This window comes from Arthrobacter sp. K41, assembly GCF_059089645.1.
Map to the genome: position 1 here is coordinate 53,320 of NZ_JBNHEW010000004.1, position 112,815 is coordinate 166,134.

A 112,815-nucleotide genomic window follows, 5' to 3' on the forward strand; every position below is an offset into this window, starting at 1 on the left:
CGGTCATCTCCACCCTGCGGTCCTGCAGGGGTGCGGGCGCGGGCGCAACCTTCCAGTCGCCGTCGCGCACGTCCTGTGTTTCCGGCAGGAAGTCAAGCTTTCCCGTTTCCGCCACTCGCTGCCGCTTGACGGCGCGGGCTGCCAGGAGCTCATTGCGGGTGCCGGCGAAGCGGGTGTGCAGCTCCTCCACAAAGGCCAGCGCCTCGGGGGTGAGGATCTCCTCCGCGCGGTCGATGGGCCGGGGATCTGTGACAGTGATGGCCATTTCTGGTCCTTTCCTTGTACTGAAGTCAGGCAGTGAATCAGGCGCCGGCCAGGGCTTCTTCGAGTTCCTTGGCTGCAGCCGCGGTTGCCACGTTGGCAGCGTGGGCGGCGGCAGCAACGGCTGAGGCAACATCGGCGGCAACATGGGGATCGAAGACGCTGGGGATAATGTAACTGGCATTGAGCTCGTCGTCAGCTACCCGGTTGGCGATGGCCTCCGCGGCGGCCACCAGCATCTCCGGGGTGATGTCCGAGGCTCCGGCGTCCAGCAGGCCCCGGAAGAAGCCGGGGAAGGCCAGCACATTGTTGATCTGGTTGGGGAAGTCGCTCCGGCCGGTGGCCACCACTGCGGCATGCCTGGAGGCGACGACGGGATCGATCTCCGGCGTGGGGTTGGCCATGGCGAACACGATGGCGTTTTCTGCCATGGCGGCAACCTGCTCCTCGCCGATCACGTGCGGGGCGCTGACGCCGATGAACACGTCGGCACCTTCGAGTGCATCGTGCAGGGTTCCGGCGAAGCCTTCTTCATTGGTGTTCGCGGCAATCCAGCTGCGGTGCTCGTCGTTGTACTTCTCGCCGGAGTGGATGGCGCCAGAGCGGCCTGCGGCGATGATGTGCCGTGCGCCCTGGGCCTTCAGCAGCTGGATGATGGCGGAGCCTGCGGCGCCGACGCCGGAAACTACAATCCGAACCTCATCAAGCTTCTTGCCCACAACGCGGAGCGCGTTCACCAGGGCAGCGAGGGTGACGATGGCGGTGCCGTGCTGGTCGTCGTGGAAGACCGGGATGTCCAGTTCCTCGCGGAGCCGGTTTTCGATCTCGAAGCAGCGCGGGGCTGCGATGTCTTCCAGGTTGATGCCGCCATACACGGGAGCCATGGCCTTGGCGATCATGATGATTTCCTCGGTGTCCTGTGTATCCAGGCAGACGGGCCAGGCGTCAACGTTGGCGAACTGCTTGAACAGCGCCGCCTTGCCTTCCATCACCGGCAGCGCCGCTGCCGGGCCGATGTTGCCCAGGCCCAGGACGGCCGAACCGTCGGTGAGAACGGCGATGGTGTTGCGCTTGACGGTCAGGTTGCGGGCTGCCGCGGGATCCTCGGCGATGGCCAGGCAGACGCGGGCGACGCCGGGAGTGTAGGCGCGGGAGAGATCGTCGCGGTTGCGCAGGGCCACCTTGGGGACGACCTCCAGCTTGCCGCCCAGGTGCATGAGGAAGGTGCGGTCCGAGACGTGCTGGACCGTGACGCCGTCGAGCGCGTTGAGGGCGTCTTTGACCCTGCCGGCGTGCTCGTCGTCGGTGGTGTTGCAGGTGACATCGACCACCAGGGTCTCGTGGTGGGACTCACTGACGTCCAGGGCGGTGATGGCTGCACCCGCGGCGCCGACGGCCGCGGCGAGCTCGCTGGTGGCGCTGAAGCTTGAGGGTGCTTCCACGCGCAGGGTGATCGAATTTCCGGGGCTGGGGTTCGCCATTGAATGTCCTCTTCTTCGGCCCGGGACGGGCAGCTGCTGAAACAAAATGTTTTCGTATTATGGATATTATTATCTACTTAGTGGAAAGACAACCCCTTCCGGTTCGTCATCGCTTCCATAAGACAGGTGCTGTATCTTGAGAGCATTAGGGCAATTCTTTTCACGATGCGGATAAGACTTGTCGGAATCCGAGTCCACAGGAGACTGGTACATGGCTGAGAAAGCCGCAGGTGGCGTCCAATCCGTTGAGCGCGTCTTCGAACTGCTGGAACTGATCACAGACGCCGGCGGCGACGTCACTCTTAGCGAACTGTCCTCCTCTACGGACCTGCCGCTGCCTACGATCCACCGGCTGCTCCGGACACTGGTGTCGCTGGGCTACATCCGGCAGCTGCCGAACCGGCGGTATGCCCTGGGCCCGCGGCTCATCCGGCTGGGGGAAGGAGCCAACAAGCAGCTTGGCGCCGTGGCCCGCCCGCAGCTCAAGACTCTGGTGGACCGGCTGGGGGAAACCTCCAACATGGCCGTGCTCGACTCGGACATGGTGATCTATGTGGCGCAGGTGCCGTCGCTGCACTCGATGCGGATGTTCACCGAGGTGGGCCGGCGCGCCCACACCCATGCCACCGGCGTCGGCAAAGCCATCCTGGCCCAGTTGGATGATGACACGGTCCGCGGGATCGTTACCCGTGCCGGGATGCCAACCCCCACGGCCAAGAGCATCGGAGATGTCGAGGACCTGCTGGCCGATCTCAAGCTCATCCGGGAACGGGGCTACTCCATTGACGAGGAGGAGCAGGAGCTGGGTGTGCGCTGCTTCGCCATGGCCGTGCCCAACGCGCCCACTCCCGCGGCGATTTCCGTTTCCGGGCCGGTGTCACGGGTGGACGGGAACTTCGCCGACCAGGCTGTGCCCGTGCTCCGCGAGGCGGCCGAGGCCATCTCCCTGGAGCTTAACCGCACCTGACGCGCCATGCTGAGCACGACGGCGGCCCGCTCCTTCCTCAAGCGGGCCGCCGTCGTTCTTTTGTTGCGGTGCTAGTGCTCTGACGCCTTTTCGGACGACTGGACCGGGACTTCCTTGCCGTCGCAGTCGATGAGCTTGCCGCCCTCGAAGCGGTCGCCGTCCGCCAGGCATTTCAGGTCCTCTTCCCGGACCACCCGCCCGGTACCGGCCACAAACACCGACTGGTTTTCCGAGTTGCCGGCCTTGAGGTGGTTGAAGAGCAGGTTCAGCAGGATGGCCATCACGGCTGCTGAGCTGATGCCGGAGTGGAAGATGGTGCTGAACCAGGACGGGAACTGATCGTAAAAGGTGGGGGCGGCGATGGGAATCATGCCGAACCCGATGGAGGCGGCCACGATGATCAGGTTCATGTTGTTCCGGTACTCCACCTTTGCCAGCGTCCTGATGCCGCTGGCTGCCACCGTGCCGAAGAGCACGATGCCTGCACCGCCAAGGACGGCGGTGGGCACGGCGGCGACGACCCGGCCCAGGACCGGCAGGAGACCCAGCAGTACGAGGATCACACCACCGGCCGCCACTACGTAGCGGCTCTTGATCCTGGTGACAGCCACCAGGCCCACGTTCTGGGCAAAGGCGCTTTGGGTAAATGAGCCAAAAATAGGAGCGATCAGGCTCGAACCCATGTCTGCCCGCAAGCCTGCCGCAATCCGCTTGGAGTCCGTCCGGGTCCCGACGATTTCGCCTACGGCGAGGATGTCGGCCATGGTTTCAGTCAGGATCACCAGCACCACGATCACCATGGAGATGATGGCCGCGATTTCAAAGGTCGGAGCGCCGAGGTGGAACGGGGTTGGAAAGGCAACGATGGGGCCGTTGCCCACCTTGGAAAAATCCGCCATGCCTGTGATGACGGCAATAAGGGTGCCGCCCACCATCGCCAGGAGGATGGACAGGCGGGAAAGCGTTGCGCTGCCCACCTTGCTCAGGAGCAGGACCAGCACCAGGGTGGCGGCGGCGAGGCCGATGTTCGCCGTACTCCCGTAGTTCTCTGCGGTCCGGTTTCCGCCCATCGCCCAGTTGGCGGCAACCGGCATGAGGGTCAGGCCAATGGTGGTGATGACGGTGCCGGTCACTACCGGCGGAAAGAACCTGACGATTTTCGAAAAGACCGGCGCAATCAGCAGGCCGATCGCCGCGGAGACCATGACTGCCCCGAAGACTGCCGGGAGCCCGCCGCCGCCGCTGACGATGGCGACCATTGTGGCAACGCTGGCAAACGATACGCCCTGCACCAGGGGCAGTTGCGAGCCAAAGAAAGGGACGCCGATGGTCTGCAGCAGCGTGGCCAGGCCGCCCATAAAGAGGGCGGCCGCGATCAGGATGCCGATGTCCGCAGGTGACAGCCCGGCGGCCTGGCCCACAATCAGCGGAACAGCGATGATGCCGCCGTACATTGTCAGGACGTGTTGGAAGCCGTAGGCGAAACTGCTTCCTACGGACAGGCGCTCATCTTCGGGCCTGTTGGAAACGGCGCGCTTACTGTGTTGTCTGGAGGCGCCTTTGAAGGGGTTTTTGGTGTTCATGGCAGACTTTCTGGTTCATGGCAGACGTCTTCGTCTGGCTAACGTTGTCTGGCTAACGGTGTGTTGCTGAAAGGCTTGGATGAAAGCCCGGAGCTTTTGTCGAGGTGGTAAAAACTCCGGGCGGTGTAACGGGTGGCGCTTGAGCTTTAGCAGAAGCCGGCGATGCCGGACCAGGCAGCGGGAGCTGCGGCTGCGTCTTCCCGCTGGACGGTAGCCTCGATCAGGCCGTAGGGACGGTCCGCCGCGTAGAAGACCTCATTGGGGTTGTCGAGGCCGAAGGGTGAGAGGTCCACGAGGAAGTGGTGCTTGTTGGGCATGGAGAACTTGATCTCGTCGATCTCGCTGTGGGCCTCCAATACTTTGGTGCCCATGTCAAACAGGGTTTGCTGCAGGGCGTGGGAGTACTTCTCGGTGAAGCCTTCGAGCAAGAGTCCCCTGACGTCCTCGTAGCTCTTGTTGAAGTCCATCGCGCTGAAGTCGGTTCCGGTCTTGAAGCGCCAGCGTGCCGAGACGTCGGTGGCCAGGATGCGGTCGGTGGTCTCCTGCAGGGTGGTGTACCTGTCCTTCGGGTAGCCCACGAAGCCGGACTGGGTGGACTTCAGGACGGTCAGGTCCTTGAGTCCGGAGATCAGGTGGGTGGTGGCGCCGTCGCGGACCAGGACGGCTGTGCGGACTTCCTGGCCGTTGCGCACGAAGGAGTGGTCATGCCCGGCGCCGTGGGCCTGGATTCGGTCCCAGCTGTAGGACTCGGCCTCCCAGCGGCCGCCGGTCACCCAGTCGAAGCTGGAGGTGAAGTGCTCGCCGAGCCGAAGCAGGAACGCCTCGGGGGAACCGACACCGTCGCGGGCGAAAGCATAGATGGTGTTCTTCTGGGTGTCGGTGGCCACCACGTGGGCGTTGTCGCCCTCGAGGTGTGCGGCCGAAAAATCACCACGCAGCTGCGAGGTGACGTTGAGGTCTTCGATTTCGTGGCGGTCGCTGTCGCGGGTGATCTTGACGACCCGGACTTCGGCCTTTCCGTACTGGTTTTCGCCGAGGATGATTTTGCTGCTCATGGTCAGATTCCCAACTTCAGGTATGTGGGACCACAGTCCCGCATAGAAATTAAGCGCGCGTTTCCCGCACGTTTCTTGTACCGTCGGCCCACAAAAAAGAGCCGACATCAATAGATGTCAGCTCATTACGACCCTGCCTGCTGCTCCCAGGTTACGTGACCTGCGCCACGAATTGACAACCAGCGTACCTCCGGAATCCGGTGGTGTACATCACAGGTTCAAAATTCGGTTTGTGACTGCGGGCAAGCCTGGGCCGCCTTCAGCCGGCGGGCGCGCACCCTTGACGGCATAGCTTGAGCGTTCTACGCTTTCCACTGAACGATAAGTATTTTCCATAATATGAAACGACAGCATGAAGGAGGGCGAGATGGACCTGCAGGACAAGAACGGCTCGATGGAGTTTCCGGCGGTTGGCCAGGAGTTGTACCACCCATATGGAGGCACGGACCCGGACTTTCATATTCCGGCTGACTGCGACCGGCGGGGCCGGGGCTTCTCGAACTGGCTGCGCGGCCTGCCTGTCTTCGGGCGCCCGCGCTCCATGTAATTGCGCGGATCCTGCTCCTTGTGCTGCCTACCGTCGCTGGGCTGAAGGAAGCCCGCGCAGCAGCGCCGCCGCCGCGCTCACAGCAATGACAGCCGGGTGCTTGCCCGGTATATCTGGTAAGCCGATCGGGCATTGGATCCGGTCAATCTCTGCATCAGTAAAACCTTCCGCCCCCAGCTTTTGCCGGAAGCGAAGCCACTTGGCCCGTGAGCCGATCAGCCCCACGCTTCCCAGGTCTCCGCGGCGCAGGGCCGCATCACACAGAAGGAAGTCCTCGGAGTGGTCGTGGCTCATGATGAATACGTGGGCGCCGGCGGGCAGCTCCCGAAGGAACGAATCCGGAACCGGTGTGTGCACGGCACGCACGTCCGCGACACCAGAAGCCACGTCCGCCAGCCGGTCGGCGTCGAGCTGCTCCCCGCGGCTGTCCACCAGATACAGGGTCATTGGCATCCGTGACAGGATGCGGCCGAGTTCATATCCCACATGCCCCACGCCGAAGACCGCCACGGTGGGAAGGGACAGGAAGGGCTCCAGCAGCACCCGGACTTTTCCTCCGCAGCACTGCCGGCCGTGCTGCGCGGGGGCATGCTCACTAAGCGAGAACTCGGCGTTTTGGGGCGCGGAGATACCCCGGGCCATCATGTCGCGGGCTTGATCCACCACCGTTGCCTCGAGATTGCCTCCGCCGATGCTGCCCCAGGTGGAGTCTGCCCCGACAACCATTTTGGCGCCCGCCTCCCGGGGTGCGTGGCCACGCACTTCGGACACCGTGGCCAGGACCCCAGGCAGGCTTGCGGTCCTCAAGTACTGCAGGGCTTCCAACCAGTCCATGTCACAGCGCTGACGTCGGGACCGGCGGCCGGAGGGCGTCGCCGTCGGGTGTGTCATGGAACGGAGCGGTTATCCGTTCGAGCGCCCAAAACACTTCTTCCGGGGTTGCGGGGCTGCCCAGCGCTACCGAGCTGCCAGGCGGGCCGAAGGCTGCGACAGCGGCGCGGAGTGCCTCGCGAACGCTGATTGCCAGCATGAGCGGAGGCTCACCTACGGCTTTGGAACCGTAGACGACGCCGCTTTCAGTGGCACGTTCGAAGAGGTGGACATTGAATTGCTCCGGCATTTCGGAGAAGCTCGGCAGTTTATAGGTGCTGGCTGATGCGGTGGCCAGCCGTCCCCGCGTCGCGCCGTCGGATACATCCCACCGCAGGTCCTCAAGGGTCAACCACCCCGCGCCCTGCACAAAGCCGCCTTCAATCTGGCCAACGTCGATCATTGGCGAGAGGCTGTCGCCGACGTCATGCACGATGTCAGCGCGCAACTGGCGGTAGGTGCCGGTGAAACGGTCCACCTCCACTTCAGTTACCGCTGCCCCGTAGCTGAAGTATTTGAAAGGCTCACCCTGCATCCGGGCGCTGTCCCAGTGCAGTCCCTCGGTCCGGTAGTACCCTGCTGCCCATAGCTGGACGCGCTGGAAGTAGGCGTCGTGGACCACTTCGGCGAAGCTGAGCCAGCGGTCGTGGAACCCGATGCCCGTTACCTTTCCGTCGTCGAACCGTACATCGTCCGGGTGGATGTTGAGCCTCCTGGCTGCCACGTCAGCCAGCCGGGCACTTATCTGTTCGCAGGCGTTCTTCACTGCCCCGCCATTGAGGTCCGCGCCCGAGCTTGCGGCCGTGGCCGAGGTGTTGGGGACTTTGTCGGTGCGGGTAGGAGCGAGCCGGATGAACGAGAGGGGCACACCCAGTGCGGTGGCCGCTACCTGGCGCATCTTGGTGTGCAGGCCCTGCCCCATCTCGGTGCCACCGTGGTTGATGAGCACGGACCCGTCCTTATACACATGGACCAATGCGCCGGCCTGGTTGAACGCAGTGAGGTTGAAGGAGATGCCGAACTTCACGGGTGTTATCGCCAGCGCCCGTCTGGTGGCGGGGTGAGCTGCATTGAATACGGTGATATCCGCCCGCCGCCGTTCCACGTCAGCGCGGTCCAGCAGCGTGTCCCAGACGGCCAGCAGCCGTTCCGCGTGGCGCACCGGCTGCCCGTAGGGTGTAGTCTGCCCGGGCTGGTAAAAGTTGCGGCGGCGAAGCTCGGCCGGATCCAGGCCCAGCAGGGGTGCGCAGCGGCCCAGCAGGTCCTCGATCACGAGCATCCCCTGCGGGCCGCCGAACCCGCGGAAGGCTGTCTGGGATGTTTTGTTCGTCCTGGCGACGCGCCCGTGGACCTCGATGTTGGGGATGTAGTACGCGTTGTCAATATGGCACAGCGCCCTCGCCAGAACGGGCTCCGAGAGGTCCAGGCTCCAGCCTCCGTCGCTGGTGAGGGTGGCTTTGAGTGCCTGGAGGCGGCCGTCCGGGCCGAATCCTGCTTCCCAGCGCGCGTGGAATGGATGGCGCTTGCCGGTCATGGTGATGTCCTGGGTCCGGTTGAGGCGGAGGCGGACGGGGCGTCCGGTCAGGATGGCACCCAGCGCCGCGACTGCCGCGAATCCGTGCGGCTGCATCTCTTTGCCACCGAAGCCTCCGCCCATCCGAAGGCACTGCACAGTTACCTCATGGTTATGCAGGCCCAGCACGTGCGCCACGATTTCCTGTGTCTCGGAGGGATGCTGGGTGCTGGACTGCACAAAGACCTGCCCGCCGTCGTCGATGTGCGCAAAGGACGCATGGGTTTCAAGGTAGAAGTGCTCCTGGCCGCTGAACTCGAACTCGCCCGTGAACCGGTGGAGGGAGCTTTCCAGGGCCTGCGCCGGATCCCCGCGGGAGATGGTGGGCTGGTGGCCCTGGAAGCTTCCGGCTTCCATGGCTTCGGACAGCGTCATGAGGGACGGCAGGGGTTCGTAGTCGACTTTGACTGCCTCCGCCCCCAGCCGTGCCGCCTCCAGTGTTTCGGCGAGGACCCAGCACACGGCGTGGCCGTAGAACATGACTTCGCTGGGGAAGAGCGGTTCGTCGTTTTTGGCGCCGGCATCGTTGACGCCCGGAACGTCCGACGCCGTGAGGACCTTCACGACGCCGGGAACCTCAAGTGCCTCCTGGGTCTGCATGGCCAGGATCCGCGCGTGGGCGTGGGGTGCCTGGACGGGCCACGCGTGCAGGACATTCCGGGTGTGGACTGCAAGGTCATCGGTGTAGAGGGCGGTCCCGGTTACATGCGCCGCAGCGCTCTCATGGGAAACCGCGACCCCAACAACAGGGTTGACGGGACGGTCTGCCAAGGACTTCACCGTGCCTCCTCCAGTGCCGAAGCGTTCCCTGCCTGGAACCGCAGCAGGGCCTGCCCCAACATGGCCGAGCGGTAGAGGGCACTCGCGCGCATGTCATCGATAGGTGTTCCCTCACCCGCCATTACTGCAGCTGCCCGGGCCACCGTGCCAGGGGTCCACGGCTGGCCGGACAGCGCCTCTTCGGTTGCGAATGCCCGGATCGGCGTGGCTGCCACGCCGCCGAGCCCGATCCGGACCGATGCCACGACGCCATCAACAACCTGCAGCGCAATGGCGACTGACACGCTGGAGATGTCATCAAAGCGCCGCTTGGCGACTTTATAAAACGCGGTGTTTTCAGCCAGCGGCAAGGGTATCCGGACTGCGAGGAGCAACTCATCCGGCCTCCTGACACTCTGCCGGTACCCGGTGTAAAACTCCGAGAGCGGCACTTCACGTTCCTCCTCCGCCGAGGACAGGACAACCGTTGCATCCAGTGCGAGGAGTACCGGTGCGGTGTCGCCGATGGGGGAGCCGGTGGAGAGGTTCCCGCCGAAGGTAGCTGCATTGCGGATCAAACGGGAAGCGAACTGTGGAAACAGCTGGCCCAGGAGGGGTACACGACCGCCGAGGCCGCGCTCAACCTCCGAAAGCGTCAGGGCAGCCCCGATCTCGATGTGGCCGGAGCCGAGCGTCAGCTGCCGCAGCTCTTCCAAGCGGTCAATGGCGAGGACCAGGGGAGGCCTGGCGTGCCGAAGATTTATTTCAACTCCAAGGTCGGTTGCACCTGCCACCACCGTCGCGCCGGAGTTCTCGCGCAGCGTTTGCAGCGCCTCGTTAAGGGTCCGGGGGCGCAGGAACCGCGCCCCTCCGTCTGTTCGGGTGTGCATGGCCGGCGGCGCAGGCAGGTTTTGCCGGGTGCGCAACAGATCTGCTTCGGGGGGCTGCCCGAGCGCGTAGGCCGCATCCCTGATGGGCCTGTAGCCGGTACAGCGGCAGAGGTTTCCGCTGAGCGCATGCAGGTCAAAACCGTTTGGACCGCATTCGTGGTCAGTGGCGTGCTCTTCACCAACGAGGTCAGTGCCGGTCCCTTTGGTTGCCTCGGCGGGGCTCCGGTCCGGGCGGTAGTACTCGGCAGCCATGGAGCAAATGAAGCCGGGGGTGCAGTATCCGCACTGGGACCCGCCCCGGTCTGCCATCTGGCGCTGGACAGGATGGAGACCTTCCTTGTTCTGCCCAGTGGCGGTCCCGGCCAGACCTTCAGCAGTGATGATCTCTTGGCCGTCGAACGCAAGGGCAGGGGGCAGGCACGCGTTAACGGATGTCCAGCGGCTGTGACCGGGCCCATCCGGGCGCACCACCAGGACCGCACAGGCACCGCACTCTCCCTCGGCGCAACCCTCCTTCGCGCCTGTGAGGCCTTCTCCCCTCAGCCAATCAAGAAGCCTGGTATGAGGACTGGTGCCACTGCAATCGCGGGCCTGCCCATTGACGACTATCTTCATTCCGTCCATGCTTCTCGCTCCCGTACGAACCAGCCCTCCACGCCAAGCAGACCTCCGATTCCGGGCAGCGAGCCAGCGGCCCCGCCGGAATGCCCGTCACCTGTCCGATGTGATTAAGCTTACACACGCCGCCGGAAAGCGTTTTTCCACAAAGCGCCGGCGGCGGGGGATTTCCGCAGATGGATCAACGCCGACTTCATGTGTTGGGGTTTCCACGCCATATAGTCATGGGATGGAACAGCGGATTTTAGGCAAGACCGGACGGAACGTGTCCACTGTAGGACTGGGTACCTGGCAGCTCGGCGGGGACTGGGGCGCCGTCGATCCGGCACAGGCCCAAGCCATTTTGGCGGCGTCGGTCGAGGCGGGAGTGAACTTCTTTGACACCGCCGACGTTTACGGTGACGGCAAGAGCGAGCAGGCCATCGGGAAGTTCCTCGCGGATAACCCCGGGCTGGACATCACGGTGGCCACCAAGATGGGCCGGCGCGTGGACCAGCAGCCGGAAAATTACAGCCTGGCCAACTTCCGGCAGTGGGTGGACCGCTCGCGGAAGAACCTGGGAACGGACACGCTGGACCTGGTCCAGCTGCACTGCCCGCCCACCCCAATTTTCAGCAGCAGCGAAGTCTACGACGCCCTGGACACCCTGGTGTCAGAAGGCGCCATCCGCAACTACGGCGTCAGTGTTGAGCGCACGGATGAGGCAATGGAAGCGATCCGCCACGAAGGCACCTCCTCCGTGCAGATCATCCTGAACGCGTTCCGCCTCAAGCCACTCGACGAGGTGCTTCCCGCCGCGAAGGCGGCGAACGTGGGCATCATCGCCCGTGTCCCGCTCGCTTCGGGTCTGCTCTCCGGCAAGTACACCAAGGAGACTACCTTCGCGGAAAACGACCACCGGAACTACAACCGCAATGGTGACTCTTTCGACGTCGGCGAGACGTTCTCCGGGGTGGACTACGAACTCGGGCTGAAGGCCGTGGCAGAGTTCCAGCAACTGGTCCCTGCCGGCGCCACCACGGCACAGGCCGCCATCGCCTGGATTGCCGCTCAGGACGGCGTTACCACCGTGATTCCCGGCGCGCGCAACATAGAGCAGGCGACGGCCAACGCCGCTGCCGCCGGTATCGCTGTTGGTGAAGACTTCGACAGTGGAGTCCGCTGGATCTACGACCACTACTTCCGCGAGGCCATCCACCCGCGCTGGTAACCCGCAGGGCTTATTCCTGACGGGAAATGGGAGGGCGAATGGTGGCAACTTCCGTCAGCACCTTTGTGGAGCGGCTGTCCATTGTTCCGTCAGGACCCGGGCTCAACAACTTCCTTGACCACCGGGAACCTGCTAATGCCCAGCGCCGGCGCAACCTGGAGCTTTACCTCCAGGAGATGCTGGAGTGTTCCCCAAGGGTGCTGCTCCTCGGCGAGGCGCCGGGTTTTCGCGGCATGAGGATCACCGGGATCCCCTTCACCAACCGCACAATGCTTCAGGGGCCGGCCAACAGTTTCGGCGTGTTCGGGCCGGGCAAGGGCTACACACTGCCTCCGGAGGCTGCCGGAGTGGCGGCGGAGCCTACCGCAACGGTGATGTGGGAGGTCCTGGCGGAACTGAAGTTCCTTCCACTGCTCTGGAGCGCCTGCCCCTTCCATACCCATGTGCCAGGGGACCCCCAGTCCAACCGCACGCCCCGGACAGTCGAGGCCAGGCTGGGAATCCCGTTCCGGCAGGCGCTGACAGAACTCTTCGGCATCAAAACCGTGGTGGCAGTGGGCAACGTGGCACACCGCGCCCTGCTTTCCAGCGGCTATAGCGCGCCGAAGGTGCGGCACCCGTCCCATGGCGGACGCTCCGGCTTCAAGCGGGGACTTGAGGAGCTGCTGGAAGCCGGACTGGAGGGCCGGTAGCCCTTCGCGCAACCAAAGCCCGGGGGCCGGCCCTGCCCGCCGCGCGGCGCTGCAGGTCAGGCGTCGCCGCCCGCCCCGCCGGTAGTGCCGGCGTTCACGTCCAGGAGCTTGTAGCGGTCCATCGCGTACTGCGGTGCACCCTCCTCCACTTCGCCCCTTGCCGCGAGCATCTGCAGGGCTTTCACCACGATGGAGTGGATGTCGTTTTTGAAGAAGCGGCGGGCTGCGGCGCGGGTGTCGGAGAAGCCGAAGCCGTCGGCGCCGAGGGTGGCGAATTCGTTGGGGACGAATTGGCGGATCTGGTCCGGGACGGCTTTCATGTAGTCCGAGACGGCGACGACGGGTCCGGTGGCGCCTTCGAGTTGTTTGGTGACGAAGGGGACGCGGGCGGGCTGGCCGGGGTTGAGGAAGGCTTCTTCTTCGGCCGCCATGCCGTCGCGGCGCAGTTCGTTCCAGGAGGTCACGGACCAGACGTCTGCGGAGACGCCCCAGTCATCGGCCAGGAGCTGCTGGGCTTCCATGGCCCAGGGCACGGAGACGCCGGAGGCGAGGATCTGGGTCCGGGGACTATCTTGCCTCAGTCCTTCGGCTTTCGCCGGGTTGAGCAGGTAGATGCCCTTGAGGACACCTTCGACGTCGAGTTCTTCGGGTTCGGCCGGCTGGGTGATGGGTTCGTTGTAGACCGTGAGGTAGTACATCAGGTTCCGGTCATCTGATTCCGGCCCGTACATGCGTTCGAGGCCGTGACGGATGATGTGGCCCATTTCGTAGCCGTAGGCGGGGTCGTAGGTGACCACGGCGGGGTTGGTGGAGGCAAGGAGGGGGGAGTGGCCGTCGGCGTGCTGGAGGCCTTCGCCGGTGAGGGTGGTCCGTCCTGCGGTGGCGCCGATGATGAACCCGCGGGTCATTTGGTCTGCTGCTGCCCAGAACGCGTCGCCGGTGCGTTGGAAGCCGAACATGGAGTAGAACACGTAGACCGGGACCAGGGGCACGCCGTGGGTGGCGTACGCGGTGCCGGCGGCGGTGAACGCTGCGACGGCGCCGGCTTCGTTGATGCCGGGGTGGATCAGCTGGCCTGCGGGGGATTCCTTGTAGGCCAGGACCAGGTCCCGGTCCACGGAGAGGTAGTTCTGGCCCTTGGGGTTGTAGATCTTCGCGGTGGGGAAGAACGCGTCCATCCCGAACGTGCGGGATTCGTCCGGAACAATGGGCACAATCCGGTGCCCGAACTTTTTGTCCCTGATGAGGTCCTTGAGCAAACGCACGAAGGCCATGGTGGTGGCGGCCTGCTGCTTGCCCGTGCCGCGCTTGGCGACCTCGTAGGACTTCGCGTCCGGGAGGGTGATTTCGGCGTGCTTGGACCGGCGTTCGGGGACCGAGCCACCCAGGGCGGCGCGGCGTTCCATCATGTACTGGATCTCCGGCGCGTCCATGCCGGGGTGGTAGTACGGGGGCTGGTACAGGTCTTTGTCGAGCTGGTCATCCGTGATGGGGATCCGCAGGTGGTCGCGGAACTTCTTCAGGTCATCGAGGGTGAGTTTCTTCATCTGGTGGGTCGCGTTGCGGCCCTCGAAGTGGGGTCCGAGGCCGTAGCCCTTGACGGTTTTGGCGAGGATGACGGTGGGTTTGCCCTTGAACTCAGTCGCTGCCTTGTACGCGGCGTAGACCTTGCGGTAGTCGTGGCCGCCGCGTTTGAGGTTCCAGATCTGGTCATCGGTCAGGTCCGCGACCAGGTCCTTGGTGGCGGGGTCCTTGCCGAAGAAGTGTTCGCGGACGAACCCGCCGGATTCGGCCTTGTAGGTCTGGTAGTCCCCGTCAGGGGTTTCGTTCATGATCTTCACCAGCGACCCGTCGGTGTCCTTGGTGAGCAGGTCATCCCATTCCCGGCCCCAGACGACCTTGATCACGTTCCAGCCCGCGCCGCGGAAGAACGCTTCGAGTTCCTGCATGATCTTGCCGTTACCGCGCACCGGCCCGTCCAGGCGCTGAAGGTTGCAGTTGATCACGAAGTTCAGGTTGTCCAGGTTCTCGTTCGCGGCGAGCTGGAGCAGGCCGCGGGATTCGGGCTCGTCCATTTCCCCATCGCCCAGGAACGCCCAGACCTGCTGGTCACTGGTGTCCTTCAGGCCCCGGTTGTGCAGGTACCGGTTGGACTGGGCCTGGTAGATCGCGTTCATCGGCCCGATGCCCATGGACACGGTGGGGAATTCCCAGAAGTCCGGCATCAGGCGCGGGTGCGGGTAGGAGGACAGGGCGTGCCCGGCCCGGGACTTTTCCTGCCGGAACCCGTCCAGGTCCTCCTCCGAAAGCCGGCCTTCCATAAACGCCCTGGCGTACATGCCGGGGGAGGCGTGGCCCTGGAAGAAGACCTGGTCCCCGCCGCCGGGGTGGTCCTTGCCGCGGAAGAAGTGGTTGAACCCGACCTCGTACAGGGTCGCGGCCCCGGCGTAGGTGGAAATGTGCCCGCCCACGCCGATGTTCGCCCGCTGCGCACGGTGGACCATCACCGCAGCGTTCCAGCGCATGTACGCCCGGTAGCGGCGCTCGAACTCCTCATTGCCCGGGAACTCCGCTTCCTGGTCCACCGGGATCGTGTTCACATAATCGGTAGTGGTCACCATCGGCACCCCGACGCTCTGCGCACCGGCACGCTGCAACAGGCTCCGCATGATGTATTGGGCACGCTCGGTACCCTGTTCCCTGATCAACGAATCCAGGGACTCAACCCACTCGGCGGTCTCTTCCGGATCACGATCAGGCAGCTGGTTAGTCAACCCGCTGAGGATATGGGAGGTATCTTCTCCTGCAGCCACGGGAGCCTCATTTCATCATCGAATGGCCCTTGTTTTCATATTGTGAGAAAACAATCTTGCAATACGAGATTAGGACGGTTGGGGATGCGCGGTCAACACGACAGGGCCTCCCAATGCCGCGCGGATAACAAAGAACCGCTGCCAACCAATTGTGACCGGCGCGGAGGTCGGGGCATCTTGACCAAGGGTGACCCAGGTCATACTCTTATTTCACCATTCAATATCTCGATTCCGCAATGTGGAATAGAAGACTGGCCCCTAGCGCCGTCCTTACCACTGCGGATCCTCCCAGAATTGAGACCCTTATGCAGACCCCTCCGCCGGTCGGCGTCGACGCAGCTCCACACCTGACAGCGCCGTCAGTTGCCTCCGCCCACCCTTCCCTTAGCGTTGAAGCTCTCTGCGACTCAGCCAGCGCAGCATCCGGCCAAGCCATCAGCCCCACCCTTTATAACGTAGATCTTGCTCCCACTAAGCGCGCCGGCCGCAGCTGGTCGGGCTACAGCATCTTCACCCTCTGGGCCAACGACGTGCACAGCCTGGGCAACTATGCCTTCGCCATTGGGCTCTTCGCCCTGGGCCTGGGGGGATGGCAGATCCTCCTGGCACTCGGCATCGGTGCAGCACTGCTGTTCGGCCTCCTGAATCTATCCGGCTTCATGGGCGTGAAAACCGGCGTTCCGTTCCCGGTGATGAGCCGGATCAGTTTCGGGATCAGGGGCGCCCAAATCGCCGCCCTCCTGCGCGGCGCGGTGGCCATTGCCTGGTTCGGCATCCAGACCTACCTCGCCTCGGTCGTCTTCCGCGTCATGCTTGTAGCGATGTTTCCGCCCCTTGCCGCCATGGACAAGGACTCCATACTGGGCCTCTCCACCCTGGGCTGGATTGCGTTCGTCATCCTGTGGGTCGTCCAGCTGGTCATCGTCAGTTTCGGCATGGAAATGATCCGCAAGTACGAGGCGTTCGCCGGTCCCGTCATCCTGGCCACCATGGCAGCCATCGCCGTCTGGATATTCATCGAGGCCGGCGGTGCCATCGCGTGGTCCTCCAACAACGCCCTCGAAGGGCCCGAGATGTGGCTCACCATCTTTGCCGGCGGCTCCCTATGGGTTTCCATCTACGGCACCTTTGTCCTGAACTTCTGCGACTTCACCCGCTCCGCCGTCTCGAAAAAGGCTGTTGTGCGCGGAAATTTTTGGGGCATCCCCATCAACATGCTCGTCTTCGGCGCCATCGTCGTGGTGATGGCCGGAGGGCAGTTCAAAATCAACGGCACCATCATCCAAAGCCCGTCCGACATCGTCCAGACCATTCCCAATACATTTTTCCTTGTGCTGGCCTGCCTCGCCCTGCTGATCCTGACCATCGCGGTTAATCTCATGGCGAACTTCGTGGCCCCCGTCTACGCCCTGACCAACCTGTTCCCCAAGCGGCTGAACTTCCGCAAGGCGGCCATCGTCAGCGCCGTTATAGGCCTGGTCATCCTGCCTTGGAACCTCTACAACAACCCCTTGGTCATCGTGTACTTCCTGGGCGGCCTCGGTGCCCTCCTCGGCCCGCTGTTCGGCGTCGTTATGGCTGACTACTGGCTGATCCGCCGCGGCAGGGTCAACGTTCCGGAGCTCTACACTGCCTCGCCGGCCGGAACCTACTACTACAGGAACGGCGTGAACCCCCGCGCCATCATCGCCATGGTGCCGGCAGCCGCCGTGGCGCTGTTGATTGCGTTTGTCCCGGCGCTGGCGGCAGCGGCACCCTTCGCGTGGTTCTTTGCGGCAGGGATCGCAGCAGCTGTGTATTTCTTCATCGCGGACCGCTCCCAGCGGCTGGAAGACCGCGACGGCGAGGCCATTGCCATCGCCAGCACCCACTGACTAAGGAAACTTCGATGCGCATACTCGTTGCGAACGTCAACACCACCGCGTCCATGACGGACTCCATCGCCGCCTCAGCCCGGAACATCGCCGCCCCCGGCACGGAAATCGTTGGCATAACGCCACGGTTCGGCGCGGACTCCTGCGAAGGAAACTTTGAAAGCTACCTGGCCGCCATCGCCGTAATGGATGCCGTGACCCGTTACCCGGAACCGTTCGACGCCGTAGTACAGGCAGGGTACGGGGAGCACGGACGTGAAGGGCTGCAGGAGTTGCTGGACGTTCCGGTGGTGGACATCACCGAGGCAGCAGCCAGCACCGCCATGTTCCTGGGCCACAAGTACTCCGTGGTCACCACCCTGGACCGGACCGTTCCGCTCATCGAGGATCGACTCAAGCTTGCCGGGCTGGATGCCCGCTGCGCCTCGGTGCGGGCCAGCGGCATGGCAGTCCTGGAACTTGAGGAAGAACCCGAACGCGCAGTGGAAGCCATCATCAACCAGGCGATGCTCGCAGTAAGCCAGGACAAGGCGGAAGTCATTGTGCTTGGCTGCGGCGGCATGGCCGGCCTGGACGAACAGATCAAGCAACGTGCGGGCGTCCCGGTGGTGGACGGCGTGGCGTCCGCCGTCGCCATCGCCGAATCCCTCGTCCGCATGCGCTTGTCCACATCCAAGGTCCGGACCTACGCTGCACCGCGGCCCAAGACCGTCATAGGCTGGCCGCTCAACAACACAGGCGTGCCGGCTTCGCTGTAGGCGGCAACCCCTTACATTGGGGCAAAGGTGCTGCGCAGCGGCCAAGAGGAGAAGAGCTTGAACCAACCCCAGCCCCCCGAACGCGTGGCCGTGGTCACCGGAGCAGGATCCGGCATCGGCCGGGCAGTGGCCCGCGACCTCCTGGCTGATGGTTTCGCCGTTGCCCTTGCCGGGAGGCGCGAACAGCAACTAATGGAGACGGCGGACGGCCACCGAAACGCACTTCCGGTGACCTGCGACGTCACCCGGCCCAACGACGTCGAGCAGCTTTTCGAGGCCACCCGCCGGCAGTGGGGCCGGGTGGACCTGCTGTTCAACAACGCCGGCATCTTTGGGCCGGCGGCCAGCGTGGACGAGATCTCGCTGGCCGACTGGGATGCCACCGTGGCGGTGAACCTCACCGGCTCGATGCTGTGTGCTGCGGCCGCCGTGCGGGCTATGAAGTCGCAGGATCCGCAGGGCGGCCGGATCATCAACAACGGTTCCATCTCCGCGCACTCGCCCCGGCCCCGGACGGTGGCTTATGCCGTCACGAAGCACGCCCTGACCGGACTGACTAAAAGCATCGAGCTGGACGGCCGGGACTACGGCATCACCTGCGGGCAGATCGACATCGGCAACACGGCCACGGAGATCATGGACACCATCGGTGTGGGGGACGGGGCGCTCCAGGCGGATGGCAGCCGCCGGGTTGAACCCACTTTTCCCGTTGAGGATGCAGCCCGGGCAGTGCTGATGATGGCCAACATGCCGGCCTCTGCCAGCGTGGGGTCAGTAGTGGTGACGGCTGCGGGCATGCCGTTTATCGGCCGCGGCTGAACCCTAGAGGGGCAGGAGCGCCGAAAGGTCCGCGCGCAGGCCTGAAGCGGCCACCTTGCCCGCCGCTACTGCCTCGCCCCAGCTCAACTCGCCGGTCACCATCGCAAGCCAGGTGGCGGCGTCGCACTCAATCACGTTCGGCGGGGTGCCGCGCGTGTGCCGCGGTCCCTCCACGCACTGCGTAACGCCGAAGGGCGGGACCCGCACCTCCACCGAATTGCCCGGCGCCCGCGCGGTGACTTCCTCAAGCGTGTACCTCACCGCGGTGGCCAAAAGTGCCCGCGGGACTCGAACGTTCGACGACGGCTCCGCGGCTTTACGCCACGCCTCCACCGCAGCGGCGCCCTCTTCGATATCGATCCGACGGCGGGCAACAGGCATGTTTCCGGCTTTCTTACGGTGCGGGTTATGTGGGGACGGCCATCAGGCTACCGCGCCAAGGCTTTGCGACAGAATCAGCGCGGGTACCACGGGAAAATCTGTGGGTACCTTCCTCAGTCCAGCAGCGCCGAAACCGCCGGGCCCAGTCTGATCTGTCCCACGGGACGGCCGCCGCCCAGCACCGGCTCCACCACTTTCTCCAGAACGCTCGCAACCCCCGGGATTTCCACGGCGCCGGCAGCTGCGAGAAGCGTCAGGGCCACCAGGGAGGTGGCCCTGGTATTCCCGTCCAGTATCTTGACGGCCACGGAAACACCCTGCGGCGTGGCCATGGCGAGGACACCTTCGGCACCCACCTTGGCGATGACCTCCAGCTCGTCCATCACCAGGGTGTTGGCCTCGCCCCGGCCCTGAACCGCCCACGGGTAATCAAGCATCGACGTCGCGATGGTGGCGGCACGGGCGCTGAAACTTTGGTCGCCGGGCGCCTTGGCCAACTGGGAGAAACCCCGTGCCAGCCCCTTGAGGGAGACCGCCGCCACAGGCGCACCGCAGCCGTCGATCCCCAGGTGCGCGATCTTCTCGCCCGTGTACTCCTCGATAACCGTGCGGACCCGCTGCTGCAGAGGGTGGTTGGGCTCCAGGTAGCTGTCGGTGTCCCAGCCGTTTTCCGTGCAGGCCCACAGGAAAGCTGCGTGCTTGCCCGAACAGTTGAACGCCAGCCTGGACTTGCCGCGCTCGGAGCGCACCAGCCAGTTGCGCGCCGTTTCATCCTGCGGCCAGGCCTCGGGGCACTGCAGTTGGTCCTCCCGGACACCGGCGGCCTTGAGCATCCCGGACACCACGTCCATATGGTCCAGGGAACCCACATGGCTCGCGCAGGCGAGGGCAACCTGGGCGCCGCGGAGGGGCACCCCGGACTGCATCGAGGCCAGTGCCTGGAATGGCTTCAGGGCTGACCTGGCGAAAATAGGGGTGTTGATGTCGCCAAGCTCCGTGACCACTGTCCCGTCCGCCGCCAGAAGGACGGCGGAGCCGATGTGGCGGGACTCCACGAAGCCGCTGCGCTCAATCACGGCCAGTTCGACGGCGGAGTCCACGGTGAAGGTGGCGTGCGGATTATGCGGCATGGTGCCAGTCTATGGGCCTGCCTGCCGGTTGGCGGGCTACTCCACGGTGACCATGACCGACTGCCAGCCGGAGGCACCGTCCGGAACGGGATCCGCCCGCTGGTCCGTCTGCACCTCACCGGAACCGTCGGTGGCACGGACTTTGATGTAATGGGGCCCGGGTGTGGCGTCCCACTCATAGGACCACTGGCGCCACGTCACCAGGGATGCCTCGGTGGACAGGTCAGCTGCCACCCAGTCCCCGTTGTCGATCTGGATCTCCACCTTGGTAATACCGCGCGTCTGGGCCCAGGCCGTGCCGCCGACGGCGACCTTTCCGGCCGGGACTTTCGCGAAGGACTTGGGGACGTCCACGCGGGCCATGGTCTTGATGGGTCCGCGCTCCGACCATCCGCGCTCGGTCCAGTAGGCCCTGTTGTCTGCGAACCTGGTGACTTCGAGGTCCACCACCCACTTGGTCGCGGAGACGAACCCGTACAGTCCCGGAACCACCATCCGTACCGGGTAGCCGTGTTCGAGCGGGAGCGGCTCGTCGTTCATGCCGATGGCCAGCATGGCGTCACGGTCGTCCTGCAGGACCTCGAGCGGGGTGGAGGCGCTGAAGCCGTCGATGGAGGTTGAAAGCACCATGTCCGCCCCATCCTTCGGCTTTGCCCGCTTCAACACCTCGCGGATGGGCAGGCCCAGCCATTTGGCGTTGCCCGCGAGATTCCCGCCCACGGGGTTGGATACACAGGTGAGCGTGACGTGCGATTCGATGAGCTCGGCGTCGAGCAGGTCCTGGAACGTGAGCCGGACTTCTTCCTCCACCAGCCCGTGCACGCGAAGCTCCCACTCGTCCGCATTGATCTCCGGGACGCTGAGCGCCGTGTCAATGCGGTAGAACTCGCCGTTGGGCGTCACCCACGGGGCCACGCCCGGCACCGGTGACTGGACTCCGGCCGGAACCGCTGCAGCGGGCTTTGCCGGTGCGGGAAGCTGCAAGGCGTCCCGCGCCTGCGCGATGTTGCTGCGGGCTGCACTCAGGAGGCGGCCGCCGGCGGCGGCAATTCCGGCCCCGGCTGCGGTGATCCCCGCTGCGGCGAAGAAGCGACGGCGGCTGGTCCCGGCGACGTCCCTGGCAAGGTCAGCGTCAACCCCCGGCCGAACCGCCGGCTTCCGCAGCAGCACAATCAGGAACCGCAGGGCGGCCAGGCCGGCGAGTGTCCCCACCAGCGAAGGGACAGCATCAGCAGGCCCCACGCCTGCCCGGGTCAGCACACTGGCAATAATCACCGCACCCATGAACAGGACCCCCAAAACCCCCAACGCCCACCGCCTGTATGCCACCACGCCCAGCACGCACGCCAGGACGGCGATAGTCAGGCCCATGCCCACGAAGAGCGCGGCCTTGTCATTAGTGCCGAATGTGGCGATCGCAAAATCCTTCAGCCACGACGGCGTGAAGTCAATGAACGTCGAACCCAGCGCGAACAAGGGTGTGGCGCGCGCGGTGAAGAAGGCTCCCACGAGCTCAGCCACGGCCAGGACGACGGCGGCAGACACCATACCTGCCAGCGCTGCCATGGTGGTGGGATTTTTGAGCCGGTTCCGAAGCTTTTCCATGGCATAGGTTCGGAGCGGACCGGCCTGGGGATTGTTTTTCCGGGACTGACACAGCTTAGGACCGGGCAGGGTGCACAAAGTACCCTTGGAGACTGTGAAGGTACTCGTCATCGGCCCCGGAGGCCGCGAACACGCTATTGTCCGCTCCCTGCTCGCCGATCCCAACGTGTCCGAGGTCCACGCAGCTCCCGGCAATGCGGGTATCAGCAAGTTGGTTCCCACCTACAACATCAACAGCAACGATCCCGACGCCGTCGCCGCCCTTGCCACCAGGCTGGCCGTGGACCTCGTGGTGGTCGGCCCGGAAGCGCCGCTGGCAGCTGGAGTCTCCGACGCCGTCCGTGAAGCCGGCATTCCGGTCTTCGGTCCCAGCAAGGCGGCCGCGCAGCTCGAAGCGTCAAAGGCGTTTGCCAAGGAAATCATGGCGGAGGCCGGCGTGCCCACAGCCATGGCGATGGTGGCCACGAACACTGAGGAAGCGGCTTCTGCCCTGGACACCTTCGGCGCACCCTACGTGGTGAAGGACGACGGACTCGCTGCCGGCAAGGGTGTGGTGGTCACCAGGAACCGGGACGAAGCCATGGCGCACGCGCAGTCCTGCTTCGACGCCGGCGGCTCGGTGGTCATCGAGGAGTTCCTGGACGGTCCCGAGGTCTCCCTCTTTGTCTTCTGCGACGGCCACAACACGGTGGCGCTGTCACCGGCCCAGGACTTCAAGCGGATCTTCGACAATGACGAAGGGCCCAACACCGGTGGAATGGGCGCGTACACCCCCTTGGAGTGGGCCCCTGAAGGCCTTGTCCAGGAGGTCATCGACCGGGTAGCCCAACCCACGGTCAACGAGATGGCCAGCCGCGGCACCCCGTTCGTGGGCGTGCTGTTCGTGGGGCTCGCGCTGACTTCGCGCGGCACCCGCGTCATCGAATTCAACGTCCGTTTCGGCGATCCCGAAACCCAGGCCGTGCTGGCCCGGCTCAAGACGCCCCTCGGCGCCCTGCTGCTCGCAGCCGCTAAGGGCGAACTGGACAAGGCGGAAGAGCTGCGCTGGGCAAAGGAGACAGCCGTCGCAGTCGTCGTCGCATCGGAGAACTACCCTGGCACCCCACGCACCGGCGACCGGATCCGCGGGCTGAAAAAGGTGGAAGAGCTGGAAGGCGTGCACGTGATCCACGCAGGCACCTCCTTTGACGAGTACGGCAAAGTGGTTTCAGCCGGGGGCCGCGTGCTCGCTGTCGTCGCGCTGGGCAGCGACCTGGTGGAAGCGCGTGAAAGAGCATACGACGGTGTGGAGCTGGTTCAGCTGGAAGGCTCGCAGTTCCGGACGGACATCGGTGGCAAGGCTGCCCGTGGCGAGATCAAGGTCCCGTCCGCGTCGACCAGATCCCTGCCTGTAACGAAAGCGAAGGCTTAGCATGAGCGACAATCCTGCAGCACGCGGATTCAAAACTACTGCCCTGGACCTGCCGGGCTGGACGCACGTCTACTCCGGCAAAGTCCGTGACCTCTACGAACCGGCCGACGATTCGGTCCGGCAGCGGGTGGGCCGGGACTGCGTGCTGGTGGTGGCCAGTGACCGGATCAGTGCCTTCGACCATGTCCTCACCAGCGAGATTCCGGACAAGGGGCGGATCCTTACCCAGCTGAGCCTGTGGTGGTTCGACCAGCTGGACGTTGAGCACCACGTCCTGGCCTCAACAGTGGAGGACGGTGTGCCGGCCGCCGTGGAGGGCCGCGCAATGATCTGCAAGAAGCTGGACATGTTCCCGGTGGAGTGCATTGCCCGCGGCTACCTCACGGGCTCGGGCCTGCTGGAGTACAACGCCGCCGGGACAGTGTGCGGCATCCCGCTGCCCGAAGGCCTGGTGGACGGTTCGCGCCTGGAGCGGGCCATCTTCACCCCGTCAGCCAAGGCCGAGGTGGGCGAGCATGACGAGAACATCACGTATGACGCCGTCGTGGCCATGGTGGGCGACGACATCGCCGGGCGGCTGAGCCAGCTCACCCTGGAGATTTACACCAAGGCCGAGGAGATTGCTCGCGAACGGGGCATCATCCTCGCCGACACCAAGGTGGAGTTCGGTTACGACGCCGTCTCCGGCTCCATCACCCTGGGCGATGAGGTCCTGACGCCTGATTCATCACGGTTCTGGGACGCTGCTACGTACCAGCCGGGACAGGCGCAGCCGTCCTATGACAAGCAGTACGTCCGGGACTGGCTGACATCGGTTGAATCCGGCTGGGACAAGGCTTCCGATACCGTTCCGCCGGCGCTGCCTGCTGACGTTGTTGACCGGACGCGCAGCCGCTACGTGGAGGCCTTCGAGAAACTGACCGGGCGGACGTTCGCCTGATCCCTTCGCCGGACGGAGCCCCAGCTGCTCCCGGCGGATGGTGCTGCCTAACTGGCCTTGGCGCCTGCCGCCGCCCTTTCTTGAGTCAGCCTTATCTCCAGGATCGCGTCTAGGGCTTGTTGGACGAGGTCCTGGGCTCCGGCTGAACTGAAGGCTTTTTGCGCTTCATGAAGGAAGGTCATTGCTTCGTTCAACTCACCGGCCGCCTTGAGTGATTTGCCGAGCAAGAGCGAAACCTCGCCCGCTGTGTGCTTGGCGAGGGCATCAGGCTGCCCGTGAATTTCACGGAGCTTTTCGATAGCCGCAACGATGTCGCCCGTCAGGTAGAGCCACCGCGCTCGGATGAACGCAACCTCCAACTCATCGCTTTTTGTACCACCCACTATGGAGAACGCTAGTTCGGCGCGCTCGATTGCTGACAGTGTCTCGGGTTCAACAATCCCGGACTGAAGGCGTACCGCAGCGGACGCTTTATTGAACCTGGCCCACATTTCGATGTCGTTGGCCGGGGAGAGGAGCTTCGCTGCCCGTTCATGTTGCTTGACGCCCTCGGTGTAGTCGTGCCGCATGAAGGCGACATTGCCCACGACCCAGGCTACTTCGCCGGCAAGCTGCGCCATGGCATGTTCATCTACCTGGGAGATGAGCTGGCGGCAGTATTTCCAGGCCTCATCCAGCCGGCCGCTTTCTGCCAAGACGCCGATAAGGACCCGCAAAGCGCCCGTGACGACTGTGGAACTCGTTGGCATTTGCTCCGCCAGCTTCGTTGCTTCCATTGCCTGGTCCACAGCGGCTGAGAGTTGGCCCTTCCGTTGCAGCACGGCGGACAGCATCTGCAATGCACGGACGCCCAGTCCTACAGACTCCCTGGCCATAGGATGCTCCACCAGGCGCTCGACAATCTGCTGGCAGTCCTGCAAGTCACCGTGTCTTAACAAACATTCGGCCTGCATGTAAGTCATATTCCACCAGGCGCTGGTGTTGCGGCCCTCAAGCGCCAATTTTGCTGCGGTTGCTGCATGGCTTGCTGCCAATGGATAGTCCCTGAGGTCCCAAGCCTGCCGGGCGTAGAGGCCCGCAAGGACGTACTCAGCGTCACTGGCGGTGACGGGTTGACTCCAGGCTTCCAGCGCCTTAGGTGCAAGCTCAAGCCGCCGGGCCAATTCCTCGATAACCTCGGCCGTGGGTTCCCGCCGGCCTGTCTCGAGCAGTGAGATATAGCTGGGTGAATACAGGTCCTTGCCCAGTTCGGCCTGTGTCAGTCCTCGTTCGAGCCGCTCCGCGCGCAGCTTCTCGCCGAATCCGTTGCCCACGGGATTCCTCCTCTTCTGCACAGCCTTTTTAAATCACGTGCTTGACAGTCCCTGTGGAAAACATTTTACAATGGGTGTCAACAAGGACAGTGCTGGCTTTGTAACGAATCCGACTCGTATAGAGGAACTAATATGTTGAAGAAGATTGCAGCCGCCGCCGCTTTAGCTGGGGCTCTGGCTTTCTCTGCTGCGGCTCCGGCCGTACTGTCAGCCGGTTCCCCGGCGGATGGCACAAGCATCAGTGCACGCACCGGCAACTGGCCCAACCCGGTGTCAGAGCCGGTCAAAAAGGATAAGAGCACGGACACCGCGTACATTACGTACACGGGCAACTGGCCTAACCCAGTCTAATAGCTTTCCTCATAACAGGAGGCGAGGGAAGGCCCTGGAGCATCTGCTCCGGGGCCTTTCCCTTTACCGCAAAGTTACCGTCGCGCCGGGCAGTCGCCGATGCAAAAAGAGGGCCTCCGTGTGGAGACCCTCTTCTGTTTGGTCGGGATGACAGGATTTGAACCTGCGACCTCTTCGTCCCGAACGAAGCGCGCTACCAAGCTGCGCTACATCCCGATCCGCTGCAAAAGCAACTTTACAAGGATAGCCGATGCGGGTCCCTGATGCGAAATCCGCAGCAGCCGCTGCCGGTCAGACCAGCGAGTCCTTCCAGGCGCCGTGCAGGTCGGCGAAGCGTCCGCCGCCGTCGATGAGTTCTGCCGGCGAACCGTCTTCAACAATCCGGCCGTCATGTACCACCAGCACCCGGTCCGCCGTCTCGACGGTGGAGAGCCGGTGCGCGATGATCAGCGCGGTCCTTCTGGCAGCATCTGTATTAGCCAGGAGCCGGGCCAGGCCGGTCTGCACCAGTCTCTCCGAAGGAATGTCCAGCGAGGACGTTGCCTCATCCAGGATAAGCACGGCCGGGCGGGCCAGGAACGCCCTGGCGAAGCTGATGAGCTGGCGCTGGCCCGAGGACACCCGGCCGCCGCGCTTGTTGACATCCGTGTCGTAGCCCTTCGGGAGCTCAAGGATGAACTCGTGCGCGCCGACTGCCTTGGCTGCTTCCTCAATTTCGGCCCGGGACGCTTCCGGCCGGCCCAGGGCAATGTTGTCTGCCACCGAACCGCTGAACAGGAAAGCCTCCTGGGTGACCATGACGACGTTCCGCCTCAGGTCTGTGGTGCTAAGGCTGCGGAGATCCACGCCATCAAGGGTGAGGGAACCGGAGGACACATCGTAAAACCGGGCGATCAACTTCGCCAGCGTGGATTTTCCGGCTCCCGTCTGGCCCACGAGGGCAACGGTTTGGCCCGCCGGGATGTGCAGGTTCAGCTGGGGGACGATCAACGGCCCGTCCCCGTAGCGGAATTCCACATCCTTGAAGGCGATAGCCCCTTGGGCACTCTTCAGTGCCACAGGATTCTCGGGCGGCCGGACCGTGGGAATCTCCTCAAGGAGTCCGGACACCTTTTCCAGCGCTGCCTGTGCGCTCTGGAACGAGTTGTAAAACATGGCCATCTGGTCCACGGGCTGGAAAAATCTTTTGGTGGAGAGGATGAGCGCCAGCAGCACACCCACCGCAAGATCGCCGGTGAGGACGCGGAATCCGCCGAAGAGCAGCACCACGGCAACGCAGACGTTGCCGATCAGCACCAGTCCCGGCTGGAAAATCCCGTTGAGGTTGATGGAGCGGACGGTAGCGAGGCGGTAGTCCTCCGCGAGCTTCCCGTAGCTCTGGGCATTCTCCCGCTCCTTGCGGAACGCCTTCACTGCCCGGATGCCGGTCATAGTTTCCACGAAGTGCACGATCAGCCGGGCGGACACCACCCGGGATTCACGGAACGCGATCTGGGAGTGCTTCTGGTACCAGCGGGCCAGGAAAAACATCGGCACCCCCGCGGCCAGCACCAGCAGGCCGCTGCGCCAGTCAAGGGCGAACACGGTAATCGCGGTGAAGATCATAAACAGCAGGCCGGACGCCAGTGAGCTGACTCCGGAATCCAGAAGCTCACGGAGGGCTTCCAGGTCTGAGGTCTGCCGGGCAATGATCCGGCCGGACGTGTATTTCTCGTGGAACTCAAGGCTCAGCCGCTGGGTGTGCCGGAAGACCCGGAGGCGCAGGTCCAGCAGCATGGCCTGGCTCAACCTCGCCGTGGACGTCACGTACAGGGCGGTGAGTCCCGCCGTCGCAATTGCGGCAAGCAGGTAGGCGACGCCGGTGAGCACCAGGGGCAGGTTGTCACCGGCCCGCAGGGCGGGCAGTGCATGGTCAATGCCAAAGGCGATCAGTGCCGGACCTGCCACCCGGGCCGCCTGGGAGAGGACCACCGTGGCTATGGTCAGCCAGAACCGCAGCCGTACAGGGCGGATGAGGGAACGCAGCAGTGCCAGCGACCGTCGTCGTACGGCTTTGCTGTCGCTTTTGCTCAGGTGCGCGTTGTCTTCGTTGGCGGTACCGAAGGTTGCCGTGCTCATCGGGTCACTTCCTCTGCCTGGATTCCGGCATCTTTGAGTTCCGACAGCTCGGAGTCCAGGTCTCGCGGTTCCTGGTCAAGGCTTGCGATGACGTAGCGGTAGTGGTCGTTGTCCGCCAGAAGCTCTGTATGGGTACCCACGGCAGTGATGCGGCCTTCTTCCAGCAGGGCCACCCGGTCTGCCAACGCCACCGTGGACGGCCGATGGGCCACGATCAGAGTGGTGGTGTCTTTCAGCACGGCGCGGAGCCGTGTTTCGACAAGTTCCTCGGTGTGGACATCCAGGGCGGACAGCGGATCGTCCAGCACCAGCACACGCGGGCGTGCGGCGATGGCCCGGGCCAGGGCGATGCGCTGCCGCTGCCCGCCGGACAGGCTGAGGCCTTCCTCGCCGATGAGGGTGTCCAGGCCCTCGGGCAAGGAGTAGGCGAAGTGCGCCTGGGCCACGTCCAGCGCCTCCTCGAGGACCGCCTCGGTGCGGACCGGGGCGCCCAGGAGGACGTTGTCGCGGACCGAACTGGAGAACAGGGTGGTGTCCTCGAAGGCGACTCCGACGATGCGGCGGAGTTCCTCCACGTCGAATTCCCGCAGGTCCACGCCGTCGATGGTGATGGAGCCGTCCGTGACGTCATACAGGCGGGGGACGAGCTGGATCAGGGCGCTCTTGCCGCTTCCGGTGATGCCTACCAGGGCCATGGTTTCGCCGGGCCGGAGGTTAAGGTTGATCTCCTTCAGGATCGGCTTGTCCGGAGCGTCTTCAAAGGCGAAGGTGGCGCTGTTGAAGCGGAGGGCGCCGGCGAGCTGGCTGGGCCGCCGGGGCTCCGGGGGACTGGTGATGCTGTTGGCCGTGTCCATGACTTCGAAGTGACGGTCGACGGCGCTTTTGGCGGTCAGGGCCATGGCCAGCAGCATGCCGGAGAACTCAACGGGGGAGGCGATGACGGCTGCCGTAGCAAAGAAAGCCACCAGCGCGCCGATGCTCAGCTGGCCGCTGGCGCACAGCATCACGCCCACTACCAGTCCGGCGCCAAGGGCGAGTTCGGGCAGCAGGGTGACCACCAGGGTGAAGGTTGCCTGCTGTCGCGCCTTGTCGATCTCCGTTTGGCGCAGTTCTTCTGCTTGTTCCTCGAAGTTCTCAAGGGCTTCCCGGCTGCGTCCGAAGGCCTTGAGGACGCGAATCCCGTGGACGGACTCCTCAACGGTGGTGGCAAGGTCGCCGGCCTGGTCCTGGCCGCGGCGCGCCACCCTGCTGAAGCGGGTCCGGAACCGGAAGCTGTAAGCCATGATGGGCACGGCGGCGGCCAGGAAAATGAGGGCCAGCTGCCAGCTCATGGCGAACATGACCCCGATGCCGATAATGACCGTAAGGGTGGTGACCACCAGCATGATCGCACCGAAGGCCATCCAGCGGCGCAGCAAGTTCAGGTCCGTCATGGCACGGGAGAGCAGTTGGCCGGACCCCCAGCGGTCGTGGAAGGAGACGGTCAGGTCCTGCAGGTGGTCATACAGCGAAACCCGCAGCCCGGTCTCCACCGAAGTGGCAGGGTTGATGACGAACTGCCGGCGAAGGGCCACCAGCCCGGCTTCCGCCACACCGAGCACCAGGATGACGGCGGCCGGAATCCAGACCGCTTCTGGGGTGCCTCCCGGCTGGAGGGATTCATTGATGAGGACCCGCAGCACCTGGGGGATGGCCAGGGCAACAACGCTGGCCAGGAGTGCGCACAGAAGCCCCAGAAGAAGCCGGGGGATGATCGGCCGGACATGGGGGTAGAGACGGCTGATGGATCGAAAAAATGAAGTTTGCTTGGCCATGCCCGCTTCTCGGCTCTAAAACGAATGTAGTTTCCCGTAGCAACTACCCTATGTCATGGCGTGAGCTGATTCACAGGCACGTGCGCTGCGCTCAGGGGTTGGCCATTCACAGCGCTGCGCGGTAAGCAGTCAGTTGGGCGAGGTAAGGGTGAGCAGGACCGCTTCGGGCTTGCATGCGATGCGGACCGGGGCGAAGCGGGAGGTACCGATACCGCCCGAGACGTTCACCGGCGTCGTACTTCCGTTGCTCTGCCAGTCATTGAGTCCCTTGGCGCGCCAGGTGGGAAGGTCGCAGTTGGAGACGATGGCGCCGTAGCCGGGGAGGCACAGCTGGCCGCCGTGGGTGTGGCCGGCGAGCAGGAGGTCCGCGCCGTCCTCGGTGAAGTGGTCCAGCACGCGCTGGTAGGGGGCGTGGACGACGGCGACCTTCAGGTGGGGCGTGGCGTTTTGGTTGACAGTGCCCCGGGGCCAGCCCGCGTAGCGTTCGCGATCCAGGTGGGGATCATCCACGCCCGAGAAATCAAAGCGTATGCCCTTCAGGACCACGGACTGGTGACGGTTGGTCAGATCCACCCAGCCACCCATGCCAAAGCCCGAACGCAGCCGTGGCCAGTCCAGCACCACGGGCTTTGGCTTTGCCTTCGACGGCCCCCGGAGGTACGCAGCGGGGTTCTTCAGGCTGGGGGCGAAGTAGTCATTCGAGCCGGGGACAAAGACGCCGGGGAATTCCAGGAGGGGGCGGAGGGCCTGCAAAAGCGGATCCACGGCCTTGGCGTGGCTGAGGTTGTCCCCGGTGTTGACCACCAAATCGGGTTCAAGGCCGGCCAGGGATTCCAGCCAGGCGGCCTTCTTCTTTTGCCCGGGGACAAAGTGGATGTCGCTCAGGTGGAGGACGCGGAACGGCGCCTGCCCGGCGGGGAGGATGTCCAGCGTCTCTTCGCGGAGGACGAACTGGTTCTTCTCCCACAGGCCATACCCGAAGGCGGCCATTCCCGCCGCGGTCCCGGCTCCTGCGGTTACGGCAAAGCCGCGCCCGATGCTCCGGGCGCGGCTGGCCAATGCACTGGTTGAGGTCATCGGGCTAATCGTCATTGTTTTCGTTTCCGTTGCCGTTCCCATTGTTGCTCGGGGCGGGAGCGGGGACCGGCTGTGTGGCGGCCGGCGCCGTTGCAGGCGCCTGGGGGGCCTGCGGGGCAGTGGTTGCGGGAGTCCGCGCAGTGGTACCGCCGCCGCCTCCGTTCAAGAGGTTGCCGGGCGGTGCGGGGAAGGGCTCGGTACCGAACGCAGGTGCAACCCGGGACATGAAGTTGGAGAACATGGGCCCGGCGATCATGTAACCGTCGATGCCCTTGTAGAACTTCCCGTTGACTGTGATGTTCTGGCCAGAGCGGTCCTGGGCACCCAGTGCGTCACCGAACCAGGCAGCCGTGGCCAAACCGGTGGTGTGTCCAACAACCCAGGTGGATCCGTTGTTGTTGGACGTACCGGTCTTCGCGCCGATCGGGAAATTGGTGCGGGTGGAGATCCGGGGTTGGATCAACGAACCGGATCCACGGTTGAGGACTTCCTGCAGGGCATAGTTCACGCCGCGGGCAACTTCCGGCTTTACCGCGTCCCGGCAGCTGGTGGACTGTGCCGGGAGTTGCTTCCCGGTCTGGTCCGTGACGGATGTGATGGCGATGGCCTCGCAGAATTTGCCGTCGTTCGCAAAGGTGGCAAAGGCGCTGGCCATGGTCAGCGGCGCGGTCTGGGTGGAACCCAGCAGGTTGGCCAGCGTGGACATGTTGATCTTCGGGTTCGGGTCACCGTCGGCCGGAAGCCCGCCGTGGAGACCTGTTGCGTCAACAATCTTCTGGATGCCGCAGAAGTCCAGCTGCGAGGCCGAAGCGAAGGTGACGGTGTTGATGGAGTTGTAGAGGCCCTCGAGGACAGACAGGGGCCGGTACCACTGCGGCTCGGCGTTCTGCAGGTCATCGGCAGCACCCAGGGTTTTCTGCGCGGTGTTGTAGGCACCGGTGACCTGGCCGCAGGAGTTGCGCCACGGGAAGTTCAACGGGTACCGGCGCTGGGCTGCGTTGACCACGGTGTTCATGGACTTGCCCTCGTTGAGCCACTCCGCGAACGTGAACGGCTTCATGGTGGAGCCAGGCTGTGCGCCGCCCAGGCCGTTAAGGTCGTTGCCGTCCTTGTCCAGCTTGTCCACGTTGAAGTTCACCTGCGAATCGAAGGAGCCTTCTGCCGGCAGGAACGTGGTGTTCTGGGCCATCGAGACAATTTTGCCGCTGTTGGGCTGCACGGAAACCATGGCCGCGCCCCACTTGTCCGGGTTGGCGCCGGCGGAAGCGTTGACCTGCTCCTGGGCTACTGCCTGTGCGTTGGGGTCCAGTGTGGTGGTAATGGTCAGGCCGCCACCGTAGATGAGGCGCTTCCGCTCATCGAGTTCTGCGCCGTAAGCAGGGTTGTTCTCCAGCAAGTGGAGGACGTAGTCACAGAAGTAGGGAGCGGTGGAAGCGTACGCGCAGCCCTGCTTGGGCTGGGTCACCTTGGTTTCCACGGGAGTGGCGACAGCGGCGTCGTGGTCGGCCTGGGTGATCTTTCCCTGGCTCAGCATCAGGCTCAACACCAGGTCGCGGCGCTGCTTGGCGTTCTCGGGGTTGTTGATGGGGTCGAATGCAGAAGGGCTGTTGACCAGCCCGGCCAGGAGCGCGGCCTGGGGCAGGTTAAGGTCCTTGGCGGTGGTGCTGAAGAAAAAGCGGGACGCGGCTTCGATGCCGTAGGCGTCACGGTTGAAGAAGACGATGTTCAGGTAGCCCTCAAGGATCTGCTCCTTGCTGAACTCCTTTTCCAGGGCGATGGCGAGCTTCATTTCGCGAAGCTTGTCGCCCACACCCTTGTTCACGCCATTGAGTTTGATGTCCTCGTCCCGGCCCTCTGCGGCGAGGTTGGAGTTGAGGACGTTGTTTACGTACTGCTGCGTAATGGTTGAGGCGCCCTGCCGGTTACCGCGTGCGGTGCTGACCACTGCGCGGAGGATACCCGTGGTGTCCACCCCGCCGTGCTCATAAAAACGGCTGTCCTCGACGGCGATGACAGCCTCTTTAACGAAGGGCGAGATCTGGTCCAAGGCAACCTTGGTGCGGTTTTCCTTGTAGACGCTGGCGATCTCGCTGCCGTCCGCGGCCAGGATGCGGGTGGTCTGGTTGGGCGGATCAACCTTCAGCTCCGCCGGGAGGGTGTCGAAGAACTCGATCGAACCGCTGGCTGCGCTGCCTGAAACCGCTGCCGCGGGGACCAGCAGGCCAGCTACCAGGACACCGCAAATAGCACTCACGCCAAGGAAGACTAGGATCTTTCCAAGGGTGGTGGCAGTGTCGAATAATGGGTTCTTACGAGTCGCCATGTTTTCCACTTTACCGGCAAGGACTAGTCTTTCTCTCATGACCAAATGGGAGTACGCCACGATTCCGCTCATCATCCATGCCACAAAGCAGATTCTGGACCAGTGGGGAGATGACGGCTGGGAGCTTGTCCAGGTAGTCCCCGGGCCGGACGGAAACGGCCTTGTTGCCTACCTGAAGAGGGAGAAGCAGTAGCATGAGCGCCTCTGCAGAAGCCCATTCCGGCACCTCCGCCGCTCCAGTTTCGGCCGTTGAGCAGCGCCTCGCCGAGCTGGGAATCACACTTCCTGAAGTTGCCGCACCGGTAGCCTCCTACGTCCCGGCAGTTATTTCCGGCAGCCACGTCTACACCTCCGGCCAGCTGCCCTTCGTCAACGGCAAGCTCGAAGCCACCGGCAAGGTCTCCGTCGGTACCGAAGGCTTTGCGGACGAACCCACCGTTTCCCCTGAGGATGCGCAGCGGTTCGCCGGAATCTGTGCCGTGAACGCGCTGGCGGCTGTGAAAAGCGTCATCGGGGACCTGGACCGGATTACGCGCATCGTCAAGGTTGTGGGATTCGTCTCCTCCGACCCCTCCTTCACCGGGCAGCCCGGTGTCATCAACGGTGCCTCGGAACTGCTGGGCCGCGTCCTCGGTGACGCAGGCCAGCACGCCCGCTCCGCCGTCGGCGTTTCAGTCCTGCCGCTCGACTCTCCGGTGGAAGTCGAACTGATCGCAGAATTCAGCTAGGACCGGTCGCTTCCTTTGCCTCAGCTCGCCCGACGACTGTTTGCCCTGCCCCAGGATCTTGAAGGGGCAGCGCAGAGCTGGCTCGAACACGGCGAACGGACCCCGCGGGCCGCACGGCTCGCCTCCTCCGTTGTCCTGCTGCGTGATTCCCCCACCGGCCTGGAAACATGGCTGGGCTACCGGCCCGGCTCCTCGCCGCTGGGGGTTCTCGCGTTCCCCGGCGGGTCCCTCGACGCTGCCGACGACGACCCCGTCGGCTGGCTGGGCCCCTCGCCGCAGCAGTGGGCTGAGCAAATGGGAACGGACGACGTCGGGCTGGCGCGGCGCCACGTGCTGGGCGCCATCCGGGAACTGTTCGAGGAAACCGGCCTACTGCTGGCCGGTGCCGACATGGCAAGCACTGTCGAGGCCACGTCCACGCCGGAGTACATGCGCGCGCGCCTTGCTGTCGCCGAGCAGGAAAAGACCTTTCCGGAGGTCCTGGCCAAGCGCGGGCTTTCTGTCCGGACAGACCTGCTCAAGTCCCTCGTGAACTGGCGCAGCCCGGATTTCGCACACCGCAGGTTCGACACCCGCTACTTTGCCGCCACTGTGCCCCTGAACCAGCAGCCCACGCTGCTGGAAGGCAAAGGCGTGTGGGGCAGATGGGTGAACGCGGCCAGCGTCATCGCCGGGCGTAACACCACAGAACTCGGCGACGAGGTGGAACAGGAAAACACCGTGGGCCGCACCCTCGGCGAGCTCCTGGTGCCCGGTTCCGAAATCATGCTGGAAAAGATGGCTGCGGCCAACGGTTGCATTGCTTATCTCAGCTACAAACGCAAGGCCCACGTGTACCAGCCGCGGCTCGTGGAAGAAGACGGAAGGCTGCAGCTCGAAGTCGAAGCCGCGAAGACCGTCGCGGGGGACCCCCAGCGCGAACGCTAGATCCGGCGGAGCGTGGAGTACGGGCGGCTGGGAAGGTTTCCGGCGGTCCACGGCTGGATGGACGGTTCGAGCGGGATCTGCCCACGGCCGTCCTTGACCACCAGGACCACCGTGCCGACCACCGCGGCAACTGACGCCAGGGCCAACACGATCAGCACAACAGCCATAGCTACGGACATCGCCATGCACCTCTAGGCCCAATTTTACCGCTCAAGAACCACGGTGGTCCTCGTAGCCGTAGCTAATGTCCGCCGTCGCAGCCCTCCAGGTCCACTCCGACGCTCTCTCATTTTGAACTGGTCCCCTGAGGTTGGACTGGCTAAGTGGGATTCTAGGCCGCGAGGGCCTGGGCCCGGTATTGCACCGGGCTCAGGCCCTTGAGCTTTGTGGAGATTCTTTCGTTGTTGTACCAGCGGATGTACTCGTTCAGCGCCGTTGCCAGGGCCTCGGTGCTCAGGAACCGGACGCGGTGGAAGAGTTCTTCCTTGAGGTGGCCGAAGAAGTTCTCCATCACCGCGTTGTCGTAGCAGTTGCCCTTTCGGGACATCGACTGGACAGCGCCGGCGTCCTTGAGGAGGGTTCGCCAGGTGAGGTGCTGGTATTGGATGCCTTGGTCCGATTGCACGAGCGGCTGCTGGCCGGGCTCGAGGCAGGCCAGAGCCTCCTTCAGCGACGTGTTCGTAAGCGCCAGGTTCGGGGACGTGCTGATGGCGTGGGAGATGATCTGCCGGTCGAAGAGGTCCATGACCGGGGAGAGGTAGAGCTTCCGGTCCCCGACGCTGAATTCGGTCACGTCGGTCACCCACTTCTGGTTCGGGGCATCGGCCTCGAACTGCCGATTCAGTAGGTTTGGGGCAATCCTGCCCTGATCGCCCTGGTATGAGTTGTAGCGCTTCCTGCGCCGGACCTTGCAGAGCAGCTGAAGTGAGCGCATCAGTTTCAGCACGGTCTTCTTCGCAACCGTCCACCCTTGCTTGAGTAGCTCCGTATGGATCCGCCGGTGCCCGTACCGGCCATGGTTCGTTTCGAAGATCTCCGTGACCGCCGCTTGAAGCTTCTCTTTCGGGTCCGGGGCCTGGAGACGGGCCTGGTGATAGAAGAACGTTGAGCGGGCCAGGCCCGCGATCTCCAGCAGGACCGGGAGAGGGTAGTCAGCCTTGAGGGAAACGACGGCCTGGACCTTCAGTGTCGTCCCTGATCCCTCAAGGCCCGCAGTTTTCCCAGGTACGCCACCTCCGCGTGGAGCCGCTCGTTCTCCCGGCGCAACCGTTCCAGTTCAGATAACTCGGCCGGTGGAGGTGGGGCCGCGGACTTCGCCGGCCTGCCTTTGGCCTTGGGACGCAATGCCTCCGCACCATCACGGCGATACGCCCGGACCCACTTTTGCAGCACCTGACGCGAGGACAAGCCCGCCTCCACAGCCAGGTCCGGGCCGGTCTCACCCGCGAGGAACCGCTCCACTAACGCCAGCTTGAACTCAAACGAGTACGACTTTGCCGGCTTACTCACCAGCACTCCTTGACCATGAATCCTCCACCGCCCATACAGTGCCCTGACCGGCACACAAGGCGCCTCAAGCAAACGAGCCGCAGCCCGGTACCCAACGCCCTTCTCAAACCACGCTACCGCGGCCTCACGCTGGACCTCAGACAAAGAACTATTAGCACGCATGAAACTGCTCCCCGGAAGTCGAAAACTGAATTTCTCAGTCCAACTTCAGGAGAGCAGTTCATTTCGGCAAGTTTTCCTGCGACGCTCTCTCATTTGCGGCAGGTTTTCCTGCGACGCTCTCTCACTACCGGAAATCATCAAGCAGGATCGGATAGAGGGTTGCCTGGAAAGCCGCATTGAGTGATAGAGGGTTGCCTAGAACGCGGCATTGAGTGATAGAGCGTTGCCTGGAAAGCGGCATTGAGTGGTAGAGGGTTGGCCCTGAAGGAGCGGGTGGGGTGCACCCTGCCGCGGGTGCCGGCTTTCGGGCGGCCGCGGGCATGCAAAAGGGCCGCCCCGGAGGGCGGCCCTGTGCGGTAGGACTAGCGGGAGCGCTGACGGAGGCGCTGCATGTCCAGGATGACGACGGCGCGGGCTTCCAGGCGCAGCCAGCCGCGCTGGACGAACTCGGCGAGGGCCTTGTTCACGGTTTCCCGGGAGGCGCCGACGAGCTGGGCCAGCTCTTCCTGGGTGAGCTCGTGCGCGACCAGGACGCCATCGGTCGCGGGCCTGCCGAAGCGGTCAGCCAGGTCCAGGAGGGCCTTGGCGACGCGGCCGGGAACATCGGAGAACACCAGGTCGGACAGGGAGTCGTTGGTGCGGCGCAGCCGGCGGGCCAGGGCCTGCAGGAGCTGGGCGGAGACCTCCGGGCGGGTGCGCAGCAGGTTGTTCAGGCTTTCGTTCTTCAGCCCGGCCAGGCGGGTTTCGGACACAGCGGTGGCGGTGGCAGTGCGCGGGCTGGGATCAAAAAGGGCCATTTCGCCGAAGAGCTCACCCGGGCCGAGGATGGCAAGGAGGGATTCCCGGCCGTCCGGGGAGGTGCGGCCGAGCTTCACCTTGCCCGAGACGATGAAGTAGAGCTGGTCGCCCTGGTCACCCTCGCGGAAAACCGAAGCACCGCGGGAAAGGTCCACCTCGGTAAGCTCGTCCGTCAGCAGACGGAATGCGTCGTCGTCGAGCGTGGCGAAAAGTGGTGCTCGGCGCAGTACCTCGATGTCCATAAAATCTCCTGAATAAAAGTGTCGGCTGTGGCGCTTGTGCCATTGTTTCAGAATTTTCAAGGTTCTGTGACGAACTTGGCAGCCAAAACGCCCAAGCGGAGGGCGCCCTGGGGGAAGCGAACCCACAGAAGATTGCCAGCCTGCGCCACTAGAATGTGCTTACAACTGCTTATAAGGAGCCTTAGTGGTCGGCTTGACTGTCCTGGACCTGGTCCTGATCCTGGTGCTGCTGTCCTACCTGATCTACGGCCTGCGGAACGGGTTCCTTGTCACAGTGGGCGGCATCGCCGGATTCGCTGCAGGAGCGGTGGCGGCGTTCTTCGCGGTCCCCCTGGTGAGCGGCTTCGTGGAGGACTCCGGGTGGAGGCTTACCGCCATCATTGCCGCCGCCGTCGCGCTGGTGGTTCTGGGGCATGGCCTCGGCACGATGATGGGCCGGCAGATCCGTGGCGCAGTCCGAATTCCGCCTCTCCGGGCCGTGGACCGGCTGGTGGGCGGTGCAGCCAACGTCGCCGTCGCCGCACTGGTCATGTCCATGCTGGCCTTCAGCGTCAGCTCCCTCGGTGTCCCCTTTGTTTCCCAGCAGTTGGCAGAATCGCGGGTCATCCGATTCATTGACGGCCTGACGCCGGATCCGGTGAAGGCCACCATGGCCCAGCTGCGTTCAACAGTGATCGGCAACGGTATTCCTACCCTGATTGAGGGACTGGACCAGGGCCCGACCATGCCTGTGCCGGATGCCAGCACCGACACCCCAGCCCTGAACAGGGCTGCCGAATCCGTCCTGAGAATTGCCGGCACCGCCTACCAGTGCGGCCAGAACCAGACAGGGACAGGCTTCGTTGTTTCCGAAGACCGCGTAGTAACAAATGCGCACGTGGTGGCGGGCGTGTCACAGCCCGTCGTGGAGATGCCCGCCGGTGGCGCAATGCCCGGGCGGGTGGTCTACTTCGACACCCGGCATGACCTCGCGGTGCTGGCGGTGGACGACCTGCCTGCCCAGCCGCTGCCCCTGAGCGCCGACCTGCCCAACGGAAGCCCGGCCGCGTTCGCAGGCTACCCGCATGGCGGCCCCTTCCAGTCCCGGCCGGCCACCGTCCAGGACATCACCACGGTGCTGGTACCGGATATCTATGGCACCAACCCCTCGCCGGAAGAAATTTACCGGCTGGCCGGAAACGTCCAGCCCGGGAACTCCGGCGGCCCGCTGCTGACCACCGAAGGACAGGTGGCCGGAGTCATCTTCGCCAAGGCAACGTCGGACGCCGAGATGGGTTTTGCGATCACCATGGACGACTTGAACCCGGTGGCAGCGCAGGCGCCGTCACTGAGTGCGCCCGTTTCCTCCGGGCAGTGCATCCAAAAGTAGCTGCTTACAGGACTTCAGCGAGGTAGTCGATGGCCAGCTTGTAGCCGAACACGCCCGCGCCCACGATCACGGCCGAGCAGACCGGCGAGAGGAACGAGTGGTGCCGGAACTCCTCGCGCTGGTGCACGTTGGTGATGTGCACTTCCACTGCCGGCAGCTGCACTGCCGCCAGGGCATCACGGAGGGCAACGGACGTGTGGGTGAAGGCGCCGGCGTTCAGGACAATGCCGACGGCGGAACCTCGGGCTGCGTGAATGGTGTCCAGCAGGACGCCCTCATGGTTCGACTGAACGCACTCAGCCGCGAACCCATGCCCCTCTGCGGTCCGGGCAGCCAGTTCTTCCACGTCAGCCAGGGTGGACGTGCCGTACTTTTCCGGTTCACGGGTGCCCAGGAGATTCAGGTTGGGTCCGTTAATTACCAGGATGGTTCCGCGGCTGGCTGATGCAGAGGGTTCGGTCATGCGTGCAAATCTATCGGGTAGGCCCGGTTGCCGTGCATTTTTACGTCTCAGTACCCGAGGGCTGCTTCAGCGAGGTAATCCTGCGGGTGCGCCTGATCCTTTCCGGCTAAACCTCCGCAAGCCGCAGCCGGCCCACCCGCTCCTGGAGGACGCGCTGCGCTTCGGCACCGAGACCTGGATCGCTGATGACTTCGTCCACCTCCTCGAGTGAAGCAATGGAGCTGATGCCCAGCAGACCCCATTTGGTGTGGTCAGCCAGCACCACGGTTTTGCGGGCGGCTGCCACGAATGCCCGGTCCGTTTCGGCTTCGAGCAGGTTGGGAGTTGTAAATCCGGCGGTGGCATCCATGCCGTGGACCCCAAGGAACAGCAGGTCCAGGTGCAGCTGCTTCAGCGCACCGGTGGCAATGGGCCCCACCAGGGCGTCCGACGGCGTGCGCTCGCCGCCGATGAGGATCACCGTGGAGGCAGCGCCGCTGGACCCTGCGGAGGGGCTGTGATGGAACAGGTCTGCGATGCGCACCGAGTTGGTCACCACAGTGATCCGTGGCCCGTTGGTCAGTTCCTTGGCCAGCGCCCACGTGGTGGTTCCGGCGCTCAGCCCCACCGCCATGCCTTCCTGGACCAGGCCGGCTGCTTCCAAGGCGATGGCGCGTTTCTCGGCGGTCAGCTGCGTCGATTTCAGCTCGAACCCGGGCTCGTGCGCGCCGGCGTCCCCCGGAAGTTTGGCGCCGCCGTGGATCCGCTCCAGCTTCCCGCCCTCTTCGAGCAATTCGATGTCCCGGCGCACGGTCATCAATGAAACACCGAGTTGCTGGGCAAGGTCGGAGACCCGCACAACACGCTCACGCTGCAGAGCCTCCAGGATGGCCTGATGGCGCGCGACGGCGAGCATTCCGATGGATCCTTCGATGCTGGGTGGACTGGTCTGCTCCCAGTCTAGGGCCGGCCCGGTGGAGGGGAGGTTGACTGCCTCCCCTCCACCGTCTCCTACTTTCGAAGCGACTGCGCGATCTGCTGCATGATCGTGGGGTCGGAGAGGGTGGTGGCGTCGCCCGGGTCGCGGCCTTCGGCGACGTCCTTGAGGAGGCGCCGCATGATCTTGCCGGAGCGGGTCTTGGGCAGTTCCGGAACCACGAGGATGTTCTTCGGTTTGGCGATGGGGCCAATTTCCTTGCCCACGTGGTTACGGAGTTCCTGGACGGTTTCGTCACCGTTGTTGGCGGCGTCCCCACGCAGGATGACAAACGCGACGACGGCCTGTCCGGTGGTCTCGTCAGAGGCGCCCACGACCGCGGCTTCGGCCACGGCAGGATGGGACACCAGGGCGGATTCGATTTCGGTCGTGGACAGACGGTGGCCGGAGATGTTCATGACGTCGTCCACGCGGCCCAGGAGCCAGATGTCGCCGTCTTCGTCTTTTTTGGCGCCGTCCCCGGCGAAGTACATGTTTTCGAACCGGGACCAGTAGGTGTCCTTGAACCGTTCCGGGTCGCCCCAGATGCCGCGGAGCATGGCGGGCCACGGCTCGCGGATCACCAGGAAGCCGCCGTGTCCGTCCGGTACGGATTCGCCCATCTCATCCACCACGTCCACGGCGATGCCGGGCAGCGGGACCTGCGCGGAACCCGGCTTGGCTGCGGTGACGCCGGGAAGCGGGGCGATCATCTGGGCGCCGGTCTCGGTCTGCCACCAGGTGTCCACGATGGGAGTCCGGTCCCCGCCGATGACCTTCCGGTACCACATCCAGGCCTCGGGGTTGATGGGTTCGCCCACGGACCCGAGCACGCGCAGAGAGGACAGGTCGTACTTGTCCGGGATCTCCCGGCCCCACTTCATGAAGGTGCGGATGGCGGTGGGCGCGGTGTAGAGGATGGAGACCTTGTACTTTTCCACGATCTCCCACCAGCGGCCCTGGTGCGGGGAGTCCGGGGTGCCTTCGTATATCACCTGGGTGGCGCCGTTGATGAGCGGTGCGTAGGTGACGTAGGAGTGGCCGGTGACCCAGCCGACGTCGGCCGTGCACCAGTAAACGTCCGTGTCCGGGTGCAGGTCGAACACTGCCTTGTGCGTGTATGCGGTTTGGGTGAGGTAGCCGCCGGTGGTGTGCAGGATGCCTTTCGGCTTGCCGGTGGTGCCGGAGGTGTAGAGGATGAACAACGGGTGCTCGGAGTCGTGGCCGACGGCGGTGTGCTCGGTGGAGGCGGCCTCGACGGTGTCCGCCCACCAGTGGTCCCGGCCCTCATGCCAGTCAACGTCCTGGCCGTTGCGCTTGACCACCACCACGTTCTGGACCGTATGGCCGTCATTGGCGAGGGCGTCGTCGACGGCGGTCTTCAGTGCGCTGGGCTTGCCGCGGCGGTAGGTGCCGTCAGCGGTGACCACGAGCTTGGCCTCGGCGTCCTCGATCCTGGACCGCAGCGCGTCGGCAGAAAAGCCCCCGAACACCACCGAGTGCACCGCCCCGATCCGGGCGCAGGCCAGCAGCGTGATGACGGCTTCGGGGATCATGGGCAGGTAGACAGCTACGCGGTCACCCTTAACGACGCCGAGGGACTCGAAGGCATTGGCTGCTTTCTTCACCTCTTCGGTCAACTGCGTGTAGGTGTAGGTGCGGGTATCGCCTGGCTCGCCCTCGAAGTGGATGGCTACCCGGTCGCCGCGCCCGTTCTCCACGTGCCGGTCCAGCGCGTTGTAGGCGGCGTTGACCTCGCCACCCACGAACCACTTCGCGAAGGGCGGGTTGGACCAGTCAAGCGCCTGGTCAAAGTCCTTGCTCCAGGTCAAAAGCTCCCGGGCCTGCTTGGCCCAGAACGCGGGACGATCGGCGTCGGCCTCCTGGTATTCGCCGGCGCTGACAACAGCGTTGGCCGCAAATTCAGGACTCGGCGGGAATGCGCGGGTCTCGTGAAGCAGGTTTTCAAAGGCGTCGCCCTGCTGGCTGTTCTTCCCTGTACCTGCTGAATCGGTGGCCGTGGAGCTGGAAGTGTCCTGGGACATGTGAACCTCATCATTCATCGATCTTTGCTGCGCGGAGATCCGCCGTCGGGCCGGGTTCCGCCGCCTGCACGACGCCGGGCACCTGCTGGTCAGGGAGTTCCGCAAAGAGCTGTTCCGGAATCAAGACTAGTGCTTGCCCGGCGAGCGATGTGTGCAGTGTCACAGCTAAGCCCGCGAACGGCATTTATTAAGCGATGAATGGTACGGGCGCCCGGCCTCCGGCAGCCGTCCGGCGCCGCGCCCAGCTAGTGATCAGTCAGGCTGTTGACTAGGCTGAGATGGAATTGTGACTTCACCGCGGACTGTCCTTTCCGGGCGGGCCAGGCAAGGGCCCGGGACGGGCAGGAACCGCTGTACGACGGCACGGTTTCGGGGTTACGAGCCCCGGTGCCGCCACGCTAAGGAGAACAGAATGAACCAGCAGAGTTTCGGCCAGAAAACCGGCCCCGACACAGAGGCAGGCTCCAGCGCCACCGGCGCCGGTCCGGCTTCGGGCGCCAGCCGGCAGGCTTCAACCGTGGTCAAGGGCGGCGCGAAGGCCCACCAGACGGTGCTGGGTCCGTTCACCGTCCGCGACCTGGCCGTGTTCGCCGCCACCGTCATCCTGTTCGTCGCTTCCCTGCTCCCCATCTTCGGCGGACGGTACAACCTGTGGAACCTGAACAACCTCTTCTTCCTGGGCCTGGGCATCGTCCTGCCGTTGGCAGTGAGCGCACTCTTCGCCGCGCGGCGGCTGGCCCCGGGCACAAAGATCCGGATCGGTTCGCTGTCCATTGACCAGTTCGCCTCGGTGGTTGCGTCCTTCGCCGTTGCCTTCTTCTTCCTGTCCGTGGCCGGAGCCTACGTTCCCAGCCTTCTGGTGGGCCTGATCGGCGCCGTGGTGCTTTTCGCTGTAACGGTCCTGGGCCGGTTCCTTCCGTATATCTCCCCGGACTTCCAGGACCGTGCCGACGCCCCGGCCCATGTGGTGGCCCGCGAAGCTGCCGTCCCTGCACAGAAGCCGCGGGCGCCCAAACCGCCCAAGACTGAATCCGGCAAAGCAGACTCCGGCAAGGCTGTGGCCACGTCCGCCAACGCGACCTCAGGCGGAGTACTGTTCACCGGTGCCGGCGCCGGTTCTTCCGCAGTGCAGAGCGGCACCTCACACCATGCGCCCGCAACAGCAGCGGTTCACACCGCCGGAGCCGGCACCCAGGCTACGGGCACCGCTCCGGTTTCCAGCGGAGCCTCCAGCCTCGCCTCCGCAGGCGACCCGGGGCCGGCAACCCAGGCTGCCGACGTCGTCCGTCCCTCTGCTGCCCCGGCGGCCGAAGAGACACAGCTGGGAGACATCCCTGCTGCAGGGGCCGCTGCCGCCCACCGGCCTGCTGCCCACCAGCCTGCCGCCAACCACGACGGCGGGGCCTCGGTTGCGGCCGCGGCTCAAGGCACGTGGGAGCCGCCCGCTGCCACTGCGGTGCACCAGCAGGTCCGCGTCGAAGAGCCTATCGGGGCGACGGTGGACCCCTCGAGCCGGCCGGAGCAAGTGGAGGAACAGCCCATCCACGAGGCATTCTGGTTTGCTGTGGCGCAGCACCGTACCGCCTTCGACCCACGCACCGGAGCCCCCGCTTTTGTTATCGAGCCCGGTGGCTGGGTGCTTGCGCTCGAAGATCGCGGGCATGAGTTCCTGGTCCAGCACACCGACGGGCGGCTGGGCGTGCTGCGCGATCTCAGCAATATCGAGCGCGGCTAACACATGGCCTCGCCCCGGGGTCCAAAGGCCGGCGGAGCGGCAGCACCCGCCGGCCCCGCTGGCGGCATGCCCGCAGTCTCCGGGGAGTCGATGCTTGGCCTGAAGCGGCGGGCAAGGCGCATCAACAGGGCGTTGGCCGAGAAGTACCCCTACGCGCACGCGGAGCTCGATTTCCGCAATCCGTTCGAGCTGTTGGTGGCTTCTGTCCTGTCGGCACAGACCACTGACGTCACCGTCAACCAGATCACTCCGCTGCTGTTTGCCCGGTTTCCGGACGCAAGGTCCATGGCGGAAGCGGACCCGGCCACGATCGAAGAGATCATCAAGCCCACGGGCTTTTTTCGGGCCAAGACACGGAACCTCCTGGCGTTGTGCACCCGTGTGGTGGACGAGTACAACGGCGTGGTGCCCGGGCGGCTGGAGGATCTGGTGACGTTACCGGGCGTGGGGCGGAAGACGGCCAACGTGGTGCTGGGCAACGCCTTCGGGATCCCCGGCATCACGGTGGACACCCACTTTGGCCGCCTTGCCCGCCGGTTTGGCTGGACCCGGTCCGAGGACCCGGTCCAGATCGAGTACGACGTCGCCGAGCTTTTCGACAAGCGGGACTGGACCATGCTGTCGCACCGGGTGGTATTCCACGGGCGCCGGGTGTGCCATTCCCGGAAACCTGCCTGCGGCGCCTGCCCCGTGGCGAACTGGTGCCCCAGCTACGGCCTGGGCGAAACGGATCCCGCCAAGGCGGCGAAGCTGCTCAAATACGAACTCGCGCCCGGCAACGAAGCCCTGTTGTCACAACTGCTGGCCGAAACGGACAGGGCCGCCGAAATCAGGATGGAATCTCAAAAGAGGGCACCTTGAGCGCCCGTGACGACCTGATCGCCCTGGCCCGCAGGGCGGCCGCCGGTTCTGCTGACTCCCCTGACCCCCTCTGGGCCGCGCTCACCGTTGATCCGCAACTGGCACGCAGGGCTGCGGTCCTGATGCTTTTTGGTGCCCTGGATGACGTTCCGGCCGTTTCCGGGAAACCGCTGGCACCGGCAGACCTTGACGTCCTGCTCCTGGAGCGGGCCCACACCCTGGGGTCCCATCCCGGACAGGTGGCGTTTCCGGGCGGCAGCATTGACGCCCTGGAAACACCGGTTCAGGCAGCCTTGCGCGAGGCGGAAGAGGAAACTGGCCTCGACTCGGACGGTGTTGAAGTCCTTGGAACCCTGCAGGAGCTCGGCCTCGCCCACAGCAACTTCCTTGTCACCCCGGTGCTGGGGTGGTGGCGGTCGCCCTCGCCTGTCCATGTGGTGGACTACGCCGAGTCCGCCCAGGTGTTCCGGGTGCCCGTGCGGGACCTGCTGGATCCGGACAACAGGGTTATGGCCACCGTCCACCGGGCCGGGCGTACTTTCGACAGCCCCGCTTTCACCGTCAACGGTGTGGTGGTGTGGGGGTTTACCGGAATTGTCCTGAACGGCCTCTTTGAACAGTTGGGCTGGGCCGTGCCGTGGGACAGTAGCCGGGTCCATCCGATGGGTGTGTGACGTTCACGGACCGGGGGATCCGTCCGGTTGCCGGTATCGCCGTGCGTCCTTCCGCCTCGGCCGGTGTCAGGCCTGCTGTTTGCGCAGATCCACTACTACTCCCGTGGCCGCATTTTCGCGCATGGCGTTGATGCCCTCCAACACTGTGTTGAGGGACTTGAAGTTTGGTGAAACGGCAACGATGTTGCCTTCCCCGTCCGTCAGCCGAAGCCGGTACGACTCGTCCCCTACCCGATGAATTTCAAACCTGCCCGCCATAAGCCGGACCTCCCCTTGGTGTGCTTCGTTGCATCAACCTTCGGACCGATCTGTTTCAGTCACCAAGAGACTGTAACCCGCGTCACCGCGCCCCCGCGAGCTACTGCCGGGTAGATTACTTCCCTCGACATGCTGCTCGGCGGGGCCTGGTTTTGCGTATTCCGGGCGTGGTTCTACTTTGCGTGGTCGTAGGAATCCACTACCGCCACACTGACTGGAAATTCCACGGGAACAGGTCCGAACAGGAGGTTCTTGGCCGCGCTGGCGGCGTCCTCGATTGCCTTGATACACGCACCCGCCAGGTGCTCAGGCGCGTGGACCATCACTTCGTCGTGGAGGAAGAAGACCAGCTCCGCCCTGACCGGCCCTTCCCCGCCGACGGTGCGCAACCGGCGTCGTAATTCCGCGAGCCAGCACGCAGCCCAGTCCGCCGCGGAGCCCTGGACCACGAAGTTCCGCGTGAAGCGCCCCCTGGAACGGGCAAGCGAATCCGCGCGCCGCTGCTCCTCCGCCGACGACGACCGCTGGCTCTGGAACCACCGTTCCGACGGCGGCGGGCTGCTGCGGCCCAGCCTGGTGGTGACGGTTCCGCCGGATTCACCGGCGCGGGCGGCCTGTTCCACAAAATCAACGGCGCGGGGATAGATCCTGGCGAGCTGGGGCATGAGGCGTCCGGCATCACCGGAAGTGGCTCCGTACATTGCCCCCAGCAGCGCCATCTTCGCTTTTGCCCGATCGCCGCCGAACCCTTTGGCGGCGATGCCCGCGTAGAGGTCCTGGTCCCTCGCGGCCTCGGCCATGGTTGAGTCCTTGGCCAGCGCCACCAGGACACGCGGCTCAAGCTGTGATGCGTCCGCGACGATGAGCTTGCAGCCGGGGTCGGCGTGGACGGCGCCGCGGATCTGGCGCGGTATCTGCAGGGCGCCGCCGCCCCTGGACGCCCAGCGGCCTGAAACCACGCCGCCCACCACGTACTCGGGGCGGAACCGGCCGCCGGACACCCACGCATCCAGCCATGCCCAGCCGTTGGCCGCGTGCAGCCGCGAAAGCTTTTTGTAGGCCAGCAGCGGGGCGATGGCGGGGTGGGTGGATTCTTTCAGCTCCCATTGCCGGGTGCTTTTCACCTCAATCCCGTTCCGGTGCAGGGCGCGCATCAGGTCCTGCGGGGAATCGGGGTTCAGGGTTGGCGCATTCAACAGGTTGCGCAGTTCAAGGTTCAGGGCCTCGAGCTTTGCCGGGCGATGGCCCATGGGCGGACGGGGGCCGAGGTAACCGGCCAGGATTTGCTCATGGAGGTCCTCCCGCCAGGGCACTCCGGCGTGCTGCATCTCAGCGGCAATCATGGCGCTGGCAGATTCGGCGGCCAGGAGAAGCTGAAGCCGGTTTCGCCGGTTCTCCTCGCCGCTGACGGAAGCGAGGGCGGCCTGCTGGGCGACGTATTCTTCCCGGAGGTCCCCGAGGGTATGCCGGGGCCCGGCGTCGGTGTCAGGATTTTCGAAAAGGGCGTCCTGTTCCGGTGGCGGCGGAGGCGGCTGCAGGGCCCGGGGCGGTTGTTGCGGATCGTCGAGGGTGACCTGGTCCGCGTTTGCCGCGTATTCGGTGTGGGCGGTGAACTGTGAGTGTGCCAGGATGTTGCCGCACAGGCTCAGGTCGTGGCAGCGGTCCAGTTCCGCCCCGGCCGCCAGCAGCGCCGGGTACCAGTCCTGTGTCCGGTGCCAGATCCAGCGGGGATGCTGCCCGCCCTGCGGCCGGCGTTCCAGGTCCTTGACGACGGCGGGAAGTTCCCGTGCGGGAACGGGGCGGGGTTCGGGGTTGGATGGATGGGGGTGGCCCGTTTGGGTGAGTTCCTGCAGAACCGCGCCCTGGGGGTGGGCGGCCAGCAGGAGATACATGTTCCAATTCTGCCTTGTCTTTGGAGTGGTGAGGTCCTGATTACTCTTCCTGCGCAAGGCTGCTGTCTAAACCGGGTTGTGCACATACGGCCTGCCTTCCTTATCCGCCGGCCGCCCGTCCGGGGACAGTGGTTCCATGAGCAGGCACCAGCTGACCCCATCCGATTCTGATCCCGGCCGGTCCGGGCCCCCGTTCCGGCGGCTTCCTGTTGAGCTCCCGCAGACTGGTCCGGCCCGGCCCGGGAGTCAAGGAGGGAGCGGCGCGGCCTGGCTGCCGGACGGCGCGGAAGAGGTACTGCTGGTTACCTCGTCGGCCTTGTTGCGGGCCGAAGTGGAGCGTATCGTCGCCGCGGCCGGTGCCCACCTTCGTGTGGTGGCCGATGCCCTCGAGGGCGGCAGGTACTGGGACGGGGCTGCGGCAGTTCCGGTGGGCAGCGACATCCGGGAGCTCCCGCCACGCCGGCGCGCACCAGCCGTCCTGGTGGGCCTGGACGGTGAAGGGGACAGCTTATGGCACCTGGCGGCAGCACTGGGAGCGGAGCGGGTGGCGGTACTGCCGGATGCCGCCGCATGGCTCGCCGATCACCTGAGCCGGTCCCGGTCGCCCGGTCCCGGCGGCATGGTCCTCGGGGTAACCGGCGGGTGCGGCGGCGCCGGAGCCACCACTGCCGCCGTTTGGGTGGCCCAGGCGGCCGCCGGGATGGGAGCGCGCGTACTGCTGGTTGACGGCGACCCGTGGGGCGGCGGACTGGAACTGGCTATTGCAGCGGAAGAGAGCCCCGGGCTGCGCTGGCCTGATCTTTCTGAAGCCCGCGGCAGCATCGATCCCGGCCAGCTGTCGGATTCGCTTCCGGTTGCCGGAGGGTTCTCGTTCCTGTCCTGGCCGGCCAGCCGGGAACAGCCCCCTCCCGTGGCGGCCGCCACCACCGCCGGAGTCCTTGACGCCGCACGCCGCGGCTACGAGCTGGTTGTTGTCGACATCGGCAGGGGAACGGGGCCGCTGCAGACCTATGCCTGGGACTGCGACCGCATCATGATGGTGGTTCCCGCCCAGCTGAAGGCCGCCGTCGCAGCGGTGCGTCTGATGCAGGAGTTTCCGCCGATTGAGTCCACACTTTTGGTCCGTGGCAGGCCTGGTGCGGCGCTGGACGGATCACTTCTTTCCGAGGCCATCGGGCTTCCCGTGCAGGGACGGGTGCCGGAGCTCCGTGGTGTCAGTGCGGCAATGGAATCCGGCCGGCTCCTGGACCTGGGCAGGCGGCGGTGCGTCCGGCGTTTTGCTGCATCGGTGCTCGATGCCCTCGGGGACGACTTGGCGGCAGAGGAACTCGGATGAAGCAGCAGCCGTCCCCGCATGGAGCGGGAGCCGCGGACGGACTGCGGCGGCGGGCCCGGAACATCGAGGCCCAAGGCCGTGATTTGCGGCGGGAGGGCCGCCTTCCGGTTGATTCCGGGCTGCTGGAATCGGTCCGGGAGTCTATGATGGCGGACGCCGGGGTGGTGACTCCTTCGCGGGTGGCAGCGGCGGTACAGGCCACTGGCAAGCTGCTGGGCACGGCCGGTTCACTCGCGGCGGTGGAGCGGATCAGCGCCGAGCTAAACGGGTTGGGGCCTCTGCAGCAACTTACGCGGGATCCGTCAGTGACCGATATTTTCGTCAACGCACCGGAATCCGTTTGGGTGGATCGTGGCCGTGGCATTGAACGTGTCCCTGTTGTTTTCACTGACGAGGCGCAGCTGCGGGCGCTTGCCTGCAGGCTGGTCGCTGCGGGAGGGAGGCGCCTGGATGACGGCTCGCCCTGCATGGACGTGCGGTTGCCGGGAGGTTACCGCGTCCACGCCGTCCTGCCGCCGGTGTCCACTGGGGGCACCCTGCTCAGCGTCAGGATCCGCCGGGAGCGGGTGTTCACCATGGAGGAACTGCAGGCCGCGGGACTGTTCGGGCCGTTCGTCAAGGAAGTCCTGGAGAAAGTACTGGAGCATCGGCTCAGTTTCCTGATCAGTGGCGCCACGGGATCCGGCAAGACCACCCTGCTGTCCACCTTGCTGGGGCTTTGTGCCCGGGAGGAGCGGCTGGTCCTCATAGAAGATGCCTCCGAGCTGAACCCCGTCCATCCTCACGTGGTTTCCCTTGAGTCCCGCCACGGGAATCTTGAGGGCGGCGGGGAGGTGGGCTTGGGTGAGCTTGTCCGGCAGGCCCTGCGCATGAGGCCGGACCGGCTGGTGGTCGGGGAATGCCGGGGGGCCGAGGTGCGGGAACTGCTTACTGCGATGAACACCGGCCACAGCGGCGGGGGCGGAACCATCCATGCGAACACTGCCACCGCGGTTCCGGCCCGCCTGACAGCGCTTGGTGCGCTGGCAGGGTTGAGCCCGGACGGGGTGCGTCTTCAGGCAGCCAGTGCCCTTGATGTGGTGATTCATGTCGAGAGGACCAGCCGGGGCAGGCAAGTGTCCTGCATTGGCCTGATTGACGACGGCCCCGGCGGCCTGCGTGTCCTACCGGCGCTGGAAATCCATGCAGCGGTTTCCGTTCCCGGCCAGGGATGGCCGGCTCTCGCCTGCCGGCTTGGACTCGATCCGGGGGAGCAGCTGTGACGGTTGTTCTTGCCGGCGTCCTGGTGCTGGCGGTGGTATTGGTTCTTTGCCCGCCGCAGGGCGCGGCATCGAGGTTTCGCCGCGCAACTGGTGGTCCTGCGCATACAGCGCCTGATGTTGGCTGGCCGGGGCGGATCCGGCAGGTCAGGGCTGGAGTCGGGAAAGCGGCAACATCCGCTGCCGGGGTACCCATGACGGTCGTGGTTCAGCAATTGGCTGCACTGCTCAAGGGAGGGCGCACCCCCGCCCGGCTTTGGGACGAGCTGTGGTTTGTCTATGGCGCTGCACGGCCCGGATCGCACGGCCCGGCCAGGCTCGGACCTGGCTCGGGGCAAGACCAGGTGCCGGCGCCGGGGGCGGTACAAGCGGCAGGGGTGCCCGCCCGCGGCTTAACCACCGGGTCGGTTGTAATGCTGGCAGCAGCCCGGGCAGCTGCCGGGGCGGGGACCCCGGTATCGGAGGCCATCCGCCGCTCTTTGCCGGCAGTCTTCCCGCGGCCCAACAGGGAGTTCCGCATCTGGTCGGAACTGGCAGCGTGTTTCGACATCGCAGAAGCAAGCGGTTGTCCCCTGGCCGACGTGCTCACCAGGTTCGCGGCGCAGCTTGAGGTCGAGGACGACGCCGATGCTGCCCGGCAAACCGCCTTGGCCGGGCCCAAGGCCACGGTCACTTTGTTGACCTGGCTTCCGCTCATGGGACTGGGCCTTGGAATCGCCCTCGGCGTGGACCCGCTGGCGATATTGCTGGGCACTCCGCTGGGGCTCGCAGCGCTCGCGGCCGGCGTGGCGCTGACCGTTGCGGGTAGGGTGTGGTCCGCCAGGCTGGTTGCCGCTGCGGCCGGCGGGGGATTGCCGTGACGGGTCCTCTTGTTCTGGCAGCCGCGCTTTTTCTTACCCTGGCCGCTGTGGCTGGTCTCCTGAGTCCCCACGGAGGCAGGGCACGGAAGCGGCTGCTCAACCTGGAGCCGCGGGGGGCCTCTGGCCGGGACACCGGTTCACGGGAGGCGGACGGGCGGACCCGGAACCGGGCCGGTCCCGATGGCCTGAAGGACACCGCCATGATGCTCGAACTGGTGGCGGCGATGCTGGATGCAGGCTCTGGCATAGGGCGCTCACTCGAACTGGTGACGGCCTCTGCTTCCGCACACTACAGCGACTCCCTCCGGCCGGTTGTTTCGGCGCTCGCGATCGGTGCCGACTGGGAGACTGCCTGGCGCAGCTCGGCTGTCCGGCTTCCCGAGATTCTGGAGCTGCGGGATGCATTGGGGTTTGCGGCACTGACCGGGGCCCCGTCGTCCGCAATTCTGTACGCCCAGGCCGCGAGGCTCCGCCGGGAAAGGTTTCGTGCCGCGGAGAAGCGGGCGGCCTCGCTGGGCGTGAAGCTGGTGGTCCCGCTGGGGCTGTGTTCGCTGCCGGCCTTCATCTGCCTGGGCGTTGTACCCGTTCTGCTCGCCCTGGTGCCGTCCGGTCAGTAATACCGCGAGGCCTTCGGGCCAGTAACACCGCGGTGCCTTCCGGCCAATGACGCCCTGGTCCCGTCCGGCCAGTAACCGGAACAGCATGCCCGGCAGATCAAGCCAGACAGCCGGAGGGACGGCTCCGGCCGTACTGGCATGGTCCGCTCTTTCCCTCCACAGAGGGGAACCCAGATGGCTTTTCCACTTACACAAGCGCGGGCCTTATCGCTTCGAGCGCGCCGCGGAAGAGTCGAAGCAGCCGGCAACCCTGCCGGCCAACCGAAAGGAAACACCACATGTCCATCAACCAGGACCGCCACTTCGCCACCGGAACTGCAGCGCTCGCAGCAGCCCGATCAAACACTAAACGGCGCTTCAGCGGCGGCGGGCCCCTTTACTCCCGACAGGCCGTCACCCCTCCATTGCCGGCAAACGTCGTCGAGCTCTACCCCGGAGCAGCTGCCGCCGGTCATCGTTTGGGCGCCCGCCGGTTGCTGGGGTCGGAAGCGGGGATGGCCACCGCTGAATACGCCATCACCACTCTCGCGGCTGTCGGCTTTGCCGGGCTGCTGGTCTTCATCCTTCGCAGCGAGGAAGTGCGGGGGTTCCTGCTGAACCTGATCCGCACGGCGCTGGCCTTGCCATGACCGGCGTCCCGGACCTGCTGCAACGTTGGCTGCCCCCAGGTCCGGGCAGCCGGACGGCTCCGGCGCTGCAGGCCGGAGCGGCTGCTGGTCGCGCGGCGGTAGACCGTTGCCCCAGTGGCGGCCTCCTGCGGTTGGCAGATCGCTGCAACAGCCACAGCACCAGCAGCTGCAACGGCCACAGCACCAGCAGCTGCAGCCGCAGCCGCAGCCGCAGCAGCAAGCCCGCAGCGTCCCGCGGTGCGGTCACCGCAGAGTTCGCTGTAACACTGCCAGCCGTCCTGCTGCTGCTTGCCATGCTCCTCGCGGGTGCGGCGGCCGGTATTACCCAACTGCGGCTGGAAGAGGGAGCGCGGGCCGGCGCCCGGGCACTGGCGCGTGGTGATGATTCCGCCACTGTGCAGAAGGTTGTCCGGACCCTCTCAGGAGCGTCAGCCTCGGCGGTAGTTGCAACAGAGGGTGAGTGGCTCAGCGTGACGGTCACAGACCGGGTAGGCGGCCCACTAGGGGCCTCTGTTCCCTGGACCCTTACCGCCCGCGCTTCAACGCGCAGCGAAACGGCAGCAGCAAGTTGACGGCGGGTGCAGGCCAGGGCACGGACAGCCGGGAACGCGGATCCGGAAGTGTCCTGGCCGCGGGACTGGCTTTTGTCATCATGATGGCCATAGTGCTGTTGCTGCTTTTGGCCCAGTCAGCCGTGATGGCCAGCAGGGCGGCTGCGGCGGCTGATCTTGCTGCCCTCGCCGGGGCTGACGCCTTGCGCGGCATCACGGACGGGGACCCTTGCGCGGTGGCTGCGGAGGTCGCTGCCCGGCATGCGGCCGCCCTTCGCAGCTGCTCGGAGGGAGAGGGAAGCACCCTCGAAGTCATGACTGAGCTTTCGGCCAGCTCCATCCTGGGTGCAGCAAGCGCCCGTGCCCGGGCAGGACCTCCCCCCTAACGGACGGTCCTTCCGGAGGCCGCCCGGGCTGAAGCACGGGAACCTTCCTCGGGCTGGGCTCCGGATCAGCGCCCGGCGTCCACGCTGACTTCGCTGGCATCGGCGGCGTTCTTCAGCAGAACATCGAGCAGGGTGACCGCGGCTGCTTTGTCCAGGGGGTTGTTTTTGTTCCCACACTTGGGCGACTGAACACAGGAAGGACAGCCGGATTCGCATTCGCAGGCCTTGATGGCGTCCCGTGTAGCGGCAAGCCATGTCTGCGCCTTGTCGAATCCGCGTTCGGCAAAACCGGCCCCGCCGGGGTGCCCGTCATACACGAAGATGGTGGGCACTCCGGTGTCGGCATGCAGGGCAGTTGATACCCCGCCGATGTCCCAGCGGTCACTGGACGCCACCAGGGGAAGGAGACCGATGGCTGCGTGTTCTGCGGCGTGCAGTGCACCCGGGAACTGGGCTTCAATCAGTCCGGCCGCGGTGAGGGAACGGTTGTCCACCAGGAACCACACTGCCTTGGTGAAGAGTTCCCGGGCGCCGAGGTCAAGCGGTTCCTCACCGAGGATCTCGTTGGAAATCAGGGCCTTTCTTTGAAAGGAGACCACCTGCGTGGTGACTTTAACGTCGCCGAAGTGCAGTGAAACGTCGCCCCATCTGGCCGTGCGCTGGGTTTCCAGCACCTCAATCTGCGTCACGTCCCGTGCCGTGGTGTAGTAGTCCGGGTTGGCGCGACGGACTACTACACAATGGTCGTCCTCGTTGAGGTCCTCCACCACGTAGCTGTCGCCCTGGTGGATGTAGACCGCACCGGTGTGCGCCTGGTAATGGGTCTGCGGAGAGTCCATCGTTCCGAGGAGGGAGCCAGTATCAGCGTCGACAATGCTCACCGGGCCGCCGCCGTCAGCCCGCAGGTTTACCATTGCCGCGGCGCTCTGGGAATGGGTCCAGAACCAGCCCGCAGGCCGGTGGCGAAGATATCCCTGAGCTACCAGGCGGTCCAGGAGCCTCTCGGCGGTGCTTCCGAACAGGTCAAGCTCGCCGGCACCGAGCGGAAGTTCGGCCGCGGCCGCGCACAGGTGCGGTCCCAGCACGTATGGGTTCGACGGATCGAAGACAGTCGCTTCAACCGAGACGTCGAAGATTGCCTCCGGGTGGTTCACCAGGAAGGTATCCAGTGGATCGTCACTTGCCACAAAGGCCGCGATCGCGTCCTGTCCTGCCCTGCCTGCCCGCCCGATCTGCTGGAACAGCGAGGCTCTGGTCCCTGGCCAGCCGGCCACCAGAACAGCGTCCAGCCCGGAAATGTCGATGCCCAACTCCAAAGCGGAGGTGCTTGAAACACCCAGGAGCCGACCGGAACGGAGCGCTTTCTCCACAGCCCGGCGTTCTTCAGGAAGGTATCCGGAACGGTAGGCAGCCACACGCTGCGGCAGGCTGGGATCCACCTCGTCCAGCAGGCGTTTGGTGATGGACGAGATCGTCTCGGCTCCGCGCCGGGATTTGATGAAGGCTATGGTGCGGATCTGCGCTGACACCAGGTTGGCGAGCAGGTCCGCAGTTTCAGCAACAGCGGTGCGCCGCTCCTTAGCGCCGTTCTCGCCCTTCACCTCGGTCAAGGCAGGTTCCCAAAAGGCAACCGTGGTGGCGCCGTGCGGTGAGCCGTCCTCCGAGACCGCCTTGACGGGTGCCCCGATAAGCCGGGAGAAGGAAACATCAGGGTCCGAAGCCGTCGCGGAGGCTGCGATGAAGACAGGTTCGGGAAAGGCTGACCCTGCTCCGTAGTACGCGCAGATCCGCCGCAGCCGGCGCATCAGGTTGGCTACGTGCGAGCCGAAAACGCCGCGGTAGCTGTGGGCCTCGTCAACGATGACATAGCGGAGGCGGCGGAAAAACCCAGCCCACCAGGCGTGGTTCGGAAGTATGCCAAAGTGCAGCATGTCAGGATTGGCCAGGATGAGGTTCGCGTGGTCGCGGATCCACCGCCGGGAAGCCGGGTCGGTGTCGCCGTCGTAGGTTTCCGCCCGGACGGTGGGCAGCTTCAACGCCCTGATTGCGTTCAACTGGTCAGCTGCGAGTGCCTTGGTGGGGGACAGGTAAAGGGCCACCGCGCCGTCGTCGTGGATCTTTCCCGGGTCGGCAAGAACGCGCAGTTCGGAGCGGTGGATGGCATCCAGCGCCGGCATCTGATAGGCGAGAGACTTTCCGGAAGCGGTTCCGGTAGCAACGACAACATGCTCTCCGCCGTGGGCAATGTCCGCCGCTTCCACCTGGTGGCGGTAGGGCTTGTGGACACCCAGCAACCCGTAGGCGGCCACCAGATCCGGGTGAACCCACTCCGGCCACTGCCCGTGGATGGCTTTCCGGGCGGGGATGGTCCGGACATGACGCAGCTGCTCCGGGTCCGGGCCGCGGCCCAGCAGGGGTATCAGCGAGTCGTGGGGGTTCACCCCAATATTGTTTCACCCCGGGGCTTACCGGCAGGCCCGGTTCGCCGTCGGTGTAACCGGCGAGGCGGGCCTGGGGCCGGGGTTAACTCAGCGAGAGATCGGCCCCGTCGCGGGATGACGAGAGCATCAGCACGCGCGAGACGGTGGTCCAGCCAAGGTGGGAATACAACTTCTGGCCGTCGAGGGAAGCCAGCAGCAGACCTGTTTGGACATCATGTTCGAATGCCTGCGCCGCCAGTGCGCGCATGATGAAGCTTCCCAGACCACGCCGCTGGAAGGCCGGTTCGGTAATGATTTTGTCGAACACTGCGGTATCGCCCACCACAAAAACGCGGCCGCTGGCTGCAAGGGTCTCCCCGGAACGGACAACAGCGTAATGCACGCCGTCCTGCATCGACGTTGTCAGGGCCAGGTCATCGTCGGACAGCCAGGGATCCTCGGCATCCTGGGTTTCCATGTCCACAATCATCATGGCCTGGGAGTCGGAGGTGACGTTCAAACCATGCTGCAGGGCAAGGACCGAATAGCGGGCGAGGTCGTTGCTCAGGATGGTCAGACCCCTCGCCGGCACTTCCGCAGTCTTTGCAGCCAGGGCTGCAAACTCCGCATCCGTAGGCTCGGATGCGAACAACTCCCACTCGCCGGTGGTGTCGGCCCGTAGCGCGGCGGGGAAGCGGCCTTCGGCGGACGTCCGGTAGCCGCGGCAGCCTGCCCAGCCGGCGACCCATACTTCGAGAAGGCCAGTGATGTCATTAACCATGGTTTCCGGGCTCATGGGATGAGACTATTCCAGCGCAGTCACAAGCAACAGGGGTAGGCAGGGCGGGAGGCCCGGTGCTTATGCAATTGTGATGCGCCGTCACAACGGACGCAGTGACGGTTCACTGCCGTCCGTGAAATACGGGCAGGCGGGCTGCCGGAATCGCAGCCGGTACCCTTAAATACGTGGCTTTGAACCGAATTGTGCTTTTTTACGGCTTTACCCCCATCGCTGATCCGGACGCTGTGCGGCTCTGGCAGCGCGCCCTCTGCGAGAAGCTGGGACTTACCGGGCGGATCATCATTTCCAAGGACGGCATTAACGCCACGGTGGGCGGCGTGATCGGCGCCGTCAAGCAGTACGTCAAGACCACCCGGGAATACAAGGGTTTCCATGGCATCGACGTTAAATGGTCCGACGGCGGTGCGGAGGACTTTCCCCGGCTCAGCGTTAAGGTGCGGGATGAGATTGTCTCGTTCGGCGCGCCAGGTGAACTCCAGGTGGACGCCAACGGCGTAGTGGGCGGCGGCGTGCACCTTAAGCCCGAAGAACTGCACGAACTGGTCGATGCGAAAAAGCAGGACGGCGAAGAGGTGGTTTTCTTTGACGGCAGGAACGCCTTCGAAGCCCAGATCGGCCGGTTCAAGGACGCAGTGGTCCCGGATGTCGCCACGACCCACGACTTCATCAAGGAGCTCGAATCCGGCAAGTACGACTCCCTCAAAGACAAGCCCGTGGTTACCTACTGCACCGGCGGCATCCGCTGCGAGGTGCTTTCCAGCCTGATGGTTAACCGCGGGTTTAAGGAGGTGTACCAGCTGGACGGCGGCATTGTCCGGTACGGCGAAATCTTCAAGGACCAGGGCCTGTGGGAAGGCTCGCTGTACGTGTTCGATAAGCGCATGCACCTCGAGTTCAGCGAGGACGCCAAGACCATCGGGCAATGCACCCGCTGCGCGGCGCCCACCAGCAAATTCGAGAACTGCTCCAACCCCAGTTGCCGCACCCTCACCCTGTATTGTGCCGACTGCGCTTCCAGCCCGGAAACCCTGCGGTGCCCGGAAGGCTGCTCCGCTTAGGGACCACCAGCCGCGTCCCCGGGACTTACCCCACGGAAAACGAACGGGCATCGCACAGACATGCGTCACAGGCGCCGGAGGCGGTAGGCGTAATTGGCGCCCGTCCTGGACTCCACCGTGATGCTCAAAGCTGTCTCCGCGGAAAGATAAATGACGTTCTCGCGGTTCACCCCGCACCGCAGCCCCAGCTCCACCAGCGTCAGCGAGTCGCTCTTTACCGTGAAGGTAACCCGCCGCTGGCTTCGGCAGGTCAGCGCGAGTGCGTACGTGCCGGTTCCCACCACGGCTGTGTTTTCAGTCCGGACTTTGCCTGCCGCCAGGAGCCCGGCTCCGGCATGCACCACCGGATGCCCGGTCTCCGGCAGGGTTCGGGCCACCCAGGCGCCAAGCTCGGCTTCACTGACGGGCTCGCGCTGCAGCGGATCCCGGGTAAACACCGGCGCCGGGGCCACCGTTTCACCCGCGTCGGCCGCGCCGCTCCAGCTCCGGCCGTCGTCGTACGTGTATTCACAGCCGCCCAGCGCCAGGCCGGCCGCCAGCACAACACCGAGAACGGCGGCGGCCGCCGGATTCCGCGTCTGCCGCGCACGGACTGACCGCCCCTGAAAAGGCACGGAGCACGTCCGCACTCTGGGCATAGTCCGACTGTATGCCCGGACGCCGCCGCGGACCAGACTTATTCTGCGGGCGCCAGTTGGTATGCGTAGATCAAGGGGGAGTCCACGCTGGAGGTGCTGACTTCCAGCCTCCCCGACTGCGGCAATGTGATTTTGGTGATTTCCCGGCTGCCGTTGCAGGCCGCACCGGCGTCCACCACAGCTTCCCCGTCCAGGGATACCGCAAAGAAGGCCTTGCCCCCGCCCTCGCAGGTGGCCGTCAGGGTATACCGGCCGGCCGGTACGTCGGCCGCCTCCTGAACGATGCGGTCCCGGTTGAGTATCTTGCCGGCATCTTCGATGACGGTGCCGGAACCTGTGGGCAGTGCAGTAGCGCGCCACTGCGGAACGTCCGCGTTTTCGATCGAGACCACGGGCGAGCACCCCGCCAGCACCAATGCAGCGATACCCGCCGGCGCACAGGCAGTAAGCAGGGATCGCTGCGGGCGGGCGGGCTGCTTCCGGGCGCACGGAAGGCTGGAAGGCAGTGGAGGCATACCTCCACGCTACCGCCTTGGCCCCAGCCCCGGTTCCCAGCTCCCGGTGCCGGACTAAACTTGGGCAGTGCCTAAATCCCCATATGAGTTCACCGACGGCAACACCCCCGACGCTCCCCGCAGCGACCTTCCGGAGCTGCTCGCCGCACTTGCCGCTGACCTGCGCCTGGTGGGTTACACGCTCGACGGTGTGGCCGGGCTCCTCGGCGAACCGGCCTACGGTGCGCTGAACCGGGACCAGCTCATTCCGGCCCTGCTGGCTGCCGACCGGGCTGTGCGGCAGGACGAAGGCAACGCGGCGCTCGCCGCCGTCGTCCGTCTCTGGCTGCTCGCCGAGCCGCAGACAAGTGCAACGCTCGACGCCGCCCTGCCGGGCATTGGCGCCGAGGGCCTGCAGGAGCTGGGGCTGGTGGAGCCCGTTCCTGGCAGTCCGCTCCTGGCAGCCAAGGCTGACCTCCGGCCCTACGGCTGGGAGGGCACCGAGGATGACACCACAGGCGGCAGCGGCGGGGCGGAACTGTGGGTGGCCAGCGACTTGGCGGCACACCAGCAGGAAGGCGTTCTCCGCCATGACCACGTTCTGGGCATCGGGCAGGCGTCCACCACCCTGGTGCAGACCACATTCCGGCAGCACACCGAGCGGGCACTGGACCTGGGGACGGGATGCGGCATCCAGGCCTTCCACCTGCTGCACCATTGCGGGCACGTCACAGCTACCGACATTTCTGAACGCGCCCTGGCCTTTACCAGGTTTAACATCCTGCTAAACGCCGTGGCGCTGTCCGTGGATCCGGCCCGGCTGGAGGACCGGGTGAGCCTGCGCCTGGGTTCGCTCCTGGAGCCCGTGGCGGGCGAGGAATTCGGCCTGGTGGTCTCCAACCCGCCCTTCGTCATCACACCGCGGAGCGCGGGGGAGGAAGCGTCAGAGCAGTTTACCTATCGCGACGGCGGCCTTCCGGGTGATGAGATTGTGGCAGCCCTCGTGGCCGGGCTGCCGGCTGTGCTCGCTCCCGGCGGAACGGCGCAAATGCTTGGAAACTGGGAAGTGCAGGCCGGCGCCGCCTGGCAGGAGCGCCCTCAAGGCTGGGTGCCCGCCGGGACGGACGCCTGGTTCATCCAGCGCGAGACGGTGGGCCCGGAGGAGTACGCCGAGACCTGGCTGCGTGACGCGTCCGAGGGCCGGGACCGGCAACACTACAAGGAGGCCTACGCCGCCTACCTCGAAGACTTCGAGTCACGCAACGTGGCGGGGATCGGTTTCGGGATGGTGCTGCTCCGGCGCCCCCTTGACCCGGCGCAGGCCGCTTTCAACCGGTTTGAGGAGATCACCTACCCCATTGAGCAGCCGATCGGGCCCCACTTGGGTGCGGCGCTGAACCGCCAGGACTGGCTGGCTGCCAACAGCGTCAGCGACGCGCACCTGCTGGTGGCGGACGATGTCACCGAGGAACGCCACCAACGGCCCGGCGCCGAGCACCCCGGCGTAATCCTGCTTCGGCAGGGCGCCGGCCTGCGCCGGACGAACCTTCTCAGCACCGAACTCGCCGGGTTTGTTTCGGCCTGCGACGGCGACCTGTCCGCCGGGCAGATAGCCGGTGCGCTGGAGGCGCTGCTGGGCGGCGGCGAGGTGGGGGAGGAAGGGTTCGACGCCGGCTCCTTCCGGCGTGGTTTGCTCGCCGACGTAGCCAATCTGGTTCGCGATGGATTCCTGATTCCGGCCGGGGATTAAGGCGCGGAGGGCCTTCCGGGTAACCCCCTTGTTTTCCACATGAATGCGCACAATTCTTCAAAATATGGTGAACTAGGCCAGTATGGGCGCATCTGCCCGAGCAACCTTTTTCTGTAGGAGCACCGTGCCAAGCAAGGCCAAAACCGGCAAGAAACTCGTGATTGTGGAGTCTCCGGCCAAGAGCAAGACCATCGCCAAGTACCTGGGCGAGGGCTTCATCGTAGAGGCCTCCATCGGTCACATCCGCGACCTGCCGCAGCCGTCCGAACTCCCTGCCGAACTGAAGAAAACCTCGGTTGGCAAGTTCGCCGTCGACATTGACCACGACTTCAAGCCCTACTACGTGGTGTCCCCTGACAAAAAGAAAAAGGTGACCGAGCTCAAAGCTGCGCTCAAGGACGCCGACGAACTTTATCTCGCAACCGATGGGGACCGCGAGGGCGAAGCCATCGCGTGGCACCTGCTGGAAGTGCTCAAGCCCAAGGTACCGGTATACCGGATGACGTTCGGCGAAATCACCAAGGAAGCCATCCAGCGTGCCATGGGCAACCTGCGCGATGTCGATTCGGCGTTGGTGGACGCCCAGGAGACCCGCCGTGTCCTGGACCGCCTGTACGGCTACGAGATCTCCCCGGTGCTGTGGCGCAAGGTGGCGCGCGGGCTTTCCGCCGGCCGCGTGCAGTCCGTGGTCACCCGTATGGTGGTGGACCGCGAACGTGAGCGGATGGCCTTCAAAGCCGCCTCCTACTGGGACCTCACCGGCCAGTTCGGCGCAGACGCCGGCTCCTTCAAAGCGAAGCTTGCCAGCGTTGACGGCGCAAAAGTGGCCTCTGGCCGTGACTTCAACGACGACGGCGTGCTGACGTCAAAGAACGTTGCCCACCTTAACGAGGAGCTCGCAACGTCCCTGGCGGCCGGGCTGCAGGACGCAGAGTTCCGCGTCCGTTCCGTTGACACCAAGCCGTACACCCGCCGGCCGGCTGCGCCGTTCACCACCTCCACCCTGCAGCAGGAAGCCGGCCGTAAGCTGCGCTTTTCCTCCAAGAGCACCATGCAGATCGCCCAGCGCCTGTACGAAAACGGCTACATCACCTATATGCGTACGGACTCCTCCGCGCTCAGTGACGAGGCCGTGACTGCTGCCCGGCGGCAGGCTTCCGAACTGTACGGCCCCGAGTACATCCCGGGATCTCCCCGCGTCTACTCCAACAAGGCAGCAAACGCCCAGGAAGCCCACGAGGCCATCCGTCCCGCGGGTGACTCCTTCCGGACCCCCGCGCAGGTGGCCAAGCAGCTCTCCGGCGACGAATTCCGGCTTTACGAGTTGATCTGGAAGCGGACCGTCGCGTCCCAGATGGCTGACGCCAAGGGTTCGACGGCGACCATCCGCCTTGGTGCGGTGGCCTCCGACGGGCGGGACGCCGAGTTCTCCGCGTCCGGCACCGTGATCACTTTCCCCGGCTTCCTCGCCGCTTACGAGGAAGGCAAGGACGAGACCCGCGGCGACGACGACTCGGATGAAGCCCGCCGCCTCCCCAACGTCACGAAGGGCGATGCGCTCAAGGCCTCGGACATCATCGCAGTTGGCCACGAAACCTCACCGCCGCCGCGTTACACCGAAGCCTCGCTGACGGCGGAACTGGAAAAGAAGGGCATCGGACGCCCGTCCACGTACGCGTCCACCATCTCCACCATCCAGGACCGCGGCTACGTCCGGAAACAGGGCTCCGCGTTGGTCCCGAGCTGGATCGCCTTCTCGGTCATCCGGCTGCTGGAGCAGCACTTCAGCGACTACGTGGACTACGAGTTCACCGCGGACATGGAAGGCGACCTGGACAAGATCGCCAACGGCCAGGCTGCGGGTGCTTCCTGGCTGCGGCACTTCTACTTCGGCGAGGACACGGACCCGGGCCTGCTGAGCATCGTCAACAACCTCGGTGAAATCGACGCGCGGGAGATCAACTCCATTCCCATCACGGACGAAATCACGCTCAGGGTGGGCAAGTTCGGCCCGTACCTTGAGAGCTCCGCCGCCACCGTGGACCCGAAGACCGGGGAGATCGTGGAGTCGCCCCGGGCGAACGTCCCGGAAGACCTCGCCCCGGACGAACTTACTGCCGCCAAGGCCATCGAGTTGATGGAGACCGCCGCTCCCGAGGAACGCGTGCTGGGCACCGACCCCCATACGGGACACACCGTCGTTGCCAAGAACGGCCGCTACGGCGCCTACGTCACCGAAGTCATCCCCGAGATGACGGAGGAACAGATCGCCAACCAGCCGGTGGAGTACTACAAAAACGGCAAGCCCAAACCGCCCAAGAAGCCGGTCAAGGCCAAGCCGCGGACCGGTTCGCTGTTCAAGTCCATGACGGTGGACTCCGTGACCCTTGATGAGGCACTGCAGCTGATGAGCCTTCCGCGTGCGCTGGGCGAGGACGCCGAAGGCAACCTCATCACCGTGCAGAACGGCCGGTTTGGTCCGTACCTGAAGAAGGGGACGGACTCCCGGTCCATCGGGTCCGAGGAGGAAATCTTCACCATCACCCTGGAGCAGGCACTGGAGATCTACTCCCAGCCCAAGCAGCGCGGTGCACGGGCGGCCGTGCCTCCACTTGCGGAGTTCGGCCCGGACCCGGTGTCGGAAAAGAACATCGTGGTGAAGGAAGGCCGCTTCGGCCCGTACATCACCGACGGCATCACCAACATCACCGTTCCGCGGGCCACCGCCCTGGAGGAACTGACGCGTGAACAGGCTGTGGAGCTCCTTGCGGAGAAGCGTGCCAAGGGGCCGGTCAAGCGCACCGCCACGCGCAAGGCTCCTGCCAAGAAGAAGGCCACGGCGAAGAAGTAGGGTGGCCCGGCGGGTGGTGAGGGGAATTGCGCCGTGGTCCGCCGCGTGATCATGTAGGTGTATGACCGAACAGCCTGCGCACATCGATCCCCAGCCGCTGAACGACCTTGAGGAGAAGCTCGCCCAGGGCGGACAGCCTGATGCCAGCCCCGTGGACGTCATCCTGTCCTTCCTGAACAGCGAGGTCTACATCGTCAGCTCGGACGGCATCGAGGGCGAGGATTCCCAGGTGGAGCCGCTGGTCCTTGCCAATGCCGACGGCGATCCCGTCCTGGCTGTCTTCTCGCACCCGAGCCGCGTTGACCAGCAGTACCTGGACGCAGCGCCGAACGTCCTCGGCACCCAGGGCGCTGCCATCATCGCCAACATCGGCGAAGAACTCGGCATGGTCATCAACCCGGGCGCCGCCTACGGTTTCGAGATCAACCCCGAAGGCATTGCCAACATCAAGCGCGATTTCAAGCGTGCCGACGAGCTCCCCGACGGCGACCCCTCGGGCCCGGCCGAAAACTGACACTTCCCCTGAGTCGCCAGACATGACGTGCCGGTTGGGCCGGAACCGCCGGACCGGGGAATAATGGCAGCATGCGGCTAGGCGTCCTCGATATCGGGTCCAACACTGTCCACCTCCTACTGGTGGATGCCCACCCCGGCGCGCGGCCAGTGCCGTTCGCGTCGCACAAGCGTCCGCTCTCCCTGGTCCAGTATCTGGAGGCGGACGGCAGCATCAGCGATGCCGGGCAGCATGAGCTCACGGAGTTCGTGCTTGAGGCGTGGGAATTCGCGGCCCGGCACAAGGCCGAGGACCTTCTGGCCTTTTGTACCTCCGCCATCCGCGAGGCCACCAACGGCCCCGAAGTCCTGGCCCGGGTCAAGCACGAAACGACTGTCACACTGCAGGAACTCACGGGCAGCGAGGAAGCGTCCATGACCTTCTTCGCCGTCCGGCGCTGGCACGGCTGGGGCGCCGGCCCCATCCTGAACCTGGATATCGGCGGCGGCTCTTTCGAGATGGCCTTCGGCCAGGACGAACTGCCGGAGGTTGCCACGTCTGTGCCTCTCGGTGCCAGCCGGCTCACCCGGGACTGGCTGACCGAGGACCCGCCCTCGGCGAAGAGCGTCAAAGAGCTGCGGCGCTACATTCAAGCCACGCTCAAGCCCGCTGTCCGCGAATTCGATGGGCTGGGCCGGGCCAACCTGGTAGCAGGGACCTCGAAAACCTTCCGGTCCCTCGCCCGGATCGCGGGCGCGGCCCCCAGCACTGCCGGCCCCTACGTCAAGCGCGAGCTGTACGGGTCCGATCTAGGGGTCTGGGCGCAGCGCATCTCGGCCATGAGCGCGGAAGACCGGCTCCACCTGCCGGGCGTTTCAGAAGCCCGGGCACACCAGTTGCTTGCCGGAGCGCTGGTGGCGGAGGCGGCCCTGGAGCTCTTTAAGTTCAAGAAAATCAGGATCTGCCCGTGGGCACTCCGCGAGGGCTTGATCCTTCGCCGCCTCGACCAGCTGGTGTTCTCCGGGCCGCTGGAGCCTGCGCCGCACGTCGCCCCCGCGGCCATCGGCGCAACGGTCTAACAAAGCCGCAAGACGGAACCGGCGCTTAAAGGCGGAAGCACCGGCGGCCGCGACAGGAAAATGGGGGAAAACCTGTTACGTACGCCGGTGCCCTGGCAGGCATCCCCATGCCTGCCGCATCACTCGCACCCTCAATGAGGTAACAACAACTCTAGGGACAGCACTTGTGAGGAAGCTGCGCCCAACATGTGAGCAACCTGTGAACGCTTTTTCGGAAGTTCCCGGTTAGGGGATTTTGCTGCTGGATATGTTTGGGCGCGGCCTGGTGTGAACTGCAATGATGGAGCCATGAGCAACCGAATCGCCTTTCTTGGCTGTGGGTCCATGAACGAAGCCATCCTTAGCGGTCTGCTGGAAGCCGGGACGGACCCGGCCGACATCGTGGCCACCGTCCGCCGCGCGGAGCGGGCCGCGGAGCTGGCGGAGCGCCACCACGGCGTCACCGCGATCGCAGGCGAGGAGGAACCGGACAACAACAAGCAGGCCGCCAAGGGGTCCGCCGTCGTGATTCTGGGCGTGAAGCCGGCCGGCATTACGGACCTGGCGCGGGAAATCAGCGGCGCCCTTGCGCCGGACGCCGTGGTGGTCAGCGTTGCCGCGGCCGTGTCCATAGCCCAGCTGGAAGCGGCGCTTCCGGCCGGGCAGCCCGTCATCCGCACCATGCCCAACACTCCTGCCAAGCTGGGACGCGGTGTTGTCTCTGTCTCGCCGGGCTCCAACTGCACTCCCGGGCAGCTCCAAAAGGTCAAGGGCATCCTGCAGGGCGCGGGGACCGTCGTCGAAGTTCCCGAGGAACAGGTGGACGCGCTGTCGGCCATCAGCGGCTCGGGACCGGCCTACGCGTTCTATCTTGCCGAGGCCATGGCCGCAGCAGGGGAGGAACTGGGCCTGGACGCGGAGCTCTCCCTGCTCCTGGCCCGGGAAACGGTGGCGGGCGCCGGATTCATGCTGGCCGAGCCGGGCGCGGACCCCTCGGCGCTGCGCAAAGCAGTGACCAGCCCCAACGGCACCACGGAACGGGCCATCGCCACCTTCGACGAGCGGGGCATCCCGTCCATCATCGCCGCCGGTGCCCGCGCGGCGGCTGACCGCGCCGCGGAGATCACCAAACAGCTCGGCTAGGGGCGGGCGGCAAACCGCTCGAGCAGGTCCACGTGGCCGGAGACAATCAACATGTCCCGGGAGGACACCTTGGTTTCGGGCCTGGCATACGTGAAGTCCTCGCCGGGGGACTTGACGCCCACAATCGTCACCCCGTATTTGGACCGGACCTTGGACTCGTCCAGGGTAAACCCGACGGTCTCGCGCGGCGGGTACATTTTCACGATGGCGAAGTCGTCGTCGAACTCGATAAAGTCCAGCATGCGCCCGGACACCAGGTGTGCTGCGCGGACGCCGGCGTCGGCTTCCGGGTAGATCACGTGGTTCGCGCCGATGCGGGTGAGGATTTTGCCGTGGGAAGGCGTGATGGCCTTCACCCAGAGGTGTTCGATGCCAAGATCCACCAGGTTCACCGTAATGAGCACCGAGGATTCGATGGACGTGCCGACGCCTACGACGGCGGAGCTGAACTCCTGAGCACCGAGCTGGCGGAGGGCATCGATGTTGGTGGCGTCGGCCTCCACCACGTGCGTAAGGAGCGGCGCCCACTTCTGCACAAGGGTCCGGTCCCGTTCGATGGCGAGCACTTCGCGGCCCTGCTTCACGAGCTGCTCAGCCGTGGAGGAACCAAAGCGGCCCAGCCCAATGACCAGCACCGGGGCATTATGGGCGGGGCGCCTGGGGGCGTCTGGGGAACTAGCCAATGATGGGCCTCTCTTCGGGATAGTGGTACAGCTGGCTGCGCTGGCGCAGGGCCAGGGCGGCGGCAAGGGTCACGGTGCCCACGCGGCCCATGAACATCAGAGCGGTCAGGACATAAACACCCGACGGCGGCAGCTCGGCACTGAGGTTGGTGCTCAGGCCCACCGTGGCGAAGGCGGAGATGGTTTCGAACAGGACGCGGTCCAAAGACGCTCCACTGATCTGGAGCAGCAGGAACGCGGACACGGAAACCAAGGTGGCTCCTGCAACAATGACCGAGATGGCAACCCGCATGGTGCCCTGCGGAATGGTCCTGCCGTAGACCTTAACGTCGGCGTCACCGCGGGCTTCCGCCACGATGGCCAAAAACATCACGGCGATGGTGGTCACTTTGATGCCGCCCGCCGTCGAGGCTGAACCGCCGCCGGCAAACATCAGTGCGTCGGTCAGGAGCATGGTGGTGGACTCCATCTGGTTCTGGTCCACCAGGTTGAATCCGCCGGACCGCGTCATCACCGACGCGAAGAGCGCATGGGTGAACTTTTCCCCCAAATCCATCCTGCCGATGGTGCGGCTGTTGTCCCACTCCATCAGCCCCCACAGGAACGTTCCTGCCAGGAGCAGTATGAAGGAGACCTGAATGGTGAGCTTGGTGTGCAGGTTCCACTTTTTCCAGTTCAGGCCGTTCTGCTGCAGGACCATCACCACGGGAAAGCCGAGGCTGCCCAGGAACACGCCCAGCATCAGGGGGACGAGGATCCACAGGTCCGTTTCGTAGGGAACGATGCCGTCCGAATGCGGCGTGAAACCGGCGTTGTTGAAGGCTGAAATGGCGTAGAAGATACCATGCCACACGGACTGCCAGAAGGGTTCGCCCAGGGTGAGGAACCGCGGGATCAGGGCAAGCGCAAGGATGGCTTCGATGACCACGGACGTGGTGATGACGATCCGCAGCAGGGTACCCACCTCGCCCAGCCGGCCTGCGTTGTTCATCGATTCGGCAGCAATGATTTTTCCGCGGACCCCAAGGCGCTTGCTCACCATCAACGCCAGCAGCGACGCGAGTGTCAGCGTTCCAAGGCCACCGATGAAGATGCCGACCAGGATTACCAGCTGCCCAAAGAAGGACCAGTGCACCGCCGTCGAAACAACCGTCAGGCCGGTGACGCAGACCGCCGAGACGGCCGTAAACAGAGCCTGGTGCGGCGGGGTGACGACGCCGGCGGCCGAGGAGATGGGCAGGGACAGCAGGAACGTGAACACAAGACACACCGCAGCGAACGCGCTCAGGGCAAGCCTGGCGGGCGACGTGTTGGCAATATCGTCGATGAAGTCGCGGAGCTGTGTAAGAACCCAGAGGCCCTCCCGCTCCTGCGCGGGATGCCAGCTGGCCGGGTTCCGGGGCCTCGACTGGCTTTGCGTCATGTGTGGCTTTTCCTCGGTTTGTTTGGCTTCCCTCAGTAGTAAACCACTTATGCCCGCGTAGTGGCCGGGCAGGAACGGGTGCAGGCTCGGGTAGCCTGTGATTGATGACATATTTGCCCGGTCTTAGCAAGCCCGCGCCGCCAACGACGGTGGTGTGGGGCGCTGACATGACCGCTTACAACTTCGGTCCGGGGCACCCGATGGCGCCCGAACGGATGGACCTCACGGCCCGCCTTGCGCAAAGCCTGGGACTTTTCGACCTGGAGCACCTGGCAGTGGCAGCGCCGGAGATCGCCACCGACGCCGAACTGGAGTCCGTGCATTCGGCCGAATTCGTGGCCGCGGTCCGCAGGGTCAGTGAGGACCCCTACGCGGCGGACGAGCTCCGGGGCCTGGGAACTGAGGACGATCCCGCTTTTGCCGGCATGCATGAGGCCGCAGCGAGGCTGGCGGGTGGCTCCCTGCTGGCCGCTACCCAGATTTTGGAGGGATCCGCCCTGCACGCGGTGAACTTCGGCGGCGGCATGCACCATGCCGCCCGTGACAAGGCCAGCGGGTTCTGCATCTACAACGATGCCGCGCTTGCCGTGCAGAAACTGCTCGACGGCGGCATCCGCAAAGTGGCGTACATCGACGTCGACGCCCACCACGGGGACGGGACGGAAAGCATCTTCTGGGACGACCCCCGGGTACTCACCTTGTCCCTGCACGAGAGCGGACTCACACTGTTCCCCGGGACCGGATTCGCCAATGAAATCGGCGGACCCAACGCGGAGGGGACTGCGGTCAACATCGCCTTGCCGTCAGGGACAGGAGACGCCGGCTGGCTTAGGGCCTTCCATGCCGTGGTGCCCCAACTGGTGGCAGCGTTCGAGCCCGAGGTGATCGTGAGCCAGCACGGCTGTGATTCGCACCGGACGGACCCGCTCACGCACCTCAACCTCAGTGTTGACGGGCAGCGGGAGGCGGCAACCGCCGTCGGGAATCTTGCCGCCCGCTACTGCGGCAACCGCTGGATTGCTACTGGCGGTGGCGGGTACAACGTGCTGCACGTGGTGCCGAGATCCTGGAGCCACCTGATCGCCATTGCCGCGGGCAGGCCGGTACCGCTGCGGACGGCCGTTCCCGAGGACTGGCGAAGGTACGTCGAGGAAAAGTTCGGCACCGCCACCCCCGGGCTGATGGGCGACGACGTGGAGCTGTGGTGGCGGTCTTGGGAAGTGGGGTTTGATCCTAACGACGCCGTGGACCGCACCGTCATGGCCACCCGCAAGGCAGTCTTTCCGCTGCACGGACTTGATCCCTGGTTCGACTAACGGAAATCTCCTCCACGTGCCCCGTGCCCGGCGAAATAGTTGATGCCTTTCGAGGCATATGTCGCTAGGGTGGGAGGCATGGTGACAGACGACGTATTTGCCGTCATTGCGGAATCGACCCGTCGGGACATCCTGACCTCCCTTCGATCAGGAGACAAGGCTGTGGGGGAGCTCGTGGAGGAATTGGCGGCGAGCCAGCCCACCATTTCCAAGCACCTGAAGGTCCTGCGGGAAGCCCAGCTGGTGAGCATGCGGGCCCAGGGCCAGAAGCGCTACTACGCGCTGAACCGCAAGCCGCTGGAGGGGATTGCCAGTTGGCTCGAAACATTCGACGTCGGCGCCGCGGCTTCCGCTCCTCCGGCACCTGCAACTGTTGCCTCGACCCCGGATGGGGATTCTCCGGCTCCTGCCTCTCCGGCTCCTGCCTCTACTGCGCGGGAAGACCTCACAGCCGACGCAGTGGCCGCTGACGCTGTCTCCGCCGGAGTGCTGGCGCCGGACGGCACCGACCTGAGTCCCGCCGTCGTCATTCCGGGCGGAACTGTTGCCCCGCTCAGCGATGACAGCGTGCCCCAGCAGATCGGCCGGACCGTGGGCCGGGCGGCCACCAAGGCAGCCGACCTGCTGGCGAACCTGCCCAACCTCCCCAAGTTCGGCCGGAAAAAGTAGCCCCTTAAGTCAACTCAGCGGCGCCTACTTGTTGAGCAGCCGCACGTGCTCCGGGGTCAGTTCGGAGATTTTGCTGACACCCAGCAGGGCCATGGTGCGGGCCATGTCCTTTTCGAGGATCTGGATGGTGCGGTCAACGCCGGCGCGGCCGCCCGCCATCAGGCCGTAGAGGTAGGCGCGGCCGATCAGTGTGAAGTCCGCGCCGAGGGCCAGGGCCGCCACGATGTCGGCACCGCTCATGATGCCGGTGTCCAGCATGATCGCGGCGTCGGTGTTGTCCGCGGTGAATGCCTGCTTGACCTCTGGGAGCAGGTGGAACGGAATGGGGGCCCGGTCCAGCTGGCGGCCGCCGTGGTTGGAAAGAATTATGCCGTCTGCGCCATGGTCGACCACCCGGCGGGCGTCCTCGACGGTCTGGATGCCCTTGACCACCAGCTTGCCCTTCCAGGTCTCGCGCAGCCAGTCCAGGTCCTCGAAGGTGAGGGTGGGGTCGAACATGGAGTTGATCAGGTCGGCAACGGTGCCCGTGTAGCGGGACAGCGATGCGAACGTAAGCGGCTCGTGGGTGAGGAAGTTGAACCACCAGGCCGGGCGGTAGGAGGCGTCCAAAACGGTCTTGATGGTGAGCGCCGGCGGGATGGTCATGCCGTTGCGGACGTCGCGGAGCCGGGCGCCGGCCACCGCCGTGTCCACGGTAACCATCAGGGTGTCGTTGCCGGCTTTGGCGGCCCGCTCGATGAGTTCCAGCGAGCGGTCGCGGTCCGTCCACAGGTAAAGCTGGAACCAGTTGCGGCCGTTCGGGGCCGCTGCTGCCACGTCCTCAATGGAAGCGGTGCCCATGGTGGAGAGCGTGTAGGGGATTCCGGCGGCTTCAGCAGCCTGGGACCCGGCGTACTCCCCTTCGGACTGCATCATGCGGGTGAAGCCGGTGGGGGCGATGCCCACCGGGAGGCGGGACGGCTTGCCGAGGATTTCCGTGGTCAGGTCGATGGCGGAGACGTTCCGCAGGATGCCCGGACGGAATTCGATGTCCAGGAAGGCCTGGCGGGCCCGGCGAAGGGTGATTTCCTCTTCGGCTGCGCCGTCGGTGTAATCAAAGGGTGCCTGCGGGGTGCGGCGCTTGGCGATGTCCCGCAGTTCCCACACCGTGCTGGCGCGCTTGATCCGGGCTTCTTTGCTGAACTCCGGCTTCTTGAACTGCATCAGGGGAGCCAGGTCCGAGTACTTGGGGATTCGGCGCTTCAGTGCCGCGGGGACGGCGGAAGCAGCGCCTGCCGGGGTCACGGCAGCTGCCGGCGTTGCCGGAACATCCGCGGCCTCCGGAGCAGGCGTGAGCTCCGGGTTATGGGGCTGAATGGTGTGGGTCATGGCATCCTCCGTTGGGCCGGTGACAGGTCTTGCCATCGGGCAAGCCGTTCTGTGGTCTAACCACACTGTAGGCCATGTGGTCCAACCACATCAACTACCATTGCCTCATGAAAACCCATCAGCTTGTCCTGGCCTGGATAGAGAATGAGCTCTCGGAGGGGCGGCTGGCTGTGGGCGGCCGATTGCCGGCCGAGCGTTCCCTCGCTGAGCAGCTGCAGGTATCACGCACCTCTGTCCGGGAAGCCATCCGGATCCTTGAAGCCATGGGCGTAGTACGGGCGGGGGTAGGGTCCGGGCCGGAGGCGGGAACGGTTGTCATTTCGGATCCGACGGCGGCATTGGGTTCTGCGCTGCGGCTGCACGTTGCCACCCAGCACCTTCCCGTGGCGGACATCGTGGAGACGCGCATGCTCCTCGAGTCGTGGGCGGTGTCGCATGCCAAGCCTGGCGCGCCGGAACTAGCAGGCGCAGCAAGGCTGCTGGACCAGATGGATGCGGAAGCGGTGGCGGTCGATGAGTTCCTGGCCCTGGACGTCCGTTTCCACCTCGCCCTCGCCGACGCCGCGGGCAATGCCGTGGTCAGCGCCATGATGGGGTCGCTGCGTGAATCCATTACCGGCTACGCATCCCGGCTCACTGCCAACCTTCCGGACTGGGATGCCACTGCCGCCCGCCTGCGGGCTGAGCATCACAGCATATTGGCCGCTGTGCAGGGTAACGACGGCGTGCGGGCGGCCAAGCTGGTCGCTGCCCATATCGAGGGGTACTACAAGGAGGCCGGAGTGAGCCACGCCGACCAGGTGAATGCAGGCGGAGCCGGCCGAGAACCCTAGCCGTGAACCGTTGAACGGGGAGCCTTGGCCGGGCCGCTGCTGGCCCGCACTTGGAGGCGCGGCTGGTAACGGCTGCCGGGCGCGGCATTGTCTTCCTTGCGGATCAGCGCGCGCAGCTGGTGCCAGGCCTGCTCGCCCAGTTCAGTAATGGGAACGGCGGCCGTGGTGAGGGCGGGGGTGGTGTATTTGGCAAACGGGATGTCGTCGAACCCGGTCACCGAGATGTCGCCGGGAACGTCGAGGCCCCGTTCGTGCAGCCCGCTCATCAGGCCCATGGCCACCAGGTCATTGAAGGCAAGAATTCCGGTGGCGCCGCTTTCCAGTACGGCGTCCACGGCGTCGTGCCCGGTGTCAAAGTCCGAACCGCCTTCAAGCATTCGGACGTCCACCTGCGGATGGGCCGCCTTGAACGCCTCCAGGCCCTGGAGCCGCATGCCGTTGGAAGCACTTCGCGGCGGCCCCGCCAGGAATGCCAGGCGGGTGTGGCCCAGGTCCACCAGGTGCTCTGCGATGTCCTGAACCCCCCGCCCGTAATCCACCACCAGGCTGGGTACGCCCGCGGCTGACGTGGTGCGGTTGATCAGCACCAGGGGGTGGAGCGAGGGTGCAATCTCCTCCAGTTCTGAATCGCTCATGCGCGGTGCACAGAGGACCAGGCCATCGCACCGCCGGCGGGCTTCCCCGGCGAGGATTGTTTCTTCGCTGGACACCTCAAAGGAATCGGCTATCAGAACGCGGTAACCGTTCTGGGCGGCAGCCCGGCTCAATCCGCGCAGGATTGCCTGGAAAGTGGGGTTCGCCAGGTCCGGCACCACGATGCCGATGGTGTCGGTCTTGCCCAGGGCCAGGCTGCGGCCCACCGGGTTGGGCTGGTACTTCAACTCTGCCGCCGCAGCCCGGACCCGGGACGCAATGTCCGGGTCCACAGTGAAGTTGCCGTTCATGACACGGGACACCGTGGCATGGGACACCCCAGCTTTGACCGCCACGTCCGCGATCCCGATCCTGCCGGTTGCCGATCTCCTGGCCATGACGGTCCCTTCTTCAACTCGGCGGGGTCCAGCCCTGCACCGATGTGCTGCCCGTGGGCAGGTTCTGCCGCCTGTGCCTGCGGGGTATTGAAAGAAAGCATATACCGGCCCGGGAAAGCGATTTCTACTCCTTTCCCGAGTTTTCCCACAACTTTCAGGTCGTGGGGCCGAGCCGCGCCGGTTCAGCGCAGCAGAAACCGTTTTCTCCCGCCATTGATAATGGTTGACGGATACGTGCCCAGGTTGGTACAAACGTATTAGGAACGTGAGAAAACGCTTTCTTGCGCGATGCAGGATTGCGCTCCGCTTCGAACCCAGAGGCCGCCGGATCGGCCGGGTAACAGCTTTGGAAAGGGACCCTTCATGGTCAACACACCCGAATCAACTACTGCCGGAGAGGCCTCACCAGCCGCCGCCCACGCCGCTGTCGGGGCCGCAGGACGGAGCGGTAAAGCGCGGATTGCCTTGATCGGCACCGGCGGCCGTTCCGAGATGTATATCCGCGCCATCTTCGGCAAGCACGCTGAGACCGCCGAGCTGGTGGCGTTCTCCGACGTGAACCCCGGCCGCGTGGAGTTTTACCAAAAGCTCATCCAGGAACTTGGTGCGCCGGGTCCTGTGGGGTCGTTCGACCCCGCGGAACTTACCGCGTTCATCCAGCACAACAACATCGACCGCGTTGTAGTGACCACGCCGGACTACACGCACGCTGACTACATCGTTGAGTCACTCCGCGCAGGGGCCGACGTCGTCGTTGAAAAGCCCCTCACCATTGACGCCGAGGGCTGCCGCCGCATCACCCAGGCTGTGCACGAAACGGGCCGCAACGTGGTGGTCACCTTCAACTACCGCTACTCGCCGCGCAACAGCGCCCTCAAGGAAACCATCCAGAGCGGCGTGATCGGCAAGGTCACGTCCATCGACTTCAGCTGGGTCCTGGACACGGTGCACGGTGCGGACTACTTCCGCCGCTGGCACCGGGAGAAGAAGAACTCCGGCGGCCTGCTGATCCACAAGGCCTCCCACCACTTCGACCTCGTTAACTGGTGGATCGACGACGTCCCCGAGAAGGTATTCGCCTCCGGCGGCCTGAAGTTCTACGGTGACAAGAACGCCGCCGAGCGCGGCCTGGGTCCCCGTCCCGAACGCGGCACGCCCGACGCCGACGCGCCGGCCACCGCCGAAAAGGATCCCTTCACGCTGGACCTGCGGGAGGACGAGCGGCTCAAGGCCCTGTTCCTGGACAACGAGCACTTCGACGGCTACCGCCGTGACCAGGACGTCTTCACCGGCGGCATCACTATTGAGGACAACCTCGCGCTGGTGGTGGAGTACGGGGGCGGCCCGCGCCTGAGCTATTCACTGAACGCCCACAGCCCGTGGGAGGGCTACCGCGTGGCGGTCAACGGCACCGAAGGCCGTGCCGAACTGGAGGTCGTGGAACGCGCAGCGGTCCACTCCAGCACGGACAAGAAGACCGTGGTGGACCCGAGCGCAACACCCATCGAAGAGGATGACGCCATCCGCCGTAACGGTGAACGCCTCGTGGTCCAGCGCCACTGGGAAGCCGCCTATGAGGTGCCGATTGTTAACGGAGAAGGCGGCCACGGCGGCGGTGACGAGCTCCTCCTCTCGGATCTCTTCAACGGCCCGGGCGAGGACCCGCTGGGACGCCCCTCCGGCTACCTGGACGGGCTGCGCTCGGTCTCGGTGGGCATCGCCGGCAACCGCTCCCTTGAGTCCTCCCTGCCTGTGCGCATCGAGGACCTGGACCTCGGCGTCGACCTCCGCCGCGGCAACTGACTCCTGCCAAGGAAACCCGAACGAAGGAACAACCATGAGCAGGATCTTTGTCACCGGCGGCTCCGGCCGCCTGGGCCGCAGCGTGGTGGCCGGGCTCGCCGAAAAGGGCCACCACGTCATCTCGGTGGACCGCGACGCCGTTCCGGCTGACCAGCTGCCCGCCGGCATCGTGCAGGAAACCGCCGACCTCCTCGCCCCGGGCGAGGCGCTCCGCCTCCTGCGGGAAACTACGCCCGACGCCGTCATCCACCTTGCGGCAATAGCGGTGCCGTTCAGCGCGCCCGAGGAGGTCATCTTCGGCACGAACACGCGGCTCGCCTTTGCCGTCATCAGTGCTGCGACCGAAGTCGGCGTGCCGAAGATCGTGACCGCCAGCAGCCCCACGGTGCTCGGTTACGGCTCGCCCGCGGGTTGGCTGCCGCCGTCGTTCCCGCTGGATGAGCGGACCCCGCCGCGGCCCTGGAACGCCTACGCGCTGTCCAAGCTGATTGCCGAGCAGACCGTGCAGACATTCGCTGCCGCACAGGGTGAAAAGATCCGCTACGCGGCCTTCCGCCCCTGCTTCGTCATCTCACCGGAGGAATGGGCAGGCGCGCCGACGCAGCAGGGCCACACCCTGGCCGAACGGCTGGCGGATCCTTCCCTGTCTGCACCCGCCCTGTTCAACTACGTGGATGCACGGGACGTGGCGGACTTCCTGGACCTGCTGCTGGCGAAAATGCCGTCCATCCCCAACGGAGAGACCTTTTTTGTTGGAGCCGCAGATGCCCTGGCCACCACCCCGCTGGCGGAACTGATGCCCAGGTTCCTGCCCGGAAGCGAAGCCCTCAGTGCAGGGCTTACCGGCACCAGCCCGGCATTCTCCATCGCCAAAGCACAGGAACTCCTGGGCTGGCACCCCACGCGCAGTTGGCGTACCGAACTCAAGTCCCGCCCCACCCTCAACGACGAGAACTCCGCGCTGGTCAATGCCGGCAGCGGAGCCAAGGAGACCCCATGAAATTCGACGGCGTACTGTTCTTTCCCGTCACCCCGTTCACCGCCAGTGGTGCCGTTGATGTGGAACTGCTCAAGGAACACATCAGCTCCCGGCTCCCGTTCGGCCCCGGCGGCGTTTTCCCCGCCTGCGGCACCGGCGAATTCCACGCCCTCAGCCTTGACGAGGTACGCACCGTGGTGACGGCCGCCGTCGAGGTTGTTGCCGGAAAGGTGCCCGTAGTAGCCGGCGCCGGGGGACCGCTTGGCCACGCCCTGGCGGCCGCCCGCGTTGCCGAGGAAGCCGGCGCCGATGCCCTCCTGGTCCTGCCGCCGTACCTCGTCACGGGACCCACCGACGGGCTCGTGGCGTACATCGAGGCGGTGGCCGGCGCCAGCAGCCTCCCGGTGATTGTTTACCACCGGGGCAACGCCAAGTTCACCGCTGATTCGATGGCCAGGCTGGCCGACAACCCGAAGGTCATCGGCTTCAAGGACGGCCTCGGCGATGTTGGGCTCGCCCAGGAGATCGTCACCGCAGTGCGCGCCGCCGGACGGGATGACTTTGCCTTCTTCAACGGCCTGCTCACCGCCGAGCTTACCCAGGGCGCCTACCGCGGCCTGGGCATCCCGCTATACTCCTCTGCTGCGTTTGCCATGGCCCCGGAAATCGCCAAGGCCTACTACGACGCCTACAGTTCAGGAGACGAGGACCGCCGCAATGCCCTGCTGGAAGGGTTCTACGCGCCCCTGGTCCGCCTGCGTGACCAGACCCCCGGCTTCGGCGTTTCACTGATCAAGGCGGGCCTGCGGCTCGGTGGACTTCCCGTCGGCTCTGTGCGCCCGCCGCTGGTGGACCCCACCGAGGAGCAGCTGGTGCAGCTGAAGGCCATCCTTGCCAAGGGCTACGAGCTGGCCGGCCGCTGATGGGCGCCCCCGCAGCTGTTGCTGTCCGGACCGGCCCGCGAATCACGGGCCTATCCACCCGGCTCATCACGGTTCCGCTGCGCCGCAGCTGGGGTGCTGAGGCGCCGGAAAACCACGTGATCGTCACGGAAATACAAACGGACGACGGCGGTACGGGGCATGGTTTTTCCTGGACGCCCACCATCGGCCCCCATGCCGTGAAAGCCCTGCTGGACCACGACATTGCACCGTTCATCGCCGGGCTGCCGGCCAACCCCGAAGTGGTCTGGGACGCCGTGTGGAAACGGCTGCACGAGGCAGGCGGCGGGGGACTGACCACCATTGCCATGGCCGGGGTGGACCTGGCGCTGTGGGACCTCCAGGCCTCCCGGGCCAATACCTCCCTCACCGGACTCCTGGGCCAGCGCCACGAGTCCGCGGAGGTGTACGGCTCCGGAGTGAACCTGCACTACACCCTCGAAGAGCTGGTAGCCCAGACCCGGCGGTGGGTTGCGGCCGGGCACCGGGCAGTGAAAATCAAGGTAGGCAAGCCCGACATCCGCGAGGATGCCGAGCGTGTCGCCGCGGTCCGCTCCGTCCTGGGCCCGGACCGGAAACTGATGATTGACGCCAACCAGCGCTGGGACCTGCCAACTACGCTCAAAGCACTGGACGTCCTGGCCGGCTTCGGCCTGGAGTGGCTCGAGGAGCCCATCCGGGCGGACGACCTCTGGGCGTACCGCAGGCTCCGCAAGCACTCGCCGGTGCCGATCGCCCTTGGTGAAAACCTGCACACCATCTACCGCTTCCGGGATTTCATAGAAGCGGAGGCGGTGGACATCATTCAGCCGAACATCATCCGGGTGGGTGGCATCACACCGTTCCGGCGCATTGTGGAGCTTGCCCGGACCAACAGCATTAAAGTTCTGCCGCACCTGCTCCCTGAGCTGTCCGGCCAGCTGGCCTTGACGCTTGCCGAGCCAACCCTGGTGGAGGACGTGGAGGAGGCATCCTTTGAGCAGTTGGGGATCCTGGCCGGCCCGTCGCCGGTCCGGTTCAGCGACAGCAGGCTGACGCTTACCGATCAGCCCGGGCTCGGCTTCCGCTTCCACGGTGCGGGCTAGCAGGCCAGCGCAGGCTGCGCGGCATGCCCCGCCGACCACGGCAGACCCTACGAATCCAGCAACAAAGAACAGGTACCCCAAGTGACAACTGCAACCCTTTCCCTGTCCGGGCTGACCGCCGCCGCCACAGAAGCAGCCAAAATCTCGGCGGCAGCCTCCGACGCCGAACGCGCCGCCTGGCTCACCGCGGTGGCTGACGCGCTTGATGCCAACGCCGCGGAGCTGGTGGAGATCGCTGATTCCGAGACGAGCCTGGGCGCACCCCGCCTCACCGGCGAAGTGGCCAGGACCACCGGCCAGCTGCGCCTGTTCGCCCGCGTGATCACGGAGGGTTCCTACCTGGAAGCCGTGATCGACCACGCGGATCCCAACTCCACCCCGCCCAAGCCGGACCTGCGCCGCATCCTGCGCCCCATCGGCCCCGTGGCGGTGTTCTCCGCGTCAAACTTCCCGTTCGCCTTCTCGGTGGTTGGTGGCGACACCGCCTCAGCGCTGGCCGTAGGCTGCTCAGTGATCGTCAAGGCCCACTCCGGCCACCTGCGCCTCTCGGAGCGGACCGCCGAGATAGCCGCCGATGCACTGCGTGCAGCCGGTGCCCCCGAAGGCATCTTCGCCCTGGTCACCGGCCGCGAGGTGGGAACCGCGCTGGTGCAGGATCCCGCCATCAAGGCGGTGGGCTTCACGGGTTCCATCCCCGGCGGCCGGGTGCTCTTCGACCTCGCAACATCGCGCCCGGAGCCCATCCCGTTCTACGGTGAACTCGGCAGCCTGAACCCGGTGGTTGTCACAGAGGCGGCCCTGGCGGAGCGGTCCGGGCAGCTGGCGGAGGGCCTGGCAGCGTCCTTCACCCTTGGCGCCGGACAGTTCTGCACCAAGCCAGGGCTGGTCTTCATCCCGGCAGGAACTGACTTTGCCGCCAGAGTGGCGGTTGCCAGCAAGGGCAAGCCGGCCCTGGGTATGCTGACCAGCCGGATCGCCGAGGCGTACCCGGATGGCCTGCGCAGCTTCGCTGCAGTGGAGGGCGTGAATGTGGTCAGCGGCAGCGTGGACCAAAATGCCGTGACGGACGGAGCGGCCCCGGTAGTCTTCTCCACCTCGGCGGCCAAGGTCCTGGAGCGTCCCGAGGAACTGCTGGAGGAGTGCTTCGGCCCTACCACCATGCTCATTGAATACACGGACCGGGAGGAACTCTCCGCAGTCCTGGCCAAGGTGCCCGGCAGCCTGACCGCCACGGTCCACGCCCAGCCCGGCGAGGACGTAGCGGCCCTTGTGGAGCAGCTGTCCAGCCTCGCCGGCCGCGTTCTCTTCGACGGCTGGCCTACCGGTGTGGCAGTGAACTGGGCACAGCAGCACGGCGGCCCCTACCCGGCCACCACCTCGCTGTTCACCTCGGTAGGCGCGACGGCGGTCCGCCGGTTCCAGCGTCCGGTTGCCTACCAGGATGCGCCCGAGACGGTCCTGCACCCGGCCCTGCACGAGGGCAACCCGCTGCGTATTCCGCGCCGCGTCGACGGGGAACTCGTACTGCCCTAGCGACGCTCTCTCACCTAATGTCGGTTTGACCAAAACGCTCTCTCAGTCGGTGCCGGGACTACGGCTACGACTGAGAGAGCGTTTTGTGTTTTCCTGCAGTATCTGCAAGAGCGTTGCCTACAGCTGGAGGGTAACCGGCCGTGCCAGCCCGTTGACGGTGTCAACCGGCCACCGCGGATCCACCGTGAGGACCTGCAGGCCCGATTCGGTGAGCTGGACCGTGTCCTCGATCTTGACGCCAGGGCCTGACGGGTTCCAGGTGAAGGCCTGGTTGAGGACCACCGTGTCCGTGGCGGCCGCCGTGACGCGGGGGTCGCGGCCTGCATACCCGGCCGGTCCGCCCTGATGGTGCTGTTCCCACTGCCCGGCGCCGAAACCATGCCGCAGGTAGGCTGCCTGGATCTCGCTGAAAATGCGGTCCAGCCGGGTGCCGGGTACGGTGGCGTCGAAAATGTCGGCTTCCACGGCGGCGATGCGGGCCTCGGCGTCGCGCTCTTCCGGGGTGCCGGCGTCGAACCTTACCCAGCGGGTGATGTTGGCCACGAGGCCGTCCCTGCGTGCGCACACCACGGCCATGGCGCGGCGGCCCAAGGGCGAGTGGGTGGCCAGCGGGTGCCGGAAACCGCTGCGGCTGCTCCCGTTGCACAGCAGGACCAAGGGCTCGGCGCCGGCGGCGACAACCCTGGCGGCCAGGGCAGATACCAGCTCAAATTCGGTGGTTTCGGGGCGGGCCGCGGAGAGGACGTCCGTCATGATGGCTGCGACGTCGGCGCTGAGGCCGGAATAGCGTGCGCTCTCGGCCGGGAGCAGCTGCTGGCGGGCTGCGCGCAGCTCAGCGGCTACTGCTGCTTCGGCCAGCGGTGTGGAACCTCCGGCAGTGCCGACGGCGGCCGTTGCCTCGTGCAGGTTGCCGTACCAGGGCACCGAATGGAGGGTTACCCCGGATGGCAGTTCTTCGGCGGCGATGCGCCCGGCCTCGTTGTTGAACGTGACCAGGTGGTCGGCGTCGCGGTCCACGAGGATTGCCGCGATGGGATCACCGGCCAGGCTGATGTGCATGCGGCTGCCGTCCAAGTACCAGGTCACTGCCGTGCTGGTGGTGAGCAGCAGGGAATCCTGGCCCTTGGCGTCGAGGATATCGAGCACACGGCGCCGTTTGACGGCGCGGTCCGCTACGGAGGCGGGGGCCACACGGAGGGCTGGAGCCGGAACGGGTTCTGTTGGAACCGGGTCCAGCATCGCGGTTCCGCTCCCTCCGCCCGGAAGCTGTGAGTTGTCTGCTGTTGTCTGGCTCATGAGCGGTTCCCCTGCCGGTTGATCAATGCTTCGACGTCTGCCGTGCCCAGAATGCCGTCGGCCACAAAAACGGTGATGCTGCGCTGCACTGGAACGCCCGGTTCAGCGATGACGGGGGTATCCCAGGCCAAGGACTGGCCCACCCCCGGGTAACCGTCCACCCGGACGAACCAGGGGTCGGTGGAACCTTCGGCGGCTACAAAAACGAGGGTGGCGCTGCCGTTTGGTGTGCCGGCCCCATCTGACCCGTCGTGGAGATCCCCGGCCGCGAACGTTCCGGCCCAAGCCAGCCATGGCGACACGGAGCCGTGCACCCCGGCTTCCCCGGCGCTGGCGGATGTCCACACCTTGGCACCGTCACAAGCGGGCAGCCGCCAGAAGAATCCGCCGTACCCGCCTTCGTGCCGGCCGTTGGAGCCGGGGCTGCCCAGGCTGACTGGCCGGTCACCGGCAGGGGAGAGGGCGAAATGCAGGGACAGCTGCCAAGCGGACGAGCTGAGGCCGGACCACGTCCAGGTCCGGTCCTCAACCAAAACCGGGATGCCGTCGGGGCCGTTCCAGTTCAGGGTCTCCTGCAGCCGTCCGCCCTGGCCGTCAGATCCTGCGTCTGTTTCTGCAACCGACAGCGCGGTGCTGCTGATGCTCCCGTGGTCCGCGCGCCAGACATACTGGCTTGCCTCCCGGGTATAGGTCCGGCCGCCCCAGAAGTTGACGCCGTCCACATCCTGCAGGGCCACCCCCACACCTAGATGCCACACGTGGTCCAGCGGCTGGTGGTCCGTCACCACGGTGCCCCGGAGGGTCCGGACCGGGTGCAGGTAAGGACGCGGTGAAGAAACGGCGCGAATGCGGCGGCCGTCCTGGTACTCCGCCACCGGCTTGCCGTCCAGCGTCAACGTCCGGACCGAGGACAGTTCCCGGGCCCACGGCACGCCCAGCTCAGCGAACGTGGCCTGCGCCTTGACGGCCCGCTCGATCAAGGGGCCAATTCCCTGCACTACCGGATGGGCGTCGTCGCCGTCGCCTTCCCATGTGATGTGGTCCGGGCTGATGGCCTGCGGGGCGGGCGCGGTGCGGATGGCCTCCAAGACCTTGGTGAACGCGCCGGTCTCTTCCAATGAGCACAGCAACGGGGCGCCCGTGGACCGGGCCTCTAAAAGGTTTTCCAGCAGATCGCTGCGGCCAAAGGTTTCCCGGCGCTCGCCGCCGGCAGTGGTGATGACCACCTCGTCCTCGGTGTAAAAAAACGTGATCTCGCCCCTGGTTCCATGCACCGTGGCGGAGGGCGGCTCCTGCACCGGGGCACACAGAGTCAGTCCGCAAAGCAGTGTGGTGCCCCCGGTGGTTCGGACGCGGATGATGGAGGTGTCATCGCTTTGAGTCCCGTGCGCCCGGTACAGGTCCGTCTCCACCGACTCCACGTCCGCGAGCGTGTGTGCCCCGGCCATGCGGAGGGCGGTGGCCACGGCGTGGGCCAGTGCGTTGGTAGCCACACCGTCCACCACATCGATGCCGTCGAGGCTCCGCTTTCCGGCCCACCGGGAACGTTTGAAATAGGCCTTGTTCCGCACCCACTGGCCTCTCGCGCTTAAGCCGAGGACATCACCAATTCTGCCGGCTTGCACCAGGTTCCGGATGGCAGGCAACGCGTGGGACCCAAGGCTCTGGAAGCCCACCTGGACCAGCTGCCCGCCAGCGCCGGCAGCTGCCAGCACCTGATCAAACTGGCTGAGGGACGCCACCGGCGGCTTCTCCACGTAAACGTCCTTGCCGGCAGCCAAGGCCGCGAGGGCCAGGGGTGCGTGCGTCTGGATAGGTGTGGCAAGAATAACGACGTCGACACCCGGGTCCGCTGTCAGCAGCTGCGCCAGGTCTTCGAAGACAGCTACCGGCTCGGCAAGCTGTCCTTCCGCCGGCGGATTGGGATCGGCCACCGCCACCAACTTCAGGGCGCCGGCTTCCTCGAGCCGGGCCAGGTTGGCAAGATGGCGTTCCCCGAAACCGTGGACGCCCACCAGGGCTATCCGCGGAAGAGCCGACGGTTTGATAGCTGCCGCCTCAGTGCCTGGAGCAGTCTGGCCGGCCGGGCGGGTGGGATTTTCCGCGGTGGCGGACTGTTGAGTCATCAGGTTGTTCCTTGAGGGCTGAAGGTGGTTTGGAAGTCATTGGTGTCGGCAGTTGCAGCGCCGGACGCGTTGCGCTGCCCGCGGTGCAGCGCGGCGGACAGGAAGTCGAGCGCTTCCTCCTGCATAGGGGCCGTGAAAACGTGGCCGCCCGGCCAGAAGCTTCCGGTGTAGCTCCCATGCGGGTGCAGCGACTCCAGGATGCGGTGGGCTTCGCGCATGCCGTCCTCGGGAAACAACTCATCGGCCAGGGCGTACTGAACCAGGAGTTGGCTGGCCTCCGAACTTGCCGTGAGCTCCGGCCAGTCACCCAGGCGCCACAATCCCGGCGTCTGCAGCAGCCAGGAATGGGCGTCCAGGTGGGCTGGAAGAAGTGACTGGAAAGTGGTCATCATGCACGTCACCACGTAGCTGCGGATCCGTGGACTGAGCGCGGCAAGCGCCAGGGAGCGGCCACCGCCACCGGAGAACCCGATGCAGCCCAGCCGGTCCTGGTCCACGCCGGGCAGTCCGGCGAGGACCTCCAGGGCAGCCAGGTCGTCATGGGCCACCATGCCGGCCAGGCTGGTGCCCAGCAGGCCGGCCGTCTTGGCCACAGTTTCCTCGTGGAACGCAGCGGCGGCGTTGTATTCATCCGCATCGGAAGGCACGACGCCGTCCTCCCGCCACTGGGCCTGCCTCGCCTCCAGGGCCGAAGCGGTCCGCCACGGGGGAGTGGAGAGGTCGAAGCGGCGGCTGCCCCAGGCGAAGGTGTCGTGCGCGAGGACGGCGAAGCCCCGCCGGGCGACTTCGGTGGCGAGGGCACGCCCGTCGTAGTGCCCTGCCCGTGCGTTTTCCGCGGAAGGATGGGACTTCGGAAGCTCCACCAGCCGGTCCGCGCCGCCGAATTTGTTCCCGCCGTGGCAGTGCAGGGCAAGGACGCCGGGCAGGGCATGCGTACTGCCGGCCGGCCTTATCAGCCAGGCGGTAGTCCGGGGGCCGAAACCCACCTCCCAGCTGAGCTGGGAGGTGGTGACGCCGTCGTACGTCTCCTGCCAGTGCACTCTCACGTCCGGTCGCTGTGGCGCGCCCGGTACCCCGAGCGCGTCTGCCAGTTCCTGCGCCGCCGGAGTGGCGGCCTGGTACCGGGGGTGTTGCTGTATGTAGGCAGGCCAGTCCACGTAACCGGGGATGGCGCTGGGCCGCGCCGACCGGGCATCAATGGCCGGTCGAGCGATACTGTTCAATGGCCTGCCTCCTGTTCTCAAGTTGTTATAGGGGTAGCGCTGCGTGGCTGGCCCACGTTGCCAATATTCCGGCTGCTCTTCCGCAGCCAGTCGAAGCCGGCGCCAAGCTGCATTGTGTACGGTCAGCCACAAAGACTTATCGGAGACTAACATCAGTGTCCTGTCCCTCAGCGTGCGTTCTCGCATCGGTCTGCACACGACGCAGAAAACGCTTTCTCAAAAACTAACAAAGGGCTATACAAGAGTCAAGAAACCGTTTACTTTTGTACGGAGCCGCATTTGAATCCGGACCACCGACAAGGCGGAAACACCGGATGATCGCCACTCCTGGTCCACTTGTGACAGAAGCGCAGCCGGAGTGGCGCGCGTCCCCAAATCGCTCCGGCGATACCAAAACGTGGAGGCCACGATGACCAAAGGAGACCACATGGCCGCTAAGCACATACCCAGGGCACCGCGCCCGGCTGGAAAGCCGGCTGCAGCGGGCCTGCCGTACGGAACGGGGTTGCCGCAGTGAGCGCCATCAGTGAACTCAGCTCTATCTCCCGGCGGAAGGGTAAAGCCACCGCTGAGGAGAAGAAGGCCAACAGTCGCGATAACAAGGCGGCCTACATCTTCCTGCTGCCGTGGCTGGTGGGCCTGATCGCGATCACTATCGGCCCCATGCTGATGTCCCTTTACTTGTCCTTCACGGACTACAACCTCCTTCAGCCGCCCGAATGGGTGGGGCTGGATAACTTCACCCGGATGCTCACTGACGCGCGGCTGCACAACTCGCTCGGGGTGACCTTCGCCTACGTGTTCATCGGTGTTCCGCTCCAGCTCGCCGTGGCGCTGTTGATCGCTTTGGTCCTGGATAAGGGCCTGCGCGGACTGCCGTTTTACCGCTCGGTCTTCTACTTGCCGTCCCTGTTGGGCGGGTCCGTAGCCGTTGCCATCCTGTGGAAGCAGATCTTCGGCACCACCGGCCTGGTCAACCAGGTATTGGCGATGTTCGGCATCCAGGGTCCGGGCTGGATCTCAGATCCGAGCACCGCTCTTGGTTCGATCATCCTGCTGCACGTGTGGACCTTCGGTGCCCCCATGATCATTTTCCTGGCCGGGCTGCGGCAGATCCCCACCATGTACTACGAGGCCGCGAAGGTTGACGGCGCCACTACCCTCCAGCAGTTCTGGCGGATTACCCTGCCGATGCTGAGCCCGATCATCTTCTTCAACCTGGTGCTGCAGATCATCGGTTCGTTCCAGTCGTTCACCCAGGCGTTCATCGTCTCCGGCGGCAACGGCGGGCCCTCGGACTCCACGATGTTCTTCACCCTGTATCTCTACCAAAAGGGCTTCGGGCAGTTCGATATGGGCTACGCCTCCGCGATGGCCTGGCTCCTGCTGGTCATCATCGGCATCTTCACCGCCATCAACTTCATCGCTTCTAAGTATTGGGTTTTCTATGACGACTAACCTGGAGACGCTGCCCACTGCGGACAAGAAGTCCGCCGGTCCCGGCAAGCCAACGCACCGCCGCAAGCCCAAAGTCCGTGAGTCCCGCGGCACCCTGGCCTTCAGCCGGGCCCAGCGCAGCAAAGCACTGATGAAACACGCCATCCTCATCCTGGCCGGGGTCCTGATGATTTACCCGCTGCTGTGGATGGTGGTGTCCTCGCTGCGTCCCAACGAGCTGATCTTCCGCGAGCCTGGCCTGTGGCTGAACAGCCTGGAGATGAGTAACTACACCTCAGGCTGGTCGGCCCTGACCCACCCCTTCGGGCACTACATGATCAACTCCGCCATCGTGGTGATCGGCTCGATCCTGGGCAACCTGATTTCCTGCTCGATGGCCGCCTATGCCTTCGCCCGGCTGCAGTTCACTGCCAAGAAGCTGCTGTTCGGCATCATGCTGCTGACCATCATGCTTCCGTTCCACGTGGTGATCGTCCCGCAGTACATCCTGTTCTCGCAGATCGGCTGGGTAAACACCTTTTGGCCGCTGATCGTGCCCAAACTGCTGGCAACCGAAGCGTTCTTCGTCTTCCTGATGGTCCAGTTCATCCGCGGCATTCCCCGCGAACTGGACGAAGCCGCCAGGATTGACGGCGCCGGCCACCCCCGCATCTTCCTGCGCGTCATCCTGCCCCTGATGGTCCCGGCCCTGGCCACCACCACCATCTTCACCTTCATCTGGACCTGGAACGACTTCTTCGGCGCCTTAATTTACCTGACGGACCCGGACATGTTCACCGTCCCCGTTGCGCTCCGGGCTTTCGTGGACTCACAGTCCGCCACGAGCTGGGGCTCCCTGTTCGCCATGTCCATCGTGTCCCTCCTGCCCGTTTTCCTGGTGTTCCTCTTCGGCCAGCGGTTCCTCATCAAGGGCATCGCCACCACAGGCATCAAATAGCCCCTGCCCGGTTAGCCTTGGCCGGCGGGCTTCTGCCGGCCAAGGTGCGGTGGACGCGCCCGGTACTCGGCGGGGCGTCTCCACCCGCTCAAAACAGTCGACAGAAACTCCTTGTAAGACAAGTTTAGGACTTGTAGTATTAGCTCCAGAAAGCGGTTTCCCGCCTTCACGCTTTCCCTCCCGCTCCTGGTTCGTTCCCCATCATCATCCCCTCGCACCTGATCAACCCATGATCAAAGAAGATCGGAGTACCCAGTGCCGCTTTATCCCCGCCCTGCGTCTGCTGCCAAGCCATCGGCAGATACACCGTCCAAGGGCGCACGCCGTCCGCTACGTAAGACCGGCCTCGTAGCAGCGGCTGCCGCCGTCGTTATGGCCTTGAGTGCCTGTGGCGGGGGAGCGGCTTCCGAGAGCGCCGATGGTCCCGTCGAGCTGCGCTTCTCCTGGTGGGGAGGCGACAAGCGTGCCCAGCTGACCCAGGAAGCCATCAAGCAGTTCGAGGCCGAAAACCCGAACATCAAGATCAAGCCCGAGTTCGGCGACTGGAGCGGTTATTGGGACAAGCTGGCCACCCAGGTGGCCGCGAATGATGCGCCGGACATCATCCAGATGGACGAGAAGTACATCACCGAGTATTCCAGCCGCGGTGCCCTCCTTGACCTTTCCAAGTACGAGATCGATACCTCCAAGCTCGACGAAGCGGCGCTCAACGCCGGCAAGAGCGAGGACGGACTGACCGGCATTGCGGCAGGCATCAACGCCGCCACCATCCTGGCCAACCCGAAGGTCTTCGAAGCTGCCGGTGTCCCGCTGCCCGACGACTCCAAGTGGACCTGGGACGACTTCGAAAAAATTGCCACCGAGATCACGGAGAAGTCCCCGAAGGGTACATACGGCGCCGCCGCCTACGGCACCGATGAGGCTTCCCTCGGTGTTTGGCTCCGCCAGAACGGCAAGTCCCTGTACACCTCCGAGGGCAAGCTGGGATTTGAACCGGGCGACATCGCCGAATGGTGGGAATTCCTGAAGCAGCTCAGCGAGAACAAGGCGGTCCCCACAGCGTCCGAGGTAGTGGAAGCTGAAGCCGCTCCGCTTGACCAGTCCGGACTTGCCACCGGCAAGAACGGCATGGCCTTCTGGTGGTCCAACCAGGCTCCTGCTCTGGAAAAGGCATCCGGGGCCGACTTGAAGATCCTGCGCTTCCCCACCAAAACCGGATCCGCCGCTGATGCCGGGCTTTGGTACAAAGCATCACAGTTCTGGTCAGCCTCCTCACGCACCAAGCACCCGGAGGAAACCGCAAAGTTCATCAACTTCCTCACCAACAACGTCAAAGCCGGCGAAACCCTCCTCGCCGACCGCGGCGTGTACCCGAACTCGGATGTCCGTGCAGCGATCGAATCCAAGCTGACCCCTGCGGACGTCAAGGTGGTCAAGTTCATTGACCAGATCAAGGATGAGCTTGGTGAGGCTCCCGCGCCGCCGCCGAAGGGTGCCGGTGCCATCCAGGAAATCATCAAGCGCTACACCTCCGAGGTTCTCTTCGAGCGGCTGTCCACGGAGGAAGCGGGCAAGAAGGCACATGCCGAGATGGCGTCCGCTATCAGCAGCTAGATTTCACGCAGCCAACAACACCGCTTTGGACGTTGTGGGGGATGCCTCCCCCATAACGTCCGACGGCGGGCGGCAGCTCCGTCCCGGTGGGAACCTTTGGGTTCCTGCCGGGACGGAGTTGTTTAAGGGCGGCCGCTACGGCCACGGAGACCAGTTCCCTATGTGGAAAACATGACGTCATGCCATTTCGCCTAAGTTTGCCTGGTGGCGGGTGCCTGGTGGCTGGTGGGAAGAGGCAGCGGAGAAAGCGCCGTCGTCGGACGTACGATCTCTCGAGAACGCCCGAGAATGGCGCAGGGCGCCACCGCAGGAACCAAAAGGGTGTGCGATGGCGCCCCAGCAGTAAGGGTCAGTCCTCGGCTATCACCACAACGCTGCCGGCAGGCACAACCCCATCAAACGGCTGGTCGGAGAGCAGGTCAACGCCGGAAGCCTGCACTGCGCCGGCCGTATGGGAGTGATTAATGGCGAACAGGAAACTGCGGCCGTCCTCCGAGCGCCGCCGGACCACCTCTACGCCCGGATCGGCAACGGCCGCGGGAGTGACGCCGGATTCCTCCAGCAGGCGGTCCACGACCGCCTCGATACCGTCCCGGTCCGGGAACGTGGCGAGGTACCACGCCGCCCCGTCGCCCACCGGGCGCCGGGTCAGCGACGGCACGCCCTCCAGGGGATATTCAGTGAAGGTCTGGACCGCTTCGGCGCCGGCGAGGTGTACATGCTCGCTCCAGATGGACGAAACGCCGCCGTCGCTCAGTTTTAGCTGCCCGCCGGCCAGCAACGGGTGGAATTCCTCCACACGAACACCCAACAGTTCCCCGAACGCGCCCGGGTAACCGCCGAGCCGCACATGGTCCTTCTCGTCCACGATCCCGCTGAAGTAGCTCACCATTACGGTGGCGCCGCCAGCAGCGGCCGCGGCAACGTTGGCAGCGGCTGCATCGGTGACCGAGTACAGGGTGCACACCAGGACGAGGTCATAACTCTCAAGCGCGGCGGACGGGTGGACCAGATCCACGGACACGCCACGCAGGAATAATGACCGGTGGAAGGCGCGCAGAAGGTCCAGGTACTTCACGTCCTGGCTCGGCTTGGAGTCGATTTCACTCGCCCACCAGGCCTCGTAGTCGAACACAATGGCCGCCCGCGCTTCGACCCGTGACCCGCTCACCGGTGCCAGCCGCTTAAGGGCAGCGCCGAGGTCAACCACCTCGCGCCACACGCGGGTCTCCCGCCCGGCGTGCGGCACCATGGCGGAGTGGAACTTCTCCGAGCCCGCGAAGCTCTGCCGCCACTGGAAGAACATCACCGCATCGGCCCCGCGTGCCACATGGGCCAGCGAGTTGCGCAGCATTTCCCCCGGCATCTTGGGCTGGTTGCGCGGCTGCCAGTTGACGGCCGACGTCGAGTGTTCCATCAGGATCCACGGGTCGCCGCCCGCAATGCCGCGGGTGAGGTCCGCACTGAACGCCAGTTCGATCTGCCGTTCAGGATCGGCGGCCACAAGGTAGTGGTCGTTGGCAATGACGTCCAGGTCCTTGGCCCAGTCAAAGTAGTCCATGGACTTGGTGGCACTGGAGGCCATGAGGTTGGTGGTGCAGGGGACCCCGGGAGTCACCTCGCGGAGGACGGCAACAAGATCACGGTAGAAATCCATGAGGACCCAGGAGTTGAAGCGCTGGAAGTCCAGCTGCTGGCCCGGGTTCAGGGTGGACGGGGCAACCCCGGGCGGCAGGATCTCCTCAAAGGACCCGTAGTTTTGGGACCAGAAAGCTGTGCCCCAGGCTGCGTTGAGCGCCGCGATGCTTCCATAGCGCCGCTCCAGCCAGGAGCGGAAAGCGGCGGCGTCTTCTTCGCCGTAAAACTCTGAGATGTGGCAGCCCAGCTCGTTGTCCACGTGCCAAAGCGCCAAGGCCGGATGGTCCTTGTAACGCTCCGCCAGCACACGCGTGATGCCGCGTGCGTAGCGGCGGTAAACGGCCGACGACGGCGAGTAGTGCCGCCGCGAGCCCGGTCCCAGCACGGTTCCGTCCGCCGTGACGGGCAGGATGTCCGGATGCTTCCGTACCAGCCATGCCGGGGGAGCGGCCGTGGCGGTAGCCAGGGCCACCTTCACGCCGATACCGGCGAGGTTGTCCATCACCTCGTCCAGCCAACCGAAATCGTACTTGCCCTCTTCGGGCTCCAGCAGTGCCCAGGAAAAGATGCCGACACTAAGGAAGCTCACTCCGGCTTCCTGCATCAGCTCCAGGTCTTCCAGCCGGACGCTGACCGGCCACTGTTCGGGGTTGTAGTCGCCCCCGTAGGCAATACCTTCGATGTTGTTCCAGACGCTGGCCGGGCTGGAGGTTTCCTGCAAAGTCATGGGACTCCTTTGTCTGCTGGGAGGATGTATCTGGCTGGAAAGTCAGTTCTCTGGAAAACGCTTGCCCATTTTGGTGAATGCCGATATTGTATCGTTTCAGAAGCCGTGTAAGCCAGCTCACTACTCGCGTTGTAGGTCGGGCGATTGGGGTTGCACACATCGAGCAAGGAGGCTCTCATGATCAACAGAAGGAATTTCCTCACCACCGTAGCCGTAGGCACCGCATCTGCCGCGGCGCTGGCGGCCTGTGGGACAGGCGCGAGCACCAGCGCCGGCGAGACCGGCTCGGCCGAGAAGCCTGTCACCATTAACTACACCTGGTGGGGCAATGACGACCGCGCAGAGCGTACCCGCAAGGCCATCGCACTGTTCGAGTCGAAGAATCCGGACATTAAGGTCAATGGAAACTTCACCGACTTCGCCGGTTACTGGCAGAAGCGTGCCACCGAGGCCGCCGGCGGCGGCCTGCCGGACGTCATGCAGTGGGACCTCTCCTACCTGCGCGATTACGGCCAGCGCAACCAGCTCCTGGACCTCGGCACCGTCAATATCAACACGGACGCGTTTGAGAAGTCCCTTCTGCCTTCGGGCCAGATCAAGGGCAAGACCTACGGCATCCCCACCAGCACCAACGCCTTCGCGGTTTACTACGATCCCGCCAAGCTGGCCTCCCTGGGCATCGCTGAGCCCACCGGCAAGTGGACCTACAAGGAATTCAACGACTTCCTCACCGAGGTTGGCACCAAGAGCAACGGCGCCCTGTTTGGTTCCACGGACTACACCGGTATCTGGTGGATGTTCAACATCTGGCTCCGCCAGAACAACATCGAGGCCTTCACCGAAGACGGCAAGCTCGGCTTCACCAAGGACGACATGAAGAAGTGGTGGAACACCACCGCCGGCCTCCGTGGCACTCCCGCCATCGCTTCCGAGGAACGCGTCACCCAGCTGGCGCCGAAGTCCGCCTTCGGTTCCAATGTCACCGCCTCGGAAGTCACCTGGGACAACTTCATGGCCGGCTACCTTGCGGACAGCGGCGCGAAGGAACTCAAGCTTGTTCCCGTTCCGTCTGATGACGCGGACAACCTGGGCCTGTTCCTGAAGCCGTCCATGCTGATGGTTGCCAGCGCCAAGACCAAGTTCAAGGATGCTGCCGCCCGCTTCATCGACTTCATGGTCAACGACCCCGAGGTGGGCCAGATCTTCAAGACCTCCCGCGGTGTGCCGGCGTCCAAGACCCAGCGGGACGGCACCACCTTCGAAGGTACCGACAAGCTCGTGGTGGACTACGAGAAGTCCATCGAGCAGTACCTCAAGGACGCGCCCGAGCCGCCCATCGTCGGTTTCGGAACCCTTGAAGCTTCCTTCAAGCGCGTCAGCTCGGACCTGAACTACGGCAAGCTGACCATCGACGGTGCAGCGGACGCCTGGTTCAAGGAAGCCGAAGACCTCATCAAGCAGAACGCCTGAGCAGCGTATTGTCTGCCCGACGATCACAAACTGACGGATTGAACTCGTGACTCAAAGCCCAACATTGAGCAGGCGTTCGGCGTCCTCCACTCCCACGCTGCCGCGCAAGTCGCGGCAGCGCGGGGCGGATGCCCGAGCCGGCTACACCTTCCTGCTGCCCTGGCTGCTGGGATTCATCGCCCTCACTGTTGGGCCCATGATTTCCTCGCTCTACCTGTCCTTTACCAACTACAACCTTTTCGATCCGCCCAAGTGGATCGGCCTGGAGAACTACACCACCCTCTTCCAGGACGAACGGTTCCTGCAGTCCGTGGGCGTGACCGTGGGCTACGTGGTGTTCGGTACCCCGCTCAAGCTCGCCGCGGCACTGGCAGTGGCCATGCTGCTGAACAGCAAGCGACGCGGACAGGGCTTTTACCGCTCCGCGTTCTACGCCCCGTCCCTGATCGGAGCCTCCGTCTCCATCGCCATCGTTTGGAAGGCCATGTTCGGCGACGCCGGTCCGGTGGACCAGGGCCTGTCCTTCTTCGGGATCAACCTCGGCGGCTGGGTGGGCAACCCGTCCATGACCATGCCGATGTTCATCCTGCTGACCGTCTGGCAGTTCGGTGCCCCGATGGTGATCTTCCTGGCCGGCCTCAAGCAGATCCCGGCGGACCTCTACGAGGCTGCTTCCATGGATGGTGCAGGCCCGGTACGTAAGTTCTTCAACATCACCTGGCCCATGCTCTCCCCGGTGATCTTCTTCAACCTGCTGATGGAAACCATCCACGCGTTCCAGATCTTCGCCTCGGCCTACATCATCTCCAACGGTGAAGGCGGCCCGGCCGGTTCCACCCTCTTCTACACCCTCTACCTGTACCTGCGGGGCTTCAGCGACTTCCGGATGGGCTACGCCTCAGCGATGGCCTGGCTCCTGGTGATCGTCGTCGGCATCATCACCCTGATCTTCTTCCGCACGTCCAAGTCCTGGGTCCACTACAGCGGTGATGCAAAATGACAACCATGGCAACCCCCACCCAGTCCATCCCGGACGCGCAGGTGCCGCACTACAACCCGAAGTCTGAATCTGTCGGGGCCAAGCGGGCCAAGAGCACCCTCTTCCATGTGGTGGCCCTCGGACTGACTGCAGTGGTCCTGTACCCGGGCCTGTGGATGATCGCCTCCTCGTTCAAGCCAAACTCCGAGATCGGCGGCGCGAACACCTCGCTGTGGTCGAGCAACTTCAGCTTCGATAACTTCGTCACGGCCATGGAAGGCATTGGCGGGGTATCCACCCTGCAGTTCTTCACCAACTCGCTGATCCTGGCCATCGGCGCCGTAGTGGGAACCATCCTTTCCGCGAGCGTGTCAGCGTATGCGTTTGCCCGGATCAAGTTCCCCGGCCGCAGTATCTTCTTCGGCATGATGATCGCCACCCTGCTCCTGCCGTTCCACGTGGTGATCATTCCGCAGTACATCGTGTTCCAGCAGCTCGGCCTGGTGGACACCTACGTGCCGCTGCTGATCGGAAAGTTCCTCGCCGCCGACGCGTTCTTCGTGTTCCTCATGGTCCAGTTCATGCGCAACCTGCCCGGTGAGCTGGACGAGGCCGCAAGGATCGACGGCGCCGGCCACGTCCGGATCTTCACCTCCATCATGCTGCCGCTGATGAAGCCGGCCCTGATCTCCACCTCGATCTTCTCCTTCATCTGGAGCTGGAACGACTTCCTTGGCCCGCTGCTCTACCTGAACACCCCGGAAAAGTACCCGCTGCCCCTGGCCCTGCGGCTCTTCGTGGACCAGACCCAGTCCTCGGACTACGGCGCCATGATCGCCATGTCCGTCCTGGCCCTGCTGCCGGTACTGATCTTCTTCCTGGTGTTCCAGCGCTACATCGTCGAAGGCGTCTCCACCCAGGGCCTCAAGGGCTGACGGAAACCGAGACAGAAAATGAGTGTCATGGACAGCACCACCCCAGCCCCCGACCACCACGAACCCGTTCCGGTGAACCGCTTCGCGCTGTTCTCCGAGACCCTCCTGGCCGGAGTGCTGGTGCTGGTGCTGTCCATTCCCTTGGTGACCATCCCCGCTGCGTACGCGGCGGGGATCACCCACCTGGAACGGCACCTTTCGGGCCGCGACGATTCCGTCCGCGGCCTCTGGGACACCTTCAAGGCTGCCCTGCCCGGCAGCTGGAAGCTGGGAATTACGACGGCGGTTGCCGCCGTCGTGATTGTCCTTAACCTCTTACTCGCTTGGGTGGGGCAGTTGCCGGGCCGGGAAGTGGTCCTGCCGGCCACCCTGGTCCTTGCTGCCGGGGCCGCGATCCTTCTCCTGCGCACCACAGCCGCATGGGCTGACTTTGCCGGCTCCCGGGCCGAGGCCGGCAGCGCCTGGGGCTCCGCACTCGCGACCGGCCAGGCACTGTCCCTCAACGACTGGACCGGGTCCCTTCTGCTCACCGCTGCGCTCTTCGGGGCAGTGGTGTTCGTCTGGATGCTTGCCGCACTCTTCGTGGTGGTTCCCGGCACCCTGATCCTCGCCGCCGCAGCGGTGAAACTGCGGTCCACCCGCGCCTGAACAGCTGCGAACACCCCTGGTTTGCCCATTCCTATGTGAGTTGAGTCCGACGTGTCTTCCGACCGCCAGCGTTCCGAACAGTCCCTCACCCCTTCGACGGGCCAACCCCCGTGGTACCAGCCCCTGAAGCAGCGCAACTACCGCCTCTTCCTGGCCCTGGTGTTCACCGGCGGCGTGGGGGTGTGGATGCAACGGCTGGCCCAGGACTGGCTGGTGCTGCAGCTGACCGGCAGCCCCGCCGCCGTAGGCGTGGCCGTTGCCCTGCAGTTCCTTCCGATGCTGATTGTGGGGCCCCTCAGCGGCCTGCTCGTGGACATGTTTCCCAAACGCCACATCATGATGGTCTGCCAGGCTGTCATCGCCTTCCTCGCCGTCGCCCTCGCCGCGTGGGCTGCGAGCGGGACCATTACCGTTTGGGCTGTTTATGCCAGTTGCGTGGCGTTGGGCCTGACATCGGCCATCAACCAGCCTGCCATTGCCGTGTTCGTCAATGAAGTCGTCGGTGACTCCGCCCTCAGGCCCGCTATCGGCATCAACAACGCGATCGGCCAACTGGGAGCGATGGCAGGGCCCGCGCTGGCTGGAATAGTAATCTCGCAAGTTGGTTTAGCCGCGGCGTTTGCCGCCAACGCATTGCTGTGCCTGCTGGTATTGTCCCTCATCGCTGCCATCCGCCCGGCCGAGCTGCACCCGAGTATCCCGGCCGAACGGGGCCGGGGCCAGCTCCTGGCCGGGTTCCGCTACGTCCGCGAGCGGCCCTCGCTGCTGCTGATCATTGCCCTGGCCGGGCTTCTGGGAATGTTTGGCATGAACGGGCCCGTGGTGCTGGCCGCCTTCGCCGAACGCGTGTGGCACAACGGGGTTGAGGGGTTCGGGCTGTTTAACACCGTGAGTGCGCTCGGCGCCCTTGCCGGTGCACTACTGGCAGCGCGCCTGCGGAGCCTGGGCCGGAAGGGGATAGTGCTCGCCGCAGGCTTTTTTGGCCTCACCCAGCTGGTTGCGGCCCTGATGCCCAACCTTCTCCTCTTCACGGTGATGCTGGTGGTGGTGGGCCTGATGACCCTGCTGTTCCTGACCAGTGCCGCCACCGCCGTGCAGCTGGAGGCCGGCGCGGAAATCCGGGGCCGCGTTATGGCCCTGTACCTGCCCCTGCTCCTGGGCGGGCACGCCCTGGGCGGCCTGCTGGCCGGCTGGTTGACGGAGCAGTTCGGGGTGCGCCTGGGGCTCGTGGCCACCGGCGCGCTGGGCATGCTGTCCGCAGCGGTGATCGGGTTGCTGCTGTGGTTGAATTCCCGCCGCAGCGGCCCCTCGCCTTCATCCGCCACAAAGCCGTAGCCTGTCGCGCGGGCCCGCGACCCGTCAGCCGCGGGGTGCCTGACAAGTCAGGAGACTGGCAGTTCGAAGGAGTGGGGTGCCGTTACAGCCCAGGGCAACCCCAGTTCACTGAAGGTGGCATGCTGCCCGGCGGCATGCTCCAAGGCCTCCTCGATGCCGGTCACCACCGCATGCGCGGCATCTCCCTCACCCTCCCAGCGGACGTACGCCTCTTCGATGGGCGCCGGTAAGGGCGCGGTGCGGATGGCTTCCAGGACAAGCATAAAAGCGCCGCTGTGCAGGAGCGGGCTGATCAGCGGAGCGCCGCTGTTGCGGTGGGACAGCAGGTTTTCCGTCAGGTCGTCCCGCCCGAAGATCTCTTCCGAACGCCCCTCCGCTGTTTCCACTGTGAGGCGGTCCTCGGTGTAGTGGAAGACGGCCGAGCCTTTTGACCCCTGAAGGGTAACGTAAGGCTCCACGGACACCGTGGCGCAGAGCGTGAGCGCGCAGGTGATGGGCAGTCCGGAGCTGGTCCGGATTCGGATCACGGAGGTATCGTCCGATTCGATCTGGTTGGCGCGGTACAGCTCGGTTTCCAGGGAAGCGATGTCCGCAGTGGTGCGGGCCCCGGCGATCCTCAGCGCTGTAGCCACCGCATGCGCCAGCGGATTGGTGGCAACGCCGTCCACCACGTCCACGCCGTCAATGGTCCGCTTCCCCGCCCAGCGGGACCGCTTGTAGTAGGCCCGGTCCCGGACCCAGCGGCCGGTGGCCGAGATGCCCTGGAGGGTGCCGATGGTTCCGTCCGCGAGGAGCTTTTCGATGGCTGTGAGCGCATGGGAGCCCAGGCTTTGAAACCCGATTTGGACACTCCGGCCGTTGGCTGCGGCGGCATCGCACAGCTGGTGGAAGTCCGCCAGCGACGCGACCGGCGGCTTTTCCAGGTAGAGGTCTGCCGCCGTCGCCAGTGCTGCCAGGCCAAGCGGGGCATGGGTCTGGATGGGCGTGGCAACGATAATGACATCCAGCCCGCTGGTCCCGGCCAGCAGTTCGGCCAATGCCGGAAACGCAATGGTCGTCCCGGGGACTGAGCCGGGAGCAGGGGGATTGGGGTCAGCGACGGCAACGAGTTCGACGACGCCGGCCGCCTGAAGGCGTTCCAGGTTGCGCAGGTGATGCGTGCCGAAGCCGTGGACGCCTACCAGCGCCACCCGTGCAGCAGGCGCGGGAGGGTGCTCCGCGCCGGCTCCGGTGGAAGCTTGCAGGGCTGCGGTCACTGATGCGTGGTGGTCCCCGCGCATGGTCGTGGCGACTGTGCCGGTTGGCGTTTCCATGGTGCTCCAATCCGCCCGGACAGGGCACGTGTAGTAGCGCCAGTGCGGCAAGCGCTTTCCCGGTACTAGTGTGCGGCAGGAACACCCCCCGCGTCCAGCTTCTGCAACTTGTGCACGAAGGCTCTTTGCGGCGTACCGGAACCTGGTGGAGCAGCCCTGGCGGTGTCCTTACTTTCGCCAACCCAGCCAGTTGACGGCTTCCAGGGCAATGCTTGCTGGTACGGTGTGCGGGCCGGGGAACTCCCGGTAGGTGACGTCGTAGCCGTCGGACTGAAGCACGGGCACCAGGCGGCGGCTGGTGCGGTCGATCGGCAGGACGGCGTCGTTGTCTCCGTGCGAAACGAAGATTCGGGGCCTGCCGGTGCGTGGGACCGGGGGGACAAATCCCGGTGAGAAGGCGAGGACCCTGGAAAACAGTTCGCCATTGGCCAAACCAAGGGCCAGTGCGTAGGAAGCCCCGTCCGAAAAACCCGCCACGGCGACTTGGCCCGGTTCCACCGAAACCAGTTGGAAGATCCGTTCGAGGGCCCGGTTGATGGTTCGTACGTCAGGGCCGAAGGCGCCTCTGATGCCGTCCCACGTTGGAGCCCGGGATGAGGGTGCAGCTAAAACGATGCCTTCTGTTTCTGCGTGGGCGGACAGCAGCGCCAAGCCTCCCGCAGCTTCGCCGCCGGCTCCGTGGAGCAGGAGGATAAGTGGAGCCGGCTGGACGGTCCGCAACCCGGACGGAACATAGAGCACGGTGTCCCGCACAGGTTCTAGGCCCAGAACCTGCTCCCCGCCGGCAGGCGGCTGCCCTGGCCCGCTTCCTGGCCGCGCAGGCAAGGCCGCGGAATTCAGTGCCGTTTCCTTGTGACGTTCCATTTCTTCTCCTGAACAGGCCGGCAGCGCCGCAGCCAACGCCACCGCTCCCGCCCCCAGCAGGAAACTGCGTCGGGAAGGCACGATTCAGCCACCGCCCGCCCTAATGGCTGGTGGTTCCTTTGCGGGACTCGAGCAGGGGCGGGATCCAGCGGTCCGCGGCGACACCCGTGGCAATGGAGTAGACGGCTTTATGCAGCACATCAACAGCCTGCTCCCGGGGAGTCCAGGTGGTGGGAGGAGCCCCCATGCCGGTGGCATTTTCAAGGGTCTGGTCAAAGGCGAGCCGTACAGCAGTGTGCTTGGTGTTGGCCAGGGTACCCCGGATCCCTGTTGCGGCCCACATGCCGCGGAGTGATCCCAAAACTGCCCCGGTACCCCAGTGCATAACGTGGTTCCACACCAAAGGTTTCTCCGCCTGTCCGGGAGTCCTGCCCAGCAGCGCGAGGAGAGTCCGCGCCGGCACGTAGGAATTGGGCCGCTTGGTGACAAGCTGTTCGGCCTTCTCGGCGGCTGTCATCGCCGCTACTCCGGCAAGGCCGCACACCGCACCCCTGCCGGCGGCCGCCAGCAGTCGCCGTCCCCTTGATCCATGCTGCATGTGTTGCTCCAATCCGCCTCGGGTACGTATACGGTTCCGCTGGTACGTACCCAGCAGGGCGGAACCCCTAACCTCCAAAGGCAGGCCGGGGTCAGGCCGCGGCTTCCAAAGATAGTTCCTGGACCGCGGACTCCAGGGCATCCATATCGAACCAGGCGGCGGGCACGACTTCATGGATGAAGGCATCAAAGTCAAAGGGGTGGCAGTGCCCGCCGTGGTTCCAGTAGAGGATCCAGAGATCGATCAGGCCGAGGTCCTTGCGCTGCAGCAGGTGTCTGGCTGTGTGCCGCAGGTCATCCATAACCAATCCTTGCTTCTGCTACCCCCGCGCCACAAGGGCAGCCGCGGTGTTGGCCACAAGAGATTTCCGGCGCGGCGTTACTCGGGGAGGGCCGCCGAAGAGGGCAATGCCCCGGCGATGATCTGCTGCAGCTGCTGCGCACTGCTTGCAACGCTGCCGCCGGCGTCAATAACGGCAAAGCTTGGGTACCAGGGCAGCTCCAGGTAGGCCTTCCGGAACCGCTGGAGGTCCTCCAGGTGTTCCTGGTCTTCAGCCCTAAGGGCAATCCGTTCGTACGCCAGCTCCGCCGGAATGTCGAAGTACACCACTGCCTGCGCCCTGGGCAGTACCCCCAGCAGGGCTTCGAGCATCCGGCGGCGACGGATGCCGCGGGCTTTCCGCAGTGCCAGCTGGCAGTACAAATGCCTGTCCATGATGACCAGCCCGTCAAAGCGCGCTGCGCGCAGGTGGTTGATCAGGACGTTGAAGACCCGGACAACGGTTTCAAGGACGTCCGCCAGTTGCACAGGCAGGGGCACGTGAAAGCGGTGGGCCAGGGCAGAGATGGTTTTCCGCCCCGAGTAGTTGCCCAGGACCAGTACGGGCGTCCGTGGGAAAAGTTCCTTCACTGCCTGTGCGGCAGATGTTTTACCTGCACCATCAATTCCCAGCACGACAATAAGGGCGGATGGTCGCCTCGCTCGTTGTGTCATGTCTCTTTCTTACAAGGGTGCACTGTGCCTGCGGTTCGGGGAGCCTGTGGGCGGGCTGTGAGAAGAGGCAACAGCGCTGCCCGGTCAAATAGGAGCAGAATAGGTGAGTCTGCACTGGGAGGGAGACTGGCATGGAGCCGGTAGTGGTCAATGGTGGCAAGGGCACAGTGGAGTTGCGCTCCGGTGGCGTCATCCACCTTATCTGGGAGCCGCAAGTCCGCATAGAACATCATGACGCCCAGGCGGCCATGGCGGCTGTGAACGAGATAGCAGGTGACAGCACTTTCCCGATGTTGGTGGACATGGCCACCACGGAAAACGTCACCAGGGCGGCCCGTTCGGTGTTCTCCGTCCCCTGTGCGGCGAACCGGATCGCGCTGCTGGGTTCCAGCCCGGTGGACAGGATCCTGGCGAACTTTTTCCTGGGCGTGCACGTTCCGCCGTGCCCCACCCGCTTCTTCACCTCCAGGACGGACTCCATGCAGTGGCTGCAGCAGGCCGGCTCGGTGTCTTGAATTAGTCCGCCCCAAAGCAGCCGGTCAGCCCGCCGGCTTTGCGGCCGTGCTCTGCCGGACCACCAGTTCCGGGGTGAAGATGACCGCGCGGTGCCGGGGGTACTGGGCTTCGACTTCTTCAGCCAGGAGTTCGATTGCCGTCCTCCCGAGGGCCTCGGTGGGCTGCCGGATGGAGGAGAGCGGAACCACGGCGGAGGCGGCGAAGTCAATATCGTCGTAGCCGATCAACGCAATGTCCTGCGGTATCCGGAAGGTGTGCGTCATGGCGAGCGACTGCATAACGCCGAGCGCCAGGAGGTCGTTTGCGCAAAAAATTCCATCGGGGAGCTCGCCGCGCTCCCGCTCCACCAGCGAATTGCCGACGCTTCGGCCGGCCAGGACGGTCTGGCCCTCGGAGACCAGCACCTCCAGCGTCGCCTCCGGCTCCTCCTTCACCGCCCGCTGGGCGCCCTGCAACCGGTCCGCCACCTGCCGGATGGACGTGGAGCCGCCCACAAAGGCGAGCCGACGACGGCCGGTATCCAGCAGGTGCCGGGCGGCCAGGTACCCGCCGGCGTCGTCATCAACGGCCACGGAACTGAACTTTTCCTCGTCAGCGAGCCGGTCCACCAGCACGGTGGGCACGCCGCGCTCGCGGAGGAGGTTCAGGCGTTCGGTGACATCGCCCACGGGGGAAATCAGGAGGCCCTGGACGCGCTGCTCCTGGAAGAGGTCGATGTAGTTGGCCTCCCGGCCGGCGTCGTGCCCGCTGTCGCCCAGCAGCACCGCGCTGCCCTGGAGGGCGGCGGCATCTTCGGCCGCCCGGACCACGGAGGTGAAGAACGGGTTTCCCACGTCCAGGACGATCAGGCCAATGGTGCGGCTGTGGCCGGCGCGGAGCTGGCGGGCGGCATCGTTGCGCACGAAACCCAGTTCGTCGATGGCGCGCAGCACCCGTTCCTTTGTCCTCTGCGAGACCCTGTCCGGGTAATTCAGGACATTCGAAACCGTGCCTACCGCCACACCGGCATGGGTTGCTACGTCCTTGATGCTGGCTGAGCGGTTCATGTTTCTCCGTGCTTGTGGGCCGGGCAACTGCGCTTCCCGGTTTTACTGAAGAACAGGGCCAGGAATGCTTGACACCTGCTCAAGTACAAGAGTACGTTGAATCGTAACAATGAAACGATTCAAAGATTTGCGAGTTCAGGAGAGTTCCACATGAGGGTGTGCTTCCGTTCCTCCGTCCAGCCGGCGTTGATGGACGAATACCGCCGCCGCCATGCTGCCGTGTGGCCGGAGATGCTCCGGGCCCTTAAGGAAGCTGGCTGGAACAACTACTCGCTGTTCCTCGGCGAAGACGGGCTCCTGATCGGCTACCTGGAATGCGACGACTTCGACGCCGCCCGGTCCCGCATGGCCCTCGCGGACGTCAACGCCCGCTGGCAGGCGGAAATGGCCAAGCTTTTCGAGAACACCGACCAGGCGCCCGACGAGGGGTTCCAGGTCCTCGAGGAAGTCTTCAACCTCGACAGCCAGCTGGCGGCGGCAGAGTCCTCCGCTCGCTGACACCACCGGGCTCTCCAGCAGCGGGACCGCACCGGGAAACGTCAACACCAACCAGACCACAGCAACCAGACCACAGCCCAACAAGACACCGGGAAAGAACCACCATCATGAATAACGTAGCAACGGCGCTGGGCAGGCTCGAGGAGCTTGCCATCGAGGTCCCCTCATGGGCTTATGGAAATTCCGGTACCCGATTCAAGGTTTTCGGGACGCCTGGCACCCCGCGCACCGTGCAGGAAAAGCTTGCGGATGCGGCGAAGGTGCACGAGCTGACCGGTCTGGCACCCACTGTTGCCTTGCACATCCCGTGGGACAAGGTGGATGACTACGCCGCCTTGAAGGAATACGCCGCGGGGCTGGGCGTGGGCCTTGGCACCATCAACTCCAACACCTTTCAGGATGATGAATACAAGTTCGGGTCGCTGACGTCCTCGAACGAGACGGCGCGCCGGCGCGCCATCGACCACCACCTGGACTGCATCGACATCATGCACGCCACGGGGTCGAAGGACTTGAAGATCTGGCTTGCTGATGGCACCAACTACCCAGGCCAGGATGACATCCGCGGCCGCCAGGACCGCCTTGCCGAATCCCTGCAGGAAATCTATGCCGCCCTGGGCGCCGAGCAGCGCCTGGTGCTCGAATACAAGTTCTTTGAACCGGCGTTCTACCACACCGATGTTCCCGACTGGGGCACCTCCTACGCCCAGACCCTCGCGCTCGGTGAGAAGGCGTTTGTCTGCCTCGACACCGGACACCACGCTCCCGGCACCAACATCGAGTTCATCGTGATGCAGCTGCTGCGCCTGGGCAAGCTCGGCTCGTTCGACTTCAACTCCCGCTTTTACGCTGATGATGACCTGATTGTCGGTGCGGCTGACCCGTTCCAGCTGTTCCGCATCATGCACGAAGTGATCCGGGGCGGCGGCTACGGCCAGGATTCGGGCGTGGCGCTCATGCTGGACCAGTGCCACAACCTGGAGGAAAAGATCCCCGGCCAGATCCGCTCGGTCCTGAACGTCCAGGAAATGACCGCCCGCGCCCTGCTGGTGGATACGGAAGCCCTTGCAGAAGCGCAGCGCTCCGGGGACGTCCTGGCCGCCAACGGCATCTTCAACGATGCGTTCTACACCGACGTCCGCCCGGTCCTTGCCGAGTGGCGGGAATCCCGCGGCCTGCCCGCGGACCCGCTGGCAGCGTTTAAGGCCAGCGGTTACCAGAAGAAGATCAACGAGGACCGCGTGGGCGGCCAGCAAGCCGGATGGGGCGCATAAGAATGACCATGCAGAACACAGGCAACAAGACTGTTGAAGACCTGATTTCGCGTTCCAACCGCCTGGGTGCGGACAAGCGGAACACCAACTTCGCCGGTGGCAACACCTCCGCCAAAGGCGCGGAGAAAGACCCGGTCACGGGTGAGGACGTCCAGCTGCTGTGGGTTAAGGGCTCCGGCGGGGATCTCGGCACACTCAAGGCGGAGAACCTTGCCGTTTTGCGCCTGGACCGGCTCAACGCGCTGAAGAACGTCTACCCCGGCGTTGAGCGTGAAGACGAGATGGTGGCAGCGTTCGATTACTGCCTGCACGGCAAGGGCGGCGCAGCGCCGTCCATCGACACCGCCATGCACGGCCTGGTGGACGCCGCACACGTGGACCACCTGCACCCGGACTCCGGCATTGCCATCGCCACTGCTGTGGACGGCGAGACCCTGACCACCAAGATCTTCGGCAACAAGGTGGTCTGGGTTCCCTGGCGCCGCCCCGGGTTCCAGCTGGGCCTGGACATCGCCGCGATCAAGGAAGCCAACCCGCAGGCCATCGGCACGATCCTGGGCGGACACGGCATCACCGCCTGGGGCGCCACCAGCGAAGAAGCCGAGCAGAACTCGCTGTGGATCATTGAACAGGCCGAGAAGTACATCGAGGAAAACGGCAAGGCCGAGCCCTTCGGCGCCAAGCTCCCGGGCTACGCAGCACTGCCGGAGGCAGGGCGGCGCGCCAAGGCCGCAGCCCTGGCACCCGTCATCCGCGGCCTGGCCTCCACAGACAAACCGCAGCTGGGGCACTTCAGCGATGACGCCGTCGTACTGGAATACCTTGAAGCCGCCGAACATCCGCGCCTGGGCGCCCTTGGCACCTCCTGCCCGGACCACTTCCTGCGCACCAAGGTCAAGCCGCTGATCCTGGACCTGCCCGCGGACGCCTCGGTCGAGGACTCAATCGCACGGCTCACAGAACTTCACACGGCCTACCGCGAGGATTACCAGGCGTACTACGACCGCCACGCAGACCAGGACAGCCCGGCGCTGCGCGGCGCGGACCCGGCCATCGTGCTGGTCCCCGGCGTGGGTATGTTCTCCTTCGGCGCGAACAAGCAGACGGCCCGCGTTGCCGGCGAGTTCTACATCAACGCGATCAACGTGATGCGCGGCGCCGAGGCGATCTCCACTTACGCCCCCATTGAGGAATCCGAGAAGTTCCGAATCGAATACTGGGCGCTGGAGGAAGCCAAGCTGGCACGGATGCCCAAGCCCAAGTCCCACGCAACCCGCATCGCCCTTGTCACGGGCGCGGCGTCCGGCATCGGCAAGGCCATCGCCACCCGCCTTGCCGCCGAAGGTGCCTGCGTGGTCATTGCTGACTTGAACCTGGAGAACGCGGAGAAGGTTGCCGAAGAGCTCGGCGGCCCGGATGTTGCCATCGGTGTCCAGGCTGACGTCACCGACGAAGCCCAGGTTGCTGCCGCCATCGACGCCGCTGTGCTGGCCTTCGGGGGTGTGGACCTGGTGGTCAACAACGCCGGCCTGTCCATCTCCAAGCCGCTGCTGGAAACCACCGAAAAGGACTGGGACCTGCAGCACAACGTCATGGCCAAGGGCTCCTTCCTGGTGGCCAAGGCCGCCGCGAAGGTCATGATTGCCCAAGGCCTGGGCGGGGACATCATCTACATCTCCTCGAAAAACTCCGTGTTCGCCGGCCCGAACAACATCGCCTACTCCGCCACCAAGGCGGACCAGGCCCACCAGGTCCGCCTGCTCGCAGCCGAACTCGGTGAGCACGGCATCCGCGTCAACGGAATCAACCCCGACGGCGTGGTCCGCGGCTCCGGCATCTTCGCCGGCGGCTGGGGCGCCAAGCGTGCCGCGGTGTACGGCGTGGACGAGGAGAAGCTGGGCGAGTACTACGCCCAGCGCACCTTGCTCAAGCGCGAGGTCCTGCCCGAGCACGTGGCGAACGCCGCCGCCGTCCTCACCAGCAACGAACTGTCACACACCACCGGCCTGCACATCCCCGTGGACGCCGGAGTGGCTGCAGCCTTCCTGCGATGAGCACATCCCTCACCGGTGTCGACGGCGGCAGCACCTTTGCCGCCGTCGACATCGGCGCCTCCTCCGGCCGGGTCATCCTGGGCCGGGTCAGCGGCGGCAGCGTCGCCCTGGAAGTTGTGCACCGCTTTCCCAACGGCGTGGTGCAGATCGACGGCGGCCTGCGCTGGGACTTCAACGCCCTGTTCGCTGAGGTGCTAGAGGGACTCCGTGCCGCGGCCGCCGTCGCTGCCGTGCAGGGCGAAAGCATTGCCAGCATCGGCATTGACACCTGGGCGGTGGATTACGGTCTGGTGGACGTGAACGGAAAGCTGGTTGCCCAGCCGTTCAGCTACCGGGACGACCGCAGCAGGGCAGCGGTCGAGTCCGTGCACCGGAAGCTGGACCCTGCACGCCTGTACGGCACCACCGGGCTGCAGTTCCTGCAGTTCAACACCATTTACCAGCTGGCCGCCGAGAAGAACCTCGACGGCCTTCAGGCGCTGCTCATCCCTGACCTGATTGCCTTCCTCCTGACCGGGGTCCGCCGTACCGAGGCCACCAACGCCTCCACCACCGGCCTCTTTGACGCCGTCGCGGGGGAGTGGGCCACTGAATTCCTCACCGCCCTGGGCCTGCGGAAGGATCTGTTCCCACCGCTGATCCAGCCCGGCGAAACTGTCGGCACCCTCCTGCCGGCCATGGCCGCCCAGGTGGGACTGCCGCAGGACACAAAGGTGGTGGCTGTCGGGTCGCACGACACCGCCTCAGCCGTTGCTGCCGTCCCCGCGACAGCGGACAAGGACGGGGAGAACTTCGCCTACATCTCCTCCGGTACCTGGTCACTGGTGGGGCTCGAACTCAAACACCCCGTCCTCACTGAGGCCAGCCGCGAAGCGAACTTCACCAACGAACGCGGCGTGGACGGCACCGTCCGCTACCTGCGCAACATGGGTGGACTCTGGCTCCTCAGCGAGTGCCAACGGACGTGGGCGCAGGAAGGGTTCCGGCCCGATCTCACCGCCCTGCTGGTCGCAGCGGCCGCACTGCCACCGGGCGGGCCGCAAATCAATCCGGACGATCCCTGCTTCATCGCCCCGGACGGCATGCCCGAGCGCATCCTGGCCTTTGTGCGCCGTGCAGGTGATGTACTGCCGGACGATCCGGCTGCCATCACCCGCTGCATCATGGACAGCCTGGCCGCCGGCTATGCCCGCACCATTCGCGACGCCGAGCGGCTCGCTGACCGTTCTGTGGATGTGGTGCACGTGGTGGGTGGCGGTTCGCAGAACCGGTTGCTTTGCCAGCTCACCGCGGACGCCACCGGCAGGAAGGTGGTTGCAGGGCCTGTGGAAGCGACGGCGCTTGGCAATGTCCTGGTGCAAGCCCGCGCTGCGGGTGCCGTTGACGGCGGCCTTGGTGAACTCCGGTCCCTGGTGGCGGCCAGCAGTCCTCTGCAGGTCTTCGTGCCGGAGCTCTCGCGGCTGTAGCCTCAGGCGATACCGCCCGCCCCGGTATCGCCGCCACTCTTCCGTCCCGGCGCGCCACCGTGACCGGTACAAATCCATCCCCGCGGTCCTGCACTATTCCGATGGCGCAACAACCATGAAGGCGGCCAGGAACACCACCGGACGAGGCAGCTGCTGTTTCGACGCAAAGTATTGGGGTAAGTTCCTCCTGTTGGCCCGAGAAAACGGTTTCTGGGGCGGTGGGACCAAGGACGCAATGAAGAAACTCAGCAGACTCAGCGTTTTCGGCTATGGAGCCGGCGACGCCGCGAACAGCATGATCATCAGCACCGGGAACATGTTCCTGCTGGTGTACTACACCGACGTGGCGGGCATTGGGGCGGCGGCGGCAGGAACACTGCTGCTGGTGGCGCGGATATTTAACGCCTTCACGGACGTGGCCGCCGGCCGCATCGTAGACCGCGTCCACAGTAGACGTTGGGGGAAATTCCGCCCGTTTTTGATGTTCGGGTTCGTTCCCCTGCTGTTGAGCGTGGCGGTGTTTCATGTCCCGGACGTCGATCCGGCCATGAAACTGCTCTACGCGTCCTGCACCTACGGACTGGTCTGCCTTACCTACAGCATGGTCAACGTCCCCTACGGCTGCCTGGTGGGCGCCATGACCCAGGAGGCCAAAGACCGCGCCAGACTCGGCGGCGCCCGGACCATTGGCGGCTTGTCGGTAGGAGCCACCCTCGGCTTCTTTGTCGCGCCGCTCCTTGGGGCCGGCCAGGACATGCAGCAGATCTTCACGTGGCTTACCCTGGCCTTCGCCGTCCTGGGCTCGCTCCTGTACATCTTCACGGGCACCGTCTGCGTTGAGCAGGTTCCCGGAAACGTCCCCAAAATCACGCTTGCCCAGAGCATTGCGGCACTGAAGGCAAATTCCCCGCTGGTGATTCTCTGCGTCAGCTCTGTCCTTTTTGTCACCGGAACCTCGGCCACCGGCGCCTCCCAGTTCTACTACCTCCGCGATGTCCTCTCCCGGGTAGACCTGTTCCCCGTCATGGCCGCCGCGCAAGTAGTCATCACCCTTACGCTGGCCGTGCTGATTCCGCGGCCCGTGGCACGGTGGGGCAAGCGCGCGGTCTACAGCGTCGGCGGGGGATTCGGGGCGCTGGGCGGCGTGCTGGTTTTCCTGGCCCCGGCGGACGCGCCACTGCTCGGCCTGGCGGGCCTCGTCCTGGGGCTCCTCGCTTCAGCTTCCGTCAGCATCGTTACGTGGGCGCTGATCGCCGACACCGTGGAATACGGGGAGTGGAAAACCGGCGTCCGGGTCCAAGGCATCAACTACGCGCTCCTGGCCGCCACCAGAAAACTGGGCATGGGTTTCGGCGCCGGCCTCGTAGCCTTCTCCCTGGCGTGGGGCGGCTACGCCTCGGGCACGGCGCAGCAGTCCGACGCCGCAACCCTGGCCATCAAGGCCGCGGCGGGACTGCTGCCCGGAATTCTGGTGCTGGCATCCGTGGGGATCATGTACTGGTACCAACTGACCGACCAAAAGCACGCGGAACTCGTGGCGGGCATGTCCCGTGACGCAACGTAACACTTGGCGGCCGCGGGGGCCTGCGGTTATGGTTCTAGGCATGACAAACCGTTGGTATGCGTATTTTTCGTTGGCTCTGGAGGGGCCCGCGTCTAACTGACACGCATCCAACTTTCCTTCAGAGCCAACAGGGCAGAGATCATTCTCTGCCCTTCGCCGTTTCTCCGGCGGGTTCTGACTGGGCCCGCTCCTATCTGGAACAGGACCCGAACATGAACACCGCAACAGCCCCCGCAAACACCACCGCCGGCAAGCCCGAAGCCGCGGCAAAATCCACCTCTAACCTGCGCGTCAGTGAGTTCACTGCGCTGCCCACTCCGCAGGAAGTCATTACCGAACTGCCGTTGGACGCCCGGGTGGCGGACGTCGTCGAACGCGGACGTGACGAAGTGCGCGCCATCATGGACGGTGTGGATGACCGCTTGCTGGTGATCGTGGGTCCTTGCTCCATCCACGATCCCGAGGCGGGGCTGGAGTACGCACGGCGGCTGGCTGGCCAGGCCGGGAAGCACAAGGAAGACCTGCTGATCGTGATGCGGACCTACTTCGAGAAGCCCCGCACCACGGTGGGCTGGAAGGGCCTGATCAACGATCCGCGGCTGGACGGCAGCCACGAGATGGTCACCGGACTCCGGACGGCACGGCACTTCCTGCAACAGGTCACCGCCCTCGGACTCCCCACCGCCACGGAGTTCCTTGAACCGATCAGCCCGCAGTACATGGCAGACCTCATCTCCTGGGGAGCAATTGGGGCCCGCACCACCGAAAGCCAGATCCACCGGCAGCTCGCCTCCGGCCTCTCCATGCCCATTGGCTTCAAGAACGGGACCGACGGCGATCTCCAGGTCGCCATCGACGCCTGCGGTGCGGCCGCGGCGGCCCAGTCTTTCCTCGGCATCGACGGTGACGGCCGGGCCGCGCTGGTGGCCACCGCCGGAAACCCGGACACCCACGTGATCCTCCGCGGCGGACGCAAGGGGCCCAACTACTCTGCCGCAGATGTCCAGGCCGCTTCGGCGAAGCTGGCGGGCAAGCAGCTGAACCCACGCCTGATCATTGACGCCAGCCATGCCAACAGCGGCAAAAGCCACCACCGCCAGGCCGAGGTGGCGCTGGAAATCGGCGACCAGCTCGAGGAGGGCGGTGCGTCGGGTCAAGCCATCGCAGGGGTCATGCTGGAAAGCTTCCTGGTAGGCGGAGCGCAGAACCTCGACGTTGTCGAGCACGCAGCCGGCCGGTCGGAGCTCGTCTACGGGCAGAGCGTGACGGACGCGTGCATGGACTGGGACGTTTCGCTCTCGGTGCTGGACCGGCTGGCAGCCTCCGCGCGCAAGCGCAGGAGGTAGGCGCCCGAGCAAATTGAGGGTGTCCAGTCTTTCACATTGGCCACAGGAACATCTAGAGTATCTAGAAGTGGTTGGTGGATGGCTCAGCATCGGATACACCGCATTGGCACGTACCTGGGGTCACTGTTGTCCATCCGTCAGCAAAGGAAAATAGGGAAATGTCGGCAGAACAGAACTTTTCCACCGCAAAGTTCCTGACCGTGGCTGAAGTAGCCCAGGTCATGCGCGTCTCCAAAATGACCGTCTACCGGCTGGTCCACTCCGGCGACATGCCGGCTGTGCGCTTCGGCCGTTCATACCGGGTACCCGAAACCGCCGTGGAGCAGTACCTCAAAGGCGCCGTAGTGGACGGGCACACGGAAACCGCCTGAGGCCATGGCGTCGCAAAAGCCGTATTTCCGCTGATGGGAGGACGTCCGGTCAGAAGCCCCTCCCGATAGGCGTTACCCTGTTAAGGAACGTTTTACGTCATTGTAAGAATCTGTCAGTTGTTCAGTTCGTAGCTCTGTCCACGAACACTTTCCATCAGACAGGTACTGCATCTAGTTTGTGAGGAACTTTCGTGGGTTCAGTTATTAAGAAGCGTCGCAAGCGTATGGCCAAGAAGAAGCACCGCAAGCTGCTTCGCAAGACCCGTCACCAGCGCCGCAACAAGAAGTAGAGATACTTCGAACAGCGTGGAAATGCCCGTCGCCTTCCGAGGCGGCGGGCTTTCCATTTTAAGGGCAGGCCAAGACTCAGATCCGGGGGCCGCGGATGCGGCCAAAGCCTTTCCAGACTCCGTAGACGGCGCCGCAGGCGGTGGCCGCCTTTAGCCCGAAGGTGGCCGCGCGGCGGCCGGAACGGAAGTCGTAGACGGGCCAGTTGTTGTCGCGGGCGTGGCGGCGCAGGCGGGCGTCCGGGTTGATGGCCACCGGGTGGCCCACCAGGGTGAGCAGCGGAATGTCGTTGTAGGAGTCGCTGTAGGCCCAGCAGCCTTTGAGGTCGAGCTCCTCGGCGTCGGCGATTGCCTGGACGGCCAGGGCCTTGGCGGAGCCGTGCAGGATGTCTCCCACCAAACGGCCGGTGTACATGCCCTCGGAAATCTCCCCGACGGTTCCCAGTGCTCCGGTCAGTCCCAGGCGGGTCGAAATCACGGTGGCAACTTCGATGGGGGTCGCCGTGACCAGCCAGACCCGCCGTCCCACGCGGAGGTGCTGCTCGGCCAGTGCCTTGGCGCCGGGCCAGATCCGGGAAACGATCATTTCGTCGTAGACCTCTTCGCCGAGGGCCTTGACGTCGTCCACCGTGATGCCGGCGGCCAGTGTCAGTGCGGAGTCGCGGACTGCGTGGACGTCGTCCATGTTCTCACCGCGGGCCACGAACTTGAACTGCTTCCAGGCAAACCCGGCGGCCTGGGCAAGCGTAAAGGCTCCGCGCTGGTGCATCTTGCGGGCTACGTGGAAGAGGCTGGCGCCGCGCATGAGGGTGTTGTCCACATCGAAGAACGCTGCCTCGCCGGGCTGCGGCGCCACAACCGGCTTGGTGACTACGGCGACGTAATTCTCCTCGGGCATAAAGCCGAGTCTAGTCAATAGGCAGAGGGCAGAGGGCAGGCGGCGGCGTCGCCGGCCCCGGACAACGGGGCTACGGTTAAGCCATGGCCACACCACGCGTCGTCCTGATCACCAAAGCTGACTGCCACCTCTGCGAAGAAGCGCGCGGCGCCGTCGGCCGGGTGACTGCCTCGCTGGGGCTTGAGTGGACGGAAGAGCTGGTGGACCACCAGCCGGAACTGCGAGACCGCTACGCCGAAGAAATTCCGGTGGTGCTGGTGGACGGCGTGCAGCGGGACTTCTGGAAGATCGATGAAGTCCGGCTGGAACGCGTGCTTCAGCGGGCCATGGCGCAATAGGGATTCAGTACCGTGAGCGCGCATGTCCCATGGACAGCTGCTTTGTTGGCATTGGCCGGAGGGCTCTAGAGTGGAGTCACAACGCGATGCGAGGGAGGGGCTGGTGGCTTCGCTGGATCCAACTCCCCAGGCTGTCCCGGATCTTCCGGACACCACGGGTACGCCGGCCAAACAGATTCCACCCGCAGCGGTGGCCCGGCTGACGCTCTACCTGCGTGCCTTGAACACCCTGCTCGCCGAGGGAGTGGAACGCGTCTCCTCGGAATCCCTTGCCGAAGCCTCAGGCGTCAGTTCAGCTACCTTGCGCAAGGACCTCTCCCACGTGGGCTCCTACGGGACCCGCGGCGTCGGGTACGAGGTGCAGTACCTCAGCCGCCACATCGCCGCTGCGCTCGGGCTGACGCACGACTGGAAGGTCGCCATCGTAGGCGCGGGCAACCTTGGCAAGGCCCTGGCACGGTACGGCGGCTTCGAATCGCGGGGGTTCGACGTCGTTGCCATCTTTGACGCCGACCAGATGGTGGTGGGCAACGAAGTGGGATGGCTGCGCGTCAGTGACGTGGCCGACCTGGAAACAGTGCTGCACCGCACCGGGGCAAACATGGTGGTGCTGGCGCTGCCGGCCGCCGTCGCACAGGATGTCTGCGACCGAGTGGTGGCCGCCGGTGTCCGCAGTGTCCTGAGCTTCGCGCCCGTGATGCTCCAGGTGCCGGAGGGGGTTAACCTCCGCAAGGTGGACATGGCCACAGAACTGCAGATCCTGGCTTACCACGCACAGCGGGCGCAGGCCCCGGGGCAGACCGCCTAGGCTTCAAGCGGTTCCGGGACCCACGCCCGCTGGTGCGGGAAGTGTGCGGTTTATCGGCCGTAGGGGTTGCCCATGCCGCCGCCGTAAGGGTTGGCGAAAGGCTGCCGCTTCTGGAAGTACGGGGCGGCTGCCGGCAGGTAGAGCAGGACGATGGCGGCGATCCCCAGGAGGGTGCCGAGGGTTCCGAAACTCGGGACACCGAAAAGGCCGAAGATGGACAGCGCCGCAAAGACGGTACCCAGGATGCGGGCCCAGTTTTTTCCTTTGCGGATGAAGAAGGCCACCAACAGGTAGAGCCCTGCGCCCAGGATCGCGAACACCACCAGGGTGCCGGC

General features: G+C 65.1%; 102 protein-coding genes, 1 tRNA gene and 1 pseudogene (2 of these 104 cut by a window edge). 56 read left to right on the forward strand and 48 right to left on the reverse strand.

Features of this window, described 5'->3' with window-relative positions:
• On the reverse strand, positions 1-265 hold the 5' end (the start) of the coding sequence (gene aceB / locus AC5RTE_RS10870; RefSeq protein WP_494041412.1) for a malate synthase A. 1,334 nt of this gene lie to the left of the window's left edge; the window shows 265 of its 1,599 coding nt (coding positions 1-265); it begins with the start codon at positions 263-265; its stop codon lies off the left edge, out of view.
• 37 nt (positions 266-302) lie between these two features.
• On the reverse strand, positions 303-1,742 hold the full coding sequence (locus AC5RTE_RS10875; protein WP_494041413.1) for an NAD-dependent malic enzyme: 1,440 nt from the start codon (positions 1,740-1,742) through the stop codon (positions 303-305).
• A gap of 211 nt (positions 1,743-1,953) precedes the next feature.
• Between AC5RTE_RS10875 and AC5RTE_RS10880 the strand changes: the two genes are divergently transcribed.
• Positions 1,954-2,709, forward strand: a complete 756-nt coding sequence (locus AC5RTE_RS10880; protein ID WP_494041414.1) for an IclR family transcriptional regulator — start codon at positions 1,954-1,956, stop codon at positions 2,707-2,709.
• Between the two features lie 71 nt (positions 2,710-2,780).
• On the opposite strand, the gene AC5RTE_RS10885 is transcribed toward AC5RTE_RS10880, so the two are convergent.
• Positions 2,781-4,292 (reverse strand): nucleobase:cation symporter-2 family protein, encoded by a 1,512-nt coding sequence (locus tag AC5RTE_RS10885; RefSeq protein WP_494041415.1) that lies wholly within the window; start codon positions 4,290-4,292, stop codon positions 2,781-2,783.
• A 146-nt stretch (positions 4,293-4,438) separates the two neighbouring features.
• Complete coding sequence (pucL, locus tag AC5RTE_RS10890) at positions 4,439-5,347, reverse strand: factor-independent urate hydroxylase (RefSeq protein WP_494041416.1); 909 nt, start codon at positions 5,345-5,347, stop codon at positions 4,439-4,441.
• Between the two features lie 367 nt (positions 5,348-5,714).
• Here pucL and AC5RTE_RS10895 point away from each other — a divergent pair, with 367 nt between their 5' ends.
• Positions 5,715-5,894 carry a hypothetical protein gene (locus tag AC5RTE_RS10895; RefSeq protein ID WP_494041417.1) on the forward strand — a complete coding sequence of 60 codons (180 nt, stop codon included), beginning with the start codon at positions 5,715-5,717 and terminating at the stop codon, positions 5,892-5,894.
• A gap of 27 nt (positions 5,895-5,921) precedes the next feature.
• On the opposite strand, the gene xdhC is transcribed toward AC5RTE_RS10895, so the two are convergent.
• From xdhC to AC5RTE_RS10910, 3 genes are read right to left on the reverse strand one after another with little or no spacing between them, the layout of a single operon-like run.
• The gene (xdhC, locus tag AC5RTE_RS10900) at positions 5,922-6,728 is read right to left on the reverse strand and encodes a xanthine dehydrogenase accessory protein XdhC (RefSeq protein ID WP_494041418.1); all 807 of its coding nucleotides are present in this window, start codon (positions 6,726-6,728) and stop codon (positions 5,922-5,924) included.
• Between the two features lies 1 nt (position 6,729).
• On the reverse strand, positions 6,730-9,117 hold the full coding sequence (xdhB, locus tag AC5RTE_RS10905) for a xanthine dehydrogenase molybdopterin binding subunit (RefSeq protein WP_494041419.1): 2,388 nt from the start codon (positions 9,115-9,117) through the stop codon (positions 6,730-6,732).
• The gene (locus AC5RTE_RS10910) at positions 9,114-10,610 is read right to left on the reverse strand and encodes a xanthine dehydrogenase small subunit (protein ID WP_494041420.1); all 1,497 of its coding nucleotides are present in this window, start codon (positions 10,608-10,610) and stop codon (positions 9,114-9,116) included. The genes xdhB and AC5RTE_RS10910 overlap by 4 nt, the downstream gene beginning before the upstream one ends.
• Before the next feature lie 223 nt (positions 10,611-10,833).
• Between AC5RTE_RS10910 and AC5RTE_RS10915 the strand changes: the two genes are divergently transcribed.
• Both AC5RTE_RS10915 and AC5RTE_RS10920 read left to right on the forward strand, forming a co-directional pair.
• Positions 10,834-11,814, forward strand: coding sequence for an aldo/keto reductase (locus AC5RTE_RS10915; RefSeq protein WP_494041421.1), 981 nt, complete (start codon positions 10,834-10,836; stop codon positions 11,812-11,814).
• 38 nt (positions 11,815-11,852) lie between these two features.
• Complete coding sequence (locus tag AC5RTE_RS10920; RefSeq protein WP_494041422.1) at positions 11,853-12,506, forward strand: uracil-DNA glycosylase; 654 nt, start codon at positions 11,853-11,855, stop codon at positions 12,504-12,506.
• A 56-nt stretch (positions 12,507-12,562) separates the two neighbouring features.
• On the opposite strand, the gene aceE is transcribed toward AC5RTE_RS10920, so the two are convergent.
• Positions 12,563-15,319, reverse strand: a complete 2,757-nt coding sequence (gene aceE / locus AC5RTE_RS10925) for a pyruvate dehydrogenase (acetyl-transferring), homodimeric type (RefSeq protein ID WP_494041423.1) — start codon at positions 15,317-15,319, stop codon at positions 12,563-12,565.
• Positions 15,320-15,624: 305 nt separating this feature from the next.
• Here aceE and AC5RTE_RS10930 point away from each other — a divergent pair, with 305 nt between their 5' ends.
• From AC5RTE_RS10930 to AC5RTE_RS10940, 3 genes are read left to right on the forward strand one after another with little or no spacing between them, the layout of a single operon-like run.
• The gene (locus AC5RTE_RS10930) at positions 15,625-17,193 is read left to right on the forward strand and encodes an NCS1 family nucleobase:cation symporter-1 (RefSeq protein ID WP_494041424.1); all 1,569 of its coding nucleotides are present in this window, start codon (positions 15,625-15,627) and stop codon (positions 17,191-17,193) included.
• A gap of 14 nt (positions 17,194-17,207) precedes the next feature.
• On the forward strand, positions 17,208-17,951 hold the full coding sequence (locus AC5RTE_RS10935) for an aspartate/glutamate racemase family protein (protein ID WP_494041425.1): 744 nt from the start codon (positions 17,208-17,210) through the stop codon (positions 17,949-17,951).
• A gap of 57 nt (positions 17,952-18,008) precedes the next feature.
• A complete protein-coding gene (locus tag AC5RTE_RS10940; RefSeq protein WP_494041426.1) occupies positions 18,009-18,770 on the forward strand; it encodes an SDR family oxidoreductase in 762 nt (253 codons plus the stop codon).
• Between the two features lie 3 nt (positions 18,771-18,773).
• Here the strand turns inward: AC5RTE_RS10940 and AC5RTE_RS10945 are convergent, their stop codons facing one another.
• From AC5RTE_RS10945 to AC5RTE_RS10955, 3 genes are all read right to left on the reverse strand, one after another.
• Entirely contained in the window at positions 18,774-19,151 is a 378-nt protein-coding gene (locus AC5RTE_RS10945; protein ID WP_494041427.1) for a sterol carrier family protein, read from the reverse strand.
• A 113-nt stretch (positions 19,152-19,264) separates the two neighbouring features.
• Positions 19,265-20,281: an asparaginase gene (locus AC5RTE_RS10950; protein WP_494041428.1), complete on the reverse strand. Its 1,017-nt coding sequence runs from the start codon at positions 20,279-20,281 to the stop codon at positions 19,265-19,267.
• A gap of 36 nt (positions 20,282-20,317) precedes the next feature.
• Entirely contained in the window at positions 20,318-21,886 is a 1,569-nt protein-coding gene (locus AC5RTE_RS10955) for a molybdopterin-dependent oxidoreductase (protein WP_494041429.1), read from the reverse strand.
• A gap of 94 nt (positions 21,887-21,980) precedes the next feature.
• On the opposite strand from AC5RTE_RS10955, the gene purD reads away from it, so the two are divergent.
• Both purD and AC5RTE_RS10965 read left to right on the forward strand, forming a co-directional pair.
• The gene (purD, locus tag AC5RTE_RS10960; protein ID WP_494041736.1) at positions 21,981-23,297 is read left to right on the forward strand and encodes a phosphoribosylamine--glycine ligase; all 1,317 of its coding nucleotides are present in this window, start codon (positions 21,981-21,983) and stop codon (positions 23,295-23,297) included.
• A gap of 1 nt (position 23,298) precedes the next feature.
• The gene (locus tag AC5RTE_RS10965; RefSeq protein ID WP_494041430.1) at positions 23,299-24,237 is read left to right on the forward strand and encodes a phosphoribosylaminoimidazolesuccinocarboxamide synthase; all 939 of its coding nucleotides are present in this window, start codon (positions 23,299-23,301) and stop codon (positions 24,235-24,237) included.
• A 47-nt stretch (positions 24,238-24,284) separates the two neighbouring features.
• On the opposite strand, the gene AC5RTE_RS10970 is transcribed toward AC5RTE_RS10965, so the two are convergent.
• The 6 genes from AC5RTE_RS10970 to AC5RTE_RS10995 all read right to left on the reverse strand — a co-directional run bounded on the left by AC5RTE_RS10970 (position 24,285) and on the right by AC5RTE_RS10995 (position 33,233).
• Positions 24,285-25,550, reverse strand: a complete 1,266-nt coding sequence (locus tag AC5RTE_RS10970) for a helix-turn-helix domain-containing protein (protein ID WP_494041431.1) — start codon at positions 25,548-25,550, stop codon at positions 24,285-24,287.
• 490 nt (positions 25,551-26,040) lie between these two features.
• Positions 26,041-26,117: transfer RNA gene (locus AC5RTE_RS10975), tRNA-Pro, on the reverse strand.
• 75 nt (positions 26,118-26,192) lie between these two features.
• Complete coding sequence (locus tag AC5RTE_RS10980) at positions 26,193-28,019, reverse strand: ABC transporter ATP-binding protein (RefSeq protein WP_494041432.1); 1,827 nt, start codon at positions 28,017-28,019, stop codon at positions 26,193-26,195.
• A complete protein-coding gene (locus tag AC5RTE_RS10985; RefSeq protein ID WP_494041433.1) occupies positions 28,016-29,833 on the reverse strand; it encodes an ABC transporter ATP-binding protein in 1,818 nt (605 codons plus the stop codon). Before AC5RTE_RS10985 ends, AC5RTE_RS10980 begins: the two co-directional genes overlap by 4 nt.
• A 129-nt stretch (positions 29,834-29,962) precedes the next feature.
• A complete protein-coding gene (locus AC5RTE_RS10990; RefSeq protein WP_494041434.1) occupies positions 29,963-30,910 on the reverse strand; it encodes a metallophosphoesterase in 948 nt (315 codons plus the stop codon).
• Positions 30,911-30,914: 4 nt separating this feature from the next.
• On the reverse strand, positions 30,915-33,233 hold the full coding sequence (locus AC5RTE_RS10995; protein WP_494041435.1) for a transglycosylase domain-containing protein: 2,319 nt from the start codon (positions 33,231-33,233) through the stop codon (positions 30,915-30,917).
• 37 nt (positions 33,234-33,270) lie between these two features.
• Here AC5RTE_RS10995 and sp36 point away from each other — a divergent pair, with 37 nt between their 5' ends.
• The 3 genes from sp36 to AC5RTE_RS11010 are packed head-to-tail and all read left to right on the forward strand — an operon-like array spanning position 33,271 to position 34,888.
• Positions 33,271-33,426: a Sp36 family protein gene (gene sp36, locus AC5RTE_RS11000; protein ID WP_003797879.1), complete on the forward strand. Its 156-nt coding sequence runs from the start codon at positions 33,271-33,273 to the stop codon at positions 33,424-33,426.
• 1 nt (position 33,427) lies between these two features.
• Positions 33,428-33,961 carry a RidA family protein gene (locus AC5RTE_RS11005; protein ID WP_494041436.1) on the forward strand — a complete coding sequence of 178 codons (534 nt, stop codon included), beginning with the start codon at positions 33,428-33,430 and terminating at the stop codon, positions 33,959-33,961.
• A gap of 15 nt (positions 33,962-33,976) precedes the next feature.
• Positions 33,977-34,888, forward strand: a complete 912-nt coding sequence (locus tag AC5RTE_RS11010) for an NUDIX hydrolase (protein WP_494041437.1) — start codon at positions 33,977-33,979, stop codon at positions 34,886-34,888.
• Here the strand turns inward: AC5RTE_RS11010 and AC5RTE_RS11015 are convergent.
• From AC5RTE_RS11015 to AC5RTE_RS11030, 4 genes are all read right to left on the reverse strand, one after another.
• Positions 34,885-35,067: a hypothetical protein gene (locus tag AC5RTE_RS11015; protein WP_494041438.1), complete on the reverse strand. Its 183-nt coding sequence runs from the start codon at positions 35,065-35,067 to the stop codon at positions 34,885-34,887. The genes AC5RTE_RS11010 and AC5RTE_RS11015 overlap by 4 nt on opposite strands.
• A gap of 152 nt (positions 35,068-35,219) precedes the next feature.
• The gene (locus tag AC5RTE_RS11020) at positions 35,220-36,074 is read right to left on the reverse strand and encodes an IS3 family transposase (protein WP_494041737.1); all 855 of its coding nucleotides are present in this window, start codon (positions 36,072-36,074) and stop codon (positions 35,220-35,222) included.
• Positions 36,071-36,397, reverse strand: a complete 327-nt coding sequence (locus AC5RTE_RS11025; protein ID WP_494041439.1) for a transposase — start codon at positions 36,395-36,397, stop codon at positions 36,071-36,073. Before AC5RTE_RS11025 ends, AC5RTE_RS11020 begins: the two co-directional genes overlap by 4 nt.
• A gap of 524 nt (positions 36,398-36,921) precedes the next feature.
• A complete protein-coding gene (locus AC5RTE_RS11030; RefSeq protein WP_009359192.1) occupies positions 36,922-37,599 on the reverse strand; it encodes a Crp/Fnr family transcriptional regulator in 678 nt (225 codons plus the stop codon).
• A gap of 184 nt (positions 37,600-37,783) precedes the next feature.
• On the opposite strand from AC5RTE_RS11030, the gene AC5RTE_RS11035 reads away from it, so the two are divergent.
• Positions 37,784-38,968: a MarP family serine protease gene (locus AC5RTE_RS11035; protein WP_494041440.1), complete on the forward strand. Its 1,185-nt coding sequence runs from the start codon at positions 37,784-37,786 to the stop codon at positions 38,966-38,968.
• A 4-nt stretch (positions 38,969-38,972) separates the two neighbouring features.
• Here AC5RTE_RS11035 and aroQ read toward each other — a convergent pair whose 3' ends face one another.
• From aroQ to AC5RTE_RS11055, 4 genes are all read right to left on the reverse strand, one after another.
• The gene (gene aroQ, locus AC5RTE_RS11040; protein WP_494041441.1) at positions 38,973-39,431 is read right to left on the reverse strand and encodes a type II 3-dehydroquinate dehydratase; all 459 of its coding nucleotides are present in this window, start codon (positions 39,429-39,431) and stop codon (positions 38,973-38,975) included.
• 106 nt (positions 39,432-39,537) lie between these two features.
• Positions 39,538-40,326 carry a DeoR/GlpR family DNA-binding transcription regulator gene (locus AC5RTE_RS11045; RefSeq protein ID WP_494041442.1) on the reverse strand — a complete coding sequence of 263 codons (789 nt, stop codon included), beginning with the start codon at positions 40,324-40,326 and terminating at the stop codon, positions 39,538-39,540.
• A gap of 95 nt (positions 40,327-40,421) precedes the next feature.
• A complete protein-coding gene (gene acs, locus AC5RTE_RS11050) occupies positions 40,422-42,431 on the reverse strand; it encodes an acetate--CoA ligase (protein WP_494041738.1) in 2,010 nt (669 codons plus the stop codon).
• A gap of 10 nt (positions 42,432-42,441) precedes the next feature.
• Entirely contained in the window at positions 42,442-42,594 is a 153-nt protein-coding gene (locus AC5RTE_RS11055) for a hypothetical protein (protein ID WP_494041443.1), read from the reverse strand.
• A 249-nt stretch (positions 42,595-42,843) separates the two neighbouring features.
• Here AC5RTE_RS11055 and AC5RTE_RS11060 point away from each other — a divergent pair, with 249 nt between their 5' ends.
• The 3 genes from AC5RTE_RS11060 to AC5RTE_RS11070 all read left to right on the forward strand — a co-directional run bounded on the left by AC5RTE_RS11060 (position 42,844) and on the right by AC5RTE_RS11070 (position 45,701).
• Positions 42,844-44,166 (forward strand): reticulon family protein, encoded by a 1,323-nt coding sequence (locus tag AC5RTE_RS11060; protein WP_494041444.1) that lies wholly within the window; start codon positions 42,844-42,846, stop codon positions 44,164-44,166.
• 66 nt (positions 44,167-44,232) lie between these two features.
• Positions 44,233-45,027 carry an endonuclease III gene (nth, locus tag AC5RTE_RS11065; protein ID WP_494041739.1) on the forward strand — a complete coding sequence of 265 codons (795 nt, stop codon included), beginning with the start codon at positions 44,233-44,235 and terminating at the stop codon, positions 45,025-45,027.
• Positions 45,024-45,701, forward strand: coding sequence for an NUDIX hydrolase (locus tag AC5RTE_RS11070; protein WP_494041445.1), 678 nt, complete (start codon positions 45,024-45,026; stop codon positions 45,699-45,701). The genes nth and AC5RTE_RS11070 overlap by 4 nt, the downstream gene beginning before the upstream one ends.
• Before the next feature lie 66 nt (positions 45,702-45,767).
• Here AC5RTE_RS11070 and AC5RTE_RS11075 read toward each other — a convergent pair whose 3' ends face one another.
• Together AC5RTE_RS11075 and AC5RTE_RS11080 are read right to left on the reverse strand one after the other, a co-directional pair.
• Entirely contained in the window at positions 45,768-45,959 is a 192-nt protein-coding gene (locus AC5RTE_RS11075; protein WP_494041446.1) for a YegP family protein, read from the reverse strand.
• A gap of 173 nt (positions 45,960-46,132) precedes the next feature.
• Positions 46,133-47,851, reverse strand: coding sequence for a bifunctional 3'-5' exonuclease/DNA polymerase (locus AC5RTE_RS11080; RefSeq protein ID WP_494041447.1), 1,719 nt, complete (start codon positions 47,849-47,851; stop codon positions 46,133-46,135).
• 136 nt (positions 47,852-47,987) lie between these two features.
• Here AC5RTE_RS11080 and ssd point away from each other — a divergent pair, with 136 nt between their 5' ends.
• From ssd to AC5RTE_RS11115, 7 genes are all read left to right on the forward strand, one after another.
• On the forward strand, positions 47,988-49,187 hold the full coding sequence (ssd, locus tag AC5RTE_RS11085; RefSeq protein WP_494041448.1) for a septum site-determining protein Ssd: 1,200 nt from the start codon (positions 47,988-47,990) through the stop codon (positions 49,185-49,187).
• Positions 49,184-50,449 carry a TadA family conjugal transfer-associated ATPase gene (locus AC5RTE_RS11090; protein ID WP_494041449.1) on the forward strand — a complete coding sequence of 422 codons (1,266 nt, stop codon included), beginning with the start codon at positions 49,184-49,186 and terminating at the stop codon, positions 50,447-50,449. Before ssd ends, AC5RTE_RS11090 begins: the two co-directional genes overlap by 4 nt.
• Positions 50,446-51,306, forward strand: a complete 861-nt coding sequence (locus tag AC5RTE_RS11095; RefSeq protein ID WP_494041450.1) for a hypothetical protein — start codon at positions 50,446-50,448, stop codon at positions 51,304-51,306. Before AC5RTE_RS11090 ends, AC5RTE_RS11095 begins: the two co-directional genes overlap by 4 nt.
• Positions 51,303-51,923 (forward strand): type II secretion system F family protein, encoded by a 621-nt coding sequence (locus tag AC5RTE_RS11100; RefSeq protein ID WP_494041451.1) that lies wholly within the window; start codon positions 51,303-51,305, stop codon positions 51,921-51,923. Before AC5RTE_RS11095 ends, AC5RTE_RS11100 begins: the two co-directional genes overlap by 4 nt.
• A gap of 278 nt (positions 51,924-52,201) precedes the next feature.
• Positions 52,202-52,552, forward strand: coding sequence for a DUF4244 domain-containing protein (locus AC5RTE_RS11105; RefSeq protein ID WP_494041452.1), 351 nt, complete (start codon positions 52,202-52,204; stop codon positions 52,550-52,552).
• Entirely contained in the window at positions 52,549-53,124 is a 576-nt protein-coding gene (locus AC5RTE_RS11110; RefSeq protein WP_494041453.1) for a TadE family type IV pilus minor pilin, read from the forward strand. Before AC5RTE_RS11105 ends, AC5RTE_RS11110 begins: the two co-directional genes overlap by 4 nt.
• Entirely contained in the window at positions 53,121-53,489 is a 369-nt protein-coding gene (locus AC5RTE_RS11115; protein WP_494041454.1) for an Rv3654c family TadE-like protein, read from the forward strand. Before AC5RTE_RS11110 ends, AC5RTE_RS11115 begins: the two co-directional genes overlap by 4 nt.
• Positions 53,490-53,554: 65 nt before the next feature.
• Here the strand turns inward: AC5RTE_RS11115 and AC5RTE_RS11120 are convergent, their stop codons facing one another.
• Both AC5RTE_RS11120 and AC5RTE_RS11125 read right to left on the reverse strand, forming a co-directional pair.
• A complete protein-coding gene (locus AC5RTE_RS11120) occupies positions 53,555-55,930 on the reverse strand; it encodes a DEAD/DEAH box helicase (protein WP_494041455.1) in 2,376 nt (791 codons plus the stop codon).
• Positions 55,931-56,012: 82 nt separating this feature from the next.
• Positions 56,013-56,705, reverse strand: a complete 693-nt coding sequence (locus AC5RTE_RS11125) for a GNAT family N-acetyltransferase (protein ID WP_494041456.1) — start codon at positions 56,703-56,705, stop codon at positions 56,013-56,015.
• A 170-nt stretch (positions 56,706-56,875) separates the two neighbouring features.
• Here AC5RTE_RS11125 and trhO point away from each other — a divergent pair, with 170 nt between their 5' ends.
• Positions 56,876-57,769 carry an oxygen-dependent tRNA uridine(34) hydroxylase TrhO gene (gene trhO / locus AC5RTE_RS11130; protein WP_494041457.1) on the forward strand — a complete coding sequence of 298 codons (894 nt, stop codon included), beginning with the start codon at positions 56,876-56,878 and terminating at the stop codon, positions 57,767-57,769.
• Between the two features lie 65 nt (positions 57,770-57,834).
• Here trhO and AC5RTE_RS11135 read toward each other — a convergent pair whose 3' ends face one another.
• A complete protein-coding gene (locus AC5RTE_RS11135) occupies positions 57,835-58,383 on the reverse strand; it encodes a DUF6023 family protein (RefSeq protein ID WP_494041458.1) in 549 nt (182 codons plus the stop codon).
• A gap of 62 nt (positions 58,384-58,445) precedes the next feature.
• Complete coding sequence (locus tag AC5RTE_RS11140; protein WP_494041459.1) at positions 58,446-58,922, reverse strand: DUF6023 family protein; 477 nt, start codon at positions 58,920-58,922, stop codon at positions 58,446-58,448.
• A 67-nt stretch (positions 58,923-58,989) separates the two neighbouring features.
• On the opposite strand from AC5RTE_RS11140, the gene AC5RTE_RS11145 reads away from it, so the two are divergent.
• The 5 genes from AC5RTE_RS11145 to proC all read left to right on the forward strand — a co-directional run bounded on the left by AC5RTE_RS11145 (position 58,990) and on the right by proC (position 66,196).
• A complete protein-coding gene (locus tag AC5RTE_RS11145) occupies positions 58,990-60,651 on the forward strand; it encodes a DUF7059 domain-containing protein (RefSeq protein ID WP_494041460.1) in 1,662 nt (553 codons plus the stop codon).
• A gap of 124 nt (positions 60,652-60,775) precedes the next feature.
• A complete protein-coding gene (gene topA / locus AC5RTE_RS11150) occupies positions 60,776-63,502 on the forward strand; it encodes a type I DNA topoisomerase (RefSeq protein ID WP_494041461.1) in 2,727 nt (908 codons plus the stop codon).
• Between the two features lie 61 nt (positions 63,503-63,563).
• The gene (locus tag AC5RTE_RS11155) at positions 63,564-64,016 is read left to right on the forward strand and encodes an SseB family protein (RefSeq protein WP_494041462.1); all 453 of its coding nucleotides are present in this window, start codon (positions 63,564-63,566) and stop codon (positions 64,014-64,016) included.
• 71 nt (positions 64,017-64,087) lie between these two features.
• A complete protein-coding gene (locus AC5RTE_RS11160; RefSeq protein WP_494041463.1) occupies positions 64,088-65,074 on the forward strand; it encodes a Ppx/GppA phosphatase family protein in 987 nt (328 codons plus the stop codon).
• Positions 65,075-65,362: 288 nt separating this feature from the next.
• Positions 65,363-66,196, forward strand: a complete 834-nt coding sequence (gene proC / locus AC5RTE_RS11165) for a pyrroline-5-carboxylate reductase (protein ID WP_494041464.1) — start codon at positions 65,363-65,365, stop codon at positions 66,194-66,196.
• Here the strand turns inward: proC and AC5RTE_RS11170 are convergent.
• On the reverse strand, positions 66,193-66,831 hold the full coding sequence (locus AC5RTE_RS11170; RefSeq protein ID WP_172801511.1) for a potassium channel family protein: 639 nt from the start codon (positions 66,829-66,831) through the stop codon (positions 66,193-66,195). The genes proC and AC5RTE_RS11170 overlap by 4 nt on opposite strands.
• A 40-nt stretch (positions 66,832-66,871) precedes the next feature.
• Complete coding sequence (locus tag AC5RTE_RS11175; RefSeq protein ID WP_494041465.1) at positions 66,872-68,302, reverse strand: TrkH family potassium uptake protein; 1,431 nt, start codon at positions 68,300-68,302, stop codon at positions 66,872-66,874.
• Between the two features lie 104 nt (positions 68,303-68,406).
• On the opposite strand from AC5RTE_RS11175, the gene AC5RTE_RS11180 reads away from it, so the two are divergent.
• Both AC5RTE_RS11180 and AC5RTE_RS11185 read left to right on the forward strand, forming a co-directional pair.
• Positions 68,407-69,618: an acetoin utilization protein AcuC gene (locus AC5RTE_RS11180; protein ID WP_494041466.1), complete on the forward strand. Its 1,212-nt coding sequence runs from the start codon at positions 68,407-68,409 to the stop codon at positions 69,616-69,618.
• 78 nt (positions 69,619-69,696) lie between these two features.
• Positions 69,697-70,287: an ArsR/SmtB family transcription factor gene (locus AC5RTE_RS11185; RefSeq protein ID WP_494041467.1), complete on the forward strand. Its 591-nt coding sequence runs from the start codon at positions 69,697-69,699 to the stop codon at positions 70,285-70,287.
• Positions 70,288-70,311: 24 nt separating this feature from the next.
• Here AC5RTE_RS11185 and AC5RTE_RS11190 read toward each other — a convergent pair whose 3' ends face one another.
• Complete coding sequence (locus tag AC5RTE_RS11190; protein WP_494041468.1) at positions 70,312-71,655, reverse strand: alpha-hydroxy acid oxidase; 1,344 nt, start codon at positions 71,653-71,655, stop codon at positions 70,312-70,314.
• A gap of 107 nt (positions 71,656-71,762) precedes the next feature.
• On the opposite strand from AC5RTE_RS11190, the gene AC5RTE_RS11195 reads away from it, so the two are divergent.
• Positions 71,763-72,488, forward strand: coding sequence for a FadR/GntR family transcriptional regulator (locus tag AC5RTE_RS11195; protein ID WP_494041469.1), 726 nt, complete (start codon positions 71,763-71,765; stop codon positions 72,486-72,488).
• Here AC5RTE_RS11195 and AC5RTE_RS11200 read toward each other — a convergent pair.
• Positions 72,485-73,519, reverse strand: coding sequence for a LacI family DNA-binding transcriptional regulator (locus AC5RTE_RS11200; RefSeq protein WP_494041470.1), 1,035 nt, complete (start codon positions 73,517-73,519; stop codon positions 72,485-72,487). The two genes, AC5RTE_RS11195 and AC5RTE_RS11200, sit on opposite strands and share 4 nt — an antisense overlap.
• Before the next feature lie 363 nt (positions 73,520-73,882).
• Here AC5RTE_RS11200 and AC5RTE_RS11205 point away from each other — a divergent pair, with 363 nt between their 5' ends.
• The 5 genes from AC5RTE_RS11205 to AC5RTE_RS11225 all read left to right on the forward strand — a co-directional run bounded on the left by AC5RTE_RS11205 (position 73,883) and on the right by AC5RTE_RS11225 (position 79,860).
• Complete coding sequence (locus AC5RTE_RS11205) at positions 73,883-75,322, forward strand: Gfo/Idh/MocA family oxidoreductase (protein WP_494041471.1); 1,440 nt, start codon at positions 73,883-73,885, stop codon at positions 75,320-75,322.
• Positions 75,323-75,356: 34 nt separating this feature from the next.
• A complete protein-coding gene (locus tag AC5RTE_RS11210) occupies positions 75,357-76,322 on the forward strand; it encodes an NAD-dependent epimerase/dehydratase family protein (RefSeq protein WP_494041472.1) in 966 nt (321 codons plus the stop codon).
• The gene (locus AC5RTE_RS11215) at positions 76,319-77,224 is read left to right on the forward strand and encodes a 5-dehydro-4-deoxyglucarate dehydratase (RefSeq protein ID WP_494041473.1); all 906 of its coding nucleotides are present in this window, start codon (positions 76,319-76,321) and stop codon (positions 77,222-77,224) included. The genes AC5RTE_RS11210 and AC5RTE_RS11215 overlap by 4 nt, the downstream gene beginning before the upstream one ends.
• Complete coding sequence (locus tag AC5RTE_RS11220; RefSeq protein WP_494041474.1) at positions 77,224-78,327, forward strand: mandelate racemase/muconate lactonizing enzyme family protein; 1,104 nt, start codon at positions 77,224-77,226, stop codon at positions 78,325-78,327. Before AC5RTE_RS11215 ends, AC5RTE_RS11220 begins: the two co-directional genes overlap by 1 nt.
• Before the next feature lie 81 nt (positions 78,328-78,408).
• On the forward strand, positions 78,409-79,860 hold the full coding sequence (locus tag AC5RTE_RS11225) for an aldehyde dehydrogenase (NADP(+)) (RefSeq protein WP_494041475.1): 1,452 nt from the start codon (positions 78,409-78,411) through the stop codon (positions 79,858-79,860).
• Between the two features lie 117 nt (positions 79,861-79,977).
• Here AC5RTE_RS11225 and AC5RTE_RS11230 read toward each other — a convergent pair whose 3' ends face one another.
• The 3 genes from AC5RTE_RS11230 to AC5RTE_RS11240 are packed head-to-tail and all read right to left on the reverse strand — an operon-like array spanning position 79,978 to position 84,496.
• Positions 79,978-81,099 (reverse strand): M24 family metallopeptidase, encoded by a 1,122-nt coding sequence (locus AC5RTE_RS11230; protein WP_494041740.1) that lies wholly within the window; start codon positions 81,097-81,099, stop codon positions 79,978-79,980.
• 53 nt (positions 81,100-81,152) lie between these two features.
• The gene (locus AC5RTE_RS11235; RefSeq protein ID WP_494041476.1) at positions 81,153-83,282 is read right to left on the reverse strand and encodes a DUF6807 family protein; all 2,130 of its coding nucleotides are present in this window, start codon (positions 83,280-83,282) and stop codon (positions 81,153-81,155) included.
• The gene (locus AC5RTE_RS11240; protein WP_494041741.1) at positions 83,282-84,496 is read right to left on the reverse strand and encodes an acetylxylan esterase; all 1,215 of its coding nucleotides are present in this window, start codon (positions 84,494-84,496) and stop codon (positions 83,282-83,284) included. Before AC5RTE_RS11240 ends, AC5RTE_RS11235 begins: the two co-directional genes overlap by 1 nt.
• Before the next feature lie 522 nt (positions 84,497-85,018).
• On the opposite strand from AC5RTE_RS11240, the gene AC5RTE_RS11245 reads away from it, so the two are divergent.
• The 3 genes from AC5RTE_RS11245 (at position 85,019) to AC5RTE_RS11255 (ending at position 88,514) form a co-directional block, all read left to right on the forward strand.
• Complete coding sequence (locus AC5RTE_RS11245) at positions 85,019-85,963, forward strand: carbohydrate ABC transporter permease (RefSeq protein ID WP_494041477.1); 945 nt, start codon at positions 85,019-85,021, stop codon at positions 85,961-85,963.
• Complete coding sequence (locus tag AC5RTE_RS11250) at positions 85,953-86,900, forward strand: carbohydrate ABC transporter permease (RefSeq protein ID WP_494041478.1); 948 nt, start codon at positions 85,953-85,955, stop codon at positions 86,898-86,900. The genes AC5RTE_RS11245 and AC5RTE_RS11250 overlap by 11 nt, the downstream gene beginning before the upstream one ends.
• 255 nt (positions 86,901-87,155) lie before the next feature.
• The gene (locus AC5RTE_RS11255) at positions 87,156-88,514 is read left to right on the forward strand and encodes an ABC transporter substrate-binding protein (RefSeq protein WP_494041479.1); all 1,359 of its coding nucleotides are present in this window, start codon (positions 87,156-87,158) and stop codon (positions 88,512-88,514) included.
• A 349-nt stretch (positions 88,515-88,863) separates the two neighbouring features.
• Here the strand turns inward: AC5RTE_RS11255 and AC5RTE_RS11260 are convergent, their stop codons facing one another.
• Positions 88,864-90,879: a beta-galactosidase gene (locus AC5RTE_RS11260; RefSeq protein ID WP_494041480.1), complete on the reverse strand. Its 2,016-nt coding sequence runs from the start codon at positions 90,877-90,879 to the stop codon at positions 88,864-88,866.
• Between the two features lie 177 nt (positions 90,880-91,056).
• Here AC5RTE_RS11260 and AC5RTE_RS11265 point away from each other — a divergent pair, with 177 nt between their 5' ends.
• The 5 genes from AC5RTE_RS11265 to AC5RTE_RS11285 are packed head-to-tail and all read left to right on the forward strand — an operon-like array spanning position 91,057 to position 96,246.
• Positions 91,057-92,349 (forward strand): ABC transporter substrate-binding protein, encoded by a 1,293-nt coding sequence (locus AC5RTE_RS11265; RefSeq protein ID WP_494041481.1) that lies wholly within the window; start codon positions 91,057-91,059, stop codon positions 92,347-92,349.
• A 46-nt stretch (positions 92,350-92,395) separates the two neighbouring features.
• Positions 92,396-93,349 carry a carbohydrate ABC transporter permease gene (locus AC5RTE_RS11270; RefSeq protein WP_494041482.1) on the forward strand — a complete coding sequence of 318 codons (954 nt, stop codon included), beginning with the start codon at positions 92,396-92,398 and terminating at the stop codon, positions 93,347-93,349.
• Positions 93,346-94,263, forward strand: coding sequence for a carbohydrate ABC transporter permease (locus AC5RTE_RS11275; RefSeq protein WP_494041483.1), 918 nt, complete (start codon positions 93,346-93,348; stop codon positions 94,261-94,263). Before AC5RTE_RS11270 ends, AC5RTE_RS11275 begins: the two co-directional genes overlap by 4 nt.
• 18 nt (positions 94,264-94,281) lie before the next feature.
• Positions 94,282-94,911, forward strand: coding sequence for a Poxvirus protein I5 (locus AC5RTE_RS11280; RefSeq protein WP_494041484.1), 630 nt, complete (start codon positions 94,282-94,284; stop codon positions 94,909-94,911).
• 51 nt (positions 94,912-94,962) lie between these two features.
• Positions 94,963-96,246, forward strand: a complete 1,284-nt coding sequence (locus AC5RTE_RS11285) for an MFS transporter (protein WP_494041485.1) — start codon at positions 94,963-94,965, stop codon at positions 96,244-96,246.
• Positions 96,247-96,293: 47 nt separating this feature from the next.
• On the opposite strand, the gene AC5RTE_RS11290 is transcribed toward AC5RTE_RS11285, so the two are convergent.
• From AC5RTE_RS11290 to AC5RTE_RS11315, 6 genes and pseudogenes are all read right to left on the reverse strand, one after another.
• Positions 96,294-97,559: a Gfo/Idh/MocA family protein gene (locus AC5RTE_RS11290; protein ID WP_494041486.1), complete on the reverse strand. Its 1,266-nt coding sequence runs from the start codon at positions 97,557-97,559 to the stop codon at positions 96,294-96,296.
• A gap of 168 nt (positions 97,560-97,727) precedes the next feature.
• On the reverse strand, positions 97,728-98,423 hold the full coding sequence (locus AC5RTE_RS11295) for an alpha/beta hydrolase (protein ID WP_494041742.1): 696 nt from the start codon (positions 98,421-98,423) through the stop codon (positions 97,728-97,730).
• 21 nt (positions 98,424-98,444) lie between these two features.
• Positions 98,445-98,504 (reverse strand): annotated as a pseudogene (locus AC5RTE_RS11300) (twin-arginine translocation signal domain-containing protein); the annotation flags it as partial.
• A 19-nt stretch (positions 98,505-98,523) separates the two neighbouring features.
• Positions 98,524-99,021, reverse strand: coding sequence for a hypothetical protein (locus AC5RTE_RS11305; RefSeq protein WP_494041487.1), 498 nt, complete (start codon positions 99,019-99,021; stop codon positions 98,524-98,526).
• A gap of 91 nt (positions 99,022-99,112) precedes the next feature.
• Positions 99,113-99,322 carry a hypothetical protein gene (locus AC5RTE_RS11310; RefSeq protein WP_494041488.1) on the reverse strand — a complete coding sequence of 70 codons (210 nt, stop codon included), beginning with the start codon at positions 99,320-99,322 and terminating at the stop codon, positions 99,113-99,115.
• A gap of 77 nt (positions 99,323-99,399) precedes the next feature.
• The gene (locus tag AC5RTE_RS11315; RefSeq protein ID WP_494041489.1) at positions 99,400-100,014 is read right to left on the reverse strand and encodes an AAA family ATPase; all 615 of its coding nucleotides are present in this window, start codon (positions 100,012-100,014) and stop codon (positions 99,400-99,402) included.
• Between the two features lie 131 nt (positions 100,015-100,145).
• Between AC5RTE_RS11315 and AC5RTE_RS11320 the strand changes: the two genes are divergently transcribed.
• Positions 100,146-100,529 (forward strand): DUF7793 family protein, encoded by a 384-nt coding sequence (locus tag AC5RTE_RS11320; protein WP_494041490.1) that lies wholly within the window; start codon positions 100,146-100,148, stop codon positions 100,527-100,529.
• A gap of 24 nt (positions 100,530-100,553) precedes the next feature.
• On the opposite strand, the gene AC5RTE_RS11325 is transcribed toward AC5RTE_RS11320, so the two are convergent.
• Positions 100,554-101,576: a LacI family DNA-binding transcriptional regulator gene (locus AC5RTE_RS11325; protein ID WP_494041491.1), complete on the reverse strand. Its 1,023-nt coding sequence runs from the start codon at positions 101,574-101,576 to the stop codon at positions 100,554-100,556.
• Positions 101,577-101,726: 150 nt separating this feature from the next.
• On the opposite strand from AC5RTE_RS11325, the gene AC5RTE_RS11330 reads away from it, so the two are divergent.
• The 8 genes from AC5RTE_RS11330 (at position 101,727) to AC5RTE_RS11365 (ending at position 110,439) form a co-directional block, all read left to right on the forward strand.
• Positions 101,727-102,074: an L-rhamnose mutarotase gene (locus tag AC5RTE_RS11330; RefSeq protein WP_494041492.1), complete on the forward strand. Its 348-nt coding sequence runs from the start codon at positions 101,727-101,729 to the stop codon at positions 102,072-102,074.
• Positions 102,075-102,181: 107 nt separating this feature from the next.
• A complete protein-coding gene (gene rhaI, locus AC5RTE_RS11335) occupies positions 102,182-103,348 on the forward strand; it encodes an L-rhamnose isomerase (protein ID WP_494041493.1) in 1,167 nt (388 codons plus the stop codon).
• A gap of 2 nt (positions 103,349-103,350) precedes the next feature.
• Positions 103,351-105,402 carry a bifunctional aldolase/short-chain dehydrogenase gene (locus AC5RTE_RS11340; RefSeq protein ID WP_494041494.1) on the forward strand — a complete coding sequence of 684 codons (2,052 nt, stop codon included), beginning with the start codon at positions 103,351-103,353 and terminating at the stop codon, positions 105,400-105,402.
• Positions 105,399-106,868 carry a rhamnulokinase gene (locus AC5RTE_RS11345; protein ID WP_494041495.1) on the forward strand — a complete coding sequence of 490 codons (1,470 nt, stop codon included), beginning with the start codon at positions 105,399-105,401 and terminating at the stop codon, positions 106,866-106,868. The genes AC5RTE_RS11340 and AC5RTE_RS11345 overlap by 4 nt, the downstream gene beginning before the upstream one ends.
• Positions 106,869-107,103: 235 nt before the next feature.
• On the forward strand, positions 107,104-108,432 hold the full coding sequence (locus tag AC5RTE_RS11350) for a glycoside-pentoside-hexuronide (GPH):cation symporter (protein ID WP_494041496.1): 1,329 nt from the start codon (positions 107,104-107,106) through the stop codon (positions 108,430-108,432).
• A 212-nt stretch (positions 108,433-108,644) separates the two neighbouring features.
• Positions 108,645-109,778 (forward strand): 3-deoxy-7-phosphoheptulonate synthase, encoded by a 1,134-nt coding sequence (locus AC5RTE_RS11355; RefSeq protein WP_494041497.1) that lies wholly within the window; start codon positions 108,645-108,647, stop codon positions 109,776-109,778.
• Positions 109,779-109,936: 158 nt separating this feature from the next.
• Entirely contained in the window at positions 109,937-110,149 is a 213-nt protein-coding gene (locus tag AC5RTE_RS11360) for a helix-turn-helix domain-containing protein (protein ID WP_494041498.1), read from the forward strand.
• 191 nt (positions 110,150-110,340) lie between these two features.
• The gene (locus tag AC5RTE_RS11365; protein WP_003792170.1) at positions 110,341-110,439 is read left to right on the forward strand and encodes a 30S ribosomal protein bS22; all 99 of its coding nucleotides are present in this window, start codon (positions 110,341-110,343) and stop codon (positions 110,437-110,439) included.
• A gap of 76 nt (positions 110,440-110,515) precedes the next feature.
• Here AC5RTE_RS11365 and AC5RTE_RS11370 read toward each other — a convergent pair whose 3' ends face one another.
• The gene (locus tag AC5RTE_RS11370) at positions 110,516-111,334 is read right to left on the reverse strand and encodes an HAD family hydrolase (RefSeq protein WP_494041499.1); all 819 of its coding nucleotides are present in this window, start codon (positions 111,332-111,334) and stop codon (positions 110,516-110,518) included.
• An 83-nt stretch (positions 111,335-111,417) separates the two neighbouring features.
• Here AC5RTE_RS11370 and AC5RTE_RS11375 point away from each other — a divergent pair, with 83 nt between their 5' ends.
• Positions 111,418-111,672 (forward strand): glutaredoxin family protein, encoded by a 255-nt coding sequence (locus tag AC5RTE_RS11375; RefSeq protein WP_494041500.1) that lies wholly within the window; start codon positions 111,418-111,420, stop codon positions 111,670-111,672.
• Between the two features lie 103 nt (positions 111,673-111,775).
• Positions 111,776-112,480: a redox-sensing transcriptional repressor Rex gene (locus AC5RTE_RS11380; protein ID WP_494041501.1), complete on the forward strand. Its 705-nt coding sequence runs from the start codon at positions 111,776-111,778 to the stop codon at positions 112,478-112,480.
• Between the two features lie 50 nt (positions 112,481-112,530).
• Here the strand turns inward: AC5RTE_RS11380 and AC5RTE_RS11385 are convergent, their stop codons facing one another.
• On the reverse strand, positions 112,531-112,815 hold the end of the coding sequence (locus AC5RTE_RS11385) for a hypothetical protein (protein WP_494041502.1). 495 nt of this gene lie beyond the right edge of the window; the window shows 285 of its 780 coding nt (coding positions 496-780); its start codon lies off the right edge, out of view — the gene reads right to left on this strand; its stop codon occupies positions 112,531-112,533.

Excerpts from the sequence above, each read along its gene's own strand:
- AC5RTE_RS10875 (WP_494041413.1), bottom strand. The coding sequence starts at position 1,742 with ATGGCGAACCCCAGCCCCGGAAATTCGATCACCCTGCGCGTGGAAGCA.
- AC5RTE_RS10880 (WP_494041414.1), top strand. The coding sequence starts at position 1,954 with ATGGCTGAGAAAGCCGCAGGTGGCGTCCAATCCGTTGAGCGCGTCTTC.
- AC5RTE_RS10885 (WP_494041415.1), bottom strand. The coding sequence starts at position 4,292 with ATGAACACCAAAAACCCCTTCAAAGGCGCCTCCAGACAACACAGTAAG.
- pucL (WP_494041416.1), bottom strand. The coding sequence starts at position 5,347 with ATGAGCAGCAAAATCATCCTCGGCGAAAACCAGTACGGAAAGGCCGAA.
- AC5RTE_RS10895 (WP_494041417.1), top strand. The coding sequence starts at position 5,715 with ATGGACCTGCAGGACAAGAACGGCTCGATGGAGTTTCCGGCGGTTGGC.
- xdhC (WP_494041418.1), bottom strand. The coding sequence starts at position 6,728 with ATGGACTGGTTGGAAGCCCTGCAGTACTTGAGGACCGCAAGCCTGCCT.
- AC5RTE_RS10910 (WP_494041420.1), bottom strand. The coding sequence starts at position 10,610 with ATGGACGGAATGAAGATAGTCGTCAATGGGCAGGCCCGCGATTGCAGT.
- AC5RTE_RS10915 (WP_494041421.1), top strand. The coding sequence starts at position 10,834 with ATGGAACAGCGGATTTTAGGCAAGACCGGACGGAACGTGTCCACTGTA.
- AC5RTE_RS10920 (WP_494041422.1), top strand. The coding sequence starts at position 11,853 with ATGGTGGCAACTTCCGTCAGCACCTTTGTGGAGCGGCTGTCCATTGTT.
- AC5RTE_RS10930 (WP_494041424.1), top strand. The coding sequence starts at position 15,625 with ATGCAGACCCCTCCGCCGGTCGGCGTCGACGCAGCTCCACACCTGACA.
- AC5RTE_RS10935 (WP_494041425.1), top strand. The coding sequence starts at position 17,208 with ATGCGCATACTCGTTGCGAACGTCAACACCACCGCGTCCATGACGGAC.
- AC5RTE_RS10945 (WP_494041427.1), bottom strand. The coding sequence starts at position 19,151 with ATGCCTGTTGCCCGCCGTCGGATCGATATCGAAGAGGGCGCCGCTGCG.
- AC5RTE_RS10950 (WP_494041428.1), bottom strand. The coding sequence starts at position 20,281 with ATGCCGCATAATCCGCACGCCACCTTCACCGTGGACTCCGCCGTCGAA.
- AC5RTE_RS10955 (WP_494041429.1), bottom strand. The coding sequence starts at position 21,886 with ATGGAAAAGCTTCGGAACCGGCTCAAAAATCCCACCACCATGGCAGCG.
- AC5RTE_RS10965 (WP_494041430.1), top strand. The coding sequence starts at position 23,299 with ATGAGCGACAATCCTGCAGCACGCGGATTCAAAACTACTGCCCTGGAC.
- AC5RTE_RS10980 (WP_494041432.1), bottom strand. The coding sequence starts at position 28,019 with ATGAGCACGGCAACCTTCGGTACCGCCAACGAAGACAACGCGCACCTG.
- AC5RTE_RS10985 (WP_494041433.1), bottom strand. The coding sequence starts at position 29,833 with ATGGCCAAGCAAACTTCATTTTTTCGATCCATCAGCCGTCTCTACCCC.
- AC5RTE_RS10990 (WP_494041434.1), bottom strand. The coding sequence starts at position 30,910 with ATGACCTCAACCAGTGCATTGGCCAGCCGCGCCCGGAGCATCGGGCGC.
- AC5RTE_RS10995 (WP_494041435.1), bottom strand. The coding sequence starts at position 33,233 with ATGGCGACTCGTAAGAACCCATTATTCGACACTGCCACCACCCTTGGA.
- sp36 (WP_003797879.1), top strand. The coding sequence starts at position 33,271 with ATGACCAAATGGGAGTACGCCACGATTCCGCTCATCATCCATGCCACA.
- AC5RTE_RS11005 (WP_494041436.1), top strand. The coding sequence starts at position 33,428 with ATGAGCGCCTCTGCAGAAGCCCATTCCGGCACCTCCGCCGCTCCAGTT.
- AC5RTE_RS11015 (WP_494041438.1), bottom strand. The coding sequence starts at position 35,067 with ATGTCCGTAGCTATGGCTGTTGTGCTGATCGTGTTGGCCCTGGCGTCA.
- AC5RTE_RS11030 (WP_009359192.1), bottom strand. The coding sequence starts at position 37,599 with ATGGACATCGAGGTACTGCGCCGAGCACCACTTTTCGCCACGCTCGAC.
- aroQ (WP_494041441.1), bottom strand. The coding sequence starts at position 39,431 with ATGACCGAACCCTCTGCATCAGCCAGCCGCGGAACCATCCTGGTAATT.
- AC5RTE_RS11045 (WP_494041442.1), bottom strand. The coding sequence starts at position 40,326 with ATGCTCGCCGTCGCGCGCCATCAGGCCATCCTGGAGGCTCTGCAGCGT.
- acs (WP_494041738.1), bottom strand. The coding sequence starts at position 42,431 with ATGTCCCAGGACACTTCCAGCTCCACGGCCACCGATTCAGCAGGTACA.
- AC5RTE_RS11060 (WP_494041444.1), top strand. The coding sequence starts at position 42,844 with ATGAACCAGCAGAGTTTCGGCCAGAAAACCGGCCCCGACACAGAGGCA.
- nth (WP_494041739.1), top strand. The coding sequence starts at position 44,233 with ATGCCCGCAGTCTCCGGGGAGTCGATGCTTGGCCTGAAGCGGCGGGCA.
- AC5RTE_RS11075 (WP_494041446.1), bottom strand. The coding sequence starts at position 45,959 with ATGGCGGGCAGGTTTGAAATTCATCGGGTAGGGGACGAGTCGTACCGG.
- AC5RTE_RS11080 (WP_494041447.1), bottom strand. The coding sequence starts at position 47,851 with ATGTATCTCCTGCTGGCCGCCCACCCCCAGGGCGCGGTTCTGCAGGAA.
- ssd (WP_494041448.1), top strand. The coding sequence starts at position 47,988 with ATGAGCAGGCACCAGCTGACCCCATCCGATTCTGATCCCGGCCGGTCC.
- AC5RTE_RS11090 (WP_494041449.1), top strand. The coding sequence starts at position 49,184 with ATGAAGCAGCAGCCGTCCCCGCATGGAGCGGGAGCCGCGGACGGACTG.
- AC5RTE_RS11105 (WP_494041452.1), top strand. The coding sequence starts at position 52,202 with ATGTCCATCAACCAGGACCGCCACTTCGCCACCGGAACTGCAGCGCTC.
- AC5RTE_RS11110 (WP_494041453.1), top strand. The coding sequence starts at position 52,549 with ATGACCGGCGTCCCGGACCTGCTGCAACGTTGGCTGCCCCCAGGTCCG.
- AC5RTE_RS11125 (WP_494041456.1), bottom strand. The coding sequence starts at position 56,705 with ATGAGCCCGGAAACCATGGTTAATGACATCACTGGCCTTCTCGAAGTA.
- AC5RTE_RS11140 (WP_494041459.1), bottom strand. The coding sequence starts at position 58,922 with ATGCCTCCACTGCCTTCCAGCCTTCCGTGCGCCCGGAAGCAGCCCGCC.
- AC5RTE_RS11155 (WP_494041462.1), top strand. The coding sequence starts at position 63,564 with ATGACCGAACAGCCTGCGCACATCGATCCCCAGCCGCTGAACGACCTT.
- AC5RTE_RS11160 (WP_494041463.1), top strand. The coding sequence starts at position 64,088 with ATGCGGCTAGGCGTCCTCGATATCGGGTCCAACACTGTCCACCTCCTA.
- proC (WP_494041464.1), top strand. The coding sequence starts at position 65,363 with ATGAGCAACCGAATCGCCTTTCTTGGCTGTGGGTCCATGAACGAAGCC.
- AC5RTE_RS11175 (WP_494041465.1), bottom strand. The coding sequence starts at position 68,302 with ATGACGCAAAGCCAGTCGAGGCCCCGGAACCCGGCCAGCTGGCATCCC.
- AC5RTE_RS11180 (WP_494041466.1), top strand. The coding sequence starts at position 68,407 with ATGACATATTTGCCCGGTCTTAGCAAGCCCGCGCCGCCAACGACGGTG.
- AC5RTE_RS11185 (WP_494041467.1), top strand. The coding sequence starts at position 69,697 with ATGGTGACAGACGACGTATTTGCCGTCATTGCGGAATCGACCCGTCGG.
- AC5RTE_RS11190 (WP_494041468.1), bottom strand. The coding sequence starts at position 71,655 with ATGACCCACACCATTCAGCCCCATAACCCGGAGCTCACGCCTGCTCCG.
- AC5RTE_RS11195 (WP_494041469.1), top strand. The coding sequence starts at position 71,763 with ATGAAAACCCATCAGCTTGTCCTGGCCTGGATAGAGAATGAGCTCTCG.
- AC5RTE_RS11200 (WP_494041470.1), bottom strand. The coding sequence starts at position 73,519 with ATGGCCAGGAGATCGGCAACCGGCAGGATCGGGATCGCGGACGTGGCG.
- AC5RTE_RS11205 (WP_494041471.1), top strand. The coding sequence starts at position 73,883 with ATGGTCAACACACCCGAATCAACTACTGCCGGAGAGGCCTCACCAGCC.
- AC5RTE_RS11210 (WP_494041472.1), top strand. The coding sequence starts at position 75,357 with ATGAGCAGGATCTTTGTCACCGGCGGCTCCGGCCGCCTGGGCCGCAGC.
- AC5RTE_RS11215 (WP_494041473.1), top strand. The coding sequence starts at position 76,319 with ATGAAATTCGACGGCGTACTGTTCTTTCCCGTCACCCCGTTCACCGCC.
- AC5RTE_RS11220 (WP_494041474.1), top strand. The coding sequence starts at position 77,224 with ATGGGCGCCCCCGCAGCTGTTGCTGTCCGGACCGGCCCGCGAATCACG.
- AC5RTE_RS11230 (WP_494041740.1), bottom strand. The coding sequence starts at position 81,099 with ATGCTGGACCCGGTTCCAACAGAACCCGTTCCGGCTCCAGCCCTCCGT.
- AC5RTE_RS11235 (WP_494041476.1), bottom strand. The coding sequence starts at position 83,282 with ATGACTCAACAGTCCGCCACCGCGGAAAATCCCACCCGCCCGGCCGGC.
- AC5RTE_RS11250 (WP_494041478.1), top strand. The coding sequence starts at position 85,953 with ATGACGACTAACCTGGAGACGCTGCCCACTGCGGACAAGAAGTCCGCC.
- AC5RTE_RS11260 (WP_494041480.1), bottom strand. The coding sequence starts at position 90,879 with ATGACTTTGCAGGAAACCTCCAGCCCGGCCAGCGTCTGGAACAACATC.
- AC5RTE_RS11265 (WP_494041481.1), top strand. The coding sequence starts at position 91,057 with ATGATCAACAGAAGGAATTTCCTCACCACCGTAGCCGTAGGCACCGCA.
- AC5RTE_RS11275 (WP_494041483.1), top strand. The coding sequence starts at position 93,346 with ATGACAACCATGGCAACCCCCACCCAGTCCATCCCGGACGCGCAGGTG.
- AC5RTE_RS11280 (WP_494041484.1), top strand. The coding sequence starts at position 94,282 with ATGAGTGTCATGGACAGCACCACCCCAGCCCCCGACCACCACGAACCC.
- AC5RTE_RS11290 (WP_494041486.1), bottom strand. The coding sequence starts at position 97,559 with ATGGAAACGCCAACCGGCACAGTCGCCACGACCATGCGCGGGGACCAC.
- AC5RTE_RS11295 (WP_494041742.1), bottom strand. The coding sequence starts at position 98,423 with ATGGAACGTCACAAGGAAACGGCACTGAATTCCGCGGCCTTGCCTGCG.
- AC5RTE_RS11305 (WP_494041487.1), bottom strand. The coding sequence starts at position 99,021 with ATGCAGCATGGATCAAGGGGACGGCGACTGCTGGCGGCCGCCGGCAGG.
- AC5RTE_RS11310 (WP_494041488.1), bottom strand. The coding sequence starts at position 99,322 with ATGGATGACCTGCGGCACACAGCCAGACACCTGCTGCAGCGCAAGGAC.
- AC5RTE_RS11315 (WP_494041489.1), bottom strand. The coding sequence starts at position 100,014 with ATGACACAACGAGCGAGGCGACCATCCGCCCTTATTGTCGTGCTGGGA.
- AC5RTE_RS11320 (WP_494041490.1), top strand. The coding sequence starts at position 100,146 with ATGGAGCCGGTAGTGGTCAATGGTGGCAAGGGCACAGTGGAGTTGCGC.
- AC5RTE_RS11325 (WP_494041491.1), bottom strand. The coding sequence starts at position 101,576 with ATGAACCGCTCAGCCAGCATCAAGGACGTAGCAACCCATGCCGGTGTG.
- AC5RTE_RS11330 (WP_494041492.1), top strand. The coding sequence starts at position 101,727 with ATGAGGGTGTGCTTCCGTTCCTCCGTCCAGCCGGCGTTGATGGACGAA.
- rhaI (WP_494041493.1), top strand. The coding sequence starts at position 102,182 with ATGAATAACGTAGCAACGGCGCTGGGCAGGCTCGAGGAGCTTGCCATC.
- AC5RTE_RS11340 (WP_494041494.1), top strand. The coding sequence starts at position 103,351 with ATGACCATGCAGAACACAGGCAACAAGACTGTTGAAGACCTGATTTCG.
- AC5RTE_RS11345 (WP_494041495.1), top strand. The coding sequence starts at position 105,399 with ATGAGCACATCCCTCACCGGTGTCGACGGCGGCAGCACCTTTGCCGCC.
- AC5RTE_RS11350 (WP_494041496.1), top strand. The coding sequence starts at position 107,104 with ATGAAGAAACTCAGCAGACTCAGCGTTTTCGGCTATGGAGCCGGCGAC.
- AC5RTE_RS11355 (WP_494041497.1), top strand. The coding sequence starts at position 108,645 with ATGAACACCGCAACAGCCCCCGCAAACACCACCGCCGGCAAGCCCGAA.
- AC5RTE_RS11360 (WP_494041498.1), top strand. The coding sequence starts at position 109,937 with ATGTCGGCAGAACAGAACTTTTCCACCGCAAAGTTCCTGACCGTGGCT.
- AC5RTE_RS11370 (WP_494041499.1), bottom strand. The coding sequence starts at position 111,334 with ATGCCCGAGGAGAATTACGTCGCCGTAGTCACCAAGCCGGTTGTGGCG.
- AC5RTE_RS11375 (WP_494041500.1), top strand. The coding sequence starts at position 111,418 with ATGGCCACACCACGCGTCGTCCTGATCACCAAAGCTGACTGCCACCTC.